Origin of the sequence: Salipiger mucosus DSM 16094 (assembly GCF_000442255.1) — a bacterium.
GTDB classification, from domain to species: domain Bacteria; phylum Pseudomonadota; class Alphaproteobacteria; order Rhodobacterales; family Rhodobacteraceae; genus Salipiger; species Salipiger mucosus.
Map to the genome: position 1 here is coordinate 198,913 of NZ_KE557277.1, position 111,848 is coordinate 310,760.

Annotated in this window: 106 protein-coding genes, 1 tRNA gene and 4 pseudogenes; 59 read left to right on the plus strand and 52 right to left on the minus strand. The window is 65.1% G+C overall.

The window, feature by feature from the left end; translation table 11 throughout:
* The first annotated feature begins 148 nt into the window (after positions 1-148).
* From SALMUC_RS14880 to SALMUC_RS15015, 28 genes are all read left to right on the plus strand, one after another.
* Positions 149-514, plus strand: coding sequence for an NADH-quinone oxidoreductase subunit A (locus tag SALMUC_RS14880; protein WP_020038715.1), 366 nt, complete (start codon positions 149-151; stop codon positions 512-514).
* Positions 505-1,122, plus strand: a complete 618-nt coding sequence (locus tag SALMUC_RS14885) for a NuoB/complex I 20 kDa subunit family protein (protein ID WP_020038714.1) — start codon at positions 505-507, stop codon at positions 1,120-1,122. Before SALMUC_RS14880 ends, SALMUC_RS14885 begins: the two co-directional genes overlap by 10 nt.
* Positions 1,123-1,138: 16 nt before the next feature.
* Complete coding sequence (locus tag SALMUC_RS14890) at positions 1,139-1,750, plus strand: NADH-quinone oxidoreductase subunit C (protein ID WP_020038713.1); 612 nt, start codon at positions 1,139-1,141, stop codon at positions 1,748-1,750.
* Positions 1,750-1,950, plus strand: coding sequence for a hypothetical protein (locus SALMUC_RS14895; RefSeq protein ID WP_245584709.1), 201 nt, complete (start codon positions 1,750-1,752; stop codon positions 1,948-1,950). Before SALMUC_RS14890 ends, SALMUC_RS14895 begins: the two co-directional genes overlap by 1 nt.
* A complete protein-coding gene (locus tag SALMUC_RS14900) occupies positions 1,950-3,170 on the plus strand; it encodes an NADH-quinone oxidoreductase subunit D (protein ID WP_020038711.1) in 1,221 nt (406 codons plus the stop codon). Before SALMUC_RS14895 ends, SALMUC_RS14900 begins: the two co-directional genes overlap by 1 nt.
* A gap of 57 nt (positions 3,171-3,227) precedes the next feature.
* Positions 3,228-3,575, plus strand: a complete 348-nt coding sequence (locus SALMUC_RS14905) for a hypothetical protein (protein WP_020038710.1) — start codon at positions 3,228-3,230, stop codon at positions 3,573-3,575.
* Between the two features lie 95 nt (positions 3,576-3,670).
* Positions 3,671-4,837, plus strand: coding sequence for an NADH-quinone oxidoreductase subunit E (locus tag SALMUC_RS14910; protein ID WP_020038709.1), 1,167 nt, complete (start codon positions 3,671-3,673; stop codon positions 4,835-4,837).
* A gap of 35 nt (positions 4,838-4,872) precedes the next feature.
* A complete protein-coding gene (locus SALMUC_RS14915) occupies positions 4,873-5,652 on the plus strand; it encodes an NADH-ubiquinone oxidoreductase chain E (RefSeq protein ID WP_021120447.1) in 780 nt (259 codons plus the stop codon).
* A gap of 11 nt (positions 5,653-5,663) precedes the next feature.
* Positions 5,664-5,882, plus strand: coding sequence for a DUF5337 domain-containing protein (locus SALMUC_RS14920; protein WP_020038707.1), 219 nt, complete (start codon positions 5,664-5,666; stop codon positions 5,880-5,882).
* Between the two features lie 3 nt (positions 5,883-5,885).
* Complete coding sequence (gene nuoF / locus SALMUC_RS14925; protein ID WP_020038706.1) at positions 5,886-7,181, plus strand: NADH-quinone oxidoreductase subunit NuoF; 1,296 nt, start codon at positions 5,886-5,888, stop codon at positions 7,179-7,181.
* Between the two features lie 76 nt (positions 7,182-7,257).
* A complete protein-coding gene (locus SALMUC_RS14930; protein ID WP_020038705.1) occupies positions 7,258-7,710 on the plus strand; it encodes a DUF5333 family protein in 453 nt (150 codons plus the stop codon).
* Positions 7,711-7,720: 10 nt separating this feature from the next.
* Entirely contained in the window at positions 7,721-8,089 is a 369-nt protein-coding gene (locus tag SALMUC_RS14935) for a hypothetical protein (protein ID WP_020038704.1), read from the plus strand.
* 128 nt (positions 8,090-8,217) lie between these two features.
* A complete protein-coding gene (locus SALMUC_RS14940; protein ID WP_020038703.1) occupies positions 8,218-8,631 on the plus strand; it encodes a DUF5333 domain-containing protein in 414 nt (137 codons plus the stop codon).
* A 155-nt stretch (positions 8,632-8,786) separates the two neighbouring features.
* Positions 8,787-10,787: an NADH-quinone oxidoreductase subunit NuoG gene (gene nuoG, locus SALMUC_RS14945; protein WP_020038702.1), complete on the plus strand. Its 2,001-nt coding sequence runs from the start codon at positions 8,787-8,789 to the stop codon at positions 10,785-10,787.
* A 3-nt stretch (positions 10,788-10,790) separates the two neighbouring features.
* Positions 10,791-11,192 carry a hypothetical protein gene (locus tag SALMUC_RS14950; protein WP_020038701.1) on the plus strand — a complete coding sequence of 134 codons (402 nt, stop codon included), beginning with the start codon at positions 10,791-10,793 and terminating at the stop codon, positions 11,190-11,192.
* A 10-nt stretch (positions 11,193-11,202) separates the two neighbouring features.
* Positions 11,203-12,240, plus strand: a complete 1,038-nt coding sequence (nuoH, locus tag SALMUC_RS14955) for an NADH-quinone oxidoreductase subunit NuoH (protein ID WP_020038700.1) — start codon at positions 11,203-11,205, stop codon at positions 12,238-12,240.
* Between the two features lie 7 nt (positions 12,241-12,247).
* On the plus strand, positions 12,248-12,742 hold the full coding sequence (gene nuoI / locus SALMUC_RS14960) for an NADH-quinone oxidoreductase subunit NuoI (protein ID WP_020038699.1): 495 nt from the start codon (positions 12,248-12,250) through the stop codon (positions 12,740-12,742).
* Entirely contained in the window at positions 12,739-13,146 is a 408-nt protein-coding gene (locus SALMUC_RS14965; RefSeq protein WP_020038698.1) for a carboxymuconolactone decarboxylase family protein, read from the plus strand. Before nuoI ends, SALMUC_RS14965 begins: the two co-directional genes overlap by 4 nt.
* Positions 13,143-13,745, plus strand: coding sequence for an NADH-quinone oxidoreductase subunit J (locus SALMUC_RS14970; RefSeq protein WP_020038697.1), 603 nt, complete (start codon positions 13,143-13,145; stop codon positions 13,743-13,745). Before SALMUC_RS14965 ends, SALMUC_RS14970 begins: the two co-directional genes overlap by 4 nt.
* A gap of 242 nt (positions 13,746-13,987) precedes the next feature.
* Complete coding sequence (gene nuoK, locus SALMUC_RS14975) at positions 13,988-14,293, plus strand: NADH-quinone oxidoreductase subunit NuoK (protein WP_020038696.1); 306 nt, start codon at positions 13,988-13,990, stop codon at positions 14,291-14,293.
* 5 nt (positions 14,294-14,298) lie between these two features.
* On the plus strand, positions 14,299-16,437 hold the full coding sequence (gene nuoL, locus SALMUC_RS14980) for an NADH-quinone oxidoreductase subunit L (protein WP_020038695.1): 2,139 nt from the start codon (positions 14,299-14,301) through the stop codon (positions 16,435-16,437).
* Positions 16,437-17,990, plus strand: coding sequence for an NADH-quinone oxidoreductase subunit M (locus SALMUC_RS14985; RefSeq protein WP_020038694.1), 1,554 nt, complete (start codon positions 16,437-16,439; stop codon positions 17,988-17,990). Before nuoL ends, SALMUC_RS14985 begins: the two co-directional genes overlap by 1 nt.
* 11 nt (positions 17,991-18,001) lie before the next feature.
* The gene (gene nuoN, locus SALMUC_RS14990; RefSeq protein ID WP_020038693.1) at positions 18,002-19,444 is read left to right on the plus strand and encodes an NADH-quinone oxidoreductase subunit NuoN; all 1,443 of its coding nucleotides are present in this window, start codon (positions 18,002-18,004) and stop codon (positions 19,442-19,444) included.
* Positions 19,445-19,567: 123 nt separating this feature from the next.
* A complete protein-coding gene (locus SALMUC_RS14995) occupies positions 19,568-20,314 on the plus strand; it encodes a biotin--[acetyl-CoA-carboxylase] ligase (protein WP_037372021.1) in 747 nt (248 codons plus the stop codon).
* Positions 20,315-20,324: 10 nt separating this feature from the next.
* Positions 20,325-21,101 (plus strand): type III pantothenate kinase, encoded by a 777-nt coding sequence (locus tag SALMUC_RS15000; protein WP_020038691.1) that lies wholly within the window; start codon positions 20,325-20,327, stop codon positions 21,099-21,101.
* A 1-nt stretch (position 21,102) separates the two neighbouring features.
* Entirely contained in the window at positions 21,103-22,770 is a 1,668-nt protein-coding gene (locus SALMUC_RS15005) for a ribonuclease J (RefSeq protein ID WP_020038690.1), read from the plus strand.
* A gap of 112 nt (positions 22,771-22,882) precedes the next feature.
* A complete protein-coding gene (locus SALMUC_RS15010) occupies positions 22,883-23,308 on the plus strand; it encodes an OsmC family protein (protein WP_020038689.1) in 426 nt (141 codons plus the stop codon).
* A gap of 73 nt (positions 23,309-23,381) precedes the next feature.
* Positions 23,382-24,008, plus strand: coding sequence for a DUF2238 domain-containing protein (locus tag SALMUC_RS15015; RefSeq protein ID WP_037372061.1), 627 nt, complete (start codon positions 23,382-23,384; stop codon positions 24,006-24,008).
* A 6-nt stretch (positions 24,009-24,014) separates the two neighbouring features.
* Here SALMUC_RS15015 and SALMUC_RS15020 read toward each other — a convergent pair whose 3' ends face one another.
* The 4 genes from SALMUC_RS15020 to SALMUC_RS15035 all read right to left on the minus strand — a co-directional run bounded on the left by SALMUC_RS15020 (position 24,015) and on the right by SALMUC_RS15035 (position 28,644).
* Complete coding sequence (locus SALMUC_RS15020; protein ID WP_020038687.1) at positions 24,015-24,233, minus strand: tautomerase family protein; 219 nt, start codon at positions 24,231-24,233, stop codon at positions 24,015-24,017.
* A 70-nt stretch (positions 24,234-24,303) separates the two neighbouring features.
* Positions 24,304-25,776 (minus strand): DEAD/DEAH box helicase, encoded by a 1,473-nt coding sequence (locus SALMUC_RS15025; protein WP_020038686.1) that lies wholly within the window; start codon positions 25,774-25,776, stop codon positions 24,304-24,306.
* Positions 25,777-25,954: 178 nt separating this feature from the next.
* On the minus strand, positions 25,955-26,896 hold the full coding sequence (locus SALMUC_RS15030) for a glycosyltransferase family 2 protein (protein ID WP_020038685.1): 942 nt from the start codon (positions 26,894-26,896) through the stop codon (positions 25,955-25,957).
* Complete coding sequence (locus SALMUC_RS15035; protein ID WP_020038684.1) at positions 26,893-28,644, minus strand: glycosyltransferase family 2 protein; 1,752 nt, start codon at positions 28,642-28,644, stop codon at positions 26,893-26,895. Before SALMUC_RS15035 ends, SALMUC_RS15030 begins: the two co-directional genes overlap by 4 nt.
* Before the next feature lie 126 nt (positions 28,645-28,770).
* Between SALMUC_RS15035 and tgt the strand changes: the two genes are divergently transcribed.
* The 5 genes from tgt (at position 28,771) to SALMUC_RS15060 (ending at position 34,611) form a co-directional block, all read left to right on the plus strand.
* Positions 28,771-29,898: a tRNA guanosine(34) transglycosylase Tgt gene (gene tgt / locus SALMUC_RS15040; protein ID WP_020038683.1), complete on the plus strand. Its 1,128-nt coding sequence runs from the start codon at positions 28,771-28,773 to the stop codon at positions 29,896-29,898.
* A gap of 240 nt (positions 29,899-30,138) precedes the next feature.
* On the plus strand, positions 30,139-31,233 hold the full coding sequence (locus SALMUC_RS15045) for an alkene reductase (RefSeq protein ID WP_020038682.1): 1,095 nt from the start codon (positions 30,139-30,141) through the stop codon (positions 31,231-31,233).
* Positions 31,234-31,310: 77 nt separating this feature from the next.
* The gene (locus tag SALMUC_RS30510; RefSeq protein ID WP_198014600.1) at positions 31,311-31,475 is read left to right on the plus strand and encodes a hypothetical protein; all 165 of its coding nucleotides are present in this window, start codon (positions 31,311-31,313) and stop codon (positions 31,473-31,475) included.
* A gap of 509 nt (positions 31,476-31,984) precedes the next feature.
* Positions 31,985-34,387 carry an endopeptidase La gene (lon, locus tag SALMUC_RS15055; protein ID WP_020038680.1) on the plus strand — a complete coding sequence of 801 codons (2,403 nt, stop codon included), beginning with the start codon at positions 31,985-31,987 and terminating at the stop codon, positions 34,385-34,387.
* A 149-nt stretch (positions 34,388-34,536) separates the two neighbouring features.
* A tRNA-Val gene (locus SALMUC_RS15060) sits at positions 34,537-34,611 on the plus strand.
* Between the two features lie 62 nt (positions 34,612-34,673).
* Here SALMUC_RS15060 and SALMUC_RS15065 read toward each other — a convergent pair.
* The 17 genes from SALMUC_RS15065 to SALMUC_RS15125 form a co-directional block, all read right to left on the minus strand.
* Positions 34,674-35,450: a tyrosine-type recombinase/integrase gene (locus SALMUC_RS15065; RefSeq protein ID WP_425414307.1), complete on the minus strand. Its 777-nt coding sequence runs from the start codon at positions 35,448-35,450 to the stop codon at positions 34,674-34,676.
* 107 nt (positions 35,451-35,557) lie between these two features.
* On the minus strand, positions 35,558-35,842 hold the full coding sequence (locus SALMUC_RS31845) for a helix-turn-helix domain-containing protein (protein WP_020038678.1): 285 nt from the start codon (positions 35,840-35,842) through the stop codon (positions 35,558-35,560).
* Positions 35,842-36,135 (minus strand): hypothetical protein, encoded by a 294-nt coding sequence (locus SALMUC_RS15070; protein WP_020038677.1) that lies wholly within the window; start codon positions 36,133-36,135, stop codon positions 35,842-35,844. Before SALMUC_RS15070 ends, SALMUC_RS31845 begins: the two co-directional genes overlap by 1 nt.
* Positions 36,135-36,293 (minus strand): hypothetical protein, encoded by a 159-nt coding sequence (locus SALMUC_RS29895; protein ID WP_020038676.1) that lies wholly within the window; start codon positions 36,291-36,293, stop codon positions 36,135-36,137. The genes SALMUC_RS15070 and SALMUC_RS29895 overlap by 1 nt, the downstream gene beginning before the upstream one ends.
* Positions 36,293-36,631 carry a DUF4326 domain-containing protein gene (locus SALMUC_RS15075; RefSeq protein WP_245584710.1) on the minus strand — a complete coding sequence of 113 codons (339 nt, stop codon included), beginning with the start codon at positions 36,629-36,631 and terminating at the stop codon, positions 36,293-36,295. The genes SALMUC_RS29895 and SALMUC_RS15075 overlap by 1 nt, the downstream gene beginning before the upstream one ends.
* A gap of 2 nt (positions 36,632-36,633) precedes the next feature.
* Positions 36,634-37,182 (minus strand): hypothetical protein, encoded by a 549-nt coding sequence (locus SALMUC_RS15080; RefSeq protein WP_020038674.1) that lies wholly within the window; start codon positions 37,180-37,182, stop codon positions 36,634-36,636.
* 202 nt (positions 37,183-37,384) lie between these two features.
* A complete protein-coding gene (locus SALMUC_RS15085; protein ID WP_020038673.1) occupies positions 37,385-38,437 on the minus strand; it encodes a phage Gp37/Gp68 family protein in 1,053 nt (350 codons plus the stop codon).
* A 13-nt stretch (positions 38,438-38,450) separates the two neighbouring features.
* Positions 38,451-38,684, minus strand: a complete 234-nt coding sequence (locus SALMUC_RS15090; RefSeq protein WP_020038672.1) for a hypothetical protein — start codon at positions 38,682-38,684, stop codon at positions 38,451-38,453.
* 16 nt (positions 38,685-38,700) lie between these two features.
* Positions 38,701-38,937 (minus strand): hypothetical protein, encoded by a 237-nt coding sequence (locus tag SALMUC_RS15095; protein ID WP_020038671.1) that lies wholly within the window; start codon positions 38,935-38,937, stop codon positions 38,701-38,703.
* 18 nt (positions 38,938-38,955) lie between these two features.
* The gene (locus SALMUC_RS29900; protein ID WP_156883523.1) at positions 38,956-39,117 is read right to left on the minus strand and encodes a hypothetical protein; all 162 of its coding nucleotides are present in this window, start codon (positions 39,115-39,117) and stop codon (positions 38,956-38,958) included.
* 14 nt (positions 39,118-39,131) lie between these two features.
* On the minus strand, positions 39,132-40,016 hold the full coding sequence (locus SALMUC_RS15100) for a hypothetical protein (RefSeq protein WP_020038669.1): 885 nt from the start codon (positions 40,014-40,016) through the stop codon (positions 39,132-39,134).
* The gene (locus SALMUC_RS29905; protein ID WP_156883524.1) at positions 40,013-40,387 is read right to left on the minus strand and encodes a hypothetical protein; all 375 of its coding nucleotides are present in this window, start codon (positions 40,385-40,387) and stop codon (positions 40,013-40,015) included. Before SALMUC_RS29905 ends, SALMUC_RS15100 begins: the two co-directional genes overlap by 4 nt.
* Positions 40,384-41,022, minus strand: coding sequence for an HNH endonuclease (locus SALMUC_RS15105; RefSeq protein WP_020038668.1), 639 nt, complete (start codon positions 41,020-41,022; stop codon positions 40,384-40,386). Before SALMUC_RS15105 ends, SALMUC_RS29905 begins: the two co-directional genes overlap by 4 nt.
* Positions 41,019-41,267: a hypothetical protein gene (locus tag SALMUC_RS15110; RefSeq protein WP_020038667.1), complete on the minus strand. Its 249-nt coding sequence runs from the start codon at positions 41,265-41,267 to the stop codon at positions 41,019-41,021. The genes SALMUC_RS15105 and SALMUC_RS15110 overlap by 4 nt, the downstream gene beginning before the upstream one ends.
* A 60-nt stretch (positions 41,268-41,327) precedes the next feature.
* Positions 41,328-42,179 carry a DUF2303 family protein gene (locus tag SALMUC_RS15115; protein ID WP_021120454.1) on the minus strand — a complete coding sequence of 284 codons (852 nt, stop codon included), beginning with the start codon at positions 42,177-42,179 and terminating at the stop codon, positions 41,328-41,330.
* 31 nt (positions 42,180-42,210) lie between these two features.
* Entirely contained in the window at positions 42,211-42,408 is a 198-nt protein-coding gene (locus SALMUC_RS15120) for a hypothetical protein (protein WP_245584711.1), read from the minus strand.
* Positions 42,405-42,653 carry a hypothetical protein gene (locus tag SALMUC_RS15125; RefSeq protein WP_020039703.1) on the minus strand — a complete coding sequence of 83 codons (249 nt, stop codon included), beginning with the start codon at positions 42,651-42,653 and terminating at the stop codon, positions 42,405-42,407. Before SALMUC_RS15125 ends, SALMUC_RS15120 begins: the two co-directional genes overlap by 4 nt.
* Before the next feature lie 245 nt (positions 42,654-42,898).
* On the opposite strand from SALMUC_RS15125, the gene SALMUC_RS15130 reads away from it, so the two are divergent.
* Entirely contained in the window at positions 42,899-43,198 is a 300-nt protein-coding gene (locus tag SALMUC_RS15130) for a hypothetical protein (protein ID WP_020039702.1), read from the plus strand.
* Here SALMUC_RS15130 and SALMUC_RS29910 read toward each other — a convergent pair.
* Positions 43,166-43,312, minus strand: a pseudogene (locus tag SALMUC_RS29910) (IS3 family transposase); the annotation flags it as partial. The gene SALMUC_RS15130 and the pseudogene SALMUC_RS29910 overlap by 33 nt on opposite strands.
* A gap of 122 nt (positions 43,313-43,434) precedes the next feature.
* On the opposite strand from SALMUC_RS29910, the gene SALMUC_RS15135 reads away from it, so the two are divergent.
* Both SALMUC_RS15135 and SALMUC_RS29010 read left to right on the plus strand, forming a co-directional pair.
* Entirely contained in the window at positions 43,435-44,697 is a 1,263-nt protein-coding gene (locus SALMUC_RS15135) for an MFS transporter (protein ID WP_020039701.1), read from the plus strand.
* Positions 44,698-45,149: 452 nt separating this feature from the next.
* A pseudogene (locus SALMUC_RS29010) lies at positions 45,150-45,551 on the plus strand (transposase); the annotation flags it as partial.
* 591 nt (positions 45,552-46,142) lie between these two features.
* On the opposite strand, the gene SALMUC_RS15145 reads toward SALMUC_RS29010, so the two are convergent.
* The 6 genes from SALMUC_RS15145 to SALMUC_RS15160 form a co-directional block, all read right to left on the minus strand.
* Complete coding sequence (locus tag SALMUC_RS15145) at positions 46,143-47,003, minus strand: transglutaminase-like domain-containing protein (RefSeq protein ID WP_084514000.1); 861 nt, start codon at positions 47,001-47,003, stop codon at positions 46,143-46,145.
* An 843-nt stretch (positions 47,004-47,846) separates the two neighbouring features.
* A complete protein-coding gene (locus SALMUC_RS15150) occupies positions 47,847-48,233 on the minus strand; it encodes a hypothetical protein (RefSeq protein WP_020039696.1) in 387 nt (128 codons plus the stop codon).
* Positions 48,234-49,355: 1,122 nt separating this feature from the next.
* Positions 49,356-49,607 (minus strand): DUF982 domain-containing protein, encoded by a 252-nt coding sequence (locus tag SALMUC_RS29015; protein ID WP_084514001.1) that lies wholly within the window; start codon positions 49,605-49,607, stop codon positions 49,356-49,358.
* A gap of 226 nt (positions 49,608-49,833) precedes the next feature.
* The gene (locus tag SALMUC_RS29020) at positions 49,834-49,998 is read right to left on the minus strand and encodes a hypothetical protein (protein WP_021120461.1); all 165 of its coding nucleotides are present in this window, start codon (positions 49,996-49,998) and stop codon (positions 49,834-49,836) included.
* 190 nt (positions 49,999-50,188) lie between these two features.
* Complete coding sequence (locus tag SALMUC_RS15155; protein ID WP_020039693.1) at positions 50,189-50,428, minus strand: hypothetical protein; 240 nt, start codon at positions 50,426-50,428, stop codon at positions 50,189-50,191.
* The gene (locus SALMUC_RS15160; protein WP_020039692.1) at positions 50,425-50,631 is read right to left on the minus strand and encodes a cold-shock protein; all 207 of its coding nucleotides are present in this window, start codon (positions 50,629-50,631) and stop codon (positions 50,425-50,427) included. The genes SALMUC_RS15155 and SALMUC_RS15160 overlap by 4 nt, the downstream gene beginning before the upstream one ends.
* A 1,188-nt stretch (positions 50,632-51,819) precedes the next feature.
* Here SALMUC_RS15160 and SALMUC_RS15165 point away from each other — a divergent pair.
* Positions 51,820-52,074 carry a hypothetical protein gene (locus SALMUC_RS15165; protein ID WP_020039691.1) on the plus strand — a complete coding sequence of 85 codons (255 nt, stop codon included), beginning with the start codon at positions 51,820-51,822 and terminating at the stop codon, positions 52,072-52,074.
* A gap of 385 nt (positions 52,075-52,459) precedes the next feature.
* On the opposite strand, the gene SALMUC_RS15170 is transcribed toward SALMUC_RS15165, so the two are convergent.
* Genes SALMUC_RS15170 through SALMUC_RS15185 form a run of 4 tightly spaced genes read right to left on the minus strand, consistent with a single transcriptional unit; the run spans position 52,460 to position 56,650 of the window.
* Positions 52,460-53,482 (minus strand): glycosyltransferase, encoded by a 1,023-nt coding sequence (locus SALMUC_RS15170; RefSeq protein WP_020039690.1) that lies wholly within the window; start codon positions 53,480-53,482, stop codon positions 52,460-52,462.
* Positions 53,483-53,502: 20 nt separating this feature from the next.
* On the minus strand, positions 53,503-54,483 hold the full coding sequence (locus tag SALMUC_RS15175) for a glycosyltransferase family 2 protein (RefSeq protein WP_020039689.1): 981 nt from the start codon (positions 54,481-54,483) through the stop codon (positions 53,503-53,505).
* Positions 54,484-54,495: 12 nt separating this feature from the next.
* Complete coding sequence (locus SALMUC_RS15180) at positions 54,496-55,410, minus strand: glycosyltransferase family 2 protein (protein WP_020039688.1); 915 nt, start codon at positions 55,408-55,410, stop codon at positions 54,496-54,498.
* Position 55,411: 1 nt separating this feature from the next.
* Positions 55,412-56,650 carry an oligosaccharide flippase family protein gene (locus SALMUC_RS15185; RefSeq protein WP_020039687.1) on the minus strand — a complete coding sequence of 413 codons (1,239 nt, stop codon included), beginning with the start codon at positions 56,648-56,650 and terminating at the stop codon, positions 55,412-55,414.
* 222 nt (positions 56,651-56,872) lie between these two features.
* On the opposite strand from SALMUC_RS15185, the gene SALMUC_RS15190 reads away from it, so the two are divergent.
* Positions 56,873-58,108 carry a polysaccharide biosynthesis/export family protein gene (locus SALMUC_RS15190; RefSeq protein WP_021120463.1) on the plus strand — a complete coding sequence of 412 codons (1,236 nt, stop codon included), beginning with the start codon at positions 56,873-56,875 and terminating at the stop codon, positions 58,106-58,108.
* 4 nt (positions 58,109-58,112) lie between these two features.
* On the opposite strand, the gene SALMUC_RS15195 is transcribed toward SALMUC_RS15190, so the two are convergent.
* The 3 genes from SALMUC_RS15195 to SALMUC_RS15205 form a co-directional block, all read right to left on the minus strand.
* Positions 58,113-60,677 (minus strand): hybrid sensor histidine kinase/response regulator, encoded by a 2,565-nt coding sequence (locus SALMUC_RS15195; protein ID WP_020039685.1) that lies wholly within the window; start codon positions 60,675-60,677, stop codon positions 58,113-58,115.
* A gap of 6 nt (positions 60,678-60,683) precedes the next feature.
* Positions 60,684-61,196, minus strand: coding sequence for a putative pterin-binding protein (locus tag SALMUC_RS15200; protein ID WP_020039684.1), 513 nt, complete (start codon positions 61,194-61,196; stop codon positions 60,684-60,686).
* 106 nt (positions 61,197-61,302) lie between these two features.
* A complete protein-coding gene (locus tag SALMUC_RS15205) occupies positions 61,303-62,730 on the minus strand; it encodes a WecB/TagA/CpsF family glycosyltransferase (RefSeq protein WP_020039683.1) in 1,428 nt (475 codons plus the stop codon).
* Between the two features lie 351 nt (positions 62,731-63,081).
* On the opposite strand from SALMUC_RS15205, the gene SALMUC_RS15210 reads away from it, so the two are divergent.
* The 4 genes from SALMUC_RS15210 to SALMUC_RS15225 all read left to right on the plus strand — a co-directional run bounded on the left by SALMUC_RS15210 (position 63,082) and on the right by SALMUC_RS15225 (position 67,943).
* Positions 63,082-63,702, plus strand: coding sequence for a LuxR C-terminal-related transcriptional regulator (locus SALMUC_RS15210; protein WP_020039681.1), 621 nt, complete (start codon positions 63,082-63,084; stop codon positions 63,700-63,702).
* Between the two features lie 109 nt (positions 63,703-63,811).
* Positions 63,812-65,299, plus strand: coding sequence for a GumC family protein (locus tag SALMUC_RS15215; protein ID WP_020039680.1), 1,488 nt, complete (start codon positions 63,812-63,814; stop codon positions 65,297-65,299).
* Positions 65,296-66,615, plus strand: a complete 1,320-nt coding sequence (locus SALMUC_RS15220; RefSeq protein WP_020039679.1) for a membrane protein — start codon at positions 65,296-65,298, stop codon at positions 66,613-66,615. The genes SALMUC_RS15215 and SALMUC_RS15220 overlap by 4 nt, the downstream gene beginning before the upstream one ends.
* Positions 66,616-67,136: 521 nt before the next feature.
* Positions 67,137-67,943: a PDZ domain-containing protein gene (locus SALMUC_RS15225; RefSeq protein WP_020039678.1), complete on the plus strand. Its 807-nt coding sequence runs from the start codon at positions 67,137-67,139 to the stop codon at positions 67,941-67,943.
* A gap of 250 nt (positions 67,944-68,193) precedes the next feature.
* Here the strand turns inward: SALMUC_RS15225 and SALMUC_RS15230 are convergent, their stop codons facing one another.
* Positions 68,194-69,078 (minus strand): DMT family transporter, encoded by an 885-nt coding sequence (locus SALMUC_RS15230; RefSeq protein WP_020039677.1) that lies wholly within the window; start codon positions 69,076-69,078, stop codon positions 68,194-68,196.
* Positions 69,079-69,749: 671 nt separating this feature from the next.
* Here SALMUC_RS15230 and SALMUC_RS15235 point away from each other — a divergent pair.
* Together SALMUC_RS15235 and SALMUC_RS15240 are read left to right on the plus strand one after the other, a co-directional pair.
* Positions 69,750-71,333: an ABC-F family ATP-binding cassette domain-containing protein gene (locus tag SALMUC_RS15235; protein WP_020039676.1), complete on the plus strand. Its 1,584-nt coding sequence runs from the start codon at positions 69,750-69,752 to the stop codon at positions 71,331-71,333.
* A gap of 343 nt (positions 71,334-71,676) precedes the next feature.
* A complete protein-coding gene (locus tag SALMUC_RS15240; RefSeq protein ID WP_084514002.1) occupies positions 71,677-73,242 on the plus strand; it encodes an ABC transporter substrate-binding protein in 1,566 nt (521 codons plus the stop codon).
* Positions 73,243-73,299: 57 nt separating this feature from the next.
* On the opposite strand, the gene SALMUC_RS15245 is transcribed toward SALMUC_RS15240, so the two are convergent.
* Positions 73,300-74,214 (minus strand): LysR substrate-binding domain-containing protein, encoded by a 915-nt coding sequence (locus tag SALMUC_RS15245; RefSeq protein WP_020039674.1) that lies wholly within the window; start codon positions 74,212-74,214, stop codon positions 73,300-73,302.
* A 135-nt stretch (positions 74,215-74,349) separates the two neighbouring features.
* On the opposite strand from SALMUC_RS15245, the pseudogene SALMUC_RS31850 reads away from it, so the two are divergent.
* From SALMUC_RS31850 to SALMUC_RS15290, 10 genes and pseudogenes are all read left to right on the plus strand, one after another.
* A pseudogene (locus SALMUC_RS31850) lies at positions 74,350-74,409 on the plus strand (hypothetical protein); the annotation flags it as partial.
* 4 nt (positions 74,410-74,413) lie between these two features.
* On the plus strand, positions 74,414-75,427 hold the full coding sequence (locus SALMUC_RS31170) for an NAD(P)/FAD-dependent oxidoreductase (protein ID WP_021120465.1): 1,014 nt from the start codon (positions 74,414-74,416) through the stop codon (positions 75,425-75,427).
* On the plus strand, positions 75,408-75,707 hold the full coding sequence (locus tag SALMUC_RS15255; RefSeq protein WP_020039672.1) for a (2Fe-2S)-binding protein: 300 nt from the start codon (positions 75,408-75,410) through the stop codon (positions 75,705-75,707). Before SALMUC_RS31170 ends, SALMUC_RS15255 begins: the two co-directional genes overlap by 20 nt.
* Entirely contained in the window at positions 75,704-77,080 is a 1,377-nt protein-coding gene (locus SALMUC_RS15260) for an FAD/NAD(P)-dependent oxidoreductase (protein ID WP_020039671.1), read from the plus strand. Before SALMUC_RS15255 ends, SALMUC_RS15260 begins: the two co-directional genes overlap by 4 nt.
* Positions 77,077-78,198, plus strand: a complete 1,122-nt coding sequence (locus SALMUC_RS15265; RefSeq protein WP_020039670.1) for an NAD(P)/FAD-dependent oxidoreductase — start codon at positions 77,077-77,079, stop codon at positions 78,196-78,198. The genes SALMUC_RS15260 and SALMUC_RS15265 overlap by 4 nt, the downstream gene beginning before the upstream one ends.
* Positions 78,195-79,136, plus strand: a complete 942-nt coding sequence (locus SALMUC_RS15270) for an ABC transporter permease (RefSeq protein WP_020039669.1) — start codon at positions 78,195-78,197, stop codon at positions 79,134-79,136. The genes SALMUC_RS15265 and SALMUC_RS15270 overlap by 4 nt, the downstream gene beginning before the upstream one ends.
* A gap of 5 nt (positions 79,137-79,141) precedes the next feature.
* A complete protein-coding gene (locus tag SALMUC_RS15275; RefSeq protein WP_021120466.1) occupies positions 79,142-80,005 on the plus strand; it encodes an ABC transporter permease in 864 nt (287 codons plus the stop codon).
* On the plus strand, positions 80,002-80,982 hold the full coding sequence (locus SALMUC_RS15280; protein WP_020039667.1) for an ABC transporter ATP-binding protein: 981 nt from the start codon (positions 80,002-80,004) through the stop codon (positions 80,980-80,982). Before SALMUC_RS15275 ends, SALMUC_RS15280 begins: the two co-directional genes overlap by 4 nt.
* Positions 80,979-81,938 (plus strand): ABC transporter ATP-binding protein, encoded by a 960-nt coding sequence (locus SALMUC_RS15285; RefSeq protein ID WP_020039666.1) that lies wholly within the window; start codon positions 80,979-80,981, stop codon positions 81,936-81,938. Before SALMUC_RS15280 ends, SALMUC_RS15285 begins: the two co-directional genes overlap by 4 nt.
* Before the next feature lie 607 nt (positions 81,939-82,545).
* Positions 82,546-83,739, plus strand: coding sequence for a hypothetical protein (locus SALMUC_RS15290; protein ID WP_156883527.1), 1,194 nt, complete (start codon positions 82,546-82,548; stop codon positions 83,737-83,739).
* Between the two features lie 436 nt (positions 83,740-84,175).
* Here SALMUC_RS15290 and SALMUC_RS31175 read toward each other — a convergent pair.
* Positions 84,176-84,352: pseudogene (locus tag SALMUC_RS31175) on the minus strand (IS5/IS1182 family transposase); the annotation flags it as partial.
* A 409-nt stretch (positions 84,353-84,761) separates the two neighbouring features.
* Here SALMUC_RS31175 and SALMUC_RS15295 point away from each other — a divergent pair.
* From SALMUC_RS15295 to SALMUC_RS15315, 4 genes are all read left to right on the plus strand, one after another.
* Entirely contained in the window at positions 84,762-87,305 is a 2,544-nt protein-coding gene (locus SALMUC_RS15295) for a tellurite resistance TerB family protein (RefSeq protein ID WP_021120467.1), read from the plus strand.
* Positions 87,283-88,590: an ATP-binding protein gene (locus SALMUC_RS15300; protein ID WP_037372024.1), complete on the plus strand. Its 1,308-nt coding sequence runs from the start codon at positions 87,283-87,285 to the stop codon at positions 88,588-88,590. Before SALMUC_RS15295 ends, SALMUC_RS15300 begins: the two co-directional genes overlap by 23 nt.
* Before the next feature lie 5 nt (positions 88,591-88,595).
* On the plus strand, positions 88,596-90,779 hold the full coding sequence (locus tag SALMUC_RS15305) for a DEAD/DEAH box helicase (RefSeq protein ID WP_020039660.1): 2,184 nt from the start codon (positions 88,596-88,598) through the stop codon (positions 90,777-90,779).
* Positions 90,780-90,936: 157 nt separating this feature from the next.
* A protein-coding gene (locus SALMUC_RS15315; RefSeq protein WP_156883528.1) for an IS3 family transposase occupies positions 90,937-92,075 on the plus strand; the annotation gives its coding sequence in 2 pieces (ribosomal slippage) (positions 90,937-91,201 and positions 91,201-92,075; 1,140 coding nt in all).
* Between the two features lie 576 nt (positions 92,076-92,651).
* Here the strand turns inward: SALMUC_RS15315 and SALMUC_RS15320 are convergent.
* The 14 genes from SALMUC_RS15320 to SALMUC_RS15385 all read right to left on the minus strand — a co-directional run bounded on the left by SALMUC_RS15320 (position 92,652) and on the right by SALMUC_RS15385 (position 110,489).
* Positions 92,652-93,608 (minus strand): IS5 family transposase, encoded by a 957-nt coding sequence (locus SALMUC_RS15320; protein ID WP_021120470.1) that lies wholly within the window; start codon positions 93,606-93,608, stop codon positions 92,652-92,654.
* A 61-nt stretch (positions 93,609-93,669) separates the two neighbouring features.
* Entirely contained in the window at positions 93,670-94,983 is a 1,314-nt protein-coding gene (gene drt2 / locus SALMUC_RS15325) for an antiviral reverse transcriptase Drt2 (RefSeq protein ID WP_020043344.1), read from the minus strand.
* Between the two features lie 301 nt (positions 94,984-95,284).
* Positions 95,285-96,313: a competence protein CoiA family protein gene (locus SALMUC_RS15330; protein ID WP_198014602.1), complete on the minus strand. Its 1,029-nt coding sequence runs from the start codon at positions 96,311-96,313 to the stop codon at positions 95,285-95,287.
* A 517-nt stretch (positions 96,314-96,830) separates the two neighbouring features.
* Positions 96,831-97,970, minus strand: a complete 1,140-nt coding sequence (locus SALMUC_RS15335) for a hypothetical protein (RefSeq protein WP_020043346.1) — start codon at positions 97,968-97,970, stop codon at positions 96,831-96,833.
* Between the two features lie 513 nt (positions 97,971-98,483).
* Positions 98,484-99,626: a hypothetical protein gene (locus SALMUC_RS15340; protein WP_245584712.1), complete on the minus strand. Its 1,143-nt coding sequence runs from the start codon at positions 99,624-99,626 to the stop codon at positions 98,484-98,486.
* Between the two features lie 423 nt (positions 99,627-100,049).
* The gene (locus SALMUC_RS15345; protein ID WP_020043348.1) at positions 100,050-101,390 is read right to left on the minus strand and encodes an anti-phage deoxyguanosine triphosphatase; all 1,341 of its coding nucleotides are present in this window, start codon (positions 101,388-101,390) and stop codon (positions 100,050-100,052) included.
* 24 nt (positions 101,391-101,414) lie between these two features.
* Positions 101,415-104,852, minus strand: coding sequence for an ATP-binding protein (locus SALMUC_RS15350; RefSeq protein WP_020043349.1), 3,438 nt, complete (start codon positions 104,850-104,852; stop codon positions 101,415-101,417).
* Complete coding sequence (locus tag SALMUC_RS15355; protein ID WP_020043350.1) at positions 104,852-106,111, minus strand: metallophosphoesterase family protein; 1,260 nt, start codon at positions 106,109-106,111, stop codon at positions 104,852-104,854. The genes SALMUC_RS15350 and SALMUC_RS15355 overlap by 1 nt, the downstream gene beginning before the upstream one ends.
* A 281-nt stretch (positions 106,112-106,392) precedes the next feature.
* Positions 106,393-107,058 carry a hypothetical protein gene (locus SALMUC_RS29925; RefSeq protein ID WP_156883529.1) on the minus strand — a complete coding sequence of 222 codons (666 nt, stop codon included), beginning with the start codon at positions 107,056-107,058 and terminating at the stop codon, positions 106,393-106,395.
* A 128-nt stretch (positions 107,059-107,186) separates the two neighbouring features.
* Positions 107,187-108,221: a nucleotidyl transferase AbiEii/AbiGii toxin family protein gene (locus SALMUC_RS15365; protein WP_020043352.1), complete on the minus strand. Its 1,035-nt coding sequence runs from the start codon at positions 108,219-108,221 to the stop codon at positions 107,187-107,189.
* Entirely contained in the window at positions 108,214-108,807 is a 594-nt protein-coding gene (locus tag SALMUC_RS15370; RefSeq protein WP_020043353.1) for a DUF6088 family protein, read from the minus strand. The genes SALMUC_RS15365 and SALMUC_RS15370 overlap by 8 nt, the downstream gene beginning before the upstream one ends.
* A gap of 139 nt (positions 108,808-108,946) precedes the next feature.
* On the minus strand, positions 108,947-109,210 hold the full coding sequence (locus SALMUC_RS15375; protein ID WP_020043354.1) for a pyocin activator PrtN family protein: 264 nt from the start codon (positions 109,208-109,210) through the stop codon (positions 108,947-108,949).
* Positions 109,211-109,538: 328 nt separating this feature from the next.
* Positions 109,539-110,156 (minus strand): plasmid pRiA4b ORF-3 family protein, encoded by a 618-nt coding sequence (locus SALMUC_RS15380; RefSeq protein ID WP_020043355.1) that lies wholly within the window; start codon positions 110,154-110,156, stop codon positions 109,539-109,541.
* Positions 110,157-110,171: 15 nt separating this feature from the next.
* Entirely contained in the window at positions 110,172-110,489 is a 318-nt protein-coding gene (locus SALMUC_RS15385) for an H-NS histone family protein (protein WP_020043356.1), read from the minus strand.
* A gap of 264 nt (positions 110,490-110,753) precedes the next feature.
* Here SALMUC_RS15385 and SALMUC_RS15390 point away from each other — a divergent pair, with 264 nt between their 5' ends.
* The gene (locus tag SALMUC_RS15390) at positions 110,754-111,710 is read left to right on the plus strand and encodes an IS5 family transposase (RefSeq protein ID WP_021119830.1); all 957 of its coding nucleotides are present in this window, start codon (positions 110,754-110,756) and stop codon (positions 111,708-111,710) included.
* The last annotated feature ends 138 nt before the right edge of the window (positions 111,711-111,848 follow it).

Sequence of the window (111,848 nt, forward strand, 5' to 3'; positions counted from 1 at the left end):
ATTGTCCGAAAAGCGTTTTAACCTCTCGGGAATATCCGCGGCCGTTGTTGACCCCGTCACGCCACGGGGATAAGTCACACAGAGCAAGGCGACATCGCCAAGGTCTCCGCGCCGGTTTTCGCGGCGCGCCTCGCAAGGGAGCCAGCAAGTGGAAGAGATGCTGCGGGAGTACCTCCCCATCCTCGTTTTTCTGGGCGTCGCCGTCGGTCTCGGCCTTGTCCTGATCCTCGCCGCGGTGGTCCTCGCCGTCAGGCATCCCGACCCCGAGAAGGTGTCGGCCTACGAATGCGGTTTCAACGCCTTCGATGACGCCCGGATGAAGTTCGACGTCAGGTTCTACCTCGTCTCGATCCTCTTCATCATCTTCGATCTCGAGATCGCCTTCCTGTTCCCCTGGGCCGTGGCCTTCAAGGATGTGAGCATGGTCGGCTTCTGGTCGATGATGGTGTTCCTCGGGGTCCTGACCATCGGCTTCGCCTACGAATGGAAGAAGGGGGCACTCGAATGGGAGTGAGCGACAAGGATCCGCTCGTCACCGAGGTGCAGGGCGACGGCCAGCAGGCCGACCGCGTGAAGTCCGGCCCCTCGGCCAAGGCGGCCTACGGCGAATACGGGGCCGGCTCGGACCCCGAGGCGGCGACCCAGGCGCTGAACCGCGAGCTCAGCGACAAGGGCTTCCTGCTGACCTCGGTCGACGACGTCATCAACTGGGCGCGCACCGGCTCGCTGCACTGGATGACCTTCGGTCTCGCCTGCTGCGCGATCGAGATGATGCATACCTCGATGCCGCGCTACGATCTCGAGCGCTTCGGCGCCGCGCCGCGCGCCAGTCCGCGTCAGTCGGACCTGATGATCGTGGCCGGTACGCTGACCAACAAGATGGCGCCGGCGCTGCGCAAGGTCTACGACCAGATGCCCGAGCCGCGCTACGTGATCTCGATGGGCTCCTGCGCCAACGGCGGCGGCTACTATCACTACAGCTACTCGGTCGTGCGCGGCTGCGACCGCGTGGTGCCTGTGGACGTCTACGTGCCGGGCTGCCCGCCGACGGCCGAGGCGCTGCTCTACGGCATCATGACGCTGCAGAAGAAGATCCGCCGCACCGGCACGATCGTCCGCTGAGGCCCCGGAGGAAGGCATGACCGAAGCACTGAACGAACTGGGCGGCCACATCGAGACCAAGCGTCCCGACTGCGTGCTGGGCTGGGACGTGAGCCATGGCGAGCTGAACGTCAACGTGGCTCCGGCCAGCATCCTGGGGCTCGTGGAGTTCCTCAAGACCGATCCGACCTGCCGTTTCTCGTCGCTGGTCGACATCACGGCGGTCGACTACCCGCAGCGGCCCAAGCGCTTCGACGTGGTCTACCACTTCCTGTCGATGTACCAGAACCACCGGATCCGGCTGCGCATGGCGATCCGCGACGAGGACATCGTGCCCTCGATCACCGGCGTTCACCCCTCGGCCGACTGGTTCGAGCGAGAGGTTTTCGACATGTTCGGGATCCTTTTCTCGGGCCACCCGGACCTGCGGCGAATCCTGACCGACTACGGCTTCCGCGGGCACCCGCTGCGCAAGGACTTCCCGACAACGGGTTACGTCGAACTGCGCTACGACGAAGAGCTCAAGCGCGTGGTCTACGAGCCGGTGAACCTGGTGCAGGAATACCGGCAGTTCGACTTCATGTCGCCCTGGGAAGGGGCCGAGTACATCCTGCCCGGCGACGAGAAGGCCGAGGGGGGCGCAAAGTGATGGGCTCTTACGGAATGGGCGGCGGCGGTCTGATCTGGCTGATCGTTCTGGGCGTGCTGGTCGTCGTGCCGTTCTGGCGCCTGCTGCCGCAGTTCGGCATCCCGGCCTGGGTCTCACTCGTGGCCATCATCCCGCTTGGCGCGCTGATCCTTCTCTGGGTCATGGCGTTCAAGGACAAGACGAACGGAGGCACTGCGTGATGGACGGCTCCAAGGGTTTCGACGACGCGCTCACCGGCGAGCAGCAGATCCGCAACTTCAACATCAACTTCGGCCCCCAGCACCCGGCGGCGCACGGCGTGCTGCGCCTCGTGCTGGAACTCGACGGCGAGATCGTCGAGCGCGTGGACCCGCACATCGGTCTGCTCCACCGCGGCACCGAGAAGCTGATGGAGAGCCGGACCTACCTGCAGAACCTGCCGTATTTCGACCGGCTCGACTACGTCGGCACGATGAACCAGGAACACGCCTGGGTGCTGGCCATCGAGAAGCTGACCGGCACCGAGGTGCCGCGCCGGGCGCAGCTCATCCGCGTGCTCTACTGCGAGATCGGGCGCATCCTGAACCACCTGCTGAACGTGACCACGCAGGCCATGGACGTTGGCGCGTTGACGCCGCCGCTCTGGGGCTTCGAGGAGCGCGAGAAGCTGATGATCTTCTACGAACGCGCCTGCGGGGCGCGGCTCCACGCCGCCTATTTCCGTCCCGGGGGCGTGCACCAGGATCTTCCGCCCGAGCTGATCGACGACATCGACGAGTGGTGCCAGGGCTTCCCGGCCTTCCTCGACGATATCGACGGGCTGCTGACCGAGAACCGGATCTTTAAGCAGCGCAACGCCGACATCGGCGTCGTGACCGAGCAGGACATCCAGGATCACGGTTTCTCCGGCGTCATGGTGCGCGGCTCGGGCCTCGCCTGGGACCTGCGGCGCGCGCAGCCCTACGAGTGCTACGACGAGTTCGACTTCAAGATCCCGGTTGGCAAGAACGGCGACTGCTACGACCGCTACCTCGTCCGCATGGCCGAGATGCGCGAGAGCGTGAAGATCATGAAGCAGGCCTGCGAGAAGCTGAAGATGCCCGAGAACCAGGGCGACGTGCTCGCGCGGGGCAAGCTGACGCCGCCGAAGCGGTCCGAGATGAAGACCTCGATGGAGGCGCTCATCCACCACTTCAAGCTCTACACCGAGGGCTTCCACGTGCCCGAGGGCGAGGTCTATGCCGCCGTCGAGGCACCCAAGGGCGAATTCGGCGTCTACCTCGTGGCCGACGGCACGAACCGGCCCTACCGCGCCAAGCTGCGCGCGCCGGGCTATCTGCATCTGCAGGCGATGGACCACGTCTGCCGCAATCACCAGCTTGCCGACGTGGCCGCGATCCTCGGATCGCTGGACATCGTGTTCGGCGAGGTGGACCGCTAAGACGCTGTGCCGGGGCCGTGGCCCCGTGTAACGACCGAGAAGGAGACGGGACACGTGATGGGGAAGACACGCCTGGCGAGTGGCCTGACGTTGATTGGCTTGCTGGCCGCCTGTGCGCTGCCGCCGGAAGGGGTGGAGGACGCCGATCTCGTGGCCTTTGACGAGGCCGTGGCCTCGGTCGGCTGCGATCTCGTGAGCGAGTCCGATTACCTGCCGGTGGAGTTCCAGACCGGGATGACCCGCCCGATGCTGCAGGAGATTGCCGGCTACCGGATCGCGACCGACAAGGGTGTCCGGCTCGAGAGCGGCGGCTTCCGCCTGACCTCCGGGCCCTGCGCGCCCACCGCGCCGGCGACCGAGCCGGCGGCGTTGCCTTCGGAGACGCCCGAGGCGCCCGAGGCATGATTTTCGCGGATGCCCCGATGCGGGGACGCCGAACAGAGACAAACGACGAACGGGGCGTCATGCGGCGCCCGACAGACCCCGGAGCCTGCTGACCCATGCTGCGCCGACTGCACCCAGACCAGCCCGAAAGCTTCGCCTTCACCCCCGCCAACCAGGCCTGGGCCGAGGCGCAGATCACCAAGTATCCCGATGGCCGGCAGGCCAGCGCGATCATCCCGCTTCTGTGGCGTGCCCAGGAGCAGGAAGGCTGGCTCTCGCGGCCGGCGATCGAGCATGTCGCCGACATGCTGGGCCTCGCGCATATCCGCGCGCTCGAGGTGGCGACCTTCTACTTCATGTTCCAGCTTCAGCCGGTCGGCAGCGTGGCGCACGTCCAGATCTGCGGCACGACCTCCTGCATGATCTGCGGCGCCGAGGACCTGATGGGGGTCTGCAAGGAAAAGATCGCACCCAGGGCGCATGAGCTTTCCGCCGACGGCAAGTTCAGCTGGGAAGAGGTCGAGTGCCTCGGGGCCTGTGCGAATGCGCCGATGGCGCAGATCGGCAAGGACTACTACGAGGACCTCACCGCCGAGCGCCTGTCCGAGATGCTCGACGAGATGGCCGCCGGCAAGGTGCCGACTCCGGGTTCGCAGATCGGACGCTATGCCTCCGAGCCGGCAGCGGGGCTGACCACCCTCAAGGCCCACGAGGCCGACCGGCCGAAGCACAACGCCGCCGTCGCTCTGGCGACCGAGATCGGCGATACGCTCAAGCGCATCGACGGGACCGAGGTGCCGCTGCGCACGCCCTGGCGCGACCGCTCGGACGAAGAGGGCAGCGCCAATCCCGACAAGCACACGCCGAAGCTGTCCGGCGGTGAGGCGGTAGACGAGACAGGCATCGACAAGCGCGAGGCGCCGGCCGCGGCGAAAGCCCATCCGCCAGCCTCCGCGCCCGCCGAGAGCACCGACGACGAGACCGAGGGCACCAAGCCCGAGACGCTCGACGCGCCGCGCGCCGGTGGTGCCGACGATCTCAAGCAGATCAAGGGTGTCGGGCCCAAGCTCGAAGGGGTCCTGAACGGCCTTGGATTCTTCCACTTCGACCAGATCGCGTCCTGGACCTCGGACGAACTGGCCTGGGTCGACTCGCACCTCGAGGGCTTCAAGGGCCGCGCCACGCGCGACGACTGGGTCAGCCAGGCCCGCACCCTGTCCGAGGGAGGCGAGACGGAGTTCTCGACGCGTGTTAAGGATGGAGACGTCTACGACGAGGACTGACGCAGTGACATGAAATGTCCGGGGGGAGGACGGGAATGACGAGTATGACCGAGATCGACGATTGCGCAAAGAAATGCTGGCTGGTCGCCGCGGCGATCGGTCTGGTGGTGGCCCTCCTTTCGCTGGCGGGCGCCAAGGGCATCCTTGCGGCGCTCGTGCTCGGCGGACTCGCGGCCTTCCTTCTCGGGCGTGTCTTCATCTGGTTCGCCTGTGCGCCCATCCCGACCGCCGGTGACGGCGCAGCATCGACGGCGCGGACAGGAACGGGCGGTGGCGCCGCCGGTCCCGCGAGCAGCGTTGCCGGGACGACGGCGGCCTCCGAAACCGCGGCCAAGGTGGCCGAGGCGCGGCGTGCCGATGCCGCGACCGATCCTTCCGCCGATTTGGGCCCCGCAGCGGCGGCTGCCGGTGTGCCCGGCGCCGCGACGACGGATGCCGGTGCGGCAGAAGAGCCGCTGGTCAAGCCGAGCAAGCCGCTTGCCGGGCAGGAAGATCTTGCGTCGCGCAAGGGCACATGGAAATACGAGGCCTCTGCCGACGACGCCGACGCGGCGGCCGAGGGAACGCGGCCCACGGCGCTGGAGGCTCCGCGCGGCGGGAGCGCGGACGACCTCAAGCAGATCAAGGGGGTCGGCCCCAGGCTCGAGGAGCTTCTGCACGAGCTGGGGATCTACCATTTCGACCAGATCGCAGGCTGGTCGGCGGACGAGGTCGCCTGGATGGATTCGAACCTCAAGGGGTTCCGCGGCCGCGTGTCGCGTGACGACTGGGTCGGCCAGGCAAAGTCGCTCGCTTCGGGCGGCGCACAGGAATGAACGGAGACGCGATGAGCGGGCAACAGGATCTCAACCGGCAGGGGCGCATCATCGCGCTCGTGATCGCCGGGACGGGGCTTGCCTGGATCGCGGCCACGGTACTGGGCAGCGCGCTGGACTGGAGCCAGCGCACAAGGGCCTTTTTCGATCTGGCGGCGCTTGCCGGGTTCGGGACGGCCATCTGGATGATCTACGGGCTCTGGCGCGCCCGCCAGAAGAACAAGGACTGAGCGATGCTGAAGGACGAAGATCGCATTTTCACCAACCTCTACGGCATGCATGACCGGACCCTGTCGGGCGCGAAGAAGCGCGGGCACTGGGACGCCACCGCGGGCCTGATCGAGAAGGGACGCGACTGGATCGTCGAGGAGATGAAGGCCTCTGGCCTGCGCGGCCGCGGCGGCGCAGGTTTCCCGACGGGGCTCAAGTGGTCCTTCATGCCCAAGGAAAGCGACGGCCGCCCCGCCTACCTGGTGGTGAACGCCGACGAATCCGAGCCGGGCACCTGCAAGGACCGCGAGATCATGCGCCACGATCCGCATACGCTGATCGAGGGCTGCCTGATCGCCTCCTTCGCGATGAACGCGCACGCCTGCTACATCTACATCCGCGGCGAATACATCCGCGAGCGCGAGGCGCTGCAGGCCGCCATCGACGAGGCCTATGACGCGGGCCTGCTGGGCAAGAACGCGGCAGGCTCGGGCTGGGATTTCGACCTCTACCTGCACCACGGCGCCGGCGCCTACATCTGCGGCGAGGAAACCGCGCTTCTGGAAAGCCTCGAGGGCAAGAAGGGCATGCCGCGCATGAAGCCGCCGTTCCCGGCGGGCGCGGGCCTCTATGGCTGCCCGACCACGGTGAACAACGTGGAATCCATCGCGGTGGTCCCGACGATCCTGCGCCGCGGCGCAAGCTGGTTCTCGGGCTTCGGCCGTCAGAACAACGCGGGCACCAAGATCTTTGCCGTCTCGGGCCACGTCAACAATCCCTGCGTCGTCGAAGATGCCATGTCGATCTCCTTCGAGGAACTGATCGACCGGCATTGCGGCGGCATTCGCGGTGGCTGGGACAACATCAAGGCGGTGATCCCGGGGGGCTCCTCGGTGCCATGCGTGCGCGGCGAGAACATGCGCGACGCGGTCATGGATTTCGACGCGCTCAAGGAAAAGGGCTCGAGCCTCGGCACGGCCGCGGTGATCGTGATGGATCAGTCCACCGATATCATCAAGGCGATCTGGCGGCTCTCGAAGTTCTACAAGCACGAGAGCTGCGGCCAGTGCACGCCCTGCCGCGAGGGCACGGGCTGGATGATGCGCGTGATGGACCGGCTGGTGAAGGGCGAGGCGGAGGTCGACGAGATCGACATGCTCTTCGACGTCACCAAGCAGGTCGAGGGCCACACCATCTGTGCGCTCGGCGACGCGGCGGCCTGGCCGATCCAGGGCCTGATCCGAAACTTCCGCGACGAGATCGAGGACCGGATCAAGGCCCAGAGAACCGGCCGCACGGGCGCCATGGCGGCGGAGTGACTCGGGTCATGTGGGCAGACGCGACCAGCAAATGCGGGGCCGAAGCAGGAAACGGTTCAACGCCGGGACTGGCGGCATGAACGCGGCGGTCCGTATCTCGGCCGGCGCTACGCTTGCCGCCGTTCTGCTGGCCGGCTGCGGCCCTGCCGGCGGCTCGGGCGGCACCGGAGTTGTCGGTGCGCCTCCGGCCACGGCGCCGCTGGCAGATCGCTGGGCGCATCGCGTGGTCGCGATCTCGGTGGCCGAGGGCATCGCGGACAAGTGCTACGGCGAGGGGATCTCGCTCGCACCGTCGCAGTGGAATGGGGCCGTGGCCCGCGCGACCGGCGAGCTGGTGGCGCAGGGGGCCGACCCCGCCGAGCTGGACGCGATCTATGCGGCGCACGACTTCAACGAGACCTCGGCGCAGGCGCAGGCCTGGCTGGCGGCGCGCGGCGCGGTGCCGGGCGTGCCGGAGAGCCTGTGCACGATCGGGGAACGGGAAATCGCGGACGGCACCGAAGTGGGCCGCCTGCTGCAGACGCTGTGACGAGGATGGCATGAGCCACGCGATGGGACATCTGGGATCTGGGCTGCGGCTTGCGGCGCTGGCCGGCATCGCCGTGCTGGGGCTGACGGCCTGCAGCGTCTTCGGCAGCCGCGAGAACCAGATCGAGTACCAGGGCATCCCGTTCAACGGTGATCACCGGGCGCTGCGCGACGACCGCATGTCCTTTGTCGCGACAGCCAAGCCCGCGGATGTCTCGCTCGACGGTGCGATCCGTGCGGCGGAGTTCGAGGGCGTGAAGTACTGCATTTCGTATATCGGCACTTCGGACATCGACTGGCAGATCGGCCCCGACACGCCGCGCGCGCAGATGCCGGTCTCGGACGGGACGCTGACCTTCCGGGGGACCTGCGTGGAATGAGCCGGGATGCGCCCATATCGGCGGCTCGCTGCGGCTGTTATTGCCTGACGTCGCGTCGCGGCGCCACCTTCCGGGGTGAAGGAGCCTGCACGCCCGCGGGCTCCGGCAACCGTGACCGGAGAAGTCTCATGCGTTTCGTGAAACCCCTCGCCCTGGCGACCCTGGTGGGCCTGACCGCCATGCCGGCCGCCGCGACGGCCAAGACCCCGCTGGGCGAGGTCAAGGAAATCCACGACGGGCTGATGGCCGTCGGCATCGCCGACCAGCTGCGCAAGGATTGCGACAACCTCAGCGCCCGCATCCTGACGGCCTATGGCTACATCAATTCGCTGAAGTCCCGCGCGAGCGAGCTTGGCTACAGCGACCAGGAAATCGAGGACTTCGTGACCTCGAAGGACGAAAAGCGGCAGATGCGCGCGGACGGCGAGGCCTACCTGCGCGCCCGTGGCGTCGACCCCGAGGACAGCGCGGCCTTCTGTGCCTTCGGCGTGTCCGAGATCGGGGCGGGCACCGCCATCGGCAAGCTGCTGCGGGAGAACTGATGCGGGACCGCGCGCTCATAGCCAGTCCGGGCGGGGCGCACCCCGAAAGCGGGGCTCGGGGCGAAACCGGCGGGTTGCGCTCGGCTCCGCGACTGACATACGCAGGGGGCGGGCGCCGCCACCTTGCTGGAACATCGCTTCGAAGGACAATGCCAATGACCGATCTGCGCAAGATCATCATCGACGGGATGGAGATAGAGGTGGATGGGGCGATGACGCTCATCCAGGCCTGCGAGGAAGCCGGCATCGAGGTGCCGCGCTTCTGCTACCACGAGCGGCTGTCGATCGCCGGCAACTGCCGCATGTGCCTCGTCGAGGTGGTGGGCGGCCCGCCCAAGCCCGCGGCCTCCTGCGCGATGCAGGTGCGCGACCTGCGGCCCGGCAAGGATGGCACGCCGCCGACGGTCAAGACCAACTCGCCCATGGTGAAGAAGGCCCGCGAGGGGGTGATGGAGTTTCTGCTCATCAACCACCCGCTCGATTGCCCGATCTGCGACCAGGGCGGCGAATGCGACCTGCAGGACCAGGCGATGGCCTATGGCGTCGATTTCTCGCGCTACCGCGAGCCCAAGCGCGCGGTGGACGACCTCAACCTCGGCCCGCTGGTCGAGACGCACATGACGCGTTGCATCTCCTGCACCCGCTGCGTGCGATTCACCACCGAGGTCGCCGGCATCAGCCAGATGGGCCAGACCGGCCGCGGCGAGGACGCCGAGATCACTGCCTACCTTGGCGAGACGCTCGATTCGAACCTGCAGGGCAACATCATCGATCTCTGCCCGGTCGGTGCGCTGACCTCCAAGCCCTACGCCTTCACCGCGCGCCCTTGGGAGCTCAGCAAGACCGAGTCGATCGACGTGATGGACGCGCTCTGCTCGAACATCCGGGTCGATACGAAGGGGCGCGAAGTCATGCGCTTCCTGCCGCGCAACCACGACGGCGTGAACGAGGAATGGATCTCGGACAAGACGCGCTTCGTCTGGGACGGCCTGCGCCGCCAGCGGCTCGACCGACCCTACGTCCGCGAGAACGGCAAGCTGCGCCCGGCCACCTGGCCCGAGGCGCTCGGCAAGGCGGCCGAGGCGATGAAGGGGGCCAAGAAGGTGGCAGGCCTCGTCGGCGATCTGGCCCCCGTGGAGGCGGCCTTCTCGCTGAAGCAGATGGTCGAGGGTCTGGGCGGCGCGGTCGAGTGCCGCACCGACGGCGCCAAGCTGCCCACTGGAAACCGCTCGGGCTATGTCGGCAACGCCGCCATCGAGGATCTGGACACCGCCAAGGAGATCGTCCTGATCGGCACCAACCCGCGCGACGAGGCCCCGGTGCTGAACGCGCGGATCCGCAAGGCCTGGCTCAATGGTGCCACCGTGCGGGTGATCGGCGCGGCCGCGGATCTGACCTACGAATACGAGCACATCGGCACCGGCCGCGGCGCCCTTTCGGGCGCCAAGGCGGGTGAGGGGGCCATCGTGATCCTGGGTCAGGGCGCGCTGCAGGAAGCCGACGGGTCGGCCGTACTCGGCGCCGCGATGGCAATGGCCGAAGCCGCGAAGGGCAGCTTCATGGTCCTGCATACGGCGGCCGGCCGCGTCGGGGCGATGGACGTGGGCGCCGTGACCGAGGGCGGCATGGACGCCGCCATCGACGGTGCCGACGTGATCTACAACCTGGGCGCCGACGAGGTGGAAATCGCCGACGGGCCCTTCGTGATCTACCAGGGCAGCCACGGCGACCGTGGTGCGCACCGGGCCGACGTGATCCTGCCGGGTGCCGCCTACACCGAGGAGAACGGCCTTTTCGTCAACACCGAGGGTCGTCCGCAGCTGGCGATGCGCGCCGGCTTCGCGCCGGGCGAGGCCAAGGAGAACTGGGCGATCCTGCGGGCGCTTTCGGCCGAACTGGGTGCCAAGCTGCCCTGGGACAGCCTCGCGCAGCTGCGCCAGGCGCTGGTCAAGGCCGTGCCGCATCTGGCCGAGGTCGACACCGTTCCGGGCAACACCTGGACGGCGGTCGAGGCGGGCAAGCTGGGCGATGCCGATTTCCGCTACGCGGTGCGGGATCACTATCTCAGCAACCCGATCGCTCGGTCGAGCGTGCTCATGGCCGAGCTTTCGGCCAACGCGAAAGAGCGCCGCAACGCGCCGATCGCCGCCGAGTGAGGAATGTGGGCGCGCTTCGCCATATCCCTCGCCGCGCTGACAGCGATGCCGGCCTGCGAGACGACGCAGGCCGCGGCGTCCGAGGAGTCTCCGTTCGAGCCGGTCTACGAGGGCATCGAGACCCGGCTGCTGGACGGGGATCTGGTGAGTTTCCTGGTCGAGATGCGGGGTGCCCGCGACTCGGAGGACGTGGGGCGCTACGCGGAATGCGCGGCCGCGCAGTACGCGCTGATCCGGGGCTACGGATTCGCGCGGCATTTGCGCACGAATGTGTCGGAAGAGGGTGGCCTCTGGCGCGGGGATGCTGTTTACACCATCTCGGCGGCGCTGCCCCGCGGGCTCAAGACGATAGACGCGGAAGTCACCGCGCACGCCTGCGCCGAGAACGGAATACCGATGGTGTGAGGGACACTTGATGGCAGATTTCTTTTCCACCCCCTTCGGAACCTTCATCATCATCCTGGCGCAGTGCCTCGCGGTCCTGGGCTTCGTGATGATCTCGCTGCTGGTTCTGGTCTATGGCGACCGCAAGATCTGGGCGGCCGTCCAGATGCGGCGCGGCCCCAACGTCGTCGGCGTCTACGGCATCCTGCAGTCGGTAGCCGATGCGCTGAAATACGTCCTCAAGGAGGTGGTGGTCCCCGCCGGCGCGGACAAAACTGTCTTCATGATGGCGCCGCTCATCTCCTTCGTGATGGCGGTGCTGGCTTGGGCGGTGATTCCCTTCGCCGACGGCTGGGTGCTGTCGAACATCAACGTCGCCATCTTGTACGTCTTCGCCATCTCCTCGCTCGAGGTCTACGGCGTGATCATGGGCGGCTGGGCCTCGAACTCGAAGTATCCCTTCCTCGGCTCGCTGCGCTCGGCCGCGCAGATGATCTCCTACGAGGTCTCCATCGGCCTCATCATCATCGGCGTGATCATCTCGACCGGCTCGATGAACTTCGGCAGCATTGTCGAGGCTCAGGACGGCCGCTTCGGGCTCTTCTCGTGGTACTGGCTGCCGCACTTCCCAATGGTGTTCCTGTTCTTCATCTCGGCCCTGGCCGAAACCAACCGCCCGCCCTTCGACCTGCCCGAGGCCGAGTCGGAACTGGTGGCGGGCTACCAGGTGGAATACTCGGCAACGCCCTTCCTGCTGTTCATGGCAGGCGAGTACATCGCCATCTTCCTGATGTGCGCGCTGACCTCGCTGCTGTTCTTCGGCGGCTGGCTGTCCCCGATCCCGGGGCTGCCCGATGGCGCGCTCTGGATGGTGGCCAAGATGGGCGTGTTCTTCTTCATCTTCGCGATGGTCAAGGCGATCACTCCGCGCTACCGCTACGACCAGCTGATGCGCCTGGGCTGGAAGGTCTTCCTTCCGTTCAGCCTGGTCTGGGTGGTCTTCGTGTCCTTCGCCGCGAAATTCGGATGGTTCTGGGGCAGCTTCGCCCGCTGGACCACGGGAGGTTAAGCAAGCAATGGCTAGCATCGACTACGGACGCGCCGCGAGGTATTTCCTGCTCGCGGATGTCTTCAAGGGCTTCGGTCTGGGGCTGCGCTACTTCTTCAAGCCCAAGCCCACGCTGAACTACCCGCACGAGAAGGGCTACCTTTCGCCGCGCTTCCGCGGCGAGCACGCCCTGCGCCGCTATCCCAACGGGGAAGAGCGCTGCATCGCCTGCAAGCTCTGCGAGGCGATCTGCCCGGCGCAGGCCATCACCATCGACGCCGAGCCGCGCGATGACGGCAGCCGCCGCACCACGCGCTACGACATCGACATGACGAAGTGCATCTACTGCGGCTTCTGCCAAGAGGCCTGCCCGGTCGATGCCATCGTCGAGGGGCCCAACTTCGAGTTCTCGACCGAGACGCGCGAGGAGCTGTTCTACGACAAGGCCAAGCTGCTCGAGAACGGCGAGCGCTGGGAAGCCGAGATCGCCCGCAACCTCGAGTTGGACGCGCCCTACCGATGAGCGACGGCAAGACCCCCTTCGAGCTGATGATGGCCCAGGCGCAGGAGATGGCGAAGGCCTTCAATCCTGCGCTCGAGTCCTTCAACCCGAAGGGGTTCGAGAAGCTCTGGCCGACCATGCCCAAAGACGCCATGGAGATGTGGTTCGGCAAGGGCGTGTCGAAGGAGGGGCTCGACGCGAAAACCCGGCTGCTGCTGACGCTTGCGGGGTTGACGATGCAGGGCGCGCAGGCCGATACGGCGCTGCGCATGACCGTGCGCCACCTGCTCGAGGCCGGCGCCACCAAGGACGAGATCGCCGAGACCATCGCACAGATGTCGATGTTCGCCGGCATACCCGCCATGACCCGCGCCATGGAGCTTGCGCGCGAGGTGATGGAAGACAGCGAGGATGACGCCAAATGACCGTGTTCGCATTCTACCTCTTCGCGTTGGCCGCCATCGCGGGGGGCCTTTTCACAGTCATCAGCCGCAACCCGGTGCACTCGGTGCTCTGGCTGATCCTGGCCTTCCTCTCGGCGGCGGGGCTCTTCGTGCTGCTGGGCGCGGAATTCGTGGCGATGCTGCTGATCATCGTCTACGTGGGCGCGGTCGCGGTGCTGTTCCTCTTCGTGGTGATGATGCTCGACGTCGATTTCGCCGAGTTGAGGGCAGGCATGGCCAAGTACATGCCCCTGGCGCTGCTGATCGGTCTGATCGTCCTGATGGAGCTCGGCATGGCGCTCGGCGCCTGGCAGAGCTCGGAGGCGGCCGCAGGCCAGCTTTCGGCGCCGACGCCCACCGAGATGCACAACACCGCCGCGCTGGGTGTGCTGCTCTATGACCGCTATTTCCTCCTGTTCCAGCTTGCCGGCCTGATCCTGCTGGTGTCGATGATCGGCGCCATCGTGCTGACGCTGCGCCACCGCGCCGACGTCAAGCGCCAGGACGTGCTCGCCCAGATGTGGCGCGACCCGGCCAAGGCGATGGAACTGAAGGACGTGAAACCGGGGCAGGGGCTCTAGGCCCCGCCACCGCACACGCGCGCCCCGGGCCACCCCGGGGCACTGCTTCCGGCCCGGCCGGGAGAGGGAACCTCGGGGGTCCGCCAAGACGGGCTCCGGCAAAGACAATTGCCCCCGCAACAGGGGGCGGGAAGTGGGACAGCGATGAGCATAGCCAGTTGGATAGCCATCTTCTTCGCGGGGATCTTCGTTCCCGTGGTCCTGGGCGCGGCCGGGGGCCGCAAGCGGAACGGAGATCGCACATGATCGGGTTGGAGCATTACCTCACGGTGGCGGCGGTGCTGTTCGTCATCGGCATCTTCGGCATCTTCCTGAACCGGAAGAACGTCATCATCCTGCTGATGTCGATCGAGCTGATCCTGCTCTCGGTGAACATCAACTTCGTCGCCTTCTCTTCGTTCCTCGGTGATCTCGCGGGACAGGTCTTCACGCTCTTCGTGCTGACCGTCGCGGCGGCCGAGGCGGCGATCGGCCTCGCGATCCTTGTCTGCTTCTTCCGCAACCGCGGCACCATCGCCGTGGAAGACGTCAACGTGATGAAAGGCTGAGCCGCATGGAGACGATCATCCTCTTCGCCCCGCTGGTGGGCGCGCTCATCGCGGGCTTCGGCTGGCGCTTCATCGGCGAGACCGGCGCGCAGTGGGTCACCACCGGCCTGCTGTTCCTGGCCTGCCTGCTGTCGTGGATCGTGTTCTTCACGCTGGGCGAGGCCGAGAGCATCTCGCTCTTCCGCTTCATCGAGAGCGGCACGCTCAGCACCGACTGGGCGATCCGCTCGGACCGGCTGACCGCGATCATGCTGATCGTCGTGACGACGGTCTCGGCGCTCGTGCACCTCTACAGCTTCGGCTACATGGCGCATGACGAGAACTTCCGCGCCGGCGAAAGCTACAAGCCGCGCTTTTTCGCCTACCTGTCCTTCTTCACCTTCGCGATGCTCGCGCTGGTGACCTCGGACAATCTGGTGCAGATGTTCTTTGGCTGGGAAGGCGTCGGCGTCGCATCCTACCTGCTGATCGGCTTCTACTACCGCAAGCCCTCGGCCAACGCGGCGGCGATGAAAGCCTTCATCGTGAACCGCGTCGGCGACTTCGGCTTCGCGCTGGGGATCTTCGGACTGTTCTACCTGACCGACAGCATCAACCTCGACGACGTCTTCGCCGCCGCACCGCAGCTGGCCGAAACCCAGCTCACCTTCCTCTGGACCGAGTGGAACGCGGCGAACCTGCTGGCCTTCCTGCTCTTCGTGGGCGCCATGGGCAAATCGGCGCAGCTGCTGCTGCACACCTGGCTGCCCGACGCAATGGAAGGCCCGACGCCGGTCTCGGCACTGATCCACGCGGCCACCATGGTGACCGCCGGCGTCTTCCTCGTCTGCCGCATGTCGCCGCTGATGGAATACGCACCCGATGCGATGGCCTTCGTCACCTTCCTGGGCGCCGCCACAGCCTTCTTCGCGGCGACGGTCGGCCTAGTGCAGAACGACATCAAGCGCGTCATCGCCTATTCGACCTGTTCGCAGCTCGGCTACATGTTCGTGGCCGCGGGCGTGGGGGTCTATTCGGTGGCGATGTTCCACCTCTTCACGCACGCCTTCTTCAAGGCCATGCTCTTCCTCGGCGCCGGCTCGGTGATCCACGGGATGCACCACGAGCAGGACATGCGGAACTACGGCGGCCTGAAGGACAAGCTTCCCTACACCTTCTGGGCGATGATGATCGGCACGCTGGCGATCACCGGCGTGGGCATCCCGCTCACCGGCTGGTTCGGCTTCGCGGGCTTCGTGTCCAAGGACGCGATCATCGAGAGCGCCTGGGCCGGCACCGACGGCGGCTTCGCCTTCTGGGCTCTGGTCATCGCGGCGCTGTTCACCAGCTTCTATTCCTGGCGGCTGATGTTCATGACCTTCTGGGGCAAGCCGCGCGGCGACAAGCACACGCACGAGCATGCACATGAATCCCCGCGGGTCATGCTGATCCCGCTCGGCGTGCTGGCCGTGGGTGCGGTTTTTGCCGGGATGCTGTGGTACGGCGTCTTCTTCGGCGACCACGACAAGGTCACCCGCTGGTTCGGCATGCCTGCGCATCACGCCGAAGCCTCCGAAGGTGATCACGGCGAGGAAGCCGCAGCCGAGGGCGGCGCGGAAACGGCGGCTGCCGACACCGAAGAGGGTGGCGAGCAAACCGCCGCGGATGAAGGTCATGGCGAGGCCGAGACTCACGCCGCCGCCGGCATGGCGCCACAGGGCGCGATCTACATGGCGCCGGACAACACCGTCATGGACGACGCGCACCACGCGCCGGTCTGGGTCAAGCTTTCGCCCTTCGTTGCCATGCTCATCGGGCTGGGCATCGCCTACTGGTTCTACATCGTGAACCCGGCACTGCCCAAACGTCTGGCCGAGACGCACCGTCCGCTGTACCTCTTCCTGCTGAACAAGTGGTACTTCGACGAAATCTACGACTTCCTCTTCGTGCGGTCCGCAAAGGCGCTTGGCCGCCTCCTGTGGAAGCGCGGCGACGGTAGCGTCATCGACGGCTCGATCAATGGCGTGGCGATGGGGATCATTCCCTTCTTCACCCGCCTCGCAGGCCGCGCGCAGTCCGGCTACATCTTCACCTATGCCTTCGCCATGGTCATCGGGATCGCGATCCTGGTCACCTGGATGTCGATCCTCGGAGGGGCGCAGTAATGGCCAACCTGCTTTCCATCGTCACCTTCCTGCCTGCGCTGGCGGCGCTGATCCTCGCGGTCTTCCTGCGCGGCGGTGACGCGGCGGCGGACCGCAACGCGAAGTGGCTGGCGCTGATCGCCACGACCGCGACCTTCGTGATCTCGCTGTTCATCCTGTTCCAGTTCGATGCCTCGAACACCGGCTTCCAGATGGTGGAAGAGGGTGACTGGATCCTCGGGCTGAAGTACAAGATGGGCGTCGACGGCATTTCGGTGCTGTTCGTGATGCTCACGACCTTCATGATGCCGCTGACCATCGCGGCCAGCTGGGCGGTGAAGTCGCGCGTCAAGGAATACATGATCGCCTTCCTGCTGCTGGAAACGCTCATGCTGGGCGTCTTCATGGCGCTGGACCTGGTGCTCTTCTACCTCTTCTTCGAGGGCGGCCTGATCCCGATGTTCCTGATCATCGGCATCTGGGGCGGCAAGAACCGGATCTACGCGGCCTTCAAGTTCTTCCTCTACACTTTCCTCGGGTCGGTGCTGATGCTGGTGGCCATGGTCGCCATGTACACCGACGCGGGCACCACAGACATCCCGACACTGCTGACGCACGAGTTCTCGACGGGCAGCTTCGAGGTGCTGGGCGTGCACATCCTCGGCGGGCTGCAGACCATGCTCTGGCTGGCCTTCTTCGCCAGCTTCGCGGTCAAGATGCCGATGTGGCCGGTGCACACCTGGCTGCCGGACGCGCACGTTCAGGCGCCCACCGCGGGCTCGGTCGTGCTGGCGGCGATCCTTCTGAAGATGGGCGGCTACGGCTTCCTGCGCTTCTCGCTGCCGATGTTCCCCGTGGGCTCCGAGGTCATGGCGCCGCTGGTCTTCTGGATGTCGGCCATCGCCATCGTCTACACCAGCCTCGTGGCGCTGGTGCAGGACGACATGAAGAAGCTGATCGCCTACTCGTCGGTCGCGCACATGGGCTATGTCACCATGGGCATCTTCGCGGCGAACCAGCAGGGCGTGGATGGCGCCATCTTCCAGATGCTGTCGCACGGCTTCATCTCGGGCGCGCTCTTCCTCTGTGTCGGCGTGATCTACGACCGGATGCACACCCGCGAGATCGACGCCTACGGCGGGCTCGTGAACCGCATGCCGGCCTATGCGCTGATCTTCATGTTCTTCACCATGGCCAACGTGGGCCTGCCGGGCACCTCGGGCTTCGTGGGCGAGTTCCTGACGCTCATGGGCATTTTCCAGGTCAACACCTGGGTGGCGCTCTTCGCGGCCTCGGGCGTGATCCTGTCGGCGTCCTATGCGCTGTGGCTCTACCGCCGCGTCGTCTTCGGCGACCTCATCAAGGAGAGCCTCAAGACCATCCGCGACATGACCAGCCGCGAGCGCGCGATCTTTGCGCCGCTGGTCATCATGACGCTCTGGCTGGGGGTCTACCCCTCGGCGGCGCTGGACATCGTGGGACCGTCGGTCGAGGCGCTTCTTTCCAACTATGACACGGCCGTCGCGGCCGCCGACCTCGGCGGTGACGCGCAGGTGGCCGAAGCGAACCACTGAGGGGGCGGGACATGATCTCGGCTGATCTGAACATCATCCTTCCGGAGATCGTGCTCGCGGTCTTTGCCATGCTGACGCTGGTGGGCGCGGTCTACACCGGCAAGGACAAGCTGGCCCGGCCCATGCTCTGGGCCACGGCTGCCGTCTTCGCGCTGCTGGCGCTGTGGATCGGCACCGCGGGCGGGGGCGACCGGACGGCCTTCCACGGCATGTTCATCGACGACGCCTTCGCCCGCTTCGCGAAGGTCACGGTCCTGATCTCGGCCGCCGCCGTGCTGGTCATGAGCGAGGGCTACATGGCCCGCCACGGGCTGCTGCGCTTCGAATACCCGGTGCTGGTCGCGCTCGCGGCCGTGGGCATGATGGTCATGGTCTCGGCGGGCGATCTCATCGCGCTCTACATGGGGCTCGAGTTGCAGTCGCTGGCGCTCTACGTCGTGGCCTCGCTGCGCCGCGACAGCGAGACCTCGACCGAGGCCGGCCTGAAGTACTTCGTGCTGGGCTCGCTCAGCTCGGGCCTGCTGCTCTACGGCGCCTCGCTGACCTACGGCTATGCCGGCACCACGCTTTTCCCGGGCGTGATCGAGGCGGCGACCGGCGATCACCTCTCGGTGGGCCTGCTGATCGGTCTCGTCTTCATGCTCTCGGGTCTGGCGTTCAAGGTCTCGGCGGTGCCCTTCCACATGTGGACGCCCGACGTCTACCAGGGCTCGCCCACGCCGGTGACGGCCTTCTTCGCCACGGCGCCCAAGGTCGCGGCCATGGCGCTCTTCGCCCGGCTGCTGCACGATGCCTTCGGCGGCGCGGTCGCGGACTGGAGCCAGGTGGTTGCGCTGCTGGCGCTGCTGTCGATGTTCCTGGGCTCGATCGCGGCGATCGGCCAGCGCGACATCAAGCGCCTGATGGCCTATTCCTCGATCGCGCACATGGGCTACGCGCTGATGGGGCTCGCGGCAGGCACCGATTTCGGCGTGCAGGCGATGCTGGTCTACATGGTGATCTACGTCACCATGAACGTCGGCACCTTCGCCTTCATCATGTCCATGAGCCGCGACGGCCGGCCGGTGACCACCATCGACTCGCTGGGCCTCTACGCCCGCAAGGAGCCGGGGCGCGCGCTGGCGATGCTGGTGCTGCTCTTCAGCCTGGCGGGCGTGCCGCCGATGGTCGGCTTCTTCGGCAAGCTCTACGTTCTGCGCGCGGCCTACGAGGCGGGGCTGATCTGGCTTGCGGTGGGCGGCATGATCGCCTCGGTGATCGGCGCCTACTACTACCTGCGGATCGTCTACCTGATGTATTTCGGAGAGGATCGCGAGGATGCGCTCGACAGCGGCGGGGCGCCGGTGCTCTGGGGCTTCCTCGTTGTTTCGGCGGTGGTCATGGTGGCCGGCGTCGTGAACCTCTTCGGGATCGAGGGCGCAGCGGCGGCCGCGGCGGCGACGCTTGTCAACTGAGCGTCCCCAGGGTCGTTCGGGAAAGGGTGACGCGCCGCGGGCGCGTCGCCTTTTCGTTTGCGGCGCCTGCGGCGCCGATGCCTCCGGCGGGCGTATTTCGGGAAAGATGAAGGTGCAGGGCGCGTGAGCTGGCCGGCGGGATATGGTCGGCGTGTGCTACCGGAGGTGGACAGCACCATGGCCGAGGCCGGGCGGCTGGCGGGAACCCTGGCAGGCCCCGAGTGGATCCTGGCGCTGCGGCAGACGGCGGCGCGCGGGCGGCGCGGGCGGGCCTGGGTGACGCCGGACGGCAACTTCTCGGCGACGCTGGTCATGATGCCGCGCGAGGCGCCCGGCGTGGTGGCGCTGCGCAGTTTCGTGGCCTCGCTCGCGCTCTTCGATGCGCTGGTCGCGGTCACCGGGCGGGCCGAGGGGCTTTCGCTGAAGTGGCCCAACGATGTCTTGCTGAACGGGGGAAAGCTGGCGGGGATTCTGCTGGAAAGTCTTGGCCCGCGTCGCGGCACGACGCACCTGGCCATCGGGGTCGGCGTGAACCTTGCGGCCGCGCCGGGCGCGGACGAGGTCGAGCCCGGCGCGCTGCGGCCGGTTTCGCTGGTTTCGGAGACCGGCGCGGCGGTGGCGCCCGAGGCGCTGCTGGAAGCGCTGGCCGCGGCCTATGCGCGCCACGAGGCGGCTTTCGTGACCTACGGGTTCGGACCGGTCCGCGAGGCCTGGCTGGCGCGGGCGGCACGGCTGGGCGAGACCGTCGCGGCGCGCACGGGGCGGAGCGAGGTGACCGGCACCTTCGAGACGGTGGACGATACCGGCAATCTTGTCTTAAAGACCGCCAAGACCCGGCAGGCCATTCCCGCCGCCGACGTGTTCTTCTGAGGGGGCGCCCATGCTTCTGGCGATCGATTGCGGCAACACCAACACGGTCTTCTCGATCTGGGACGGCACGCGGTTCCTCGCGACCTGGCGGACCTCGACCGAGCATCAGCGGACGGCGGACCAGTACTACGTCTGGCTCTCGACGCTGATGGAGTTCCAGAAGATCGAGGCCGATATCACCGACGTCATCATCTCGTCGACCGTGCCGCGGGTGGTCTTCAACCTGCGCGTCCTGTCGGACCGCTACTTCGGCACCCGTCCGCTGGTGGTGGGACGCCCGGACTGCGCGCTGCCGGTCGAAGTGCGCGTCGATGCGGGCACGGCCGTGGGGCCGGACCGGCTGGTCAACACCGTGGCCGGGCATCACCTTTTCGGCGGCGACCTGATCGTCGTGGATTTCGGCACCGCCACGACCTTCGACGTGATCGACAGCGACGGCGCCTATGTCGGCGGCGTGATCGCGCCCGGCGTGAACCTGAGCCTCGAGGCGCTCCACCAGGCCGCCGCGGCGCTGCCGCATGTCGATGTGACGCGGCCACAGAAAGTGGTGGGCACCAACACGGTCGCCTGCATGCAGTCGGGAGTCTTCTGGGGCTACGTCGGCCTGGTGCGCGAGATCTGCGCGCGCATCAAGGAGGAACGCGGGCGCGCGATGAAAGTTATCTCGACCGGGGGTCTTGCGCCGCTCTTCAACCAGGCGGGCGAGCTCTACGACGAATGGGTCGACGACCTCACAATTCACGGGCTGACCGTGATCCACAAGTACAACACAGGGGCAACGGCCTGACATGAGCAACGCGCGCATCATCTATCTTCCGCTCGGCGGCGCAGGCGAGATCGGCATGAACTGCTATGTCTACGGCTACGGCAAACCGGGCGAGGAGCGGCTGATCGTCGTCGACCTGGGCGTGGCCTTTCCGGACATGGACACGACGCCGGGCGTCGACATCATTTTCGCCGACATCGCCTGGCTGGTCGAGAACCGCGAGCGGATCGAGGCGGTCTTCATCACGCATGCGCATGAGGACCACGTCGGCGCTGTGGGTCACTGCTTCGAGCGGTTGGGCGCGCCGATCTACGCCCGGGCCTTCACCGCGAATATCGCCCGCGGCAAGATGGCCGAGTACGGCTATTCCGAGGAGTCCGTGCGCACCGTGTCGAAGTGGCCCGAGACGGTGACGGCCGGGCCCTTCACCGTCGGCTTCCTGCCGATCTCGCACTCGATCCCGGAAAGCTCGGCGCTGGTCATCGACACGCCCGAGGGGCGGTTGGTGCACACCGGCGACTTCAAGCTCGACGCCGAGCCGGTGGTGGGCGAAGCCTTCGACCCGGACCTCTGGGCCGAGGTGGCGAAGCCCGGGGTGAAGGCGCTGGTCTGCGATTCCACCAACGTCTTCTCGACGCATGCCGGGCGGTCGGAATCGACCGTCGGGCCCGAGATCGAGAAACTCGTCAGCGGGGCGCAGAACATGGTCGTCGCGACGAGCTTTGCCTCGAACGTGGCGCGGGTGAAGACGCTGGCCGAGGCAGGCGAACGGGCAGGGCGCTCGATCTGCCTGCTGGGCCGGGCCATGCGGCGCATGGTCGAGGCGGCGATCGAAACCGGCGTGCTGACCGGCTTCCCGAAGGTCGTCAGCCCGGAGGAAGCCGCCGACATCCCGCGCGAGAACATCATGCTCATCGTCACAGGCAGCCAGGGCGAGCGGCGCGCGGCCAGCGCGCAGCTGTCGCGGGGCAAGTACAACGGGATCGAGCTGAAGGAGGGCGACCTCTTCCTGTTCTCCTCCAAGACGATCCCCGGCAACGAGAAGGACGTCATCCGCATCGTCAACAACTTCTCCGAACGGGGCGTGGATGTGGTCGATGACAGCTCGGGCCTCTATCACGTTTCCGGTCACGCCAACCGTCCCGACCTGGAGCGGATGCAGGAGATCGTGAACCCGCAGATCGTGATCCCCATGCACGGCGAGCACCGGCACCTGCGCGAGCACGTCAAGCTTGCCCAGGCCAAGGGGCGCACTGGCGTGCTGGCCGTGAACGGCATGATGATGGACCTCAGCGGCAACGAGCCCACGGTGGCCGAGTGGATCGACGCCGGGCGCACCTACCTCGACGGTGGGGTGCAGATCGGCGCGCTGGACGGCATCGTGCGCGACAGGATCCGCATGGCGCTGAACGGACACGTGGTGGTGACGGTGATCCTCGACGAGGACGACGAGCCGCTGGGCGAGCCCTGGTGCGAACTCATGGGCCTGGCCGAGACCGGGCGCAGCAACGCGCCACTGGTCGACGTGCTGGAAGAGGACCTGAGCCAGTTCATGGGCCGGGCGGGCGACAAGACGCTGTCGGACGACGACAAGATCGAGGAGGGCATGCGCCGCATCGTGCGCAACACCTCGCAGAACGAGATCGGCAAGAAGCCCGAGGTCACGGTGATCGTCAGCCGCCTGTCCTGACGGGCGGCACCGATCAGGCGATCCGGGCGGAACCTTTGACCGCGTCCCGGGCGTTGAGTGTGCACAGGCCCCGCAACCGGGGCCGCCAGCATGCAAAGCTCAAGGAGGCGACATGATCAACAAGAAGGGTTCCGCGAACTGGAAGGGTGGCCTGACGGACGGCACCGGCACCGTGTCCTCGGAGTCGGGTGTTCTTGACAAGGAGAACTACGGCTTCAACAAGCGGTTCGAGGGCGAGCCCGGCACCAACCCCGAGGAGCTGATCGCCGCCTCGCACGCGAGTTGCTTTTCCATGGCGCTGAGCATGGTGCTGGGTGAAGCGGGCTTCACCGCCGACGACATCTCGACCGAGGCGACCGTCTCGCTTGAGAAGCTGGATGACGGTTTTGCCGTGACCAAGAGCCACCTCGTCGTGACCGCCAAGGTGCCCGATGCCTCGGCCGAGGATTTCGCCAAGGCGGCGGAAACGGCTAAGGCAAACTGCCCGATCTCCAAGCTGATGACGGCCGAGATCACGATGGAGGCCAAGCTGGCCTGAGCCGCCGTGATCTGCAAGGCTTCCGGCGTCCGTTCCCGTGCGGGGCGGGCGCCTTTTCATGTCGGGGCAGGGTATGACACGGCAATCTAGGGTAACCTACACGATCTGGGCGCTGCTCGTGCTGAGCGGTGTCTTCGGGGCCTACGAACTGCGCTGGAGCATCGTCTTCGTCAGTCTCGCGACGCTGGCGCTGACTCTCCTGCCACTGGTTCTGCAAAGCTGGAGTGGCATCCGCATCCCCGCGGGCTTCGTCGCCGGGGTGAATCTCTTCATTGTCGGGACGTTGTTCCTGGGCGAGGTCGGGGCGTTCTACTATCGCTTCTGGTGGTGGGATATCCTGATGCACAGCGGCTCGGCGGTGGGGTTCGCGATGATCGGCACGGTCTTCGTGGTCATGCTGAATCGCAGCCCGTCCGAGACGCATACCTCGCCGATCCTCGGGGCGGTCATGGCCTATTGCTTCGCGGTGGCCATGGGCGCGATGTGGGAGATCTTCGAGTTCGCGATGGACGAGCTCTTCGGCTTCAACATGCAGAAGTCCGGGCTGGTGGACACCATGGGCGATCTTATCGTCGACTGCATCGGCGCCGGTGTCGGGGCTGTTGCCGGGTTCTTCTACCTGCGGGGGCAGCATGACGGCTGGCTGACCGGCGTCCTGGCGCAATTCGTGCGCGACAACCTGCGGCGCAGGCGGCCGTGATCGCTCTCACTCGGCTCGCCGCATCGCCAGAGCATCTGCCGTCGTGAGCGGCACTCCGGCATAGCCCCAGTCTCCGCTTCGGATTTCATGGATGCGCACGGACGTGGCCTGTTTCATGCGGCCGCCCGCAACCTCGGCGAAGGCCTCGGTCACCTTCGCGATCATCTGCGCCTTTTCCTCGGCGGAAAAGACGCCCTCGAGCACCTGGATATCGATCAACGGCATTCGCGGGCTTCCTCGTCGGACCTGTCGGCCCGGCGAGTATAGCGTGGCGATGCCTGTCGCGGAAGCGCGCTCAGCTGGCGCGGCGTTCCTCGAAGCTCAGAGCGATGAACTCGGGCATGTGATCGCCCATGCCGACGACGTTGTTGTCGGACTTGTCCGAGCCGCGCGAGCGACGCTTGTTGTCGCCTTTCTGAGGCCGTTCCGCTTTTTCCGGCTTCGAGTCCGGTGCGGGGGATGCGGGGGCAGCGTCAGCGTCCTTGCTCTCCTGCTCGGCGGGAGCCTCGGCACGTTCCTCCGCCTTGCCGCGACCGCGCGGGCTCTTGCGCTCGGATCGGCGCGGACTCTTCGGTGCGGCCCCCTCGGAGGGTGCCTCCTCGGCCTCGGGCGCCTTGGCCTTCACCGGGTTCTCGACCCGCGGGATCTCTTTCTGGATCAGCTTCTCGACGTCCTCGAAGTTCTTCTCGTCCTTCGGCACGACGATGGTATAGGCCTTGCCCTCGCGTCCGGCGCGGCCGGTGCGGCCGATGCGGTGCACGTAGTCCTCGGCATGGCCGGGGACGTCGAAGTTGAAGACGTGGCTCACCGAGGGAACGTCGAGGCCGCGCGCGGCCACGTCCGAGGCGATCAGCAGCCGGACCGAGCCGTCGCGGAAACCGTCGAGCGTGCGTGTGCGCTGCGACTGGTCGAGGTCGCCGTGGATCGGTGCGGCGTTATAGCCGTATTTCTTCAACGACTTGGCGACGACGTCGACGTCGACCTTGCGGTTGCAGAAGACGATGGCGTTGGTGCAGGCCTCGCCCTCGGCGTCGATGAGTTCGCGCAGGACGCGGCGCTTTTCCGTCGCTTCGCGGTCGCGGCGCGAGGGCTTCACGAAGACGGCGGCCTGTTCGATGGTTTCCGAGGCGGTCGCCTGGCGGGCCACCTCGATCCGCGCGGGATTCGACAGGAAGGTGTTGGTGATACGCTCGATCTCGTTGGCCATGGTGGCCGAGAAGAAGAGCGTCTGGCGCGTGAAGGGCACCAGGCCGAAGATGCGTTCGATGTCGGGGATGAAGCCCATGTCGAGCATGCGGTCGGCTTCGTCGACGACCATGATCTTGACGTCGGACAGGATCAGCTTGCCGCGCTCGAAGTGGTCGAGCAGGCGGCCAGGCGTGGCGATCAGCACGTCGACGCCCTTGTCGATGAGCGCGTCCTGCTCCTTGAACGAGACGCCGCCGATGAGCAGCGCCTTGGTCAGCTTGACGTGCTTGGCGTAGGTGTCGAAGTTCTCGGCAACCTGCGCGGCAAGTTCGCGGGTCGGGCAGAGCACGAGGCTGCGCGGCATCCGCGCCCGGGCGCGGCCACGGGCGAGCGTGGTGATCATCGGCAGCGTGAAGCTGGCGGTCTTGCCGGTGCCGGTCTGGGCGATGCCCAGGACGTCGCGCCCTTCGAGGGCGGCGGGAATCGCGCCTTCCTGGATCGGGGTCGGCGATTCGTAGCCGGCTTCCTCGATGGCTTTCAGCACCTTGGGATTGAGATTTAGCTCAGAAAACTTGGTCATTTGTGTCCGATTTCGGTGCGGACACTGACTTGGCCCGCGCGTCTGGGATGGGATCGGGCCCGGATGGCCCCGCGCATGGCGGTTTCGTCGATCCTTGTGGGCGCGCTTGTAACGGAAACTCCGGGTAAAGGTCAATGAGAAGGGCGTTTAAGGCCGTTCGGGCGGTGGGAAAGGCACATCAGGTGCCCGGAAAGTGGTGTTCGCGCAGGGTATCGAGGGGGAGATGGTACCGGCGGAGGAGGCCGTGTTCGGAGAGGCGGGCGCGGAGTTCCGGTGTGGCCGTGCAGACCTCGTCGAAGAAAAGCCGGAGCGCGTCTTCGCCGCCCTCGGCCTCGATGAGGCCCAGCAGGTCGTGCAGGTTGAGCGCGCCGTCGCGGCGGACCTGCGCGCCAAGTTCGGCCCGGTAGGATCCTTTTTCCATGCGAAACCGGTAGCTTGCGAGGAAATGTTCCCAGTCGGCGGCATGGAAATGGGCGAGCTCGGTCTCGGGCAGGGGGCGCTCGCCGGGGTTCTGGGCGCCGTCCAGAAAGACGTTGTGGATGCGGACCTGCAGGCCCTTCGTGCCGGGGCGGAAGAAGAGCTTGCCGGCGACGTGGCTGAGGAACCCGCCGGAGAGGTGCCGGCCCCATGTCGGGAAGCAGGCCTCGGCGGCCGCCTGCCGCGCGTCCTGTACCAGTCGTACGGCTTTGAAGTACGTCTCGTCTCCCGACTGTCCCGGCGCGGGGGCCAGCGCCTCGATCGGGCGGACGCGGGCGCAGAGGCAGTCCTCCGGAAGCGCGGCCAGCTGGTCGGAGAGGGGCCGTGCGGGCACCAGGAACTCGTCGGTGTCGACATGGGCCAGCCAGTCGACCTCGGCGCGGCGATTGTTGGCGTGGCGGGCGTTGCGGGTCTGGCGGACCTGGTGCTTGTCCGGACGGCCGCCGCGCTTGTCCCACCATGCGGCATCGGTGCGGAAGACGCGGATCCTCGGATGGGCCGACAGCGCGGCCTGCGCCTCGGGGTCCTCGGCGTCGAGGTAGATGTAGAGACGGTGCGCGCCCTGTTCGAGATGCCATGCGGCGAAGGACTGGATGTCTCGGAGCGGCGCGTTGGTCGTGGTGACCGTGCCCCAGCGGATCATGGCAGTTTCCCGAAGACGCGCGTCACCGCGGCGTCGAGGTCGAGCGGGCGGTGCAGCAGCATCCCCTGCGCCGCGAGACGCTGGCGCAGCTCGGGCGTGTCGGCGCAGACCTCGTCGAAGAGGGCGCGCAGGCCCGCCTCTCCCTCCTCGTCGCGCAGGTAGTCGATCAGCTGGGCCTGTCCCATCTCGGGCCGGCCGGAGGGGCGGCGGTAGGAGCCTTTCTCGAGACGAAAGGCGAGGTGGTCGCGGAAATGCTCCCACGACGGCGCGTGCAGGTGGCCGAGCCAGGCGCCGGTCAGGCGGTGACGGTTGGTGGCCTCGGTGCCGTGATACTTCAGCGAATGGATGCCGAGGCGGGTGTCCTCGATCCCGGTGCGGGCCAGCACCTTGCCCGCGGTGTGACTGAGAAAGCCGCCGTAGAGATGCAGGCCGAAGGTCGGGTAGACGTCCTGCAGCACGGCCTTGGGGCGGCCGCCGTGAAGGTGGGAGAGCTTGAAGTATCCCGGGCGCCCCTCGGCATGCGACAGCGCCTCGGCCGGGGCGATGCGGGCCCAGGCGCGGTCGGGCGGCACATCCGCCAGCAGCGTGGCGATGGGGCGGTCGGGCAGGAGCAGCTCGTCCACGTCGAGATGCGCGAGCCAGTCGAGATCGGGGGCCAAGGCGCGCAGGCAGCGGGTGGCGTTGAAGACCTGCCGCAGCTGGTGCGCCTCCATCCGGGCCTTGCCGGTCTGCGCCCAGTAGTCCGCGTCGCACTGCGTGACCTGGAGGCGCGGGTGGCGCGAGAGGAAGGCCGCCGTCTCGGGCGCGGGGGCGTCGAGGTGGATGTGCAGCGCCTGTGCGCCCAGCTCGATGTGATGCGCGGCAAAGCGCGCCACCTGCCGCAGCGGTGCCTTGACGGTCGAGACGATCCCCCAGCGCAGGGTCGCGGCGGTGAGCCGCCGCGCGCTCGCCGGGACGGGCGCGGGGTTCCTGGCCCTGCCGGGCGCATCCTCGCGCCGGGCGCGGCGCTGGCGCATGGTCATCAGGCGGCGAAAGAGCGTGCGGTCGTCGTGCACCAGCAGGTCGAGCAGGTGGTGCGCGAGCGGGCGGATCACCGCGTCGCCCTCGGCCTCGCTCCACAGGCGGCCGATCATGTTCACGTCGAGCCCGCCGTCGGCCAGCGCGTAGGCGTCCATGTCCAGCGGCAGCGTCGCCTGCACGCGGCCGGTGAAAGCGAAGGGCCGCTCGGGCGGGTGTCCGGAGTAGAGGCGTTCGCTTTCGTAGAGCTTCATCGTGCCGAAGAGCACGGTCATCGCCAGCCCGACGGAGCGCTGCGTGGTGCTCTCGCCGTGATCGCCGAAGGTGGTCACCGCCGAGACCAGCCAGCGCGGGTCGAGATGCTGCAGCAGGTGGTCCGGGTGCTCGGCCCAGAGCCGCCGGAAGAGCGCGGGGGCCTGCGCGGGCCAGTCGCGCTTGCGCAGGTGGGCGATGAGCAGCCCGTGCAGCGCGCAGAGCTCGCTCGCGCCGGTCAGCTCGCGCCTGATCGCGTGGCGCTTGCGGTGGTGGCCCGAGCGGAAGGGGGGCGCCTCGGCGGGGTCGGCATCGGGATCGCCGACCCGCTGCCGGGTGAGCGGCGCGAGGTCGAGGTCGGCGGGCGGCAGGCCCTCGCCCTCGGCAAGGGTGAGCGGATCGCGCCGCCCCTCCATCCGGGTCAGCACGCCGTCGATGCCGCCGGGATAGGTGGGGCGCCTGTCGTCAGTCTCGCTCATGGGCGCAGAGTGGCCCGGCGCGCGGGGGCGCGCAACGGCGGATGGCAGCGCCGCGCCTCGCCTGTGGCCGGGGCGCCGCGACGGCGGGCTTGGCAAGGCGCGCGCTTTGCGGCAGAGGGATTGGCCATGAGCGAGACCTCCTTCACCCTGCATGGCACCGACGGCGCGGCCCGCACCGGCGTCATCCGCACCCCGCGCGGCGAGATCCGCACGCCGGCCTTCATGCCCGTGGGCACCGCCGCCACCGTCAAGGCGATGCTGCCCGAAAGCGTGCGCGAGACCGGCGCCGACGTGCTGCTGGGCAATACCTATCACCTCATGCTGCGCCCCGGCGCCGAGCGGGTGGCGCGGCTGGGCGGGCTGCACCGCTTCATGAACTGGGACCGGCCGATCCTGACCGACTCGGGCGGCTTCCAGGTGATGTCGCTGGCGGGTCTGCGCAAGCTGACCGAGGAGGGGGTGACCTTTCGCAGCCATGTCGACGGCTCGAAGCACATGCTGAGCCCGGAACGCTCGATGGAGATCCAGCGGCTGCTGGGCTCGGACATCGTCATGGCCTTCGATGAGTGCCCGGCGCTGCCGGCCGAGCGCGAGCGGGTCGCGAGCTCGATGCGGCTCTCGATGCGGTGGGCGCAGCGGTCGCGCGATGCCTTCGGCGACCGGCCGGGGCACATGCTGTTCGGGATCCAGCAGGGCGGGCTCGACCGCGAGCTGCGCGAGGAGAGCGCCGAGGCGCTGCGCGGCATCGGCTTCGACGGATACGCGGTGGGCGGGCTGGCCGTGGGCGAGGGGCAGGCGGCGATGTTCGACTGCCTCGATTTCGCGCCGGGCATGCTGCCGGAGGACAAGCCGCGCTACCTGATGGGCGTGGGCAAGCCCGACGACGTCGTGGGCGCGGTGAAGCGCGGCATCGACATGATGGACTGCGTGCTTCCGACCCGCTCGGGGCGGACGGGGCAGGCCTTTACCCGCCGGGGCGTGGTCAACATCAAGAACGCGCGGCACGCGGACGATCCGCGGCCGCTGGACGAGCACTGCGCCTGCCCGGCCTGCACGGGCTATTCGCGCGCCTACCTGCACCACGTCTACCGCTCGCACGAGATGATCTCGGGGATGCTGCTGAGCTGGCACAACCTGCAGTATTTCCAGGACATCATGGAGGGGATGCGCGGGGCGATCGCCGCGGGGCGCTTTGGTGAATGGGAAGCGGCGTTCCACGCGGGGCGCGCGGAGGGGGATATTCCGCCGCTCTAGCGCTGCTGCTGGCGTGGGTGCGGGACGCCGGCCGCTTTTGCGTATTTGGAACAAGAAGAAGGGCCGGGCGGGGCGGTTTGCCTTTGCGGGGTCTTCGGTGATTGCGCGGGGTTCCGTGCGGGAGGGTCCCGGGGGTGTGCGCCTGTGCATGTCGGGGATGCGTTGCCTTGGCGGGCCGGGTGCTTAGGTGCGTGCTGACACGCCGGCGCGGGGGCCGGCGGCCAGAGGAAAGGACATCCCATGACCGAGGCACTTTTCACGCCCTTCACCGCGGGCGCGATCGAGATGGCGAACCGCGTCGTGATGGCGCCGCTGACGCGCAACCGCGCGGACGACGAGACGGACGCCGTGGGCGAGATGCACGTCGACTACTACGCGCAGCGCGCGGGCGCCGGGCTGATCGTGAGCGAGGCGACGCAGGTCTCGCCGCGCGGCAAGGGCTATATCCAGACGCCGGGGATCTACAACGACCGGCACGTGGCGGCCTGGCGGAAGGTGACCGACGCGGTGCATGCGGCGGGCGGCAAGATCGTCGTGCAGCTCTGGCACGTGGGGCGGATCAGCCATGTCTCGCTGCAGCCGGAGGGCCATCGGCCGGTGGCGCCCTCGGCGGTCGCGGCCGGGTTGCAGACCTTTACCCGCGACGGCTTCGAGGAGGTTTCGGAGCCGGAAGCGCTGACGCTCGAGGGCATCGTGCAGACGGTCGAGGACTTCCGCCGCGCCGCGCGGCTGGCGATGGAGGCGGGCTTCGACGGGGTCGAGGTGCACGGCGCGAACGGCTACCTCATCGACCAGTTCCTCAAGACCGGGGCGAACCGGCGCGAGGACGGCTACGGCGGGGCGATCGAGAACCGGGCGCGGCTGCTCTTCGAGGTGCTGGACGCGGTGACCTCGGAGATCGGGGGCGACCGGACGGGGCTGCGGCTCTCGCCCTTCTCGCCGGCGAACGGGATCTCGACCGAGACGCCGCAGGCGGACTTCGAATACGTCGTGCCGCGGCTGAACCGCTACGGGCTGGCCTACCTGCACATGGTCGAGGGCGCCACGGGCGGCTCGCGCGAGCTGGAGGAGGGCCAGAGCATCGCGGCGCTGCGCGGGCTCTTCGAGGGGCCCTACATGGGCAACAACGGCTATGACCGGGACATGGCGCTCGAGGCCGTGGCAAGCGGGCAGGCCGAGATGGTGGCCTTCGGGCGGCCCTTCATCGCCAACCCCGACCTTGTCGAGCGGCTGCGCCGCGACGCGCCGCTCAACGAGGGCGACAAGGCGACCTTCTACGGCGGCGGGGCCGAGGGCTACACCGACTACCCGACGCTGGGAGACAAGGCGGCCTGAAGCGAATGGATATTGCGCCGGGGCATGCCTTGATGCATGTCCCGGTGCATGGCCGCTTCGGCCCGGAGTCTCAGACCATGGATTACAGCAAATCGGGCGGGGTGCGCCCCGGCAGCAACAAGCCGCGGTTCGACGGGCACAAGTCCGCGCCCAAGGGCAAGGATGCCCATGGCGGCAAGTCCAGCAAGGCCGAGCTGATCGCGCGGATGAAAGCCGCCGCGAAGGCCAGGACGCAGGACTGAGCTTCGGCCGGACGCATTGGCGCCCCCGTCGTGGCCTTGACGCGGTGCACCGGTTCTCATGACAGAAAGTCGGCTTGCCGCCGCGTCGTGGCGTGGGCGGATCGCCGTGGCGCGCCGCGATGACGATGGCGTGACCGCCTGGTCCCTTTGGATGGTCCCTGGGGAGACCGGGGTGGGGCGCCGGTTCGGGCCGGCGCCGTCGCGCAAAGTCGGCACGGCGTTGCGGGGAGGGCGCTTGCGCAGGCTCCGGTCGAGTGGCCTTGATGCGCGCAAGTGACGGCGCCGCAAGCCTTATCGCTCGGGCCGTCGGGGCACCGGCGCGCGCGCCCGTGATCCGGCCCGCGATCTGGTCTCTTGCCACCGCCGCCCGGCTTCGTCATCGTCCATCGACCGGCGCGGCGGCGGTTGATTTCGCCCGACCGCGCCCCCAAGTTAAAGCTCCGTGAAGGGGACGGTAAGCGCCGCCGGAAAACCGGGGCCGGCCCGTCCTGCCAAGATAAGGAATGCGTATGCAACATCCCCTCAATGCCTCGTATCCCGTGCTGCCGCTGCGCGACATCGTCGTGTTCCCGCACATGATCGTGCCGCTCTTCGTGGGGCGCGAGAAGTCGGTGAAGGCGCTGGAAGAGGTGATGCAGGACGACAAGCAGATCCTGCTTGCCGCCCAGATGGACCCCTCCGTCGACGATCCCGAAGCATCCGGAATCTACAAGGCCGGCGTGCTGGCCAACGTCCTGCAGCTGCTGAAGCTGCCCGACGGCACCGTGAAGGTGCTGGTCGAGGGCCAGGCGCGCGTGCAGATCACCGAGTATCTCGAGAACGACGAGTTCTTCGAAGCCTCGGCCGAGTACCTGACCGAGATGCCGGGCGACACCGCCGCGATCGAGGCGCTGGTGCGCACCGTCGGCGAGGAATTCGAGCGCTACGCCAAGGTCAAGAAGAACATCCCCGAAGAGGCGCTGTCCTCGGTTTCGGAGACCGACGACCCGGCGAAGCTCGCCGATCTCGTGGCCGGGCACCTCGGCATCGAGGTCGAGCAGAAGCAGGACCTGCTGGAGACGCTGGCGATCAGCGAGCGGCTCGAGAAGGTCTACGGCCTGATGCAGGGCGAGCTGTCGGTGCTGCAGGTCGAGAAAAAGATCAAGACCCGCGTCAAGAGCCAGATGGAGAAGACCCAGCGCGAGTACTACCTGAATGAGCAGATGAAGGCCATTCAGAAGGAGCTGGGCGACGGCGAGGACGGCCAGAACGAGGTCAACGAGCTGGCCGAGCGGATCGAGAACACCAAGCTCTCGGACGAGGCCCGCGAGAAGGCGGAGGCCGAGCTCAAGAAGCTGCGGAACATGAGCCCCATGTCCGCCGAGGCCACTGTCGTGCGCAACTACCTCGACTGGATGCTGTCGATCCCGTGGGGCACGAAGAGTCGCGTCAAGAAGGACCTTGGCCGCGCGCAGACCGTGCTGGACGAGGATCACTTCAGCCTCGAGAAGGTCAAGGAGCGCATCGTCGAGTACCTGGCCGTGCAGGCGCGCAGCAAGAAGCTGAAGGGCCCGATCATGTGCCTTGTCGGCCCTCCGGGCGTGGGCAAGACCTCGCTGGGCAAGTCGATGGCGCGGGCCACCGGGCGCGAGTTCATCCGCATCTCGCTGGGCGGCGTGCGTGACGAGTCCGAGATCCGCGGCCACCGCCGGACCTACATCGGCTCGATGCCGGGCAAGATCATCCAGGCGCTGAAGAAGGCCAAGACCACGAACCCGCTCATCCTGCTCGACGAGATCGACAAGATGGGTCAGGACTTCCGTGGCGACCCGGCTTCGGCGATGCTCGAGGTGCTCGATCCCGAGCAGAACTCGACCTTTGTGGACCACTATCTCGAGGTGGAATACGACCTGTCGAACGTGATGTTCGTGACCACGGCCAACAGCTACAACATGCCGGGGCCGCTGCTCGACCGGATGGAGATCATCCCGCTCTCGGGCTACACCGAGGACGAGAAGGCCGAGATCGCGCGTCGCCACCTGCTGCCCAAGCAGATCAAGGCGCACGGGCTCAAGAAGGGCGAGTTCGAGATCACCGACGAGGCGCTGACGGGCATCATCCGCTACTACACCCGCGAGGCGGGCGTGCGGAACCTCGAGCGCGAGATCGCGCGGGTGGCCCGCAAGGCGGTGACCAAGATCGTCAAGAAGGAGACCGGCTCGGTCGAGGTCACGATCGACAACCTCGACGATTTCCTTGGGGTCCGGAAGCACCGCTACGGTCTGGCCGAGGAAGAGAGCCAGGTCGGCGTGGTCACGGGGCTTGCCTATACCTCGGTCGGGGGCGACCTGCTTCACATCGAGGCGCTGCGCCTGCCGGGCAAGGGCAAGATGAAAACCACCGGCACGCTGGGCGACGTGATGAAGGAGTCCATCGAGGCCGCGTCGAGCTACGTGCGCTCGATCTCGCCGCAGATCGGGGTCAGGCCGCCGCGCTTCGACAAGTGGGACATCCACGTCCACGTGCCCGATGGCGCGACGCCCAAGGACGGACCCTCGGCGGGCTTGGCCATGGTGACCTCGATCGTGTCGGTCCTGACGGGGCTGCCGGTGCGCAAGGACATCGCCATGACCGGTGAGGTCAGCCTGCGCGGCAACGCCATGCCCATCGGCGGGCTCAAGGAGAAACTGCTCGCGGCCCTGCGGGGGGGCATCAAGACGGTGTTCATCCCCGAGGAGAACGAGAAGGATCTCGCCGAGCTGCCCGACAACGTGAAGGAGGGGCTGGAGATCATCCCCGTCAAGCACGTCTCGGAGGTGCTGGAGCAGGCGCTCATCGGCAAGCCCGAGCCCGTCGAATGGGACGAGGAAGCCGAGGCGGCCGCCGCCCTCGCGCGCAGCGAGGAGAGCGGGCGCGGCGCGGTCGCGCACTGATCCGCGGGCTTTCGGCCTGACAACATGGGGCGTCGCAGGAGACTGCGGCGCCCTTTTTCCGGCCGCTCCGGGGCGGCGAAATTTTCGCGCGATTGCCCGTCGAAGGGCTCTTGCACCCGCCGCGCGCATTGTCTATTAGGCCGCCTACCGGGTGATTAGCTCAGTGGTAGAGCGCTTCGTTCACATCGAAGATGTCAGAAGTTCGAATCTTCTATCACCCACCATTTTCCTCTTTAATATCAAGGCCCTTCCCAGTGCCTACGAAGTGCGTTCAGGTTCGCTGAACCTAAGCGCCTCTCTTCAAGCTCGCGAAGTCGAGCACATCCACCGCGTCCTGCATGTGCTGCGGCAGGAATCGCGCGTAGGTCGAGAACGTCACGGCGGTGTTGGAGTGCCCCAGCACCTGGCTGACCTTCTCCAGCGGCACTCCCCCTGAGAGCATCGTGACGGCCGCCGTGTGGCGAAGGTCGTGGATCCGCACATGCCCGATCTTCGAACGCTCGACCGCGTTCTTGAACCCGGTGCGGATCGACCGGACTTGCCGTCCTGCGTACTCGATCACATAGTCGGTCAGGGCGGCTTCCTTGGCTGCCAGAAGGGCCGGGCGGGTCGCATTGTTCATCGGCAGGAATGCCCGGCCTTTCCTTGTCACGCTGTCCTCGAGCCGGAGATTGATCGTCCCGCTCTCGAAGTCGACACGATCCCACGTCAGGTCGAGGATCGCGCCAAGCCGACCGCCGGTTCCCAGCAGGAGCACCAGGGCGAGCCGAACGTGCGGGTCGTGCGCGCCTTCGATCAGGGCGCGTGCTTCGCCGCGGTTCAGGATGCGCTTGTCGGTCTGTGGCTTCTCCGGGCGCCAGATCTTCGGCGCGCGCGAGATGGCCCGCATGTCCTCGGCAAACCGCATGGCGCTGCGAAGGTGGCCCAGCTCGGTCCAGACAGAGCCCTGGCTCTTTCCGGCCTCGAAGCGCTTCGCGGCGTAGCTCTCGCAGAGCGCCTTCGTGATCTGGTCGGGGGTATAGGCGCCGAAGTGCTCCAGCACTGCCTTGCCTGTGTAACCCATGGTCTTCGCGGTCGGCTTGCTTCCGAGATCTTCCCGGTAGGCCTCCCATAGATCCGCCACGGTCGTGCCTCGCGGTGCATTGGCCAGCGCCGTTCTGCGGTAGACGCTCAGCCCTTCGGCTTCCGCTTCCGCTCTGGTGCGTGCCTCAAGCTGATAACGGGCTCGCTTTCCGGTGTCCGGATCTCGCCAATAGACGCAGAATCCTCCGCGTAATCTTCCGATGCTGATGTCTGGCATTCGTAGTCCTCAACTGCCTGGGATGGGATTCGGATCATGCGGCCGGCTCTGAAGCCGGGCAACTGTCCTCTCTTCACCATCTGGCGGATCGTCTCGGCCGAGCACTGCCAGCGCTCAGCGAGGGCTTGTGGGGTGTAGGGGCGTGCAGTCGGCATCAGACGGTTTCCAGTTCTTCAAGCAGCTCGCGCAGGAAGCGGACAGTGGCCTTGCGGTCGATCTGCGCGGCGCCGCGCAGCTGGGCGCGGTACATCGCGAACCGATCCGGGGCGGCTTTCTTCGCGCGGCACCTGGCGTGCGAGTTCAGCAGGTCTTCCACCATCTTCGGGGTCACCGTGTCGGCGGCGTCCGCTTCGATGCGGGCCGCGATCTCGTCCAGCGACAAGCCATCAGCCTGCAGGGCGAGGGCAGCCGCGGTGCGGCTGGGGTGTCCGAGGCAGCGCTTGGCCATCAGTGGTCCCCCTCTTTCTCAAGCCGGTCCATCTCCACGATGGCCGCCTGAACAATCCCTACGGGCCACAGGAGCGACTGCAGAACGCCACAGCCGACGTCCCTGCAACCCATGTAGCCGCCGAGGTAGAGCATGATCGCGAGCGCCTCGGAGACCATCACCCATCCCTCCTGTTCGCCAGTTCCAGCAGCACGTCCCCGTGGCAGGGCCCGTCGACCGGGCACCAGCACGCGAGGTCGCGCCCGCGCAGTTCGTCCAGGTCCGCGCGCAGCACGTCCTGCATCGCGAAGAGCTCCTCGATCGCAGGCGCGCCCGTGAAGTTGTTGAGGATGCCGCCCTGGGCCGCGTGCCTGTAGAGATCCACGCACCGGGCGGCGTCGCCGTGGACGCCCACGCGATATGGGTTCCCCCATTTCGACGGCCGCGCGACGATCACCGCATCCGGGTGGTCGCGGCGCCACGGGCGCTGGCGGGTCATCTGGATTCGGCGGGGCATGGTCATTTGAGCTTCGCCTCCAAGCGTGCGGCGTCCCGGCTCATCTCGGCGATGGTTCGTTCCGGGTGGCGATCCTTCAGCCGGACCATGGGGCGGGACGGCGCCGGTTCGCCGTCCAGCTCGCAGCGCAGAGCGGCGGCCTCGCGTTTCGTTTCCTCGACGCGAGCATGCATGTCCCAGTGATCCGACAGGAGCTGCGATGCCAGCGCACGCACATCGCCCAGCTGTTCCCGTAGGGCCCGGAGTTCCGCAGTCACCGCGTCGGTTCGGCCGTTGTCGAGCTGAGCCAGTCGAACCATTTGGAGCGCCACCGCGCCGGCCTCGGTCAGGCGGTACTCAAGGCCGCCTTGGTCGTTCTTTCGCGATCCGCTCGGCGCCCGTCTGATCATCTCGATGAGGCCCTTCGCGTGCAACGCCCGAAAGGTGTGTTCGCCCATGGCGCTGTCGCCGGTTTCCGCCACCATCGAGAGCGCGGAGATCTGAGCGCGCGAGAGAGACATCCGGAACGTGCCGCTCGTGACGTATTCTCGGAAACGCGTGTCGGCGGTCATGTCGCGTTCCTCCTGTCGTTCGTCGGCTTGACCGGGCGCACGCCGGGTGTGGCGCGCGCCGTGTCCGGAGCCCATTCCCACGGGCCGCAGCGGCCGCAGAGGCATTCGAGCCGCCAGAGACGGCGGAACAGACCGCGACGGCGCCAGCGCATGATGCCGCCACACTTGCAGTCGGCTTGGACGAAGACAGTCGGGCCGCCGATCATCCCGGCACCTCGTCCCATGTGCGGCCGTCGAGCTGACGGCCGGCGGCGCGCTTGCCGATGCGAAACATGTACGGTTCGTCTTCGTAGTGCTGATCGGGCCGGGCCTTGCCGACGCGCTCATAGCGCCATTGATCGTCCCACCAGTCTGCAGCTTCGATGGGGCGTTCGTTCGGACCAGCCACCTCGCCCGGTGCCCACTCGCCCCATTGCTTGAAATGGAACGCCACGCCCGCCGCCTGGCACTGGTCGCGCAGGCTCCGCGCCCAGTCCGGGTGCATCGGCCGGGCGCCCGGGCCGCTCTCGCCGCCGACGATGACCCAGTCGAGCGTCGGGTGCATCATCGTCTCGGGATCGGGCATATCTGCCAGGCCGAACCAATCGATCAGGCCTTCCTGCCATTCTGGGTCGGTATCGCGCCAGCGCTCGATCTCATCGCGCCATGGTACCGGGTTCAGTGCATCAGTTTCGCCCTCGCCGCAGATGTCCAGCTTGGTCAGATCCACCGGCCCGAGTAGAGGTTCCATGCTCAGCCCGACCCAAGGGATGCCGAAGCGGCCTTTCAGGGCTAGCAGCTTCGGCACGTCACGGTCGGCTTCCTCCTGGTTGACGACGGTGATCATCAGCCCGACGTGCGCGGGCCAGCCGCCGTCGCGCCACATGGGAGGGATCATCTTCTCGACGTTGCCGACGCGCTTCGTGAGCAGCTGCGGCCGGGTGTGCGCGGCGCGGTCGATCTCGGCAAAGGCCTCCTCGCGCCACGCCGGGTCGACGGCGTTGTCGAAGATGTCCGAAAGGCTCGAGCAGAAGATCCGCGGCCAGCGGCCGTGCGCCTCGTGGAAGGCCTCGGCCTCGCGCTGTATCTTCCGCAGCTTGGCGATGCCGCCCTTCACCTTGCGGCGCGGCGCCCCGGGCCCCCAGTGCGTGCCGCCGGTGAAGCGCGCGTCCCGCGCCTCGGCGTAGCAGTGGTCGCAGCCCGGGCCGACCTTCTGGCAGCCCTCCCAGAAATTGACCGTGAAGTCGGTCCACTCGATCTTGGTCTGGTCGATCATGGTGTCTCCGGGGTTATTTGGTCTCGACGAGGTGGATCGCCGCGCCGTCGATGGTGTCTCCAAGGGGTTCAGGTTCGATGGCGCGGAACCCTTCATATTCTTCGACCCCCAAAGCCCAGAGGCAGTTGCCGGCGCGATCAGTCGCAATCTCCTTTTGCGTCGGCAAAACCGAGTGGTTGGCAATTATCCTGAAGCCCACGAAAGCCCGGACGAGGACAGCCTTCATTTCGTCTTGAGATTTGCTCATCAGCCGCGCTCCTGGGTTAGCTGAGCTTGTTGGCGAAGAGCATGATCCGCTCTTCGACGCTTGGGATTGTCCCCTCGTTGAACATGGCGAGCGCCTTCTTCGGATCATTGCCCATGGCGGAGATCAGGACCGTGGCGATCACATGATCCAAGGTGATCAGAACGCCTGAGCGCTCAAACATCGGGTGCCTGCCGTCGCAGATCGCTTTCGCGGCTTGTAGCGCGCGCTGCGTGTCTTTCTGGGCTTCGTGCATGATTCCTCCTGGAAGGGGTTAGGTGGGTTCGGCCGCAGGTGTTTGCGTCCAGAAGTTCAGCAAGACTTGTTCGAAGCCTTTGCGGTCGAAGCCAGCGGCCTTGGAGATCGCAATCGCGCGAAGCATCGCCTCAGCGGCGGCCTCTTGCGGGTCTTGGTTGGACGGATATGTGTGGCTCATCTCGCTCTCCGAGGTTATCTGGGCTGCGTGGGGGCGGCTTCGCCTTCCCAGCCGTGGGGCATCAGGAAGCCGGCGGCGCCACGATGCCCGCCGCCGCCGTAGATCGCCGCGATCTCCGAGACGTCCAGGCCATCAGCTCGGGACCTCAGCGAAAACGCGCGTCCTTTCAGGCCGTCGACATAGGTGGCGGCGAAGGGCTCACCTTCGGCCATGGTGCCTGCCGTGTCAGAGGCGAGCGCATAGGGAGCGGCGGCGACTGGTACATCATGCCCGCCGATGACCATGCGCCGCTGCGAAACGTCGATGACCTGGCGCACCAGCTTATCGTGGGCGCGCAGGATCGCTTCCCCTTCTGCCGCAACGCGCTCGATGTCCGCATCCGCCTGCAGCCGCGCCGCCAGGTCGTGCCATGTGTCCCACGTCATTTCATGCGAGCCGATCACTGCGTTGATCTCGCGCGACTGGTCGATTTTCCACCGCCACAGATCCCGGTCGGCCACGTAGTCGACCAGCCGATCACGTGCGCCAACGCAGAAGTAGTCCCATGCCATTTGGGCGCCGCTGCGTTGCATGTCGAATAGGGCGACGGGGTTCCCCGCCACATGCCGATGGAAGGTCCAATCGCCTGCGGGTTGCGGCAGGCCTCTCAGGTCGGCTTGCGCAGTCTTGTGGTGGTCGAGGATCAGAATGGAGCGGGCCGTCTGTGCCATGCGCTCCAAAACGGGGCGCTTGTAACTGAAATCCACAATGATGACGTCATGGCCTGTCACGTCCGGTGGTGCGTCGCCGTATCCTGCCGGGACGAACTCGACGTGGTCGCCCAAGGCGCAGCGGACACACCATGCGGCGGTGAAGCCGTCGGCGCAGTTGGCGTGGTAGATGCAGATGGTGTGGGTCATGTCGACTTCCTGAGTCCGCGGGTGGTGGCTGTTTCGGGCGCGGGCGGCTGTGGCGGCAGGCGCGTCCAGTGAGTGTGGTAGCCGGGCCAGCCACCCACGTCGGTGCGGATGACCCTTTCGGGCCGATCGCCGCTGCGCATCTCAACCGTGATGCCGCAGTCCAGCGGGCTGCCAACGTATGGCGCCTCGCCGAGCCAGTCGTTTCCATCCCAACACCACCAGAGGACGTCGCCATCGTTTTCGTGCCACCAGATGGCCGGGAATGGCCCTGCGCAGGTTTCGGCGTGTTCAAGGCGGTCCTCAAAGCGCCCGCCGCACGCATCGCAGATGTATGCCGTAGGCGCTGCTGCGGGTTTCCTCGGGTCGATCATGACCTCCCCCGCTTCTTCGCCTCGCGGGCCGCATGCTCCAGGCGCGCCGTTGCCATGATCGTCGGCTTCAGCTCGGCCGGTGCGGTGTCATACCCGCGCCCGAAGCGGCCGTTTAGACGGGGCGCAAGGGCGCGGGGGATAGGTTCCCAGTTCGACGGGTCACAGTTGGTCTTGTCGCCGTCCAGGCACTTAAGGCGGTGGCCCTCCGGCACGGGGCCGTTGGCCTTCTCCCAGAGGTACTTGTGCTTATGAACGGGGCGGGTTGGCGCACCGGTCCAAGGGTTCGTCTCATCGACGATCATGATGACGTAGCCATCCTTGCTGTCGATCCGCTCGTGCCCGGCGCCGCGGTACGTGTGGGGTCTGTGGCCCTTCTTGAACTGGGTCTTCGCGCTGTTAGGGTTGAAGGGCATCTGCTTGCCCTTGTTCCAGCTCTCCTGCCCCTGCTCGAAGCATCCGGTGCGGCCCGTCATCCAGCCCTTGCGCTTGCAGAGGGAGTTGAAATTCGAGAGCGACACGTCGGGCCGATCCCACACATAGACGAACTCGGCGTGCGCCTCGCGGCGCGGGCGCTTGCTGTTGTCGTGGATCCAGAACGGCTCGGCGTCGCTGTATTCGATGGAACGGCCCTTCATTCCTGGCCTGCCTTTCCGTTGCCGATCTGGGGCAGCATGGGCAGCACGCCCTGGCCGTGCTCGGCGAAGAGCTTGGCAGCCTTCAGCTGCAGGTCTGCCGCGCCGGTGATCTGGTCTGAGACCGAGACGATGGCGCCTGCGCGCTTGACCTCCTGCTCGATCTGCTCGGCGCTGAGGTTGGGATCGCTCATGCGCTCCAGCTGGGCGAAAAGGTGGTTGTTCAGATCGGTGAGGCTGTTTGCCATTGGACGTCTCCTGCCTGGTGACCATCGCAACGCCCCGTGGCCGGGGCGCTGACATGGGCATCAGTGATCCGCGGCGCGGCCGAACATCACGGGCAGGCCCGTGGCCTCGGCGATGCGCGTGGCGATGGCTTGGAACTCGGCCTGCCGGCGGTACTCGACGCGGCGCCAGACGAAGCCCAGCTTCAGCCCGTCCGCGCGCGGCCGGAACCGGAAGCTGGCGGTGATGTCGATCGGCTCCTCGCCGGCGAAGAGCGGGATCTGCAGCGTGAACTGAGTGGGCACCTTGATGTCGCCCTTGGTGTGGGTCTCGGTCTCGTAGGTGATCGACCGTTCGCCGGTCTGCAGGCGCGTGCTGGACTTGAAGGCGACGCCCTGCGTGGCCTCGAGGTCGCGCGCGATCTCGATCATCACGGCGGGCTCGGGATCGACGATGTCGGCGGCGTTCTCGTCCAGGAACTCGGCGAAGGCCATCTGGTCGATGAACTCGTCCTGGATCTTGTTCCAGCGCTTGAACTCCTCGCTCTCGCGCAGCTTCAGCGTGGCCGTGTGCTTGCGCGCGCCGGGCGTCAACGCCGTGTCGGACTGGTTGTGATCGTGCCAGTCGAGGCAGGCGTGCACGGAGAGCGCATCGATGTCGGCGATCAGGACCGAGGCGCCGGTGCTGAAGCGGCTGGCGTAGATCGCGAGCGAGTCCGCGTCGTCGACGGTCACCCGCTGCAGGATGTACGGCGGCAGGCGATGGGGCGACGGAATTTCATTCAGCTGGAAGTCGGGCGGGGTGAGCGCGAAGCGCTTGCCGTGCTCGCCTTCGATGACCGGGTTCGCCATCCGCGCGGAGGTCAGGGCGACCTCGAGTGCGCTTCGGGGGTCGTGCGCTGCCTCTGTTTCGTTGATTTCGGGCTGCTCAGGCATGGTTTTCTCCTGTGGTGAACGGTGGGGTGGGTCAGTGCTTGTCGGGGTGGTGCTGCATGTGCAGGTTCAGCGCGTCTGCGATCTCGGCGGCCGCTTCCTCGTTGAGCCCGTCGCTGACCACGCAGACTTTGAAGCCCATCTTGATTCCGGTGTCTGTCCTCGTCGGGCTGCGGAAGACGTTGCCGCGCTCGGCGTAGTATGTTCCGTCCTGCGGCATCGGCTGGCTCACTCAGCTGCCCGGTCGCGGCGGGCTTCCATGTCGTCGAGCCAGTCCTGCTGGTTCGGGTCGCGGCGGGTGAGCTGGGCCTCGTCGTTGAGGAAGTAGACGCCGGTGCCCATCTCGCGGCGGGGCTTCTTGGCGGTGATCTGCGGCACGCATTCGATCTGCCCGGCCTTGTTGACCTTGAACGGCAGCTTGACCGTGATCTCTCCGCTGTTCCCGGTGTCCTGGATCGCGGCGAGCACTTCGCTCATGCGCTCGTCGGCCTCGCGCAGCAGCTCGCCGCGGCGGAAGCTCTGCAGGAACTCGAGGAAGTTCAGTTCGTCTCGACGTCGAGACCGCGCTCGCCGCCGATGGCCGCCGGCTGATCGACGTCATCAACGAGCAGGCCGCCGCCTACGGGCGTCTCGTCGCCGAGAAGGACCGCGACGCGAAGTCGCGTCTATCGCGAGGTGCTGGGCATCGAGTTATCATCAACCGCGCGGCCGGCGCGTTCCAAATGGCCACGGGCATTGCCGTCGAGCGTGAGTTCCGTGCCTCTCTCAAGGAAGCGCTGATGTCGGGTGTCAAAGCGGCACTGGCGGAGAACCCGCAGGCCGGGCTCGAGGAGATCAGGGCGCACGCTATCTATCACGCCCGCGAGTCCGTGCCGGATGCCATCGCCTACCTGGTGCCAGGCGACGGCGTGCTCGACCGGCTGGCGCTCCGGGCTTACCGCGAGGCGGTGGAAGGGTTGGGTGATCCTACCCCGAAAAAGTGGACGGGGTCAGGCCGCCATGCGCTCCATGTCGGCCGGTGATCTGTAGCCTATCGCGGAATGCAGACGGCTTGAATTGTAGAAGCCCTCGACATAGGCGAAGAGGTCGCGGCGCGCTTCGTCTCTCGTGGCATAGGTGCGGTGATGAACGCGGTGGACTGACCAAGCGCCCAAGCTGATTGCGTCTCCGGGATTGGTCGGGCATTGCGCCTGGAACCGGTGCGACCTTGGCACCGTTGCCTCAGCAATCAGACCGCGCCCTGATCGGGAGTCCAGCAATGCTTTCTGTCATCCTGCACGTATGGGCTCTTCTTTTCGGGGTCTTCCTCATCATGGTCGGCAACGGCATGCAATCGACGTTGATGGGTGTTCGCGGCGGCTTGGAAGGCTTCACGACATTCGAGTTGTCTGCCATCACCTCAGCCTATTTCGCAGGGTTTCTCATCGGGTCCCGAATCGCATCGAGCTTCATTCGATCCGTTGGGCATGTCCGCGTTTTCGCGGCATTGGGATCCTTCATGTCAGCCGGCCTGATCGCATTCCCGATCATTGTCGATCCATGGTTCTGGGTCCTGATCCGTGTTCTGCTGGGGTTCTGTCTTTCCGGGGTCTACGTCTCGGCCGAAAGCTGGCTGAACAACAAGGCGACCAACACCACGCGCGGCGCCATACTGTCAGCCTACATGCTGGCACAGACCTTCGGCATGGTCGGCGCACAGGTCCTCGTTGGGATAATCCCCGTTGAAACCTTCGCGGCCTTCGCGGTCGCATCCATTCTGGTGTCGCTGTCCTTTGCGCCGATCCTGCTGTCCGCCAGCCCTGTCCCAGTCGTAGACAGCATCAAGCCGATGAGCTTGAAGCGGCTCTACCAGGCCTCGCCCTTGGCGACCGTGGGGACGCTCCTCCTGGGCGGCGTCTTTGCAGCTCAACTCGGCATGGCATCGGTCTACGGTAGCGCAATCGGACTTTCGCCCGGGCAGATCACGACATTCGTCGCCTCGATCTTCGTCGGATCCATCATTTTCCAAATTCCGGTGGGATGGCTTTCTGACATCATCGACCGGCGCCTGATGATCCTCGGGGTTGCCTTGATCGGTGGTGTGGTCAGCCTGGTGCCCTGGTTGACCGGGCCAACTCTCGAGATCCTCCTCGGGACCGGGGTCATCATGGGTGGTATGGCTTCGCCGCTCTACTCGCTGCTGATCGCCTACTGCAACGACTACCTCGAGCTCGACGAGATGCCTGCGGCGTCAGGCGGGATGATCTTCATCTATGGACTGGGTGCCATTGCGGGCCCCCTGGTCACCGGGCAGATCATGGATCTCGTCGGGGACAACGGCTTCTGGCTCTTCATCGCGGGGACCTTCATGGCGATTGCAGCATGGTGCGCATTCCGCATGACGGTACGCGAAGCGCCTTCCCTGGACGAGGCTGGCGATTACGTCTCCCTGTCGCCGACGGCATCCCAGGTTGCCGTTTCCGCGGCCACCGAATGGTCGGCGGAACAGGGGGCCGAGGAAGATGAAGAAGCGGTAGACTAGGGCCCGACCGGGGCGCTATCAACATCTTCGAACCCCGCGGCGAATTCGGTGAACTCGGTGCGCAGGGAGTTCGGATTGTCACTGGTGATGAGGTATCCTTCCTCGCCGTCTTGGGGATCCCAGAGCACCCAGCTGAATCCGCCATCCCACACACTGTTTTCACGTGCACGCTGGATGAGATGATCCGGGGCTTCCTATTCGAATTCGGAGCGCGCGTGCAGCTTGAACCCGAAGTTCTCGATCCGCTCGTCGACGGCAATCGCGGTTGCCATTTGCAGCGCCATGCCGTCATTTTTTCGAAACTCCGGCGTCCTTGGGTTTCCAGGCCCACGCCCGAGAGCCCGCGGTGACATCCACCTCGAGACAGCCTTTGCTGGGCAGGGTGATAGCCATGACGGTCGGCTCTTCGTCGGCCGGAATGCCGAGATGCATGAACTCATGAAGATTGGCGGGAATGGGCCACGCGCCGCATCCTGGCCTGGCGGATATCGATCACGCTGGATGCGGGCTTTTGCATTGAGGCGCTGGAGGAGGCTCTGGCGAAATATGGCCAGCCCGAGGTCTTCAACTCGGATCAGGGCAGCCAGTTCACGTCCATCGACTTCATCAAGGTTCTGGCCGTTCGGCAGATCAAGATCGGCATGGATGGCAAAGGTGCATGGCGCGACAACGTCTTCGTCGAAAGGCTGTGGCGGAGCATCAAGTATGAAGAGGTCTACTTTCGGGCCTATTCCTGCGTGTCCGAAGCACGCGCCGGGATCGGCCGCTACATCGGCTTCTACAACGGACGCCGCCCCGATTCATGGCTTGACGGCAGGACGCCCGACCAAGCCTACTTCAACCCGCTGCTGCCCGAGCTGGCAGCGGAGTGCCTGCCGGCAAGCCGCCGCGTTTGCGCGCAGGCGCGCGCGAACGCCGACCTGCGGGACTCGAGCAGAATCGGGTCACCGGTCATCCCCGCACCGGGGAGCCGAACGCAACTGCGTGCCCGGTCTTCATTCGCCGACGCCAGGGCGCGGGCTTCCAGGAAGCGGGCCTTTATCGGCAATCGGACCAGATGCCGAAGCCTGGTACCGGAAGCCGGGCGCAGGGTTATGCCGTTGCATTGGCGGCGCCACGTCGTACAGGCGCCGTATCTCGGTTTCCGTGACGCCATCCGCCCTCATCACGAGCCGGATCATCGGATCCGCCAGCATCCGCTCGATGAAGCTGCTGCGCAGACCGGCACGGGACTCCGTGGGGCACGCGCGCATCTGCCGCCCGTTAGGCTGCATCGCGCCAGTGTCGGCCGCGAGACCGGCCCCGCCCGGCGGGATGCTAACCTGCCTGCCGTGGCTGCAGGGCTTCGGGCCGTGGGCGAAGGCCGCGATCACGAAACGGGGATCACGGGAAATGACTGCGTCGAAGGAACGGTTCATGAAGGAACTCCTTGAAGGGAAAGGGCGTCAGGCAGGGCCCGGCAGGCCCGGCGCAGATTGGGTACGGGTGCCGATGTTCGCGGCCGCGCCATCGACCTCATGCGTCCAGACATCGAAGTCCGAGAGCGTGCCTGGCCCGAAGATCTGCGTGAGCGGCACGTCCGCCGCATCGCGGCCGCGCGCCACGAGGATGCGCCCGGTGCGCCGTGTGTTGTTCCGAGGATCAAAGACCCACCAGCGGCCGCCGAGAAAGACCTCCATCCAGGCCGCGAAATCGTCAGGCGCATGGGGCTCCGGTTGGCCCAGTTCGCTCAGGTATCCGGTGCAGTAGCGAGCCGGAATGTTCATGCAGCGGCAGAAGGCAATGGCGAGATGGGCAAAGTCACGACAGACGCCGTGCCGTCCAGTCAGCGTTTCTGAAGCCGTACGCGTCGCGCTCGCCTGCATGTAGTCGAAGGAAACGGAATTGTGCACGTAATCGCAGATTGCTTGAACGCGCGCCCATCCTGGTTCTGTGCTTTTGAACAGCCGCCAAGCTTCGTCGGAGAGAAGGTCCGTGTCGCAGTATCGACTGCCTAGAACATAAACCAAAGTTTCGGACGGCAGATCTTGAACAGTATGCTGCCTGGCGTCCGGCGCGATTGGGTCTGGCAAGCCGCTGTCGCGGAATATCCCGTCGGAGGATAACGTGAAGACCCCGGCCGGCGCCATCATCCTCGTGCACCAATTTCCAAACGCGTCCCGATAGCTTTCGAGCGGCACGCTTGGCCAAGTCACGAGATAGTCAGCACGTTCCAGATCGCTGAAGCGTGAGTAGTGCACGTTTAGCATGGCGATAATCGGCGTTGGCTGTATCAACCGATAGCTAATGCGACATCCAATGCGCATGCGCAAGCTCCACGCTTCACCATGCGTTGATGGCGAAACTTTATCGTCCAAGAACGCACTCCCCGTTCGAATATTGAAAGCCGCGATCACAGCTCCAGCGGTTGCCGGATCTGTCCAGATGGGCGTTTGCCGGCAAGGTCATCGCCGCACAGGCATCACCTTTGGTCGTGTATCCCCGCTCGCAACGCCAGCCCGGACCATATGAGTCGGGGTGAAGATAGGCGTTCTTGGGAAGTATTACCGGATCGCAACGGCCATTGTTTTCGAAGAAACCCCTTTCGCAGGCCCACTTATCGCCGTAGTTGGAATTCGTTAGATAGCCATTCTCGGGCACATCTATTGCAGCGCAAGCATCTTCAGTCGCGAAATAGCCGCGATCGCAAGTCCAGCCACTTCCTGAGGAATCGCCTGTGAGGTATGCTTTATCGGGCAGAACGATGGGGACGCATGTTTGCCTGTCTTTCCGATAGCCGCGGTCGCATGTCCAGTTGTACCCAGACGATTGAAGGTAGGCATTCTCTGGCACTGGAATCGCTTGGCAGGATTCGCCATTCACTTCTTCGTATCCGCGCTCGCATGCCCACCCCGGCCCGAATGACCGGCCCGATGCATAAGCGTTCTTGGGGATATCAATGGCGACGCATTCAGTGCCCGCCACTCGGTATCCAGAGTTGCAGTCCCAGCCAGCGCCATACCTGCGTGCGTCTGCGTTGTCTGGGACCGCACCGGTACCATCCTGCGCTGTCAGCGGAAAGGCAATCAAGATGATCGCGGTAGTTACGATCATCATTATCACAATTGGGCTGACCCGCGTTTTTTGCGGGGTCGTTTCTTGAAACCGACTCATCCTTCGTCAACCTTGGTTTCCGAACGATCCACGGATCCTTCGAAGTCGAGAGACGCCAGGCAGGCCTGCGCGATGTCGCGGTTCGGCTCCTCTGCCCCTGGCATCGTTGCCCACCCGGCATCCATCACGGCGTCTCTCTGTCGATAGGAAGATTTGCCACGGATCGTTTCCAGCTTTTCCCGGCGTGCCGGGTCGTTGCGAGCAATATCAAGGCAGACAGGCACCATAGCTGCGACGACTTCTTCATGGGACCTCTCCAAAGCCCTGTCATTTGCAGCGTTACCGGTTACCCAGCCACCCCAGGTAAATCCGACGATGCCGATGAATGCAGCACCGATCACGGCACCGTAGGCCCCCGGCTTGAGCCATTCAGGAAAGTTCATATCGTATCCTCCAGCGGACTAAGCGCCGCATCGCTATGGGGAGATCACCCGGGTCTCAGTCAGCTGCCGGTGCAGCGCGGTCTCTTTCGTCTGGCTTTGGTCGCCAATCGCCTCTAGCTACGCCGCGATCCGGTCCCTACGCCGACCTAGGTGCTGGCGTGACTGCCCAGCCGTCGGTTGGGACTTCGCTTCGTGCTTTACTCAGGGACGAACGCCAGAAATCTCGATGCGCGTACCAAGTATCCTTTCGATGACCTCTGCATGGCCGGCGGAGAGCGCCACGACTAGCGGAATGCCGAATGCGGTAGTATTGCCGGTTCCGGTCTGCGCGATCCCCAAGATGTGGCGCCACTCAAACGCGTGGGGAATTAGCATTCGCCTGAATTGGAGTAGGTCTTTTCAGTCCCAGGCCGTCGAGCCGTGAGACCAACCAGGCGCTAGGCCCGAGTTCATCGAAATTCATCTATGTCCTTTTCCGGACCGAAGTTCGGTGTCACCGCCACTCGCCATTGCGTTTGGTCGGCCGGAGTGTACCCTCAGAATTGAATTCGACACAGGATTGCGTCGAAGCCTCCCAGAGTGGGTTTCCCTGCGTGGTATGGGAAAACTGTGCATCATGTCCGGGACGCCGCGAAGGCAGCCTTCTCAACCGGCGACGCACTTCAGTTCCCGTATACTCATGCATTAAGGAGGTTTTGTCAATCTCTGTCTTGATCGGCCACGTTCATGAGCCTTGCCGAAAAAAAGGGTTTTCTCTAATGTTTGGTCAATGTTCGCGTCCTGAGGCACGGCGGCGTCCAAGAAACTCGAGGCTATTTAGTTGATGCGTTTCAACCTAATTGCAGCGTCAGGACGCTGAAGATGACTAGGGCCGCTGCGGCAGCGATAAGTATCAAAGTTTCGCCCGACATGATGTCTACTCCCGTTGCGGTGTGACTGCATCCACAGGTCTGTCATTGTTTGCCGCCAAGAAGAGTGAAAATCCGCTGAGGTTTCGATCACGCTCGTATTCGCATCGAGTTTGCTTAGGCCCTTTCTTCAGCATGCAAAAAATTTTTTGCGAGCGCCTCGCGACGCTCCAAATGTACCGCGATAATTAAACAATCTGGCGGTTGGAACTCGTCACGCGACACGAGTTGGCTTAAAACCTGCCGACAAAGCCGCGAACATGAAGGCACGGCGTGCGTCTTCCACCGGACTCATGCAGTCCATTGCGGATTCGACCTTTGCGATGGCCGTGTGCCGAGCACCGTCTGATACTGGCCACCGGCGGCGCAACCAGTAGCGGGCCTTCTCGATCGTGCCGAACCGTTCGACTTCGCCGTTCTGCGACGTCAGTAGGTGCACTGGTTCACCCCATTGAATTTCCATCATTCGTATTGCCTTTCAGTTGTGAAGGATCCAGGCCGCCAACCTCGTGCCGACCTTGCGCTGCGAACCATCCAGGCTCGGCGCGGGGATCCGAAAATGTCCGGCGGCTGATGCCACCGTTTGATGCATGCCCACAAAGGCCTGCGAGCGCTCGCTGCGAGCGACAGATGCCAATGAAACGCAGCTAGGCTGTAACGAAGGCCGCGCGGGACGCAGTCCTCAGGGGCGCTCAACTATCCTTGTCGTCCGGTTTTTCGGACGCAGCCTCCGCGGGCTGCGCCTTGGGCGCATCATACTTGCGATAGCTGAAGCCCTTGCCACCCGGGCGCTTCTTGGCAGGCGTGCTGAGGAACTCTTTGAGGTCCAGCTGCTTCTTGGGGGATGAATAGCCCATGGTCAGTCTCCTCGACATGTGTGATCGCACCGGACGCTGCGGCAGGGTTCTCCTGCCGCAGATCTTCCGGGTGAGCATTTTAAGGAACGTGCCAGTCCGACAAGGACCGGCCAGCTCGACGCGCTCGACCTGGATTCCGGCGCATCCTGCCGCCCCTGAACGGGTCGGAATGACATCCGACAAAGGACGATCAGTCTTTGCCGCCGGAATCGCGATCTTCGCGGGCTGCCTTGAGGCGCGCGGTCTTTTCGGCGCGCGCCTCGGCCTCTTCCTCCAGAACGCGCTTGGCGTTCGTGTCGGTCTTCTGGAGCTGGGTGACCGGCTCAGAGGCCTTTGCCTTGGTGGCGGAGACGTTGGGCTTCAGAGGCTTCCCACCGTTCCCGTCCTGAGCCGGAACACCTGAAAGCAGATCTTCCAGCGAGCGCTTCAAGCAAGTGCCAGGTTGCTGGCGGCCTCGCGACCGTCACGGCCGGTCTCGACGTCGAAGGTCACCTTCTGTCCGTCCTCGACCCGGCTGATGCCGGCACGCTCTACGGCGGAGATATGCAGGAAGACGTCCCTGTTGCCCTGTTCCGGCTCGATGAAGCCGAAGCCCTTGGTGGTGTTGAACCATTTCACGGTGCCATTGGCCATGTCCGTGGTCTCCTTGAAAGTGCTGCCCGCAGGATCGCGGCAGCCCGGCGAAAGTCGATCCAAGTCGATCAACCGACACCGGCTCACCGGAAGCAGCATTTCGAAGAGAAGAAACGTAAGCTTAAGATACATGGGCTCCGTTGCCGCCAATTGCAAGGATTATTGTGTGGCGGACCCTAAATACGATTGCGGCTATCCGCACGCCTGGGAGACCGGATCGCAGGCGAAGGCGGCAATCCAAAAAAGATGAATTTCTACAACCACCAGTGCGCCCCCCCCCCTTTAGCTCTCGGCGGCAGCCCACTGGCGCAGGTCTACCGGCAGAATAGTGATATCGACCAATCTGGTCAGCAGGTGCAGCGAGTAGCTTTGATCACGCCAGATCCTGCCCAAGAGATATGGAGTAGCTCAGGCCGCTGTGGAAACGGTCGTTCAGCCGAACGCTTTTCCTCGTTCAGACATCTCACCGTGTTCGCCAAGCTGCCGTGTGACTGAGCGGAGGGTATCGAACTGATTTCAAGAGATATCGACAGAACGCAAGTACCCTGTGCGGTGGCGAAGGGTCAAAGTCGTTAGTGCTGGCATTGAGCCAGGCCGGAACCCCAAAAAAGTTGTCACTTCCATCGTAACCCATTGATCTGCGACGCATGATTTGTTGTCATCTTTTGCCACAAGGCCTTGATTTTACTTGAAACAGCGGTGTCCCCTACGGGCTGCCACCGTGTCAGGAATTCCCCTGGCATCTAGAACCACCGCTGCTGCGCTGCCCGTTGTCGGCTGAGGGGTGTCTGCATCCACTTCTTGAATGGGACTGTGCAGGTTCGACAGCCTGAGTGACCTCGGTTGTGCGGCACGACGTTCGAGGCATGACGCCGCCGGTCTCCGGGCCCAAACCGCGCCGAGGCACCGGCGAGCACAGGCAGTTCGTGGAGCCCTTCACCAGGTTCGACGCGACTGTGCCGTGATGCGCGGCACCAGGTTGAACGATGTGGTCAAACGTGATGCGGACGCGCAGACTGGGGCGCCTGGGGTGTTCCGCCACTTGACGGCGTCCGCCCTGCAAAGTTGACAAACATTCGAAATGGGCCACCGTTGGGGGTGGATCCGATGCTCGCATGGTCGAGGTAAGCCGCCCATCGGACCTGATCACCCGCTCGAGGACCGACTGACCCGGAGAGGAACATCGACATGGCAGCTCAAACAATCGCTCTTCTGATCCTGTTGCCCTTCACGGTGGCCTTCATCTACGCCGCGTTCCACGAATTCAGGCGCTACAAATACGAGGGACGCGCGGTTTACGGGCTCGCCTACGACGAAGAAACCGGGACGACCCACGTCACGGGCATTGCCGAGGGCGAGGATGCCTACGACCCGGACAACTACGATCCAAGCGACTACAACGACCCCGAAAGCAAGCAGGACCCGAACGAGGCCAAGACATAGGTCACCGGATCGAATGATCCTCGCCGCGCTGCCGGCCGCGACGACTGCCTGCCGGCATGGCGATAAGGTGCAGCTTTGATCGCCTGGCGAATGGATTGCCGATGCGAAGCCGTTTTTCCACCAGACGCTCGTCTTGCATGTCCCCCGCGAAGGGCTGATCGCAGGCGGCTAGGCCTGCTGCGCTGGCTGATCGTGGTGCCGTGGACCGATCTTGCGCATTGATGGCGGCAAGCGGCTGGTATCAAGCGTAGACATGGTCCCGAAAGCGGGCCCGGCGTGGCACCCGCAATCGGTTCCCGGATGTCAGATCACGAGATCCGTGGCGGTCTGATCCTTTGCCTTTTTCGATTCGATTTGAAGAACGGCCAGTCCGACAGAGGACCCCTCACGCCGCGACGGCGGAGACCTCCGTGGTCACCGAGCCGGCGTCATCGGTCAGACCGTCGAACCCGTCCAGCAGCGCGGCCCACCCAAGTCGCGTAAGGGTCGCCGGCTCCTCGGCTCGGCGCGCGGCGGGGGGAAGCGACGGACCGGTGAGCGTTGCAAGGGCCTCCTGCCAGGCGTCGACGGTGGACTCGCGGACCGCGATTGCGCCGTCCTCGACCTGGTCCCGCAGGCCATCGACGCCGGAGACGAGGACCGGACGCCCTGCGGCGCGGGCCTCGGCGCCGACAAGCCCGTAGGGCTCCCAGCGCGAGGGCATGGCGAGCGCGTCGCAGGCGGCCATGGCCTGCGCCGGGCTGTCGGCGAAGCCGGCAAAGCGGATGCGCGGGTCGCCCTGCGCCAGGGCCTCGAGCGCGGCGCGCTCCGGGCCGTCGCCGATCATCTCGAGCCGCAGGTCCGCCTGCGGCAGGGCGCGGAAGGCGCGGATCAGCAGGTCGAAGCCCTTCTGCCGGTCGAAGCGGCCCAGTGCGCCGATCACGCGGACCGGGCCTTGCGGTGCGGGCAGGGCGGCGAAGGCCGAAAGATCGACGCAGGGCGGGATCACCGAGAGCTGCGCCGCCGGCACCAGTCCGCGACCGAGCAGCCAGTCTCCCTGCGGGTGGCTCACGGCGACGATGCGGTCGAAGAGCGCGTAGGCGGTGCGCAGCAGCGTGCGGAAGCGGCGGCGGGCGCGGACGTTGTGGGCGGCGAAGCCCTCGGAGTAGCTGTGCTCGACATGGATCAGCGGCGTCCCCGCATGGCGCGCGCGCAGGGCCATGAGGCCGGGCAGGCCGCGCCAGGTCACGGCCAGGTGCGAGACGATGACGTCGGCTTCGATCCCGGCGACGCAGGGCCGGTTGCGCGGGACCGCGCGGACCTCGTGGCTGGCGAGCGCGGCCATGCCGGGATCGCGGCGCAGGAAGTCGAGGTAACGGGTGACGCCGCCGGGGTTGGTGTCGTCGACGAGGTGGAGGATGCGGGTCATGTCGGTGTCCTTTCGGGCGGTCAGGCGGCGCGGCGGCGGGCGAGGCCGCGCAGGGCGTCGATGGTTGCGGGGCCGGCGAGGCTCAGCAGCGCCGTGGCAGTGAGGGTGGTCAGGGTCTTGGCAGGCTCGGCGGCGAGCGCGAGCGGCGCCGTGGCGAGAGCGGCCCGCATCCGGCTGCGCGCCTCGGAGGCATTGCCGGAACTGACGGCGCGGCGCGCGAGGTAGCGCTGCTGGAAGGCGCGGGCGGCCCGCGCGTGGCGGGCGAAGAAGGCGGGGGCCAGCGGGGTGAGCTTGGTCACCATGGCTTCCCAGGAGGCTTCCTGCCGCGCGGTGCCGGCCGAGAGGCCCCCGGGCACGATCCGGTAGCGGGTCAGCAGGCCGGGGATGCCGGCGATGTCCCAGTCGGTGGTCAGCGCCAGGCGCAGCCAGCACTCGACATCCTCGGACTGGCGGAAGCGTTCGTCGAACCACCAGTCGCGGCGCGTCTCGCCCTCGGGCCGGAAGGCGATGGCATCGAGCGCCGCGCGGCGGAAGACCGGGGCCGAGCCGTTGCCCACCGGGTTGCGGCGAAAGACATGCGCGGGGGTGACGCCCTGCAGGCGCGGGCGCTGCGCCAGGCCCGTGGGGCGGCCCTCGGCGTCGATCAGTTCGGAGCCGGAGTAACTGAGGCCGATCTCGGGGTTGGCCTCGAGATGCGCGACATGGGCGGCGAGCTTGGTCGGACGCCAGAGGTCGTCTGCGTCGCAGAAGCCGATGAAAGCGCCGCGCGCAGCGGCGATGCCGCTGTTGCGCGCTCCGGCAAGCCCACGGTTGGGCTGTTGCACCACACGGATGCGCGCATCGCCAAAGCCGCGCGCCACCGCGACGGTGCGGTCGGTGGAGCCGTCGTCGACCACGACGATCTCGAAATCCGGGTGGGTCTGCGCCAGCAGGCTGCGCAGGGTCTCGCCGAGCGTGTCGGCGGCGTTGAAGGCGGGGACGACGATGGAAGCCTGGGGCATGGTCACGGTCTTTCAGTGAGAGAAGAGGGCGCGGCGCAGCGACCGCGGAAGGAACGGGGCGACGAGCGCGCCGCCAAGGGTCAGAACGCCGCGCCGGTGGTCGGCGAAGAAGCCGACGGGGCTCGTCAGCGCGCCCGAGAGGGCCAGGCGAAGCGGTTGGTGCCGCGGGGCGCCGGTACGCAGGGCGCGGCGCGCGAGGTAGCGCAGGTAGACGGCCTCGTGCTTCCGGTCGGGCCGGACGCCGTAGCGCGCGGCGGTCTCGATCGCGGTGGCGCGGCCGCGGCGCATGGCGCCGAGGTCGGCCGAGAGCCCGTTGGCGACGGTCCGATAATGCACCAGGGTCTGGTTCACCCCGAGGACGGCGTGGCCGTCACCCACGAGGCGGATCAGCCACTCCAGGTCCTCGTTGTGCACCATGCGGCTGTCGAATCCGCCGCTGGCCTCGAAGGTGTCGCGTCGCACGACGAGGTTCGACATCGTGCAGACCGGGTTCTCCGCCAGCAGCATGCCGATGGTCAGCGGCCCCTCGGGCACCGTTGAAAGGCTTCGCGAGCCGCGCTCGTCGAAGAAGGCGATCCGTGCGAAGGCCGCGTCGACGCACTCTTCCGCGAAGAGCCGGTCCATGACCGCCAGCTTTTCCGGAGCCCAGAGGTCGTCTGCGTCGCAGAAGGCGATGAGCTTTCCGCTGGCCCGGCGCAGCGCCACGTTGCGCGCCGCGCTGGGGCCGCGCGAGGGGTTGTTCAGCAGCGTGATGCGCGCGTCCCCGAGGGCGGCGGTGCGGGCGATCTCCCGGCTGGCGTCGGTCGAGCCGTCATCGACGATCAGCATCTCCCAGTCGGTGAAGGTCTGGGCGCGCAGGCTGTCCAGTGTGGCGGGCAGGGTGGCTTCGGCGTTGAAGCAGGGGATGACGATGGTGAAGGTGGTCATGTCACGCGGTCCTTGCGAAGCGGGTGGAGAAGGCGGGGGCAAGCACCGGCAGCGCGGCGCCTGTCTGGATTACGAGGGCGAGGGCGAGGGTGCCCCAGGCGATCGCGGTCAGCCCGAGCGGGGCGAGCAGAGCGGTGTTGGCGACCAGGGCGATGGTGAGTGCCAGCGTCACGGAGAACTCGACCTGCGGCCGGCCGGCGGCACGCAGCCATTGCGCTGCGGCGGACCAGATCACCCCGGGGATCGCGGCGAGGCAGAGGATCGAGACCACATCGGCGATCCCGTCCCAGCCCGCGCCGAAGAGCACCGGCACGTACCAGGGCGCGGCAAGGGCCTGCAGGACGACCACCGGGGCGATCACGCCAACGCTCATGAGCGTCGCCTGCCGCAGGGCCTGGGCGCGGTCGGTGGCGGTGCACAGATGCGGAAATAGCGCGACCGAGAAGGCCTGCGAGAAGGAGTTGGCAAGCCCCAGCCCGGCGTTAAAGGCCATGAAATAGAGGCCAAGCACCTCGGGGCCCATGAGCGCGCCAACGACCAGCTTGTCCGCCTGCAGGCGCGCGGCCTTCACGACCTCGACGCCCAGAACGGCCCAGCCGTAGCGCAGGAAGGGGGCGAGCGGCGCGGGGCGCGTGCTGCGGTCGGCCTGCCAAGGGTGCAGGCGGCGCATGGCCACCAGCCAGATCGGTGCGGCCAGAAGGCGCGGCAGCACAAGCGCCAGCGGTCCGGGCATCAGCAGGGCGAGCGCGGCGGAGAGCGCATTGGCGCCCACGACCTGGCCCGCGGCGATGGCAGCTGTCTGGCGCATCTTGCCCGCGCGCATGGCGAGAGCGCATTGCACCAACCCGGCCGGCATGAAGAGGTATTCGCCGGCGAGCACCGCGATCAGCGCGAAGATCACCCAGTCGCCCGAAAGCGCCCAAAGTGCCGCGCCAAGCGCGACCTGCGCTGCGAAGAGGCCGATGCACCACGCCCAGAAGATGCGGCTCGCGGTGCGGCAGGTGGCGGCGAGGTCCTCGTCCCGGGCGGCGATGATGCGTTGTCCTGCGCCGTTCTCGGTCAGGGCCTTGAGAATGTCCGCCGCAGCGATGGCCGCCGCCGCCAGCCCGATGGTCGTTGCGTCCATCGAGCGTGCGACCGCCACGACGACCAGCAGACGCGACGCTTTCGCCGCGACCTCGGAGAGGCTGTAGGCGATCAGGGAACGCCCGAAAGGGCCGATGCGATCTGCGAGGGTCATGTGGGTCAGTCCCGTGAATGTGGCTGTGCGGTCTGCACGGGTTTCTTTTACCGGGCGCCGGTCCCGGGCGCTTCCGCGCCACTGGCGAGTGCAACGACGCAACGGTCGAGCGACCTATCCGAAGGGACAGGTGGGCTATCCCGGCACAGCGATGGACGCGGGCGAGTCCGCAGGGCTATGATTCCCGTCAAAGTGAAGAACCAACGGCGAGGAGCAGCGACCGTGGTGCCGCCCCTACACAGACAGACCGCGCGCGCCGTCGCGCTTGTCGCCCTTGCGGCCTGTTCGGCGCCGCGCGAGGCCGCCAACATCGAGCCCGTGGCCGAGGGGGGCGCCTACCAGGCGCAGTACCGTGACATCGAGGTGCGCCGCGAGGCCATGCCGATCCTCGAGGCGCCGCGGATCAACGCCGAATCCTGCCGGCCCCCCATCGGCGGCACGCGCGAGGCGGCCGCCGCAGACGGCGGCAAGGCCGGCTGGCGCGCCGATGCGGCGCTGCGCGGAGACGTGCTCTCGCGTGGTGACCTCGTGGACCTGATGCTGCCCGGCGACGAGACCTTCTCGGGCGACTACGTCATCTCGCGGGACGGCACGCTGAAGGTGCCCTTTCTCGCGCCGATCCCGGCGCAGGGCAGGACCACCGCTCAGGTCGGCGCGGATCTCCGGCGGGCGCTTGTCGCGGGGGACTACTACGACACCGCGCCCGAGACCGCGCTGCTGGTGCAGGACTACGCGCCGGCCCGCGTCACGGTCTCCGGCGCCGTCTTCGAGCCGCAGCCGGTCACCATAGGCGGCGTGCCGGGCGACCAGGTGGATACGCTGCGGCAGGCCGCGCTCGGCGCCTCGACCGAGGGACGCAACCTCTCGGTCGCGCTGCGCAACGCGGGCGGCGTGCGCCCCGACGCGGATCTCTCGGCCGTCCGCCTGACGCGCGGCGGCACGACCTATACGCTCGACCTGCGCGGCGCGGTCGACGGCACGCCCTTCGACGACGTCATGCTGATCACCGGCGACCAGGTCGAAGTGCCCTCGCGCCTGTGCTTCCAGGACGATCTGATGAAGCCCAGCCCGGTCAGCCCTGCCGGGATCTCGCTCTACATGTCGAACCTGACGCAGCCGGCGACCGGCAACGCGCCCTCTGCCATCGGCGAGACCGTGCGGCAGGTGCCCTACGGCACCCGCTACATGCAGGCCGTCGTGGACCTCAACTGCGTGGGCGGCGCGCGGGCCAGCAGCGCGGATCGCTCGGCGGCGCTCTTTTCGCGCAACCCGATGACCGATGTCTCGGTCGTGGTGGAGCGCAAGGTCGAGGTGATGCGCACCCGCGCGGACCGCGACGATTACGACCCCTACCTGCTGCCCGGCGATGCGCTGGCCTGCTACGACAGCGGCGTGACCAACGTGACCGAGGTGGCGCGCGTGCTGGGCGTGGTGGGGGCCCTGACGCTGCTGCGCTGAACGCTCAGCGCGCCTGCTCCATCCGGTCTTCCAGCGCCGTCCGGCTGCGTGCCCAGAGGTGGCGCAGCGCTTCGAGATCGCCCCTGTCGACGGGCTGGCCGCGTTTGGCGGAGGTCTCGATCCGGCCAAGCGCGCCGCGCAGGGCGACAAGTCCGAAGGTGGCGCAGTTGCCGGCGCACTTGTGCGCCGCGGCGGGCAGATCGGGGTCGTCGGGCGATAGAGCCGCAAGATCGGCGATCGCCGCGTCCATCTCGGCCAGGAACCGCGTTCGCAGGTCGGCGCGCGCACTGTCCGGCAGGCCCTTCCAGAGCGTCGCGATCTGCGCCTCGTCGAGAAGCGGCTCGGGCTCCTGAACCGGCTCCTGCAAAACCTCCGCGCCTGCCTCGTCCAGGGCGACGGCCAGGGTGTCGAGAAGATGCCGCCTGTTCACGGGTTTGCTGATGCAATGCGCCATGCCCGCCTCGCGGAAGCGGGCCAGTTCCTCGGGCAGGGCATGGGCCGTCACCGCGATGATCGGCGCCTTGGCCGAGGCGCCCGCGCCCTCGCGGATGTGGCGGGCGGCGGCCGGGCCGTCCATCACCGGCATCGAGATATCCATGAGGATCGCGTCGAAGGCCCGGGCCTCGGCCCACTCCACCCCGGCGCGGCCGTCCAGCGCCTCGGTCACCTTGTGGCCCTCGGCCTCGAGCATCTCGCGGGCGACGAAGCGGTTGATCTCGTTGTCTTCCACGAGCAGCAGGTCGAGCGGGCGCACCGCGGGCCGCTCCTCCTTGCGCGACGCGGCCGGCGTTTCGGCCTGCGCCTCTGCCTCGGAGGAGACCAGCGGCAGGCGGATCCAGAACAGGCTGCCCTCTCCCGGCTCGCTCTCGACGCCGATCTCGCCGCCCATGGCCTCGGTCAGGCGGCGGGCGATGCCAAGCCCCAGCCCGGTGCCGCCGGCGCGGCGGGCATAGGAGGAATCGAGCGTCTCGAAGTCCTCGAAGATGCGGTCGAGGTCGGCCTCGGCGATGCCGATGCCGGTGTCGATCACCCGGAACTCGAGGGTCTTCCCATTGCCCAGCCGCTCGGCCTCGACATCGACGCTGCCGCCGCGGGTGAACTTCACCGCATTGCCCACGAGGTTCAGCAGCACTTGCCGCAGGCGGCGCGAGTCGCCCAGGGCGGCATCGGCAGGCTGGCCCACCCATTGCCATTCCAGCGTGGTCCCTGCGGCGGCGGCCAGTGGCGAGGCGGTCTCGACCACACCGTCGAGCAGGCGCGTCACCGAGAAGGGACGCTGGTCCGGGTGCACCTTGCCGGCTTCGAACTTCGAGAGGTCGAGCACGTCGTTGACCAGCCCGAGCAACTGGCTGCCCGAGGTCTGCATCCGGTCCAGCAGGTCGCTCTGCCGCTCGGTCAGGGTGTGGTCGCGCATCAGCTGCATTGTGCCCAGCATCCCGTTCAGCGGCGTCCGCATCTCGTGGCTCATCACGGCCAGGAACTCGGCCTTGGCACGCTCGCCCGCCAGCGCGCGGTCCCGGGCCTCGGTCAGGCCGTCCTCTGCGGCCCGCCTGCGCGAGATGTCGCGGATGTAGGCCACGAAGAGCTTGCCGCTCTCGGCGCGGACAACCGAGATTTCGGCGGGAAAGCGGTGCCCGTCCCGGTTGAGCGCCTGTTCTTCGAACCGGCGTTCCTGCTGCTGCGGAGCGCCCGGCGTGTCCACGAAAGCCAGCTCGCCGCCGCGCAGCCGGTTCAGCACCTCGGGCGGAAAGATGAGCTCGCCCGCGTTGCGCCCCAGCGCCTCCTCGCGGTCATATCCGAAGATGCGCCGCGCCGCGGGGTTGAACTCGCGGATCGTGCCCTCGGCGTCGGTCACGAGGATCGCGTCGAGCGCGGTGTCCACGATGGCCTGCATCCGGCGCCCGGTGCGCTGAATCTCCTCGGCGCGGGCCTGGTCCTGCCGGCTCATGCGGTAAAGCGTGAACGAGATCAGCACCAGCCCGACAAAGACGAGCGCCAGCAGCACGGCCAGCGCGATCAGCGTGTGCACGAGATCCTGGCGGCGGTTGTCCGAGGTCTCGGCAAAGGCCGTCAGGCCTGCGAGGGAAAAGGCCCGCACGTCTTCGTTGATGGCACTCGCGGCCTCGGAGAGTTCGGGCAGGGCGTCACGCAGGGCGGGGTCGGGCCCGTCGATCAGCGGGACGGCATCGTCGAGAAAGCGCTGCACCACTGCACGGGGTTCGGCGTATTCATCGCCCGAGCGCAGGGTCCGGAAGGCGGTGCCGCTGTCGAAAATGCCGACGCGGCTGTAGAAGATGTCGAACCGGCGCCGCACCTCGTCCAGCGTGGCGCGGTCCTGCTGCGCCTGTTCGAGAGCCAGGCGCAGGCGCAGGAATTCCACGTCCGCCTGGGCCAGGCTCCATTGCAGGTTGTCGGAATTGGCGGTCGACAGTTCGTCGATCTCGCGCAGGACCGAGGCGGCCATGCCGGCCACGAGCCCGACGCAGAAAACGACTGCGGTGACGGCGATCCTGTTCGGCGACAGGATCCGCCACCGCCGCCGCATTGTCTGCGGCGCGGGCTCACTCATGCCGCATCATTCCTCGACGGTGATGCGGTCCAGTTGCCAGATGCTGCGCGAATAGATCACCTCGGTCTGGTAGTCGGCGTTGCTGTCATAAGGGTAGACCACCCAGAGGGGGCCCTTGTCACGCACAGACATTGCCTCGCCGTTATTCAGGTAGGCGACGATGGCGCCATCCTCGACCCAATCCTCGCGCGGGATCTGCACGGCGTAGTCGTTGATGGCGGTGGCGCTCAGGCTGTCGGCCTCGGCGCCCACGACCTCCATCAGGCGCGACAGCGGCACGCCGGTGAAGCTCTGGACGCCGTCGGTCCAGATCGTGGTGGTCTCGAAGGTCACCGGGTCCAGCTCCTCGAGCATGGCGCGGTCGAAGGCGGCTGTCCCGTCCACGTTGGTGTTGGCGATGGCACCGTTCACGGTGAGCAGGATCGTCCCTTCGGGGGCGGCAAGCTCGGCCGCGGCCAGCGGCAGTGGCATGGCCAGGGCAAGCAGGGCGGCGGCGCGGCGGATCGGGCTGAGGGTCATGGCGGAACTCCGGGAATGTCGAGGATGGTTATGTCACGACAGGGGTTACCTGTCCGTTGGGCATTGTGGGAAACCGACCTATCCGAACGGATAGGTCGGCCGGGGGTCAATAGGCGCCGCGCCCGCCGATCACGGCGCGGAAGGTGGTCGCGATCAGGATCATGTCCAGCAGGAGCGAGCGGGCGCGGACATAGGCAAGGTCCATGTCGATCATCTTGTCGAAGCCGATCTCGGCGCGGCCCGAGACCTGCCAGATGCCGGTGAGGCCGGGTTTCACGGCCAGCCGGCCGAGGGCGCGGGCCGGGTAGGCCGCGACCTCTTCGGGCAGCGCCGGGCGGGGGCCGACGATGGACATCTCGCCACGCAGGACGTTGAGGATCTGCGGCGCCTCGTCGATGGAAAAGCGGCGCAGGATGCGGCCAAGGCGCGTGACGCGCGGGTCGTTGCGCGACTTGAAGCAGACGCCCTGCCGGTCGGATTGCGCGAGCAGCGCGGCGCGCCGCGCCTCGGCATCGACGTGCATCGAGCGGAACTTGAACATGGTGAACGGGCGTCCGTCACGGCCGATGCGCACCTGCTTGAACAGCACCGGTCCGCGGCTGTCGAGCCGGATCGCGATCACAAGCAGCAGGACCACAGGGGCGAGCAGCAGCAGCGCGCTGCCCGAGAGCGTGACGTCGATGGCGCGCCGGGCAATGTCCTGCGGCTCGGTTTTCGCAAGGGTCTCGCGGGCGGCGCGGGCCAGGAAGGTCGCGTTGCCCAGCAGGTAGCGGCCCGCCATCCGGCGCGGCTCCATCGCCAGCCGCCAGACCCACTCGCAGCGCATGCGGCGCACCGGCGCCGGCGCGCGACGCACGCGGCCCGCGAGGAAGTCGAAGAGCGCGCCGACGCCCATGGTGATCCGCGCGTCGAGGCGGTGGGCATTGCGCGCGAGCCAGAGGTCCTGCAGCGGCACGCCAGCCGCGACCAGCAGGATGTCGGGCTGCGCCGCGTTGATCGCGGCGACGGTGGCGTCGGTATCGCCCATTCCGTCGTAGCCGTCGCGGTGGCCGGCGACGCGCAACCCGGGCGTTGCCAGGACCAGCTTGTCGGCGGCGGCGCGGGCCACGCCGGGACGGCCGCCCAGCAGGAAGACGCTCAGGCCCTTCTGCGCGGCGCGGCGCAGCAGGGCAGGGGTGAAGTCGGTGCCGTTGAGGTTCTCGCGGAAGCGCAGCCCCTGCATCCGGGCCGCCAGCTCCATGCCGATGCCGTCGGGCAGGATCATGTCGGCGGTGGCGAGCGCGTCGAAATAGGCGCTGTCGCGTGCCAGGACGTTGCCGCAGTGGGCGTTGACGAAGGCGATGCGGCTGCGGCGGCCGGGTGTCATCAGCCGGTCGATCACGGCTTCGGTGGTTGCCGAGACGATGTCGAGGCCGAAGAGGCGGATGGTCTCGATCCCGCTTCCAGGGCGGTCGGTGAGGCCGGCGGGCGCGGGGATGACGGGAAGGGCGTCGGCGAAGGCTGCGTCGTGGCGGGGGTGTCGTGCGTAGGTCATGTCAGGTCCTCGGGGGCAAGCGTTTGTCCCCTTCCGGATGGGCCATGCCGCGCCTTTCGCTCAACGCCGCCACCGGACAGCCCTACCGCTCCGAGGGATCGTCACCTGCCTGCATGGCGCGTTCCGCGCCCGACCGGCGGGGCAAGGCCTATCCGGGCGGATAGAGCTTCTATGCCGTTACGCCCTTCTCGTGACGCATTTGACGTGCATCGTGATCCCGCGGCCGCCGAATTTTGTGCGGTCATTCGTTTGCCGTCATGACCGGGATCGATCATCATGTCCTTTCAGGGACCTATCCGACTCGCGCCACGGACCTCGTCCGCCATCCAGACCTCCGGCAGAGGAGACGCCATGCGCATTCTCATCGCGGACGATCACGACCTGCTGCGCGACACGCTCGTGATGTTCATGGAAACCGAGGGCAGCCTCGACCCGGTGGCGGTCGGCACGCTGGATGCCGCCGAGGAGGCCGTGCGCACCGACCCCGAGGGCTTCGACCTGGTGCTGCTGGATTTCTCCATGCCGGGGATGAACGGCCTCTCGGGCCTCGATACGGTTCGCGCCCTTCCGGGCCGGCACCGCGTGGCCATCATCTCGGGCACCGCCAACCGCGAGGTCGCCGAGCAGGCGCTCGAGGCCGGGGCGGCAGGCTTCCTGCCCAAGACGCTTTCGGCCAAGTCGCTGGTCAACGCGATCCGCTTCATGGCCATGGGCGAGCAATATGCGCCGCTCGACTTCATGCGCGCCTCGGCCGAGCCTGCCGAGGTGCATCCGCTGGCCGGCAAGCTCTCGCAGCGCGAACTCGAGGTGTTGCAGGGGCTGACGCAGGGCAAGTCCAACAAGGAGATCGCGCGCGATCTCGACATCCGCGAGCCCACGGTGAAGCTTCACGTCAAGACGCTCTATCGCAAGATCGGCGCCTCGAACCGCACGCAGGCCGCGATGATCGCCAAGGAGCAGGGACTCTTCTGAGCCTATCCGCACGGATAGGCGGCCTCGCCCTCCGCGCGGTGGGGGCATCCCCCGGCGCAGCGGCGCGAGAGCGGGGCAATGGGTAGAGACAGGGGCAAGGAGACCCGCCATGCCCCGCACCCGCAAATCCATCGTTCCCGCCCTGATCCGCCGCCCCCTGCGCGAGATGACCTTCGCCCGCATGCTGCGTGGCGGCCGCCTGGCCGACGCCGGGCGCCTGCCACGCTACATCGGCCTCTTCGCCATCGGTGCGGTCTGCATCTGGACGCCGATCACCACCTATCTGTCGACCGCGCCGCTGCGCTACACCTCGAGCCTCTCGCTGATCCTGCCGGGATCGGGTGCCTCGGCCTCGGTCAATCTCGACCGGATCGGGCAGGCCTCGTCCTTTGCCAATTCGCCCTATGCGCATAGCTCGGTCAGCCCGACCGAGACCTACAAGCGCCTGCTGGCGGCTGAGCGGATCGTCGATGCCGCCGCCGGGTCGCTCGACATGGTGTCCCGCGACTTCGGCCAGCCGCGCGTGGAGCTGGTGGACCAGACCGGCCTCATCCACGTCTCCATCACCGGCAATTCGCCCGAGGATGCCAAGGCGCGGGGAGACGCACTGCTGCAGGCCTTCTTCTCGGAGATCGAGGCGCTGCGGGAAGACGAGGTCGAGATGCGCGAGAGCGGCGCCGGCGTGGCGATCGAGGAGTATCGCCGCTCGGTGCTGGCGACCCGCGACGAGATTTCCCGACTGCAGCGCGAGACCGGCCTGATCTCGGCCGCGCAGTACGAGGCGCTGGTCACCGAGGCCGACACGCTGGCGAAGCGCGAGCGCGACCTGGCCGCGACGCTGGCGGAGCGCACCCGCGCGGTGTCCGCGCTGGAGGCCTCGCTGGGCACCACGCCGCGCCTCGCGGCGGCGGCGCTCAAGCTGCACGCCGACACCGAGCTTTCGGCGCTCAACACGCAGATGGCCGAGCAGGCCGCGCTGCTCTCGCAGGCGCGCAGCAGCTATGGCGCCAACCACCCCGAGGTGCGTGCGGCGCAGTCCGGCCATGCCGCCGCGCGCGACGAGGCACGGCGCCGTTCCGTACAGCTGACCGGCCTCTCCGGTACGGAACTCGACGCGCTCGACATCTCGCACGTGGGCAGCCGCGCGGCGCTGCTGAGCGATCTCGTGACCCTCGAGGCCGAGCGCGCCGGGCTCGAGGCCGAGCACGCCGCGATGACGGCCCGGCTCGAGGCCGCCCGCGCCCGGCAGATGGACCTGATCGACCCGGCCGCCCGGCTCGAGGACCTGCAGCGCGACTTCCGCGTCGCCGAGGCCGTCTTCGCCTCGGCCATCGCGCGGACGCAGACCAACAAGGCCGACCTTTTCGCCTCCTATCCGCTGGTGCAGGTGCTGGAGGACCCGGCGCTGCCGACCGATCCCAGCTCGCCGCGCCGCAAGCTCGCCATCGCGGCCGGCATCGCGGCGACGATCTTCGTCCTCATGGGCCTCGCGCTGGGCTGGATGCGGCGGTCCCTGATCGACCGGCTGCTCGAGCCCGCTGCCGAGGGCGATCATGTCCCGCAGGACGACACCCCCGGCCTGGTCGCCGCGGAATGAGCGCCGAGATCGCTCCCCGCAACCTGGCCGAGCGCATGGTCTGGAATGCGCTGCGCTGGACCTGGCCCTTCTACTTCGTCGGCGCGCTCTACGTCGTGGGGCCGGTGCTGGCCTGGCTGCTGGCCGGCCTCGCGGCGCTGGTGCTCTACCTCGGCCCGGCGATCCGGGCCGACCTGCGCGCCCGTGGCCCGGTGCCGCCGGTCGTGCTGGCCTGGTTCGCGGGCATGGCGGTGATGCTGGTCGCGCTGTGGGTCGGGCACCTCGACTGGGGGCTCGGCGCCAAGCAGACGATCAAGAGCTCCATCGGCTGGGCCAAGGGCTGGGCGCTGCTGGCGCTCTTTCCCTTTGCCGGCGCGGTGCTGCCGATCCGGCGCGAGATCCTCGTGCGCGGGCAGTGCATCGTCGGGCTCTGGACGCTCTGCCTGCTGCCGGTGCTCTTCGCCGCGCCCTACGCGGGCCTGCCCGAGCGCATCTTCACCTCGCCGCTCAAGGCCATCGGCGGCCCGGGCCCCGAGTATTTCAGCGTCTTCTTCTTCACCTGGGACCCGGCAAGCTGGACGCCGCGCTGGCAGTTCTACGCCCCCTGGTCGCCTTTCGCCGCGCTCCTGGGCGTGTTGCAGGTCTGCTTTGCGCTCGAGGAGCGGAACGTGAAATGGCGCAGCATCGGGGTGGCCGCGGGCGTCGCCATGATCCTGCTGTCCAAGTCGCGAATGGGGCTCGTGGGGCTGGTGGCCTGCACCATCGGGCCGCGCATGATGCCGCTGCTGCTGCGCGGATGGGCCTGGCAGGCGCTGGCAGGGGCGACCGCCTCGCTCGCCGTGGTGGGCACGGCGCTGGTGCAGGCGATCAAGGACGGCATCTCGGCCTTCAAGGGCGCGCGGGCCGACAGCACCCGCGTGCGCGAGACGCTTCAGCGCATCGCCGGCGAGCGGTGGGAGAACGAGGCCTTCTGGTTCGGCCACGGCACCGTTCACCCTGGGGCGCATATCGTGGAGTACATGCCCATCGGCAGCCATCACACCTGGTGGGGACTGCTCTTCGTGAAGGGGCTTGTCGGGTTGCTGGCCCTGCTGGTGCCGCTTGCCTGGCAGACCATGCTGGCACTCGTTGACGCGGCGCGCGGGCCGCGAGGGAGGCTGCCACTGTCGATCATGATGACCATCGTCCTGCTGTCCTTCGGCGAGAACCTCGAGATCGAGGCCTATCTTCTGTGGCCCGGTCTGGTCGTGCTGGGCATCCACGCCGCCGAACTGCTGCGCGCGGAGAACCCTGCCGTGGCCCAAAGCTGCGTGTCTTGTTCGCCTGACGCTGCGTGACGACCCGGCCGGACGGTCCGTCTCCGGGCGCGGCTTGATGGGCTGCGCTTCGGGCCTCGGTCGCGTCCTCTTGGCGAGGAAAGCCGCGCCCCCGAAGCCCGGTCGCGCGACGCGCTGCCGGATCACTGCCAAACGCCGGTGCGACAGGGTTTGCCAGAGTCCTGATTTCCGGAACGTCATCGGGATCACCCGGCAATCTCTGAACCGCTGCAGAAATTCCGGTTGGGTCGGGAGCGCCTCGGTATTCCAAAGGCGCCCGCGTCGACTATCTCGGCCAGGATTGCAGTGGCCGGCTCGAGGTTCGACGGGAACAACCGGGCTTCATCCGTCTCGAAGAAAGCGAGTCCGCCGGAACGGGGTGCGGCCAGCCCGGCCAGATCCTCCTGGCAGAGGTCGAGGGCGACCTGTGGGACTTCGGGTGGCGCAGCAGCCCGGGCGGTCGGGATTGCGCCAAAGGCAGGGTCCGGCCCACGGTCAACGCGGCGGTCGCGCCGCGGACCCTGGTCCCGCAAACGGAAATCGTGGCGACCGAGACGCTGGCCACGGATGACCGGATCGGGCTCGTTCTCGGGCAGGACCAGCTTCGGGATGGTCGTGTCGGTGGCTACCTGCGGGTTCGGCATGTCCTTGCCGGCAGTCCCGCCGCCGCGGCAGGCATCCGTGCAGGTGACCGCATCGTCAGTGTGTGGGGAGGCGCTGTCGACGAATACGCGTTCATCACCGGGATCCACCAGGACTTCGACCGCAGGTCTCTGATCGACCTTGAGGTGCTTCGAGGTGACGGGACCAAGAAGCAACTTCTGGACCTCGCGGAGGTGCCGGGCGTGCCGGAGAAGGGCATCTCGCAGGCGGTTGCCGACGGGCGGCTCAATCCCGAACCGGACGACCTGCTGGAAGCCTGTCTCGAACTGTCGGATGCATACTACCCCGACATGGAGGCGCGCGCCCGGGCGCGGCTTCTGGAGGAGGGCGACAGCTACGCCGCGAGCTATATCGGGGACATGCGCTGCGATCATGTCGCCCTGAATCACGATGCCGAACGCATCGAAGCATGGAATACGCGCTTTGGTCCAAGGCCCGCACAGCTCGAGACGGGTCGTATCGATCCGACCGTCCTCGCCTATTTCCGGGCGAACGCGGTCACCGGAACGGAGTATGCCCGGCTGCGCTGCGACGTCACCGTTGCACTTGGCGCGCAGGATCCGGCCCTGATCGAGTGTCGTGACGTGGACCCGTCGCGCCAGGACAATTCCGTGTTCGACCAGTTCGCCGCCGCGCGGCCTCCTACACCAAGTCGTGGGACACTACCCGGAACTGTCCTGCGATAGCGATCACCGCCGTCGCATGGAGGCCAACATGATCGCATGCGTGAACGGCGATCCTCCCGTGACCCGGCGCTGATCCGCAGATCGCGCCAAAGGGGACCTGTCTGCTGCGACCGCTCCACGGCCAGCCCTGTCCGCCGGGGAACTGGGGATTTCTGCGTCGCAGTCCGCGCGAAGGTATCCCGGCGCGAGGGATGCTCTCTGTGCGGGCGGGACCGGTTCGGCCTGGTTCCGGCCGAAGCTTTTCGGCTTTTCACGGGCTGGATTGCCTCTGCTCGCGCAGGATCGTGAAGACACCGCTCGCGATGATGATCGCGGCCCCCAGGAGCGTCATCGCGTCCGGGCTCTCGCGCCAGATGAGCCAGCCGAAGAGCGTGGCCCAGAGCAGACCGGTGTAATCAAGCGGGGCCACGATGACCGCCGGAGCGAGGCGGAAGGCCTGTGTCATCATCGTCATCCCCGCCGTGCCGAAAAAGGCGATCCCGGCGAAGAGCCAGAGGTCTTCGGACCGGATCGGGACCCAGACGAAAGGCACGAGTAGCGCGCTCAGAAGCGCTCCGGCCCCCGTCAGGTACACAAGCAGGGTCCAAACGCTCTCGCGCGGGTCGACCCAGCGGGCGCTGAGCATCAGCAGGGCGTAGACCAGCGCCGTCGCGACGGGCAGCAGCGAGATCAGCTGAAACGCCGCCCCGCCCGGGCGGATCACCACGAGAACCCCGGCGAATCCCGCCAGAACGGCAAGCCAGCGCCGCCAGCCGACCTCCTCGCCCAGGAACAGGGCCGAAATCAGCGTGATGAACACGGGCGCGACGAAAATGAGCGCGGTGGCCTCGGCCAGTTCAAGATAGATGAAGCTCGTGAAGAACATCATCGTGGCACCGACCCAGAGGGCGCCGCGCAGCAAGTGAGCCTGCGGCCGGTGCGAGCGGAGGGCGGACGGCCCGCGCATGAACAGCGCAATGGCTATTGTGGCCGGCAAGGCGATCACGTTGCGCAGGAACAGGATCTGCAGTGGCGAATAGCCTGAGGTCAGCGTCTTCGCGATCGCATCGTTGGTGGTGAGGCAGGCGACTCCCACGCACATCAGAAGGATGCCCTGGACGTGTGTTCCCGGTGCGCGGGACAGCGCAATATTCATGTCATCCTCTCCGAGCGGTTCGTGTCGCCGAAGAAAGCTCCGGCGGTACAATGTTCTCCTGCAAGTCTTGGGCCGGACATCCGCGACGACCGGCGCACCCTCGATGGAAATGTTATGCCGGATCGAGGGGCTGGTTCTTGCATTCTGGCCAGAAAAACGTCCGAAACTGGCGGAAGGCAACCACTCAAGGCCGGATTGGCGGAGATGTCATGCAGGCCATCGACGCAACAAGGCGGCCGTATCCTGCGCATGCGGCAGGCTGATTGAGCGCTTTCGGTCACGCATCTCGCGGGCCGGACCGGCCTCGCCCGGTCGCTGCGTTTCCGAGACGGGAGCTCTCGGCCGCATCCCGAGCTGCAACACGCGACACGGCTGCCTGCTTCCGCAAGAGACAGTTTTTCAGGAACGCACCTCGGCGCCGCCATCGTATCGGTGGGTCGCTTTGACTACCCGGCGATTTCGAAGCCTCGGAAGATGCTGCACGCGACCATGACTGACCGGTTCGGGAAAACCCTGTCGCGGCAACGCTGATTGGTGCAAACTCGGCTGGCCTTGTGGCCGGGGCCGCGGCCCCCCACCTTGGAGTGATCTGACAGCAGGAGATGCACGCGCCATGAACAAGAACCTCGCCGCCTTCACCCATCTGGTTTCGCCGCGAGAAGTCCTGTCCCATGCCTGCATCCATTTCCCTCAACAACCTGTCCTGGTCCGCACCTGACGGCTCCCCGCTCTTCACCGATATCGACCTGACCTTCGGCCCGGAGCGCACCGGCATTGTCGGTCGCAACGGCATCGGCAAGAGTACGCTGCTAAGGCTCATCTCCGGGAAGCTTGCTCCGACCTCCGGCCATGTCAGTGCTTCGGGCACCTGGGCCGCGATGCGCCAGGAGGTGCTCGAACATCCCGGGGAGACGGTCGCGGATATCCTCGGCGTCGGCCAGGCGCTGGATCTTCTCGAGCGCGCGGATCGCGGCGCGGCGACCGTCGACGACATGGCCGAGGCCGACTGGACGTTGCCTGTCAGGGTAGAGGCCGCATTGGCGCGTTGCGATCTGCGGGTCGATCCGTCGACGCCGCTTGCCACTCTCTCGGGCGGGCAGCGGACGCGGGCGGCCCTCGCTGCCCTCACCTTCGCCGAGCCCGACTTTCTGCTTCTGGACGAGCCGACGAACAACCTCGATCAAGCGGGACGGCGGAGCGTGATCGAGATGCTGCGCACCTGGCCCGGGGGCGCGATCGTCGTCAGCCACGACCGCGCGTTGCTGGAGGAGATGGATGCCATCGTCGAGCTGACCTCCCTCGGCGCGAGCCGGTATGGCGGCAACTACAGTGCCTTCCGCGCGATGAAGGAGGCCGAGCTTGCCGCCGCCGAGCAGGCCCTGGCACATGCCGGCAAGACACACGACGAGACCGCCCGCCGGGCCCGGCAGGCCGCCGAGCGCAAAGCGCGCAAGGACAGCGTCGGGCGCAAGGCGCGCGCCTCGGGCAGTCAGCCAAAGGTCCTTCTGGACTACGAGAAGGGTCGCGCGGAGGCATCCGGCGGGGCCAACATGCGTCTGCGCGAGGCACGCCGGGAGGCGGCGGACGAGGCACTGGCGGCCGCGCGCGAGAAGGTCGAGGTGCTGACGCCGCTGCGCATGGACATTGCCTACACGGGACTGCCAGCCGGCAAGACCGTCCTGATGCTGGACCGGGTGAGCGGCGGGTATGATCCCGGGCAACCGGTGATCAGGGATCTGTCCCTGACCGTCGCCGGGCCGGAACGTATCGTCCTCGCCGGGCCGAACGGCAGCGGCAAGACAACGCTGCTCAAGCTGATCACCGGCCAGCTCCGCCCCATGTGCGGGGAAGCGCAGGTCGCTGTCCGGTGGGCGCTTCTGGATCAGCATGTCGGATTTCTCTCTTCCGAACGGACGCTACGAGAGAACTTCCTTGCCCTGCACCCCGAGGCCTCGGCGGAGGAGGCTCATGCCGCCCTGGCACGGTTCGGATTCCGTGCCGATGACGCCCGTCGACAGGCAGGAAAACTGAGCGGTGGCGAGCGGCTGCGCGCGGGACTGGCCTGCGTGCTGGGCGGTCCGCGGCCGCCACAGCTCCTCATTCTGGACGAGCCGACCAACCATCTCGACCTTGCCGGCCTGGACGCGCTGGAGGCCGCGCTGGCCGCCTACGACGGCGCGATTCTCGCTGTCAGCCATGACCAGACCTTCGTGCAAAGCCTTGGGCCGGACCGGGTGGTCACGCTGGAGGCATGATCGAGGGCGCAGGCGGGATCATGCGCGTTTCTCGGCGCATCACCGTGTCTGCTGCGGAAAAGAAAATGCCGCGTTGCACCCGCAGTAAACGGCAGCAGGACCCGCACTCGAGAGTTCGGACGGCACTCTTGTTGCGCATGCGTGTCGAACGGCGGTTTCGACAGGCCGCGCATCGGTTCGTGCGCCTCGAAATGCCGGTGCGTGCCGACGCGCGCGTCGCGAAGAGCGGCCGCAGAGGTGCCGATGGCCATAACCCAGCAGAATACGGACCCCAAACTTTGTCCTTTGACCTTTATACGTGGCCGTCCTTAGCTCGACGCGCAAGCCATCAGGGAAAAGGCAAATGACAAACACAATCTCTTTTCTGCCAAGAGTTTCGGCGTCAGTTGTGCTCGCCGCGACGGTGACCGCCGCCATGCCTCATGGCGCCTTCGCCGAGACGCTCAATGTCGGGATCAATTCCGACGTCACCAACCTCGATCCGCACCGCGCGACGGCGACGACCGACAAGGCGCTCGCGGGCTGGATGTTCAACGGCCTCGTGCGCTTTCCGCCGGGCAGCGCCAATCCCGCGGATATCGAGCCCGATCTCGCCGAAAGCTGGGAGGCTTCCGAGGATGGCCTGACCTGGACCTTCACGCTCCGCGAGGACGTGCCGTTCCACGGCGCCTACGGCACCGTGACGGCCGAGGACGTCGTCTACTCGCTGAACCGCGCGGCCAGCACCGACACCTCGTCCTTCGCCGGTGACTACGCCGCCTTCGAGAGCATCGAGGCGGTCGATCCGAAAACCGTACAGATCACCCTGTCCACGCCGGTTGCGGGTTTCCTCGGGCTGGTCGCCAACTACCACGGCGGCAACATCGTCAGCAAAGCTGCGGCCGAGGAGATGGGCGAGAGCTTTAACAACAACCCCGTCGGCACCGGCCCGTTCATGTTCGAAGAGGCCGTGACCCAGCAATACGTGAGCCTCGCGGCGAACCCCGACTATTTCCGCGGCGCGCCCGAGATCGATGACATCCGGTATCGGATCATCCCCTCCGACTCGAGCCGAGAGCTTGCCTTCCAGGCCGGGGAGCTGGACCTGATCTACGGCAAGCGCGAACAGCGGTGGGTGGAACAGACCGCCGCCGCGGAAGACACCACGATCGACGTCTTCCTGCCCGGCGAATACCGCACGCTGCACCTGAACATGACGCACGAACCGCTCGACGACATCAAGGTGCGCCAGGCCGTGGCTCACGCGATCAACGTGGACGAGATCGTGACCTTCGTCGGCCCCGATGTCGGCCCGCGCGGCTGCTCGGTGGTGCCGACCGGCTACCTTGGCGAGAACTGCGATGTCGGCACCTACGAGTATGACCCCGAACTCGCCCGGAGCCTGCTCGAGGAAGCCGGCCATCCTGACGGCGTGAGCTTCACCGCCATCGTGTCCTCGAACGCCTCGCAGCTGCCGATCATGGAAGTGATCCAGGCGCAGCTGTCGCAGGTCGGGATCACGATGGAGATGAACATCGTCGACCACCCGACCTACCACGAGCAGATCCGGCAGGACGCCAGCGACGCGGTCTTCTACGGCGCCGCGCGCTTCCCGGTGGCCGACAGCTACCTGACCCAGTTCTACCACTCGAACGCCATTGTCGGGACCGACACCGGCATCACCAACTTCTCGCATTGCGACGTCGCCGACGAGGCGATCGAAGCGGCCCGCACCGCCACCTCCGAACAGGAGCAGATGGCGAGCTGGGCCGAGGCGCAGCGGCTGATCCACGAAGAGGTCTGCTCGGTGCCGCTTTTCAGCCTGATGCAGGTCTGGGCGCGGCACGATGCGCTCGACTACGGCTACGAGCTGAACGGCGCGCTGAACCTCGCGCCGCCAATCACGGAGAACACCACGCTGTCCCGCTGATCCGGGAGGCCGCCACCACTCACACGCCCGTCACCTCCCGGTGGCGGGCGTTCTCGTTCAGCCGGGGTTGGCGAAGGCGCTCGGCAGGGTATCCACGGCGTTGTGGAACTCCTCGGCGAACGCCTCGACCAGCTCCGACTTCCGGCTGTGCGTCGGCCAGGATATGTGCAGGTCCGACTTGATCTCGGGCTCGAAGCGCCGCACCTCGACGCGGCCGAGCGCGATCTCGGCGACGAGGGCATCTGTGACCGTCACGCCAAAGCCGTTCGCCACGAACTCGCAGACGTTCTGTCCCGTCGTCGCGTCGAGCACGATGTTGGGAAAATAGCCCTCCGTCTCGAAGGCGGCATTGATCCGCCGCCGCGTCAGGCTGGTCACGCCGAAGCCGATGAATGGCTCCCCTTCGAGATCCTTCGGCCGGACAACCTTCTTGGCCGCGAGGCGATGGCCCATCGGCAGCAGGCAGATCATCGGCGGGTTCTTCACCGGTTCGGTGCGGATCGTTTCGTGCTCCACCCGGGTGATGAGAAACCCGATGTCCAGCCGGCGCGAGACCAGCCAGTCGGCCAGAAACTGCGAGCTGCGGGTCTCGACCGAAACGAAGACGTCCGGGTATCTCTCGCGAAAGCCGCGCAGCACGCGCGCCATGAAGGGACCGGCGAGCCCCGGCATGACACCGACCAGGAGCTGTCCCTTTTCCTCGCGGCGGATGCGGTCCACCGCGCGGGCGACCTGATCGACGCTGCCGAAGATGCGGTCGGCCTCCTCGTAGAGCCGCATGCCGCGCTCGGTCGGCACCAGCCGCCCGCTCGAGCGCTCGAAGAGCTGCATGCCGGCGTCCTCCTCGAGATGCGCGATCAGCTTGCTGGCGGCGGGCTGGGAGATCCTCAGCATGAGCGCGGCGCGGCTCACGCTGCCGGTTTCCACCACGGCCATGAGGGCTTCGATCTGGCGCAGGCTCGGCTGGCGCATGAGTATAACCTCGTGGAATAGACAGGCCAATCTTTCTCTTTTGACTTTCTACCCCCAGCGGCGGACAAATCTCAAGAACGCAAGGGGAGAGCCAGATTGCCCGGACCAGATTTCATCGTGATCGGCGCAGGGACCGTGGGAGCCTCGATCGCCTACGGGCTTCTCAAGGCGGGGCAGCGGGTGACGGTTCTGGAAGGCGGTGACCGCGATTTCCGCGCCGCGAGGGCCAACGTTCGGGCTGGTCTGGGTGCAGGGCAAGGGCGCGAACCTGCCACCGTACCAGACCTGGACCATGCAGAGCTCCAACGCCTGGCCCGAGTTCGACCAGGAGCTCGCCGGCCGGTCGGGCCAGGCGCTCGACTATTCCCGCAAGGGGGGGCTCGTCTTCTGCCTCGGCGAAGAGGAGTACAAGAAGCGCGAGGAGCTTCTTCACCGGATGCATAACCAGCGCGGCGAGGCCGACACCTGGATGCTGTCGCGCGACGAGCTGCAGGAGATGGTGCCGGACGCTCCGCTCGGCCCGGACGTCACGGGGGCCAGCTTCGGCAGCCGCGACGGCCACGTGAACCCGCTCAAGCTGCTGGCCGCGCTGCATCGCGGGATCCGGGAACTTGGCGGCACGATCCTCTTCCGCTCGCCCGTCAGCAGCATCGACCGCATCGGCGGCGGATACCGGCTGACCGGCGCCACCGGGACATGGGACTGCGATCGCGTCGTCGTCGCGGCCGGTCTCGCCTCGCCCAAGCTCGTCGCGCCGCTCGGGATCGACCTGCCTCTGCGCCCCCAGCGCGGGCAGGTTCTCGTGACCGAGCGGATGGGCGAGATGTTCCCGTACCCCGCCAGCGGCCTGCGGCAGACCTCCGAGGGCACCATGATGATCGGCGCCACCCACGAGGACGTGGGCGAGGATACGGGCACCACCACCGAGGCGGCCGCGGGGCTCTGCCGCCGCGCCACCCGGATCCTGCCGCAGCTCGCCGGGGCCCGGCTGGTGCGCCAGTGGGCGGGTCTGCGCGTGCTCTCGCCCGACACCGGCCCCGTCTACACCCAGACGCCCGACCTGCCGGGCCTTTGGACGGCAAGCTGCCATTCCGGCGTCACGCTGGCCGCGGCCCATGCCGACATTCTCGCGCCGGCGCTCGCCAATGGCGGATTGCCCGAGGCGGTCAAAGATTTCTCGGAAGGAAGATTCGATGTTCAAGTCAGTGCTTGACGGTGCAGAGCGCGGCCCCGCGGTCACCGTGATGGTCGAAGGGCAGGAGGTCGAGGCCTGGGAGGATGAAACCGTCGCCAGCCTGCTGCTCCGGCATTTCGGGACGGCGCGGTTGACCCCCGTGAGCCAGTCGCCGCGCGCGCCCTACTGCATGATGGGTGTCTGCTTCGACTGCTTGGCGGTGATCGACGGCAAGTGGTCCACGCAAAGCTGTCTCGAGCCCGTGCGCGCGGGCATGTCGATCGAACGCCAGAACGGCGCACGCGAGGTCGAGCAATGACGACGGATGTGGTGATCGTCGGCGCGGGCCCGGCCGGCATGGCCGCCGCTATCGAACTGCGCGCGCTGGGACTGTCCGTGCTGGTCGCGGACGAGCAGCCCGCGCCCGGCGGCCAGGTCTGGCGCGGGGTCGAGCGCAACAATGCCACCCGTCTCGCCGGCGCACTGGGGACGGACTACGCCCGCGGCGAAGCCCTGGTGCGGCGCTTTCGCGACTGCGGGGCCGACTACCGGCCGGAGACGCAGGTCTGGCAGGTCGAGGAGGGCTGGAAGGTCTTCCTCAACCAAGGCGGCAAGGCCTCGGTCGCGACGGCGCGTGCCGTGTTGCTCGCGACCGGCGCGCAGGAGCGTCCGGTGCCCTTCGAGGGATGGACGCTGCCCGGCGTGATGACCGTGGGCGCGGCCCAGATCATGTTGAAATCCGGGGGCTTCATGCCGCAGGGGCCGGTCTGGCTCCGTGGTGCGGGACCGCTTCCGCTGCTTTACGCGCAGCAGATCCTTGCGCTCGGCGGGCGCATCGACGGCATCATCGACACCTCCGCTCCGGCCAATCGGGCGCAGGCGCTGCGGCATCTGCCGCGCGCGCTGCGTGACTGGCGCAGCCTCGCCAAGGGCGCGCGCTGGATGCGCGAGCTGCGCCGCTCCGGCATCCGCATGGTCAAGGGTGTCAGCGAGGTCCGCGCCGAGGGCGACGAGCGCCTGACCCATGTCACCTGGGTCGAGGACGGGCAGCCCCAACGGGCGCCCGCGGCCCTGCTGCTCACCCACGAGGGCGTCATCCCTTCGGTTCACGCCACCCTGTCGCTGGGCTGCGCCCATGACTGGAACGCCGGCCAGCGCTACCTCGCGCCGCGGCTCGACACCTGGGGCGAGACCACCCGCGGCGGGCTCTTCGTCGCCGGCGACGGGGCCGGTATCGGCGGCGTCGACGCCGCGGTTGCCCGGGGCGGACTGGCGGCGCTCGGCATCGCGCGTCGCCTCGGCGACGAGGTCGACGGCGACAAGCGGGCGGCCTTCGAGGCGGATCTCTCCCGCGCCCTCGCCACGCGGCCTTTCCTGGACGCGCTCTATCCCGCGCCGGAGGGCAGGATCCCCGACGGGTTGATGGTCTGCCGATGCGAAGAGGTCACGGCCGGACGCATCCGCGAGGCCGCCCGCGAGGGCGCGCCCGATCCCAACCAGGTCAAGGCCGCCACGCGCGCCGGCATGGGACCCTGCCAGGGCCGCCAGTGCGGCTACACCGTGTCCCGCCTGATCGCCGAGGAGCACGGGATCGAGGCCGGCCACGCGGGTTTTTTCAATATCCGCCCGCCGCTCAAGCCGATCACGCTCGGCGCGCTGGCCGCGCTGGAGCTTCCCGAGGAGGCGGAATGACCTTCGACGCGCTGGTCATCGGGGGAGGATTGCACGGGCTCTCGGCCGCGCTGCAGGCAGCCCGCCGGGGCATGAAGGTGGCGCTGGTCGAGCGCGACTTCCTCGGACGCCACGCCTCGGGCGCGACGGCCGCCGGGGTTCGCACGCTGGGACGTGACCCGGCTGAGCTTCCTCTCAGCCTCGAGGCCGCCGAGACCTGGCACGTCATGGAGGAACTCGTCGGCGACAGCTGCGGCTTTCACGCCACGGGCCAGGTCCAGGTGGCCGAGGACGAGGCCGCGATGGAGAAGCTCCGCGCCCGTGTCGAGGGCCTGCAGGCGCGGGGCATGTCGCACGAGGAACTGATCGGCGCGAACGAACTGAAATCGCTGGTGCCCGCCATGACCGGCCCCTGCGTCGGCGCGGCCTGGACACCACGCGACGGCGCCGCCGATCCGCACGTGACCATCCGCGCGTTTCGCACCGCCGCGCTCGCCGCCGGGGTCGAGATGCACGAGCAATGCGCCGTCACGGGGCTTTCGCGGCGCGAAGGCACGTGGATCGTGACCACCAGCAAGGGCGCCTTCGAGGCCCCGGTGGTGATCAACGCCGCCGGGGCATGGTCGGCCGAGATCGCACGGCTGGCCGGCGATCCGCTTCGGCTCGGGCTCAAGCATTCCATGATGATCGTCACCGAGCGGGCCAGCAGGGTGGTCGCTCCGGTCATCAGCGCCATGGGCCGCCGTCTTTCGTTCAAGCAGACCGACGCGGGCACGCTTCTGATCGGCGGTGGCGTCCAGGGCCGCATCCACGACGATGGTCAGAGCGCCGTCGTCGACTTCGCCGCGCTCGCGCTTGCGCTCGACACGACCCGGCGGCTCTTTCCCTGGACCGAGGGTCTGCGCATCGTGCGCACCTGGGCGGGAATGGAGGCCACGACCGACAATCACCTGCCCATCATCGGCTTCTCGAACCGTGCCGAGGGCCTGATACACGACTTCGGATTCTCCGGTCACGGCTTCCAGCTCGTCCCGTCGGTGGGTCGCGTGGTGGCCGAACTGGCCGCCGAGGGACACACCGAAACCGACCTCTCGGCCTTCGATCCGGCCCGCATCGAACTGGAAAGGGATGCCGCATGATACGATACGTCATCAGACGGCTGCTTCTGGCCATTCCAACGCTGCTGGCGATGCTGACCATGGTCTTCGTTCTGGTCCGGCTCGTTCCGGGCGACGCCGCCGTGTCGATGCTGGGCGACCAGGCCAGCGAACAGGCGCTGGACGCGCTGCGCGCGCGGCTCGGCCTCGACCAGCCGATCCACGTGCAGTACCTGACATTCCTCGGGGACATGCTGCGCGGCGACTTCGGCACCTCGATGTCGAGCGGGCGCTCGGTGCTCTCCGAGGTCTGGCAGGTGCTGCCCTACACGCTGGAGCTGACCGCCGCTGCCATGGTCATTGGCGTGCTCTTCGGCCTTCCGCTTGGCACCTTCGCCGCGCTCTACCGCAACCGGTGGCCCGACTATACCACACGCCTGCTGTCGCTGACCGGGCTTTCCTTTCCGGGCTTCGTGTCGGGCATCCTGATGCTGCTGGCCTTCGCGGTCTGGCTGCGCTGGCTGCCGGTCATGTCGTCGGCCTCGTCCGATCCGTTGACGCACATGCGCAACCTGGCGCTGCCGGCCCTGAACCTCGGGCTCATCATGACTGCCTACATCACCCGGGTGACGCGGTCCTCCATGCTCAACGTCCTGGGCGAGGACTTCATCCGCACGGCCCGCGCCAAAGGCGTGCGTCCCGGACCGCTGGTCATGCGCCACGCGCTGCGCAACGCGCTCATTCCGATCGTGACCGTCGTGGGCCTCTACTTCGGCACGCTGATCGGCAACTCGGTCCTGACCGAGATCGTCTTCACCCGCCCGGGGCTGGGCAAGCTGATCCTGGGCGCACTGCAATCGCGTGACTACACGCTGCTGCAGGGCCTGATGGTGATCTTCGCCGCCTTCGTCATCCTCGTGAACCTGTTGACCGACCTGATCTACGCCGCGGTCGACCCCCGAGTGAGCTACGCAAAATGACCGCCATGCCCGCACCCCCGCCAGCTCGCAAGCAATCGGCCCTCCTGGCCACGCTCAACCGCAACCGCCTGTCCTGGGTCGGCATCGGCATGCTCGCGGTGATCTTCGCCGTCGCGATCTTCGCGCCGCTGCTCTCGCCGCACGATCCGTTGCAGCAGAACATCCTCCACCGGCTCGAGCCGCCCTCGGCGGAATTCTGGCTTGGCACCGACAGCTACGGCCGGGACGTGCTGTCGCGTCTCTTCCACGGCGCGCGCATCTCTCTGACCATCGGCTTTCTCGCCGTGCTCGTCGCGATGATCGTCGGCTCCACGCTGGGGGTTCTGGCGGGCTACATCGGCGGCATCTTCGACCAGGTGGTCATGGGCATCGTCGACGTGATGCTGTCGTTCCCGACGCTGCTTCTCGGGCTCATGGTCGCGGCGATGCTGGGCGCGAGCCTCGAGAACCTCATCATCGCCATCGCGATCACCGAAACCGCGCCCTTCGTCCGGGTCGCCCGCGCGCCGACCATCGCCATGAAGCGGCAGGACTTCGTCGAGGCGGGCAGGGCACTCGGCTTCTCGCCCGGGCGGATCATGGGTGTTCACATCCTGCCCAACATCCTGTCGGACATCGTGGTGGTGGCGTCGCTCTGGATGGCCAGCGCGATCCGCACCGAGGCGTCGCTGTCCTTCATCGGCCTCGGCGTCAGCCCGCCCACGCCGACCTGGGGCGGCATGATCCGCGAGGGGTTCGAGAACATCCTCTCCGCATGGTGGCTCGTGGTCTTCCCCTCGCTCGCGATCCTTCTGACGGTTCTCGCGCTCAACATCCTCGGCGACGCCCTGCGCGACGCCATCGACCCCAAGCTGAGAGGTGAGGAATGACGCCGGTTCTCGACATCAAGGGCCTGACCACCGAGTTCCGCGTGAAGAACGGCTGGCACGCGGCGGTGCGCGGGATCGATCTCAGCGTGAACGCCAACGAGACGCTCGCCGTCGTCGGAGAAAGCGGATCGGGCAAGAGCGTCACCGCGCTCTCGACCCTGCGGCTTCTGCCGCAGACCGGGGCGCGCATCTCGCGGGGCGAGGTCGGTTTCGGCGGACGCGACCTGACAAAGCTCTCCGAGCGCGAGATGTCGCGGATCCGCGGCAACGACATCGCGATGATCTTCCAGGAGCCGATGACCTCGCTCAACCCGACCATGACGGTGGGCGACCAGATCGCCGAGGGGCTGCTGATCCACCGCGGCATGTCCCGGACGGAGGCCGCGAAGGAGGCACGCCGCCTGCTCGACGAGGTGCGCGTGCCCGATCCGGCCCGGCGGGTGAACGACTATCCTCACCAGTTCTCGGGCGGGATGCGGCAGCGTGCCATGATCGCGATCGCGCTGGCCTGCCGGCCCAAGCTGCTGCTCGCCGACGAGCCGACCACGGCGCTCGACGTGACGGTGCAGGCGCAGGTGCTGTCGCTGCTCGACGACCTCAAGCGCGATCGCGGCATGGCCATCGTCTTCATCACCCACAACCTCGGCGTGGTCGCCCAGATCGCGGACCGGGTGGCGGTGATGTACGCGGGCGAGATCGTCGAGACCGCCACCTGCGACACGCTTTTCGCCGACCCTGTCCACCCCTACACCGAGGCGCTGCTCAAGGCGATGCCGCGGGTCGACCGCAAGGCCGAAAGCCTCGAGCCGATCCCCGGCTCGGTCCCCTCGATCTCGGCGCGGCCGGCAGGCTGCGTCTACGCGCCCCGCTGCAACTACGTCCAACCTTCGTGCGCGGCGCACCCCTCGCTCGTGCCCGTGGGCGGCAACCACGAGGCCCGCTGTCCGGTGCGCGCCGACAAGGGAGAAGCAGCATGAACGGATTGCAGGTTCGCGGACTGAAGAAGCACTTCATCCTGGGCGGCGGCTTTCTTGGCGGCAAGACGAGCCGCGTCCGGGCGGTCGAGAACATGAGCTTCGATGTTCCCGAGGGCGCCAGCGTCGGTCTCGTCGGAGAGTCGGGGTGCGGGAAATCCACCGTGTCCCGCGCCGTGCTGCGGCTGGTGGAGCCCGACGAGGGCACCGTCACCTTCAACGGCACCGACGTGCGCGCCGCGTCCCCGGCCCAGATGCGCAAGCTGCGGCAGAAGATGCAGTTCATCTTCCAGGATCCTTATTCCTCGCTCAACACCCGCCGGACCATCCGGCAGACGCTGGAAGAGCCGCTCAAAGTCCACCGCATGGGCTCCCCGGCCGAGCGGCGTGAACGGGTCGAGGCGATCCTGCCCGAGGTCGGTCTGCCGCAGGAAGCGCTCGACCGCTACCCGCACGAGTTTTCCGGAGGCCAGCGCCAGCGCATCGGGATTGCCCGCGCGCTGGTGCTCGAGCCCGAGCTGGTCGTGGCGGACGAGCCCGTCTCGGCGCTCGACGTGTCGGTGCAGGCCCAGATCCTGCGACTGCTCGACGACCTGCGCCAGCGGCGCACGCTGTCGTTCCTCTTCGTTTCGCACGACCTCGGGGTGATCCGGCATTTCTGCGATGTCACCTGCGTGATGTATCTCGGCCACCTGATCGAGTACGGGCCGACCGAAGAGATCCTCGACGACCCCGCGCATCCCTACACCATGCTCCTGCGCGAAAGCTCTCCGGTGCCGGACCCCACGTCGCGGATCGCCAACGCCAAGATGACGGGCGAGATCCCGTCTCCCGCCAACCCGCCGACCGGCTGCCCGTTCCACACCCGCTGCCCGAGGGCCACGCCCGAGTGCAAGGAGGTCATGCCGAAGATGAAGGAGATCGCGCCGGGCCGGCAGGTTGCCTGCCATCTCTACTGAAAGGGCAGGGGATACCTTCCGGCCAGAGCTATCCCGACGTCGGTTCGGCAGGCACAAGGGCCGGCGACATGTGGCAACCGGACACCAGCGGTATCCAGGGGACTTCTTCTCGGCTGTCTTTCTCGCCGGAACTGTCGTCGACCGGCCGGGACCCCCGAGGCGTCCATAGACTGATCCTGCTCCGTATCGGGCCGACGATGGGCCCGAGCGGATCGGCGCGGAAACAAAGGGGCGGGCGTGCCGTGATAGCTCCCGCACCATGCGGCGTGACGTCGGCTTGATGCAGTCGCCTGAACTCCGATGTCGCACGGAATTCCACCACGGAAACGGACGGCAGTTCGACGCCGCCGCGGCTCGCCGGAACTCGGCAATGGTTCGACGAGTTTTGTAATATCTCAAGCACCGAAGAACGGCCGCGGCTCGGTTCGTGCGGCGCAACTCCAATCGCGGGATCGACCGATATGACCGACGCAAGACTGCCCGTTACCCGTGGATTCGCTCGCCTCACCTCGGATATCGCGGCGCCCCTCGGGCCCGGGGCCGCAGCGGCCTCCCCGCTCGCGCCGCGCGTCGCGGTGGTCTTCGGCGGGCGGATCTGAGGGTTTCCATGCCAGAAGGAAGTCAACCGGACGCCTGCGCCAGTGCCGCAACGCCGCCCGAAGTGGAAATCGGCTGGCTGCTCGAGGGCGATCTGCCGGTCGAGCAGCGCAACGCCGCCAAGGAAGCCGCAGCAGAGATGCAGCGGACGCTCGCCGATCTCTTGCCGGGGTTCCACTGGGTGATCGAAACGATCGAGCGGCCTGGCACCACCGAGCGGGGCCCGGTCGAACCCGTGCGCCTGCTCGATGCGGCCGAGATCGACCGGCACCAGCGGGGCTGGGACTTCGTCTTCGTCGTCACGAGGCGGGAGTTGCGAGGACGCGAACGGCAGCGCGTTCTCGGAGTCACCGCAGGCATCTTCGCCAGTGCGCTCGTCTCGACCGCCTTTCTCAGCGATCCTGCAAGCGAGCAGAAGCCGCTCGGCGCACGCCTCCACACGCTCACCATGCATGTCTTCGGCCGGCTGAACGGACTTGCGCCGGACGATGCCCCGACCTGGATGCGCCCGGTCGAGAACCCTGACGATCTCGACGAGATGGAGGGTTACGCGCCGCCAGCCGCAAATGCCCTGTCGGCACGGATGGAGGAAGTCGCGGACCTGCGTGTCGAGGAAACGGAGGACGCGGGGAAGGGATGGCTCCGATTCTACGCCCGTTCGCTTTGGCAGAACCGGGGCGCCCTGCCGGGCGTGATCGCCAGGATGCGCCCCTGGAGCTTTCCGCTACGCCTGCATCGCCTGATGACGGCGGCCGGCTCGGCGCTCGCCGTCCTGATCATGACTGCAGAATCCTGGGAAGTGGCGGCCAATCTCTCGGCAGCGAAGATAGCCATCCTGTCACTTGCGGCCATACTCGGAACGAGCGGCTATCTCATCCGCGCACAGCACCTCCTCGCCTCCCGGCGCGGCCCCCTGCGCGAGCAACGGGCAGTGAGCAACGCGGGCATCACCGCCGCCGTCGTTGCCGGAATGGCCGTGACCTACGCGGGGATCCTTGCGCTTGCTTCCGTGTTCGCCGCAGGGCTGTTCGGCGATGATCTGATCGTGGCCTGGACGGGTGTATCCGACACGGCGGCGGTTTCGGTCCGTGCTCGCCTCGCCGCGCTCGCGGCCTGTCTAAGCGTGGTCATCGGAGCACTTGGCGCCGCTTTCGAGCCCTACGGCTATTTTCGGCATGTCACGCAGATCGACGACGAGATCTGAAAGATGTGTGACCTGCTTCGCATGGAGGCACCGTCGGCGGAGAAGTGCGCCGCAACAATTCGCGGACGAAGCAACATTGTGTTGCACCTCCCCCGCAAAAAAGGGCAAAAGGCCCGCCAATCGAGGGAAATCGGTCAGGTGACCATGAGCGCAGAGCCAGGAAAACAGGGGGGTTCGGACGTCCAACGGGCCGCGCGGCTGAGCGTCGCCCCGATGATGGACTGGACGGTTTGATCCAGAATATATTCATATAATCAATACACTAAGCGGTCATCTTGTGTACCAAGTACCAAATTTTTCGCGGATGCCTTTTGTGAAGATCGCGGCGACGACATGTTAGGGCTAGTCCAAGTTTGGCCTGCTGCTCCTTCAAGGCCACCGCGGCGTTGTCGCGGAACGATGGCTTGAGGCTTGACGGCCCCTTTACCGGTCTTTGTCAGGCGATGCAGACGATCCCGGCGGTGCCGAGGGCCGAGAAGCGGTTCATCAGTGCAACGCGCATCTTGATCTCGGCGGATTAGCGGCCGGGGTTTCTAGCGGCAAAGCGTTTTTCGAAGGAGTTCAGGCAACGCATCTTTGCCTCGATACGCCTCCGTCCAGTCCAGGTCCGCCATCTTCAACGGGCTGGCCACTATCTCAGTCGCTTGCAGTAGCGGCAGCTTGAGCAGGACCTTGGTGGTCAAACGAACTGGATCGCCGCATCCGAGGGCAATGCAGGGCGACCGGGGCTACCATCATGCGGCGGGAGGGCAGTCTGGGGTTGATGTGCAGCTTCGGTGGCGCTGGTGCCAGTCAACGCGCGAGATGAATGCGTTATCCCCAATACCACCCACTCCCTCTGTGATCATCTCCGTGGTGGCGAGCTCAGATGAGGGGGGCGGTGAAGTGCCTCAAGTGCTTGGGGCATGACCGCTGTCACCTCATTGGGCAGTGGACGGTGGCCGGAAAACTGTTCAGGCTCTGCTTTAATGATTGAAATGGTGTTCGTGTAAAATAGTGTGACTGAAGGGGGAGGGGCGATAGTGTCTTCATTACTCAAGTTTTTCCGAATTTCATTCTTTCTTTTTGTCTACTTCATCTTTTGCATGATCGTGGTGGTCACAGCCCTCCAGGGGTGGCCCGTGGGTGGCCAAATGTTGTTCGCATTCGGTGCTCCTATCATTTTGGTCTGGTGGCAAGAAAAGCGGAGATCGCGGAAAGTCGCTGCAAAAGCGCCAGCCGGGGGAAGTTCCGAAACTCGAACATCGCGACCTGAGTCGGTGCCGCGCCCAAGTGCCTACGACAAGCGTATCGAGCGTGAGCGCGAACGAACTCGCGAAGCCATTGCGTCCAAAGCGCCGGCTGCCGTTCAAGCCTATTCCCCACCAAAGCAGGACTACGGTGAAATCGTTCGGGTTGGAAAGGCTGCGGCGCCGGCACTTGCGGCCCTCGCAGAACGAAACCAGCCCTCACGAGTGGCGTCGAACGCATCGACCCGATCAACGAAAAGCGGGTGGGTTCCGTCAAGCGAAGCTGCTAGCGTGGCCGGCCGCAACATCGGTGGGATGGTCTATGTCGGCACGCCTCCCTTGTTGAACACCTACGGGTATCGTGACAAATGCCGAGCCTATATCGATCCGTCCCTGTCGGTCGCACGCTCTGGAGCCGACAAAGATGGTGAAGGTATGCCCTACTGGCCGGGGTACTCGGATATCTCACCTCAGTGCCGGGCGACCTACCTTAATTGGTTGGCCAGCGGGCGAAACGATGCCTCATATAACCCCGGGTACATGTTCATGTACTTTTATGGGCTGGAGCGACGCTTCTTCGTCGATCAGTCCAACGAAGATGCCAAGGATATCGTCCAGGAAGTCCGGCGGCTGCAGTCACTTTACCCTGACAACCACTCCGTCAGGCGCTATTTGGGCGAGTTCCTCGACATTGCGATGCTTGCCGAAACCGACCTCGACGCTATCGAGCCGATTTTAGAGAGGGAGGGCTGGGAACTTCCGTTCTCACTCAAATACGCAATCGGAGCTCGGATTGACAAAGGCGAGAACCTGACAGCTGACTGGTTGCTGAGTTGGTTCATCTGCCATCCGGAAACAAACCTGAGAACTCCCGCGACGCGGTGTCGCGACGAGTTCGTCGCTCTTTTCCGTATGCGGTTTGATCGGCGTTTTCCTGATGGGCTCAAAGTTACAAAACCCCGGAAATCACTCACGGCATCCTATCGGGCCGCCTCCAGCGAGTTTCAGGGGGCCGCCAACCCAACCGTCGACGGCAAGCCGGTTCCCGATATTTCCGGCCTGCGCAAACCGGTTGAGATTGCCCAAGAGTTGGCTGACGAGGTGATGACCGACCTCGACAAGCTCAGTCGCTTCCTGGGCCGAAACCCTGATGGTCGCGGAAGCGTGGAAGCGCACGCCTTGCTACCCTCTGAACTGTGGGATGCCTTCCCATCAGAGGAAATGGACCGCTTGAAATCTTGGGCAAGCACTATCGTCGATCGGGGGGGATTGGTGCCGCTTGAGGAGGTGATCGGACGTCTGGAGGGAGAAACGAGCGAGAAGATCGGGAAACGGCAGATGACAGGAGCGGCCGATGCGCTCGCCCGCCTCGGTTTCGGTCTGGCGCCCGACCCTCGATTTGCGCTCCGGTCGCCCAAGGCGGAGGAGCCTGTTGTCCTGTTCAGCCTGGGCGAACCCATCGAAAGACTGGAGGAAGTTTCCGACAGCTATCGAAGCGCTCTGATTGGATTGGCACTTGGGTCGTTCGTTGCTCATGCGGATGGTCGCATCGCGGATCCTGAACGCAGGGCACTGGAAGATCAGGTTTCTGCCGCGTCCCTCAGCGATCAGGAACGCCGCAGGCTGCTTGCAAACCTTGAATGGTTTCTGGCCGTGCCACCGGACATGACGCTTCTGCGGCGCAAACTGAAGGAGGTGGGCCAAGACAGCCAGGCCGCTATGCGGGCAGCGCTGGTTGGTGCAGCACATGCCGATGGCATTATTCACTCCGACGAAGTTGCAAGCATCGAGAAAATCTACAAGGCTTTGGGTCTAGATCCTGCGCTTGCCTACTCAGACCTGCATGCTGGCGAAGTTGCGGATGGTCCTCGCACTGTTCGTGCCTCGAAACCGGGTCGTCCGGGCGAAGCGATACCCGATCTTGAGAAAGCCAGCGGACCGAAACTCGACGCTTCGCGGATCGCAGCAATCCGTTCGGACACCGAGCGCGTGTCGTCCGTTCTCGGTCAGATTTTCGACGTCGAAGAGGAAGAAAGTGGTGCCTCCACGCCTGACTACCAAAGCCAGGTGGCAGGGCTTGACCCGAAACACGGCGCCCTTGTCCTCGAAGTACTTACTCGGGAGCATTGGTCTGAGACCGAGTTCGAGAAGATCTGCGCCTCGCATGGATTGATGGCATCCGGGGCTTTGGAGGTCGTGAATGAATGGGCTTTTGAGACCTACGATGAAGCGCTGCTCGACGAGTATGATGGATATGACGTGTCTCCGGAGATTGCGGAGGCGGTAAAAGAAAAGATGAGTGCGGAGGGCAGGGATGTCGAAGTTGAAACCACGTGAACGCGATGCAATCGTACAGGCGCTTCGGGCCGGGGTCGTGCCCAAGCTCGGCCTGCGTCACATCCAGGTCGGCCGCGTCCGCGAGATTGAAGAGCTCGTCAAGGACATGGACCGGATATCCGATGGCGGATCGGCGATCCGGTTCATCATCGGAGAATACGGATCGGGCAAGACGTTCTTCATGAATCTGATCCGTCTTGTCGCGCTTGAAAAGGGTCTGGTGGTGATGTTCGCGGACCTGGCGCCCGACCGGCGCATTCACGCGACCGGCGGGCAAGCCCGAGGCCTCTATGCAGAGATGGCCCGAAACCTGTCGACACGGACAAAGCCAGATGGCGGGGCCTTGGCCAGCGTGGTGGAGCGGTTTGTCAGCCAGGGACACCGCGATGCTGAGGAACGCGATGCGCCCACGGGGTCTGTCATTCGTGAACGCCTTGGTCACTTCGAAGAGCTCACCGGGGGGTTTGAATTCGCAGAGGTGATCCGGCGATATTGGGAAGGCCATGAGACCGGCGACGACGAGTTGAAATCCGCTGCCTTGAGATGGCTGCGTGGTGAATTCGCCACACGCACCGACGCGCGCAAGGCGCTTGGAGTGCGAACGATCATCGACGATACCAGTGTCTATGACCATCTGAAGCTGATGTCGGCATTCGTGTGTGAAGCCGGTTACAAAGGCTTGCTCGTCGGCCTCGACGAGATGGTGAACCTCTACAAGCTGACCTCGTCGCAGGCTCGCAATGCAAACTACGAACAGATCCTCCGGATCCTGAATGATGTGCTGCAGGGCAGTGCCGAGAACCTCGGATTTCTCATGGGCGGCACACCGGAATTCCTGATGAACACCCGTCGAGGGCTTTACAGCTACGAGGCCCTCCAGTCGCGTTTGGCCGAGAACACCTTCGCGCGAGACGGATTGGTCGACCTTTCAGGGCCCGTTGTCCGGCTGGCCAGCCTGACCCCTGAAGACCTCTTCGTTCTTTTGGCCAACGTTCGGCGGATCATGCAGGACGACGCCGGTGCTTTGCCGGACGACGCGCTGGAGGCCTTCATGGCACATTGTTCGGATCGGATCGGCGAGGCGTATTTCCGGACACCGCGCAATACGGTGACGGCCTTCGTGAACCTGCTTTCCGTGCTCGAGCAAAACCCCGGTGTCGAATGGAGCGATCTGATCGAAAAGATCGAGGTTTCCGAAGACCGCGGCGAAGACATGACCGAGGTCGACGAGTCCACTGGTGCCGAAACCACCGGTGACGATGATCTGATCAGCTTCAAGCTCTGACGCCGATGAGCAGTGCGTTCGACAAACTGGCGAGGCCTGTGCAGAAATGGATACGCCTGCAAGGATGGCGCGAGCTTCGCGACATCCAGGCGCGATCCATCCAGACGATCTGCGAGACCGATGCCGACTTGATCGTTGCGGCTTCCACGGCGGGCGGAAAGACCGAGGCAGCGTTCCTGCCTTTGATTTCGCAGGTGTTTGACGAACCGTTCGACGGCACCGGCTTCGACCTGCTTTATATCGGTCCGCTGAAAGCCTTGATCACGGACCAGGCCATGCGGCTGGAGGGCATCTGCCAGGAAGCAGAGCTGCCGGTTGTTCCATGGCACGGGGATGTTTCTCAATCGATCAAGACGCGCGCGCTGAAATCTCCAAAAGGGATCCTGCTGATAACTCCAGAGTCCCTTGAGGCACTGTTCATTCGTCGCGGTTTGGAAATTAGCCGCCTGTTTGGGGCCACGCGCGCGGTTGTTGTCGATGAGTTGCACACGGTTCTAGATAGCGAACGCGGTGTCCAGCTCCGTTCGTTGCTCACAAGGCTCGAGCTCACGATAAAGCGCCCAATCCGTCGGATAGGTCTGTCAGCTACGCTGGGCGACATGGACCTCGCCAAGGCCTATCTTCGCCCTGACGCTGCAAACGCTGTCCAGCTCATAGAAGCAGATGGCGGCGAGGCTGAATTGAGGCTCCAGCTTCGCGGCTACGTATCAGGCGATGAGGACGAAAACAGCCCATCCGCAACGCATGCCATCGCAGCCCATCTGTTCAAGCACCTTCGAGGCAGCGACAACCTCGTCTTCGCTGGGGCGAGGCAACGAGTCGAGATCTATGCAGATCGGCTGCGGGAACTCTGCGAGAGGGAACATCTGCCGCAGGAATTCTATCCTCACCACGCTAGCCTCTCCCGCGAACACCGAGACTTCGTGGAACGCCGCTTAAAGGACGCCGCAAAGCCGACAACTGCCGTCTGCACGTCGACGCTCGAGCTTGGAATCGACATCGGTGATGTGACCTGCGTGGCCCAAATCGGCGCGCCATTCAGCGTCGCCGCGTTGCGACAACGTCTCGGCCGGTCCGGCCGACGCGAGGGACAGCCAGCCGTCTTGCGGCAGTATGCCGTCGAGACTCAGTTGACGCCAGAAAGCAGCTTCGTTGATCGACTTCGCCTTGGATTGATCCGGTCTATCGCGATGATAGACCTGTTGCTTGAGGGCTGGTGCGAACCGGCAAGACCGCAGGCGCTTCATCTTTCGACGCTCGTCCATCAGATATTGTCGGTCATAGCACAACGCGGCGGTGCTTCTGCCAGTGTGGTCTACAGTATCCTGTGTCGCGAGGGCCCCTTTCGCAAGGTCACAACCGAAGTGTTCGCAGATGTGTTGCGTTCGATCGGTCATACCGAAACCGGTTTGATCGAACAGTCCGGAAGCGGACTGCTACTCTTGGGACCTGCAGGCGAAAAGCTGGTCGAACACTACAGCTTCTACGCAGTGTTTAAGACGCCTGAGGAATTCCGCTTGGTAGCAGAAGGGAGGGATCTTGGGACCCTGCCGATCGACAATGTTCTTGCCCCAGGGATGCTTCTGATTTTCTCTGGGCGGCGGTGGGTGGTTCAGGAAATCCATGACCGCGAGAAGGTGATCATGGTCAAGCCCGCGAAAGCGGGCGTGCCTCCCGTCTTTGGCGGTGATCCAGGTGACATTCATGACAAGGTGATTGATCGAATGTTCGCAGTGCTCGAAGGAGGCACCCAACCGGCATACATGGACGCGGCTTCTCTAAAGATGCTGGCCGAAGCGCGTGCACATTATGACCAACTTGGGTTTCGAGCCACGAATATCCAGGCTCTCGGCGAGCGTACATCGATCATCGCAACGCGAGTGGGGACGGTTAAGACGTCAACCCTGGCGCTCGCACTTAGAAGTGAGGGATTTTCAGTCGAGCAGCATGACGGGTTTCTGCTGGTGGAGGTCGGGGATGAAACACCCGATCTTCGAGGGCTGCTGGCCGATATTCGATCCGGCGAACCTGTCGACCTGTTCGCGGGAGCAGGAAACCTGATGTCGGAGAAGTTTCATCCATATCTTTCTAGCGCGCTTTTAGTTCTGGATGCAGCATCCTCAAAGTTGTCGGTACAAGCGCTTCCCGATGTGGTCGCAGCTATTGTCCGAAAAGGATCCTTCAATTGAACGCTACGTCCGCCCCACATCTGCTGTCTTCGCTAGTAAGGCCGTTTCTGCCCCAAGGATTTGACGCAAAGAGAGGTGGCTCGGGAAATCTGAACAGTTAAGTTAGGTGGATTTTCTGCTCCCAATCCGGCAGCTTTGCCGGGACGAAGGAGCGAAGATGACAAGACGACCGAGACGGAACCATAGCCCCGCTTTCAATGCGAAAGTCGCGCTGGCGGCGCTGAAGGGCGACAGGACGATGAGCGAGCTGGCGACGCAGTTCGACCTGCATCCGAACCAGATCAAGCAGTGGAAGGATCAGCTTCTGGACGGTGTCTCCGACGTGTTCGACGACAAGCCGAAGGCGGCGAAGGAGCCGGAGATCGACGTCACATCCCTGCATGCGAAGATCGGCCAGCTGACGCTGGAAAATGATTTTTTAGAGGGAGCGCTCGCCAAGGCCGGTCTCCTGCCGAGCGCAAAGAAATGACAGATCGCACCCACAGGCTGAGCCTGACACGGCAAGCCGAACTTCTGGGGATCAGCCGTGGCAGCCTCTATTATGCGCCGCGCCCGGTCAGCGCGGGCGACCTCAAGCTGATGCGCCGGATCGACGAATTGCACATGGACTACCCGTTCGCGGGCAGCCGGATGATGAAGGGTCTCCTGCGCCAGGAAGGCTTTCCCACAGGGCGGCTGCACGTGGCCACGCTGATGAAGCAGATGGGCATCGAGGCCTTGTATCGCAGGCCCAACACGTCGAAACCGGCGCCTGGCCACAAGGTCCACCCGTATCTGCTGAGGAAGCTGGCGGTGACCCGGCCCAACCAGGTCTGGGCCACGGATATCACCTATATCCCGATGGCTCGGGGCTTCGTTTACCTGGTGGCAGTCGTCGACTGGTTCAGCCGCAAGGTGCTGAGTTGGCGGCTCTCGGTCACGCTGGAAACCGGCCCCTGCGTGGAGGCGCTGAACGAGGCCCTCGTCCGACACGGAGCGCCCGAGATCATGAACAGCGATCAGGGCAGCCAGTTTACCTCCAACGACTTCATCAAGGCGCTGAAGGACGCCGGGATCCGGATCAGCATGGACGGCAAGGGCGCCTGGCGCGACAACGTCTTCGTCGAGCGCCTGTGGCGGTCCATCAAATACGAAGAGGTCTACCTGCGCGCCTATGACAGCGTCTCGGACGCCCGCGAAAGCCTCGGCCGGTATCTGACCTTCTACAACACCAGGCGGCCGCATTCATCGCTGGACGGGCAGACCCCCGATCAGGCACATACCAACACGCCCCGGCCAATCCCGGTCGCGGCATAACCGAGCGGGGAATCCACTTAGGAAACGGCTCGACACTGCTCAAGCAAACCGAGCCACCTCTAACATCAAGCGCGTTTGTCTCCGTCTCAGGCGACATGCGCCCCTTAAGCCGCACCCCAGACGCAGCCGTCACCCCAACCACCAGCGTACTTTCCCCATAGGATGATCCAAGACCCCGCGGCTTCCTCCTTCCGAGGTTTGTCAACGTGGGCCGCCACCTCATGGCCGCCACCGTCACGCCGCGGCCCACATCGAAAAACCTTCAGGGAAGCGGACGCTCGCTGCGTGTTGCACGAACGGCCGCTAAGCGCAGGTTGGAGAAGATAGGCATATCTTTTTGACAAGGCCGAGTAGCGCGGCGTCACGATGCGACGACGAGGCCTCCGTAGACCTTTGCGACTTCTTTCTCCCAAGCCTGATTGAACCAAGTCATGGAAGGTCTGAACTACGGCTTCGGCTTCGCCGACATCCGGCCATCCGGGCTGTGAAATCGGTGCGTGAGCCCGAGGCGCATTTGATTTCGCCGGATTTGGCATTGTTGAGGCCCCGAAACGGGGTCCTCGGACAGAGTCCGGCTCATACCATCAGCTTCCGTCGTACGAGGAACAGGTTGCCGAGGGCGAACAGCGTGAAGAGTTGCGCGCGGTTCTTCGCGAGGCCACAGTAGCGGGTCTTCAGATACCCGAATTGGCGCTTGAGCACGCGGAATGGATGCTCCACCCGCGCCCGCACCATCGCGATAATCCGATTGATGTGCTCGTCGATGGGGTCCAGCGCAGCGCCCTTCGGCGCCTTCCGCATGACGCCCCAGAACTTGTCCGGGCCGGAGAAATGGGCCTCGCGCGCAGCGCTGACATAGCCCTTGTCCGCCCACACCGACGTCTCCTCGCCATGGAGGAGCTCATCCCAGACCTGGCTGTCATGCACCTTCGCCGTGGTGGTCTCGAGGCTATGCACGATGCCGCTCTCGGCATCGACGCCAACGTGCGCCTTCATCCCGAAGAACCAGTCATTGCCCTTCTTCGTTGACGACATCTCCGGATCGCGCGCCCCGGCTTCGTTCTTGGTCGAGGACGGCGCGTCGATGATCGTCGCATCGACCAGTGTGCCCGAGCGCAGCGTGATGCCCTGATCGGCCAGATGTTTGTTCACTTCAACGAACAAACGCTCCGTCAGCGCGTGCTTCTCCAGCAGGTGTCTGAAGTTCAGGATCGTCGTCTCATCCGGGACACGATCATCACCGAGTTCGATGCCTGCGAACCGGCGCATGGACTCGCTGTCGTAGAGCATCTCCTCAGCCATGGGATCGCTCAGCGCATACCATTGCTGCAGGAAATACACCCGCAGCATCGTCTCCAGTGGCATCGGCGGCCGACCGCCCTTCGGCCCGACCTTCGGATAATGAGGCTCGATCAGCGCCAGCAGACGCATCCAAGGCACCACCGCGTCCATCTCCGCGAGAAACTTCTCACGCCGGGTCTGCTTCTTCTTCATCGCGTGGCGGAGACCGGGAAACGCAGGTTGCTTGGGCATCGGTGGGCATCCTTCTTCGTCTCGCCCAGTCTACCTCAACCCGGCCAAGGCGCGAGGTTTTTCAGACTCTCCTCATGTGTGGCTTCACCTGCTGCCTGATTTCTTTGCTGCCCATCACGCCAGCCGCCTTGTAGGCGTATTTTAAGAAATTCCGGCGCTTTCCTAGGTGGGTATAGCGGCTGAGTACCTCACGCTTGAAAACCTGGAACGACGGAATCTCTTTGCCTTTTGCCGCGACAAGTTTTGCGTGGACGCCGCGTCGCATTTTATGCCGGTACGCGTCGAGGGATGATGGTCGGATCAGCACCTTGTTGCCGTCAAACGTGAAACCAAGATACTGGATCGCCTTCGCTGAAATGAGACGACCACCTTGGAAGTGAGCGTGGTCGGTTTTGTCGACCGACATAGCAAGTCCAAAATCGGCCAAAATCTTCTCTACAACCGAGACAACGTGATCGACTTTGCTGCCCAGGGGAAGAATGACGGCAATATCGTCCGAATAGCGGCGATAGGACCCGCCGTAGCGTCCAACCCATGCCATCATTTCTCGGTCAAATGTCCGCAGGTAGATGTTGGCGTATAGACCAGAAATTGGCGTCCCTTGTGGGATGCCGAACGTCTCTTCATGCTTCCGAACCAGCCCGGCTTTGCGCCCCCTTACGTGCTGGACAAAATCGGCTGGAGAGCAGACCCGACCGTGGCCGTTTCGCTTCTTTCCCAGTACGGCGTCTAAATCCTCCGTCTCAACCCACGAGTAGTGGGTCACATTTTTCCAAACTGTGCCGTGGTGGCCGTTTAGCCGAGTTTCGCCTATTAAGCCCGCGACTTCATCTCGCAACAGCGTGTGGTCAAGGCAATCAAAGAAGCCGGAGATGTCCATTGCCACCACGGTACAATCCTGACGGTGCACGATCTCGTCAAACAGCGATTTGGCGTGGTGGATGCTTGTACCGCCGCCCTTGCGATAGGCCAGAACAGCGCCAGCGGTCCCGTCTTCTGCCAGCGCTCGTTCATAAAACGGGTTTAGATGTTCCGCATATGCCTGCAAGTATGCAGCGTCGGCGTGTCCGGCGAACCGGATCGGACGAGGCTTCTCTTTCACTTTTCGGATGAAATTCCCGTCTGCATCCCGAAGCCATTTGCCATCGGCACCTTTCTGACGGATGTATCGACGAGCGAGGTCCGTGAATCCGAGCATCGGCAAGAAACGGTGCGGCTCGAGCTCTTGCGTGAAATCAATCGCCAGTTCCCGCTCGCTTTCGGGCAACGGCAGATCGAAATGCTTATAGCGCCGCTCCTTCGAAATGGCGGGCAACACAAAATCATCGGTCGATGGATCGAATTCGTTCTCGGTAGGCAGGTAAAACCCGGGCATAGCGACTCCGTTCGTCAAATGCCCGGGCTATTTAACCTTGCTCCCATCAGCAGGTGCGCAATTGCACCCTCCGGTACGAGATAACCTTGCGTGGTATAGTATCACCACGATGTGCCTGGAAGGATGCGACATGACCGAGATCAAGCCGACCCGGAACCCGCTGGCGCAGATAGCGCTTGCGGTCCTTAACACTGGTCATCCGGGCCCAATGTCCCGGGGCCTCACTCAGATGGGTGCTCACAGACAGTTTACAAGGCGTTACCGAAATTTTTATTCGCGTTTTGTTCTTTTTCTTTTGGGGTCACTTGGCCCAGGCTGGCAGTGCTCCCGCTTCAACCAAGCGTTGACGCGTAAATGGGTCAAGCGCCTCGGGCAGCAACTCGCGCAGTAACCGCCATTCAGGCGACGCCTCGCTGACCTGTTCGATATGGCCGAGCCTGTGGCCGTTGATCGACCGCCCAAGGTGTTCCCCGACGCTGCCCTTTAGCAAGCCGCGCTGTGACGTGTTCTCGATCAGCGCAGTCAGCAAGCGTGCATATGGGGCGAGTGTTCCAGAGTTCTGGAAGGTGTTCAGCATGGCGCGAATGTTCGGGTGCTCACTTGCGAAGTTCTCCGGCTTGCCAGCAGCTTCCGCGACGATGGAGAACGCGGCGGCGACTAAGCGGTCAACGCACTGCCGTTCCGCGAATGGCTCAAGGTCCGCCAACGGAAGGTCGCTCATTCTATCGCCCCACGCTCGCAGAGCGCGGAAGTAGGGCAAGCGTTTCGACTTGATCCGTTCGAGCAACGGCCCTGCAAGTCGATCCTCAAGAAAGGGAAGGCAGGACTCCGGGAATGTCAGAGCATCGAAGCGGACCAAGACAGGAGCGTCGTATCCTGCGCCATCCGACATATAGCAGGTCAGGACGAGCGTGCGCTGCTCGCGCGATGCGTTGATCGCCTGCTGATCCAGGACGAAGGCATTGCCCCTGTGCCGATGCACAACATCCGAAACCGCCTGCGGCACGCGTTCGGGATCGAAAGACGACAACACCCAAAGCAGCGGAATGCCTTCACGGTCGTAGTGGATGCAACGCTGCGACACCTCCGTCTGGAAGGTGTGGGACATTTGGTATTCGACGGCGAAGCGCCCGAAGTCTCGCCAGTCAACCAGAACGTCGGGGTAGCGCCCATGCTTGCCTTCTGTGGGCGGCAGATACTCATCTACCTTCGTTTCTTCGCACCGCTCGTCCAACGCAGCGAGTTCCGAAATGAGTTCGCACATGCTGCGGTGCATTTTGGATTCTTGCTGGCCGCGATACTGGGCCGCCCGCGCATCATTCGGGTGCATGTTCTTCCCGGAATACCAAGGGCAGCGCGGATCAGAGCCCTGGTAGTGTGCGAACAACGGGCGCCCGTGTGAGGTAGTAATGTATATTTGCCCGTGGCAGGCGACGCAGCGGGCAACCAGACCGTCTTTCCCGTTGCGGTGATCCGTAATGCCTGCCCGTAAGCTCTCCCATCCGTCGCGTGGCATGGCGAGCAAATCGCGGGCCGATAGTGGGCCTAGGTCTTCAAAGATTACTTCTTCAATTATTCGGCGAGGTTGATTGGACATTGTCCGACAATATAGCTTTGGTGTGGTGTTGGAGGCCTGTGTGGATGACTGGCTATAGCTACCTACAGCCGTTTACCAACCGTTTCACGAACGTCCGCAACGGGCCGTCCCTGAAAGGACGGCGCCGTTGAACCGAGGATATGCTGCAACCGATCTGGCGGCGGCAGAGAGCCCACTTTGACGGATGCGGCGCTTAGCGTTGGCGGCGGCTAATGTACCTGAATTCTGCTGCGTCATTGGCAGGTCAGACCTAATCTGATTGGTTTGCTGGTCTACTCTGCGTGGCAAGTTTGCCGACGAAGGCACGGAGGCTGTCCATATATGCTAGATAACCATTTCGGATTGCGTTTGGATTCAATGCGAACAAGGTTGCAGTCAAGAGCGCCGCGTCCGCAATCGACCGCGCCACCCGATCCTTCGGCCGATCGGCGTGAAGACCTGCGTTCAGTTCTTCAATGACGCGATCGACCTCCTTTCCAATAGCAGAAAGGCGCGTTGAATCACCTTGAAGGTGGTCCTCGGCAAAAGCCCATAACCGATTTCGGTATGCTTGCTTGTCCAACTTCCGCTTGCCCCTCGGCACGTCCGTAGGCGGGAACAGTGCGTCTGCGAGCTGCTCCATATAGCGGCGGCCTGAGACGGCGACCTGAGCGACCTCCTCTTCATTGTCTGCGCTTGCGAGACGCTCTGCCGCAGCACCCAGCGCATTGAACAGTTTCGGACTTAGATCCTCCAACATCATTGTAAGCTGATATGAAGCATGTTCACCATCCGGCAGCCAGTGGGTTAGGAGTTTTCGGAATGCAGCCACTCGCTCGAAATGCCGTGGCGTGTCGAAATCATCTAGGATTGTGCGGCCAGCGCCTGTGTCCTCGAACGCTGTATCCTCGTAGCCGAGCCGCTGCATGTCTTCGAGATCCGATGGATCGCAACCGTCTTGGTTGCCCATTGAGTAAAAGCTCCTGAGCTTCATGCCCTCGATTCGATAATGTGGCGGTAGCCTCAACCTGTAGAGCGCGAGATGCGGTGGAAATTCTAAATGGATGGAGATAGCGCCCATGAAGCCACCATGTTCGAAAAGAGCATCACTCAATTCTTCCGCAAGCGCTGTCGGCATGTTCTCAAATACCATCCCGAACACCGTCGGAAAGCCCTCGAGCAGGCGTTCCTCATGGACGCGACCCCATTCACTGTTGGCGAAAGCTGCCATGAAGAGAGCTTCGGGATCCTGCCCACGTTCGATCCCGACCAAAACATCGCCGATGGACAGCTTCATGTGACGGCCGGACCGTTGAATGATGCCTGTTGAGAAGACCGCATCGCGGATTTCGTGCCAATAATTTCCGGACACGGAGTAGGCACGCCAATTGAATAGTAGTGCGATAATCATGTGCACTCCTGGGTAACAAAGGGCAAATACTACTCCCTACATACGCTGATCGCCAGCGCAGACATTCGCTCGGTTGACTGATCCCGCCCAAGCGCAAGCCATCTGCGAGATTGATGGATAACAAAACCGATGTCCGCTTCTCCGAAGCCGCAGTGCGGCACCAGTGACTGGGATGAATGTCTCTTATGGGCCGAGGCTGCATGGAAACTCTTATTTCCAGAATTCGTGAAGAATGGTTTCCTTGCTGGCCTGCCTGTGGCGGCCCGCATTGGAACAAACTTACACAGGTGCGCCTGTCCAAGAACATCGTTCCGGGGCAGGCAATGTTCGATCGAGTTTCCACACAGCCTCGGCCGAGAGCGAACATCCCGAGTTGGTCGACCGCGATGATGAGATCCAGTTCTGAGGAACGGGTCTCCCCTCAGACCCGGCGGCGAAACCCGCCGGACTGAAGGCGTGTCGCGCCTGCCGGTGCCCGGCGAGTTGGTTGTCGAAGCCGCGCAGGCTGAGGAGCTATCGGTTTCCATCCCTTTCTTCCACGATGCCTTTACTGCGGTAGGCATCAAGCATCATGCGCGTATATTCGGCCGTGCTCTGGGTCATAGTGCCCAAACCTGGCCATGCGAACAACGGATCCGACCAAGTAACTTCCAACTCAATTTCGATCCCAAGCAGTGCGGCCACTTTGATCGCAGCGGTCGGTTCTTTGTCCTCGGGCCAGTAGTGATCCTCGAGGGAAACAACCACGTCGAGATCGTCATCAACCCAGATTTCGGCCAGACTCGCTCCCATTCGCTCGCTGGCACTAGCGGCATCCTCGAACAGGGCTGATCGGATCAGATGGGTCACCTGGTCCTCGTTGAGATCAAACCTAGGCCGCGGATCAACAACTGACACGATGGGTTCAATCTCTTGCTCTTCGGCGCGGGATTGGACTGGCGCTGGCTTTTCATCGTTCCGTCCCAGCCAGAAGGCTTCTGGAAAGATGTTGATCGGTGAAGCGCCGCAGCCGGGGCAGTGCCATTGGTTTCCAGCGATCTGTGGACCGGTGATCTCTGCGTCGCAGTGAAGGCAGTACCAGAGGTTTGATTCCTCCATCTCCAAGAACGGATGGCGGACCGTTCCCTCTGCATCCGGTTTTGTGGCGCGCCGTGGCCAATCAGAAAATCGTCGTGCCTTGACGCTCTTCATCAACTCCTTGGCAATTCCGATCGCCTCTGCAAGCAGCACTCGATCATTTATCGGGCTGTTCTGGGCGTGCTTGATGTCGATCTCGACATTAGGGGCCGCCGAGGGGTTTTCTGGCAGCACTATTCGCCAGCCCTCACCTTCCATATGAACGTCGCCGAGCATTGTTTTCAACTCGTATGGATGCCCCCGTACATCTCCCCGAGTAATTGCATTGGGCCCTCCGAATACATGGTCAAAAGCCGCGCCTTCGTAGGAAGTAATGCGTTCCACAAACGCCTTGATTGAGGCGACTTGTGCTTCGGATGGGGTCCACTCTCTATTGGCGCTTCCTGTCAATGCGTTCCAATGAGGAAAGCCCAATCGATTGGCAACAAAGTCGAGTGCCACATGTTGCGGCTGCCCCATCGCTCTGGCGCAACGCTTTGCCAGGAGCTTCAATGTTTTAAGCTTGTCGTTCTCTGTCATGATCCATGTCCAAGCTGGATCCGACTAGGTGCCCGCTGCTAATCAGACCCGCCGATGGCATGAAGTCTGCTGTTCGAAGTCAAGATCGCTGCAAAGCTTCGCATGGCGGGCACACCGGCCTGCGAGAAAGGCCGTGATCAACATCTGCCATTTTCGAGCGCAGGTCAACACCGATGAATTTCAGGCGTGGGAGCCCAACAACTAAGCATCGTTTGCCAGAAAGAGTACCAGTTTGACCGGTTTCACGGCGACGGGTTGAGGCCTGGGAGAGTGGTTCCCGGCGCCTGTCGCGGGAGATACCCAGATGATGTCCCGGCAACTTGTGTAGCTCCCCGCGGGCCTCGCACTTTTAAGCAGGCCATCGCGCTTGAACTTCGACGCGGCCCCTAGAGCGGTTGAGCATCGCCCTAGGGACAGGGCTCACTAAAGCTTGTCGAACACTGAGCCCATCCTCGGCTCGAACAGCCTTTCATATGTCTTGAGCAGATAGGTGTCTGTCATACCGGCCACGAAATCGCTGATGTGCCGGAGGTCGCCACCTGCTGCTTCGAATTTCGCATGCGCATCGCGCGGCAGCAAACGCTCTGGATCTGATTGCATGGCTTCAAAGACCGAGACAACCATGGATTGCCCCTTGAATTCCAGATGCTGCACGCCCGGACTGCGAATAACCACCTGCATTACAAGCTCTTTCAGGGCCTTGAGGAAGCGGGCGTGACCTTCTGGAATCTCGACGCGCCAGCGGAGCAAGGGTTCTTGGAATTCGGGGCGTTCGATGAAACGGACGGGTGTAATCAGATGATTGACCCACCGGCTGATCCAGCGCTTGCGCGTGTTGCTGTCGCCGAACAGCCCGTCGACCATGGCTTCGTATGGGGCGTTGCTCTCGGTGGGGCCCTTCAGCCGCCTTTCTTCGACAAAGCTCTTGCAGGATTCCTCAGGAACGAGGTCTCTGAATTGGCGCTCTGTGACGAGCCGAAGGGCAATGGCATCCTCCAAATCATGGACCCCGTAGGCAATATCGTCTGCGACGTCCATGATGCTGCAATCGAGAGACTTATGTAGAGTGCGGGCATGCTTGCCTTCGCGCTTTTCGATAGAAGTGAAGGCATCTCGATCAGCATCGCAGAGCGGTTCGAGAATCCAGTCGACGACGTCGGTTTCGCTGTCGAGATAGCCCTTTGGCGGCGTCGAGGCTTTCAAGTCAATGGTTCGCAGAACCGAAGGGCCCCCCTGCAACTGCGGGCGCAGTTCGGAGTTCCGCAACACTGAGAGTGCAACAGGGTATTTCAAGACGCCAAGCATGGAACGGCGTGACAGGTTGGCCCCCGCAGCGGCAGAGAAGTTTTCGAGCCGTGCCAGGAGACGCAGGGTCTGGCCGTTGCCCTCGAACCCTTCCGCATCGCGCATGCAGTAGTTCAGTGCGACTTCACCGCCATGGCCGAAAGGCGGGTGGCCCAGGTCGTGGGAGCAGGCGATCGCATGGATTTGGCTGCGGTCCGGGAGACTTGCCGTTGCCGAGTGATCGGCGAAACTGCGCGCGAGCTGGACTGCGAGCCCTCCCGCGATCTGAGCCACTTCCAAGGAATGCGTCAGGCGAGTGCGATAGAAATCACTGTCGCCGAGATTCAGGATCTGGGTCTTACCCTGCAATCTTCTGAATGATGCCGAATGGATCACCCGGCCATAGTCTACATCCCTGATATTCCGGGCATCTTCCTTCTGCGGGTTCCAGGCCTCTCGGCGAGCATTCCAGGTACTCAAATCAACTCTCCTCGGCGCTATGTCTTAAAGTTCATGAATGACCGGAGGCGTTGCGCAAACGCTCTTTGCGATCTCGACCACGTGACGGTGGTGGGTCAGGTAGATTGCTTGGCCGCGTCCGCCGATGGCTTCCATGACGCGGCAGGCGGCGCTGGTGCGCGCCTCGTCGAAGGTTTCGAAGATGTCGTCGCAAAAGAACGGAAGCCTTGTGCCCTGCGCGACAAGTTGTTCATGGGCCGCTGCCCGTAGAGCTAAGTATAGCTGGAAGCGCGTGCCCTTCGACATCTCAGCCGCACGCTTGCTGACACCGTTGCCATCGACGGCGAGCAAAATCTCGGACTCCTTGTCGATCTGGGTGCTCAGCGTCGGATAGGCGCCTTGCGTGAGACTGGCGAAGCATTCTTCCGTCGCGGTCAACATGCCACTGCGATGGATCTCGCGGTAGCGCCGGATGGCGTCGGAGGCGAGATGATGGCCCAGGGAAAGTTCGAGATGCTCCAAGGCAGCGTCTTCGAGCTGCAGTTCCAGCGTCGCTTTCTGCTCGATCAAGTCCGCAACCGTGTCGTCGCCCTTCACCTCGGCAAGGGCATATTCGGCGGCTGTGCGGTTCTGAATGGCCTGGGTTAGCTCATCCTCGGCATGGGTAAGATCGGATCGGTTGCTGTCGAGTTCGCCCTCCAATGCGGCGACCGAGGTCTCTGCAAGCTGGGCGCGGGCTGTCTCGATGTCGGTCGTGCCCAGTTCGGACAGGACCTGGCGGGTGATTTTCTCCAGCGCGACGCGGTTCTCGATTGCTTTCTGCGTGCGGATTGCGGCCTCGCGCAGGGCGTCGATATCGCCCGATGTAATCGTATCGGGGAAGAGCGTGGCGATTGTCTCGACCTCATGGTCGATGGCGTTTTGCCTATCCTTGTTTTTGATCAACTCGGCCTCTGCAGTGTCTGTGGAGGTGTCGAGTTTTCTGGCGGCCTCCTGGGCCGTGCGCGCTTGTTCCGTCAGGGCTTTGAGTGCGGCGAATGTCTTTGCCGCCGTTGCGTGGGGGTCCTGCTCATGGGCGCATGCCAGGCTGTCGACCTCCTGGGCGAATTGCTTTTGATCTGCCTGCATGGTTGAGATCCGACGCTCGGCCGCGGCGCGTGCGTTTTCGTGTTCGCGCAAAGCGCGCAGGGGCTCCAGCGAGGCCTCCAGGCGTTCGGGGGGCAATGCCTCTCCGAGAAGGTCGTGGATCATTGCGAGCCAAGTCCTCTTCGCATCCTCCCTTGCCTTAAGCGCGTCTGCGTGACGCTCTTCGCGCCGGGCAAGATCCCGCTGCGCCTGTCGCAGGGTTGCCTCAGCCTTCGCATGGGCGTCGACTTGCTTGCGGTCTTCCTCGGCCTGGCGCCGGGCCGCAGCCAGCGCGCCGGTCAGGTCTGCTGGGGGAAAGGGCAGGGTCCGGGTCAGCTCGGCCAGCAGGGCGTCCGCTTGTTGGAGGATGGAATGATTGACCTCTTCTGTGTCGCGCAGGGCCTGGGCATCGTCGCTGGCCGCCTCGTGGCTTCGCCGCCAGTCCAGCCATTCGGCTGGCGTGATGCTGTGTGGGAGGCCGATTTGAGCTGCCGCCGCGCTGACCGAGGTCTCGATATTGGTGCGGTCTTCACGAAGGGTTTCCAGGCGTTTGTCGGCCTGAGCCGCACGGGCGCGGGCTTGGGCTTCGGCCTGGCCGATTTCGCGGAGCTGTGCCAGTTCGCGGGACTGCGCCAATCGCGCCTCGGCAGCGATATCATGCCCTTGCATCGCCTCGTGGAAGTCGGCGGCGGTCTGTCTGTCCAAGGCGGCAAGATGCTCCGCCCAGCGTGCATCGCGCCGCGCGCGCAGATCCTCAGCATCGGCATCCGAGATGAGCTTCGCGTCCCGGGCCAGTGATTTGGCCTGAGCCCCGCGGGCCTCCGCATCCTCCAGATGCTCGTCGCGCTTCTCCGTCGTCGTGCGCAGGTCGTGAAGCAAGTCCTGGTGGCGCTCGGCCCAGCTGGTTACTTGGTGGCGGGAGGTCGGGCAGGCAGGCAGATGATCGAAAGTGACGCCTGCGAATGAGAGCGCAGCCAGGGACCGCCGCGCCTTGATCTTCATATTCGCGATCGCCTGTTGCGCTGCGGCGTAGGCAGGGGCGAGGGTCTCCGCATCGAAGCGCTGCAGAATATCTGCTACCCGTGGGCGTTGCTCATCCGCGGGCGCGCCATCCTGCATGGCTTCGGTCGCGGCGATCACCCGCTCCTTCAATTCGGCGGTTTCGCGCGCCTCGATCTTCTCTTGAGAAATAGTCGCGCGAAAAGTTTCCCTGGCACTCTCCAGAGACGCAAGATCGGCGCCCGACAGGACCAGCCCTTTCAGATCGGCGTCAGGCGAGGTGACCCCAAGATCCCATGCGGCCTGCTGCATAGATGCCTCCGCGGCCTGCCGTTCGTCCTCGCGCCTGTCGAGGTCGAGCTGTGCGGTGCGATCCCGCGCGGCGAGGTCCTCTAGCGCCGCTAGCGTGGTCGAGAGATCAAGAAGTTTCGGATCCAGAGCGAGGGATTCGCGATCTGCCCTGAGGCTCGCGATCTCCTCGGTCAAGCGTGCGATATTCTGTGTGGCCAGCCCGCGATCTCTGTGTAGCTCGATCAGCCGTTCCGGATCGAAATCCAGATGATCGGGATAGGTCGCGAAAGGGGCAATCGCCTGTTCCAGGTCCCGTATCTCGCCCATCAGGGGCAGGGCACGCCGCTGCGCCTCCATGCGCGCCTTTGTTAGATTCAGCGCATCCCGCGTCTTGCGCGCCTCCCGTTCGGCCTCTTGCGCCTTCCCCAGATCCCGCTTGAGGGCCTTCCAGGCGCTGGCGGTCACGTCTCGGTCTTTGATCTGCTTTTCCAAATCGGCCAAGGCGCGTTTCAACTCGGCCATGCGGGTGGTGCGTCCGCGTTTTTTCCATAGCGCGTCGGCCCGCTCGCGGACGCCGTCCAGAACGCTGCTAAGGTCGGCCACGCCCGCTGCAGCGGAGAAAAGCAGTCGCCCGATATCCCCTTCGGCATTCGCGATCTCTTCGCCGCCGCGTTCGATCGTCTCGTCGTCGAGGCAGAGCAGGCGGCGGTAATCCTCTTCGGACAATCCCGCGAGATGGGCTGACAGGGCAGCCTCCGGCAGCGCGGTGCCGGTCGCGTCGACCAGCGAACCGCTGCGCGTCGGCAGCCGCGTGAAATCACGCAAGACACCGTCGATATCCAGCCTGGCCGAGACTTGGAGGTTATTGCGCGGATGCTTGAAAGCATAGCCCTCGCGCAGCGGGAAACCGTAGAATAGCCGTAGGACGGCTTCCATCGTGGTGGTCTTGCCGGCTTCGTTCGGGCCATAGATGATGTGAAAATCATGGCCATCGGAGGCCGATCCAAAGTCGAATTGCCGGTCGGTGAAATGGCCGAAACGGTCCAGGGAAAGGCGTTGGATCCGCATCAGTGTCCGGCCCCCTTCATCTGCGCCAGGACGAGATCGGCGCCCGCCTTGGTCAATTTATCCACCATCGCATCGCGCGCGGCCTCATCCGCCATCAACCGGTCGCGCAGGGCAACGGGCAGATCCTGCAGGACGGTCTCGACCTCGTCACGGGCGAGGGCTGCAAACCCGGGGTCGTCGCGGATCGTTGCCATGATCGTCGCCAGTTCGTCGGCGGCGCCGCTTGCGCCTTCGGTTGCGTCCGGCGGCGAAAGGTCGAACAGGAGTTTGTCGATCCAGAGATCCCCGGTGGCGTGGGCAAGCTCGTTCACCTGTTCGATCCAGACATCGCGATCACGTAGGATCTGCCAGTGTCGCTTCGGCTTTCCGGTCAAAATCAGTCGGATCACGCCGATCGGCGCCGCGATTTCGTTGTGCATCGCACTCAGGTGGGACTTCAGCAGCCCGCGCAGAGCCTCGTCGCTCTCCGTCTCTGTCACATCCAGTTCGCTTTGGGCGAATTCAACGACCGAACTGGCCACTTCGCTAATGTCGATCTGGCCCTGATCGATGGTCAGTAGCGTTGCGGATTTTGGGCCGGGCTCGCCTATATCGCGCCCCTGCGGGGTGCCGGGCATGACGACCCAGGGTGAGGCCGAATGGACCTGCCGTTTGTGGATATGGCCGAGCGCCCAATAATCGAACCCCATGCCGACCAGATCGGCGAGGCTGCAGGGGGCATAGATATCATGGCCCGCCGCACCGCCAAGCGAGCTGTGCAGCATGGCAATATTCACCGCGCCCGGAACCGGCGGCTTAAATCGCGGCAGAAGGCTGTCGGGCGCGTGACGATCCGCGAAACTGACACCGTGGATCACGATACCATCCACCAACAGTTCCTTGCCGCCGCGTGCGTCGAAAGCGTGAACGTGGGCAGGCAGATCGAGCGTTCCAGTGATCGGGTTCTCGGCATCATGATTGCCCTTGATATAGAAAACTCGGATCCCCGCATCGCCAAGGCGGTCGAGCTCGGCCATTAAGAAGGCGCCCGTTCTTGCGCTGCGCTCTTTCCCATCGAACAAATCGCCGGAAATCAGAATGGCCGAGACGCCTTCGGAAATGGCGAAGTCGATAAGTCGGCTAAAGGCGGACCGGGAGGCCGCGGCAATCGTGTCGCGCAGGGCGGAGTTGCGCAAGGCCAGTGACCTGAGGGGAGAGTCCAAATGGACGTCAGCAGTGTGAAGAATTTTAATCAAGATCGAACCCCTGACATAGATCATCGAACCCCTGACATAGATCAAGTGAGCCAAGCGCTTGCGTATTGAGCAGTAGGGGAAATTTCATAGGGTTCCGGGCGCGAGAGGTTGCTCGATAGTGATGTTTCTGTGGCACGTATCCTCCTGCGGGCCACCATGCCATCCTCCATCGAAATTATGCGATAATGGCCTGTTGCTTCATGAAGTGACTGGCGTGCGTCAACGGCTTTTCAGCCAAAATTCTAAGGCGGCGGGTCATGCGGTGGGGAACCGCAAGTGCGGCAGCCACGATCGTCGCCCATACACTATCCTCCGAACAAATCTCCTGATTTGGATCGTTCATCGAGGAGATCATAGAAGGTTTCCATGTGCTTTATGAAGCCCTCTTCAGTAACTCTGTAGCGAAAATCAAAGGTTTCTGCTCTGAATTTTCGTATCCCGGACAGTTCCGGGTACTCTGCCAATATTAAGAAATGCGGGGCTTGCCTCTCAGTCGCGGCAATGGCGTTAATGATCGCATGCCTCTGTTGCTGCTTGAGTGGAGGTGACTTATAGGGATAAATGAAGACTTCGAAAATTTCCTGATCTGCCTTGAAGCTAAAATCAGGTGAAATGTCGACTTCATGTTTTCCGAAGGCAATAGTCCGTCGCTCACGTTCGATGAAATTTGCCTTCCCAATTGGAATATATCCGCAGATTCCGTCGAAGATTCCTAGTTTTGCAGCGGCTTCCCCAGGCCCATCCAAGGCCGCAATCGTGTCGCGCGCCTTATCTGCGGGGTATCCTTTCAGGATCATAATCAGGACATGATAGAGATCCTCGTAGTTCCAAACGCCGCCGCGATGAGCATCATATGCGGCGATTTTTTCTTTTAGTCTTTGCCGCTCTGAGGATGTTCCCGAAGGCCCATGTGCGCCGGGATTATATTCGCCTAACCCTCTGAGAAATTCGGTCTTGGACGTTCGTCGCACGCGCGCCTCGGATGCAGGATGAAATACAGATTTGAAGTCAAAACGACCCTTGGCATTGCGTCAAGACGTGACATTGCCAAGATCATCGAATCTCCGCTATCTGGCGCGAAATCTGTATGCCCACCTGCTCAGGTGCGGATGTGCTGATTGTTTGCTACGAGCTTTGCGCGCTCGGCAATCGCCGCGCAACGTCCGATGAGTTCGTCGAAGCGCTCAGCGTCTTCAAGCAGGAGACCGTCGTCGACCATATGCGCGTAGTCGGCCGCGAGCGCGGTGCGAGCCTCTCCGTTTGGAGCCAGTTGCAGATTGCCGTGAACCGCGGCTTCATAGTCCACGGGTGTTCCGTCTGCGGTCTTCTCCGGAAAGAACATGCGCTTGTGCCGCGCCACTGCTGAGGCGAGGTCGCGGTCGGAAATAGCCACATCCGCGATGCCTGCGTCGTCGAGGCGTACCAGGTCATGCCAATGGCGCGCGAAGCGCTCCCCGCGGAGCCGTCCCTGGACGCAGAAGACATGGATCGCCGTGGCCTTCTCCCAAAATGTCCGCTCGGCATGCATCACGCGCGGTGTCGCGGTCGGAAAACTCACGCCCTCGATCAGCCCGTTCGCGTCGCAGGCGACGTCACGCAGGCTCGCCGGTTCGCCCGTCGACCTCGCGCCGAATTCCAGCATGACGCTGGGGGCGACATAGCCTGAGCCAGAAGAGGCGGCCTCGTAATCGATGAAAAGCTTGTCGCCATCTGCCCGTGTCGAGGCTGATAGCCGTTGCGCTGCAATGGCGTCCTGGATCAAGGGCTGCGTCGTTTCGACGACCCATTTCGGCAATCGATCCCGGACAGCTTTCGACCAGCGCTTTTCCTCACTGCGTGTGGTTGGCAGGGCTTCGGCGCGTTCGCCTACCAGATCAGGCGCGATTGCCCGAATGTCATAGGTCAGATCAACATCTTCAGAGAAGCGCTGGATCACCCCATCGGCTTTGGAAAGGGATGTTCCGCCCTTGAAAACGAGGTGCTCACCAAGCTCGGAACTGAAGAGGGTCTGAAGAGCCCAGACAACCCAGACGTCCTTTTCGAGCAGGTGCGCGGGCCGCCCGGAGCGATCTGCAGCTACGGCCAGGGCCTCCTTGCGGTCTGCAGAAGACAACGACACGAAGGGCTCAGGCATGCGCCTCCTTTACGACACTGCGTGCAAGCCAGGTCGGGAACTGCGGTGCTGCGGTTACCAATTCGTCAAACGCCGCTGCGGGCAGTTTCTGCTTCAGCGATCTAAGAGCTGTCTCTGCCTGTTCCGGCCCGAGCCAGGCCAGGGCGCGAACGGCACTGCCAGCCGGCCTCTTCCCCAGGGCAAGCTGCCATCGGGGGGCGTGGCGCAGTTCCACGAGTTGTTTGCCCAATGAGAGCGTGCGGCTGCGACCCGAGGTCAGGTACACGGATCGAACAGGCACTTGCGTGGTCAGGCCGAGTGCATTCGCTTCGGCGGCGCCGGTTGGTACGATGACTTCGCCGCGTTGCGCCGCGAGAGCCTCGACGGCCTGTTCTACGGACGGTGCGCGCGTTCCAAACCGGCTTTTGATCGGTCGCAGGTAAACCCCGCGCCCGGCACGGATCAACTGGCCGCGCTCGGCAAGGCGCGACAAGGCCTGGTCCACACCGGCACGGCTGCCGAGGTGCAGCAGGCCCTTTGCGGCTAGTGGCGCTCCTTCCGGAAGCCCCTCTGCATGAGTCAATATCTGTTCGGCAAGGCGCTGCATGATCGTTCTCCTGTCAGAAATATACGTAGATTTCTGACAGAATTCAATCCGTGCTGTCGAACGTGGTGAGGAGGGTGGTTGCTTCGTGCCATGGGTAGGTAGCAGGCTGGCCTTCGGCGATTTTGAGAGGGGAACACGCTTACCGAAGGCCCTGCAGTTGCAGGCATTCCTTGACGGCTGCAGCCCGCCTCTTGTCCAGGTACTCGGCCAGATCGTCGATATGGACGCCTTTGGCGCATTTCTGCGACGCTTCCATGCGGACGAGAGGAAGGGCGATGGAACCAGCCGAGACTTTGCGGATGAACTTGTCGGTACTCAGACCGAAAAAATCCCTGGCGACATCCTCAGCGGGAATGATCGGTCGCCCGGAATACATCGCTATCAAGAGAAACGCCGTGTTCATGATCCCGGAATGAAACACGATCGCATAGATGGGAGAAGGGCGCGCAGCCGGTTGTCGGGGAGACGGATAGCATAGAGCGCAAATCGGACGGGAGCGTTGGATCGGGGAGATTATCTGAAGCGTGTGAAGGGGTAGGGAACCCGTGCCTGACTAAGTCGCTCGGGAGCCTCGACGCCAAGCAACGCTACTGGGAAGGGCGCGACATCAGTGCACCATTTGCGGTGCAGACAGCCCGATATCCGCTGGAGGCGCTACCACTCTGACGATGCCGGCAGGAGGAGGGTCATCCAGGCTCGCGGCACCGCCTTGAGGGCAGAGACCTCTGCGCTCACCGACCAGAAGGCTTTGGCTTGGGCTGATGCAGGCGTCGGCTGGTGTTCTTGCGGAAGGTGTTGCGCAGATCCCTGTTGATCAGGTCGATGTCGAACCAGTCCGGATCGAAATGCCCGCCGGCCCAGCGAAGGTTGGGGCTGTGGTCCTCGTGGTTCGGATCGCGGATGGTCTCGAGGAAATCGGCATAGGACCAGGGGCCGCCGACGTCCTCGGGCGGCCGGGCATGGGCCCCTTCGGTGCATTCTGCGTGGCGGGGCAGGGGATCGAGGGATAGCCACTCCTCGATCCGGATCACATGGGTCCAGTCATCGCCAAAGTCGTAGAGGTAAGTGAAGGTCAGATCCTGGCCGGAGAAATCCGCCAGCCTGACCCCGGTGTAGTCGAAGATCTGCGGTCCGCCGAAACCATCCTCAAGCTGATCGAGGTCGCCATAGCGCAGCCCGCCGATCCGGAACTCATGCAGATGGCTGTCGGTCCAGCTGAACGAGGCCTGCAGCACCAGATGCAGTTTGTCGAGCGTCCAGTCCGCCGGTAAGACAAGTCGCCGCCAGATCGGCGGGTCAATCTCCGCCAGAGAGACATGCAGGCGGACGGCATTCGCGGGCTGATACAAACCTGCTCCTCCTGATCAGATCGCAAAATCCTCGAGCGATTTTCCCGCAGCCAGCGCTTCGGCGATCCATGCCGGTTTGCGCCCGCGGCCCGACCAGGTGATCTCGGCGTTTTCCGGGTGGCGGTACTTGGGCGCAGACGCCGCGCGTTTCCGGGTGGGAGCGGCTTCCGCAAGCTCGTCGAAGCTGAAACCGAGTTCGCGGGCCAAATCGTCAACCTTGGCGCGGGCTTCGGCCTTGCGACGGTCCTCGAAACTGGCAATGGCCTTTGCGACATTCTTTTGCAACTGCTTCAGCTCGGGGAGCGACAAAGCGTTAAGATCGATATCCGTCATTTGGTCCTCTTTTATTGCCCGTTGGCTTTGAGCCCGAACTCTCGGGAAGGAAGGCGTCTGGCGCTGGAAAGCAGGCACCGCGATTGCGTGTCAGATAAGCGCAGATATCATGGGGATTACAACACGTCGGGGATTGGGGGCTCGCGAGTGGTGGCTTTTGCCGTTTCACGCCTGCCTCGGCTGAATACGAGGGGAGAGTCTGAAAAACCTCGCGCCTTGGCCGGGTTGAGGTAGACTGGGCGAGACGAAGAAGGATGCCCACCGATGCCCAAGCAACCTGCGTTTCCCGGTCTCCGCCACGCGATGAAGAAGAAGCAGACCCGGCGTGAGAAGTTTCTCGCGGAGATGGACGCGGTGGTGCCTTGGATGCGTCTGCTGGCGCTGATCGAGCCTCATTATCCGAAGGTCGGGCCGAAGGGCGGTCGGCCGCCGATGCCACTGGAGACGATGCTGCGGGTGTATTTCCTGCAGCAATGGTATGCGCTGAGCGATCCCATGGCTGAGGAGATGCTCTACGACAGCGAGTCCATGCGCCGGTTCGCAGGCATCGAACTCGGTGATGATCGTGTCCCGGATGAGACGACGATCCTGAACTTCAGACACCTGCTGGAGAAGCACGCGCTGACGGAGCGTTTGTTCGTTGAAGTGAACAAACATCTGGCCGATCAGGGCATCACGCTGCGCTCGGGCACACTGGTCGATGCGACGATCATCGACGCGCCGTCCTCGACCAAGAACGAAGCCGGGGCGCGCGATCCGGAGATGTCGTCAACGAAGAAGGGCAATGACTGGTTCTTCGGGATGAAGGCGCACGTTGGCGTCGATGCCGAGAGCGGCATCGTGCATAGCCTCGAGACCACCACGGCGAAGGTGCATGACAGCCAGGTCTGGGATGAGCTCCTCCATGGCGAGGAGACGTCGGTGTGGGCGGACAAGGGCTATGTCAGCGCTGCGCGCGAGGCCCATTTCTCCGGCCCGGACAAGTTCTGGGGCGTCATGCGGAAGGCGCCGAAGGGCGCTGCGCTGGACCCCATCGACGAGCACATCAATCGGATTATCGCGATGGTGCGGGCGCGGGTGGAGCATCCATTCCGCGTGCTCAAGCGCCAATTCGGGTATCTGAAGACCCGCTACCGTGGCCTCGCGAAGAACCGCGCGCAACTCTTCACGCTGTTCGCCCTCGGCAACCTGTTCCTCGTACGAAGAAAGCTGATGCCATGAGCCGGACTCTGTCCGAGGACCCCGTTTCGGGGCCTCAACAATGCCAAATCCGGCGAAATCAAATGCGCCTCGGGCTCACGCACCGATTTCACAGCCCGGATGGCCGGATGTCGGCGAAGCCGAAGCCGTAGTTCAGAC

What these genes read in the sequence shown, in the direction of transcription:
- SALMUC_RS14910 (WP_020038709.1), top strand. Translation starts at nt 3,671, where the DNA reads ATGCTGCGCCGACTGCACCCAGACCAGCCCGAAAGCTTCGCCTTCACC.
- SALMUC_RS15015 (WP_037372061.1), top strand. Translation starts at nt 23,382, where the DNA reads ATGACACGGCAATCTAGGGTAACCTACACGATCTGGGCGCTGCTCGTG.
- SALMUC_RS14985 (WP_020038694.1), top strand. Translation starts at nt 16,437, where the DNA reads ATGGCCAACCTGCTTTCCATCGTCACCTTCCTGCCTGCGCTGGCGGCG.
- SALMUC_RS14940 (WP_020038703.1), top strand. Translation starts at nt 8,218, where the DNA reads ATGCGTTTCGTGAAACCCCTCGCCCTGGCGACCCTGGTGGGCCTGACC.
- drt2 (WP_020043344.1), bottom strand. Translation starts at nt 94,983, where the DNA reads ATGCCCGGGTTTTACCTGCCTACCGAGAACGAATTCGATCCATCGACC.
- SALMUC_RS15020 (WP_020038687.1), bottom strand. Translation starts at nt 24,233, where the DNA reads ATGCCGTTGATCGATATCCAGGTGCTCGAGGGCGTCTTTTCCGCCGAG.
- SALMUC_RS15280 (WP_020039667.1), top strand. Translation starts at nt 80,002, where the DNA reads ATGACGCCGGTTCTCGACATCAAGGGCCTGACCACCGAGTTCCGCGTG.
- SALMUC_RS15080 (WP_020038674.1), bottom strand. Translation starts at nt 37,182, where the DNA reads ATGACCGCCGACACGCGTTTCCGAGAATACGTCACGAGCGGCACGTTC.
- SALMUC_RS14915 (WP_021120447.1), top strand. Translation starts at nt 4,873, where the DNA reads ATGACGAGTATGACCGAGATCGACGATTGCGCAAAGAAATGCTGGCTG.
- SALMUC_RS15270 (WP_020039669.1), top strand. Translation starts at nt 78,195, where the DNA reads ATGATACGATACGTCATCAGACGGCTGCTTCTGGCCATTCCAACGCTG.
- SALMUC_RS15010 (WP_020038689.1), top strand. Translation starts at nt 22,883, where the DNA reads ATGATCAACAAGAAGGGTTCCGCGAACTGGAAGGGTGGCCTGACGGAC.
- SALMUC_RS15105 (WP_020038668.1), bottom strand. Translation starts at nt 41,022, where the DNA reads ATGAAGGGCCGTTCCATCGAATACAGCGACGCCGAGCCGTTCTGGATC.
- SALMUC_RS15390 (WP_021119830.1), top strand. Translation starts at nt 110,754, where the DNA reads ATGCCCAAGCAACCTGCGTTTCCCGGTCTCCGCCACGCGATGAAGAAG.
- SALMUC_RS15385 (WP_020043356.1), bottom strand. Translation starts at nt 110,489, where the DNA reads ATGACGGATATCGATCTTAACGCTTTGTCGCTCCCCGAGCTGAAGCAG.
- SALMUC_RS15090 (WP_020038672.1), bottom strand. Translation starts at nt 38,684, where the DNA reads ATGAGCAAATCTCAAGACGAAATGAAGGCTGTCCTCGTCCGGGCTTTC.
- nuoF (WP_020038706.1), top strand. Translation starts at nt 5,886, where the DNA reads ATGCTGAAGGACGAAGATCGCATTTTCACCAACCTCTACGGCATGCAT.
- SALMUC_RS14895 (WP_245584709.1), top strand. Translation starts at nt 1,750, where the DNA reads ATGGGCTCTTACGGAATGGGCGGCGGCGGTCTGATCTGGCTGATCGTT.
- SALMUC_RS15165 (WP_020039691.1), top strand. Translation starts at nt 51,820, where the DNA reads ATGGCAGCTCAAACAATCGCTCTTCTGATCCTGTTGCCCTTCACGGTG.
- SALMUC_RS15180 (WP_020039688.1), bottom strand. Translation starts at nt 55,410, where the DNA reads ATGACCACCTTCACCATCGTCATCCCCTGCTTCAACGCCGAAGCCACC.
- SALMUC_RS14950 (WP_020038701.1), top strand. Translation starts at nt 10,791, where the DNA reads ATGTGGGCGCGCTTCGCCATATCCCTCGCCGCGCTGACAGCGATGCCG.
- SALMUC_RS15045 (WP_020038682.1), top strand. Translation starts at nt 30,139, where the DNA reads ATGACCGAGGCACTTTTCACGCCCTTCACCGCGGGCGCGATCGAGATG.
- SALMUC_RS15370 (WP_020043353.1), bottom strand. Translation starts at nt 108,807, where the DNA reads ATGCAGCGCCTTGCCGAACAGATATTGACTCATGCAGAGGGGCTTCCG.
- SALMUC_RS15000 (WP_020038691.1), top strand. Translation starts at nt 20,325, where the DNA reads ATGCTTCTGGCGATCGATTGCGGCAACACCAACACGGTCTTCTCGATC.
- SALMUC_RS15115 (WP_021120454.1), bottom strand. Translation starts at nt 42,179, where the DNA reads ATGCCTGAGCAGCCCGAAATCAACGAAACAGAGGCAGCGCACGACCCC.
- lon (WP_020038680.1), top strand. Translation starts at nt 31,985, where the DNA reads ATGCAACATCCCCTCAATGCCTCGTATCCCGTGCTGCCGCTGCGCGAC.
- SALMUC_RS15085 (WP_020038673.1), bottom strand. Translation starts at nt 38,437, where the DNA reads ATGATCGACCAGACCAAGATCGAGTGGACCGACTTCACGGTCAATTTC.
- SALMUC_RS14885 (WP_020038714.1), top strand. Translation starts at nt 505, where the DNA reads ATGGGAGTGAGCGACAAGGATCCGCTCGTCACCGAGGTGCAGGGCGAC.
- nuoL (WP_020038695.1), top strand. Translation starts at nt 14,299, where the DNA reads ATGGAGACGATCATCCTCTTCGCCCCGCTGGTGGGCGCGCTCATCGCG.
- SALMUC_RS29015 (WP_084514001.1), bottom strand. Translation starts at nt 49,607, where the DNA reads ATGATGGAAATTCAATGGGGTGAACCAGTGCACCTACTGACGTCGCAG.
- SALMUC_RS15170 (WP_020039690.1), bottom strand. Translation starts at nt 53,482, where the DNA reads ATGACCCGCATCCTCCACCTCGTCGACGACACCAACCCCGGCGGCGTC.
- SALMUC_RS15135 (WP_020039701.1), top strand. Translation starts at nt 43,435, where the DNA reads ATGCTTTCTGTCATCCTGCACGTATGGGCTCTTCTTTTCGGGGTCTTC.
- SALMUC_RS15235 (WP_020039676.1), top strand. Translation starts at nt 69,750, where the DNA reads ATGCCTGCATCCATTTCCCTCAACAACCTGTCCTGGTCCGCACCTGAC.
- SALMUC_RS15215 (WP_020039680.1), top strand. Translation starts at nt 63,812, where the DNA reads ATGCCCCGCACCCGCAAATCCATCGTTCCCGCCCTGATCCGCCGCCCC.
- SALMUC_RS15290 (WP_156883527.1), top strand. Translation starts at nt 82,546, where the DNA reads ATGCCAGAAGGAAGTCAACCGGACGCCTGCGCCAGTGCCGCAACGCCG.
- SALMUC_RS15265 (WP_020039670.1), top strand. Translation starts at nt 77,077, where the DNA reads ATGACCTTCGACGCGCTGGTCATCGGGGGAGGATTGCACGGGCTCTCG.
- SALMUC_RS15300 (WP_037372024.1), top strand. Translation starts at nt 87,283, where the DNA reads ATGTCGAAGTTGAAACCACGTGAACGCGATGCAATCGTACAGGCGCTT.
- SALMUC_RS15110 (WP_020038667.1), bottom strand. Translation starts at nt 41,267, where the DNA reads ATGGCAAACAGCCTCACCGATCTGAACAACCACCTTTTCGCCCAGCTG.
- SALMUC_RS15100 (WP_020038669.1), bottom strand. Translation starts at nt 40,016, where the DNA reads ATGACCCACACCATCTGCATCTACCACGCCAACTGCGCCGACGGCTTC.
- SALMUC_RS14890 (WP_020038713.1), top strand. Translation starts at nt 1,139, where the DNA reads ATGACCGAAGCACTGAACGAACTGGGCGGCCACATCGAGACCAAGCGT.
- SALMUC_RS15005 (WP_020038690.1), top strand. Translation starts at nt 21,103, where the DNA reads ATGAGCAACGCGCGCATCATCTATCTTCCGCTCGGCGGCGCAGGCGAG.
- SALMUC_RS15205 (WP_020039683.1), bottom strand. Translation starts at nt 62,730, where the DNA reads ATGACCTACGCACGACACCCCCGCCACGACGCAGCCTTCGCCGACGCC.
- nuoN (WP_020038693.1), top strand. Translation starts at nt 18,002, where the DNA reads ATGATCTCGGCTGATCTGAACATCATCCTTCCGGAGATCGTGCTCGCG.
- tgt (WP_020038683.1), top strand. Translation starts at nt 28,771, where the DNA reads ATGAGCGAGACCTCCTTCACCCTGCATGGCACCGACGGCGCGGCCCGC.
- SALMUC_RS15335 (WP_020043346.1), bottom strand. Translation starts at nt 97,970, where the DNA reads ATGATTATCGCACTACTATTCAATTGGCGTGCCTACTCCGTGTCCGGA.
- SALMUC_RS15125 (WP_020039703.1), bottom strand. Translation starts at nt 42,653, where the DNA reads ATGAGCGAAGTGCTCGCCGCGATCCAGGACACCGGGAACAGCGGAGAG.
- SALMUC_RS15305 (WP_020039660.1), top strand. Translation starts at nt 88,596, where the DNA reads ATGAGCAGTGCGTTCGACAAACTGGCGAGGCCTGTGCAGAAATGGATA.
- SALMUC_RS15340 (WP_245584712.1), bottom strand. Translation starts at nt 99,626, where the DNA reads ATGACAGAGAACGACAAGCTTAAAACATTGAAGCTCCTGGCAAAGCGT.
- SALMUC_RS15260 (WP_020039671.1), top strand. Translation starts at nt 75,704, where the DNA reads ATGACGACGGATGTGGTGATCGTCGGCGCGGGCCCGGCCGGCATGGCC.
- SALMUC_RS30510 (WP_198014600.1), top strand. Translation starts at nt 31,311, where the DNA reads ATGGATTACAGCAAATCGGGCGGGGTGCGCCCCGGCAGCAACAAGCCG.
- SALMUC_RS15075 (WP_245584710.1), bottom strand. Translation starts at nt 36,631, where the DNA reads ATGCCCCGCCGAATCCAGATGACCCGCCAGCGCCCGTGGCGCCGCGAC.
- SALMUC_RS14920 (WP_020038707.1), top strand. Translation starts at nt 5,664, where the DNA reads ATGAGCGGGCAACAGGATCTCAACCGGCAGGGGCGCATCATCGCGCTC.
- nuoH (WP_020038700.1), top strand. Translation starts at nt 11,203, where the DNA reads ATGGCAGATTTCTTTTCCACCCCCTTCGGAACCTTCATCATCATCCTG.
- SALMUC_RS15175 (WP_020039689.1), bottom strand. Translation starts at nt 54,483, where the DNA reads ATGCCCCAGGCTTCCATCGTCGTCCCCGCCTTCAACGCCGCCGACACG.
- SALMUC_RS14900 (WP_020038711.1), top strand. Translation starts at nt 1,950, where the DNA reads ATGGACGGCTCCAAGGGTTTCGACGACGCGCTCACCGGCGAGCAGCAG.
- SALMUC_RS15230 (WP_020039677.1), bottom strand. Translation starts at nt 69,078, where the DNA reads ATGAATATTGCGCTGTCCCGCGCACCGGGAACACACGTCCAGGGCATC.
- SALMUC_RS15275 (WP_021120466.1), top strand. Translation starts at nt 79,142, where the DNA reads ATGCCCGCACCCCCGCCAGCTCGCAAGCAATCGGCCCTCCTGGCCACG.
- SALMUC_RS15330 (WP_198014602.1), bottom strand. Translation starts at nt 96,313, where the DNA reads ATGCACCCGAATGATGCGCGGGCGGCCCAGTATCGCGGCCAGCAAGAA.
- SALMUC_RS14905 (WP_020038710.1), top strand. Translation starts at nt 3,228, where the DNA reads ATGGGGAAGACACGCCTGGCGAGTGGCCTGACGTTGATTGGCTTGCTG.
- nuoI (WP_020038699.1), top strand. Translation starts at nt 12,248, where the DNA reads ATGGCTAGCATCGACTACGGACGCGCCGCGAGGTATTTCCTGCTCGCG.
- SALMUC_RS29020 (WP_021120461.1), bottom strand. Translation starts at nt 49,998, where the DNA reads ATGGGCTATTCATCCCCCAAGAAGCAGCTGGACCTCAAAGAGTTCCTC.
- SALMUC_RS15150 (WP_020039696.1), bottom strand. Translation starts at nt 48,233, where the DNA reads ATGAACTTTCCTGAATGGCTCAAGCCGGGGGCCTACGGTGCCGTGATC.
- SALMUC_RS14930 (WP_020038705.1), top strand. Translation starts at nt 7,258, where the DNA reads ATGAACGCGGCGGTCCGTATCTCGGCCGGCGCTACGCTTGCCGCCGTT.
- nuoK (WP_020038696.1), top strand. Translation starts at nt 13,988, where the DNA reads ATGATCGGGTTGGAGCATTACCTCACGGTGGCGGCGGTGCTGTTCGTC.
- SALMUC_RS15130 (WP_020039702.1), top strand. Translation starts at nt 42,899, where the DNA reads ATGGCCACGGGCATTGCCGTCGAGCGTGAGTTCCGTGCCTCTCTCAAG.
- nuoG (WP_020038702.1), top strand. Translation starts at nt 8,787, where the DNA reads ATGACCGATCTGCGCAAGATCATCATCGACGGGATGGAGATAGAGGTG.
- SALMUC_RS15220 (WP_020039679.1), top strand. Translation starts at nt 65,296, where the DNA reads ATGAGCGCCGAGATCGCTCCCCGCAACCTGGCCGAGCGCATGGTCTGG.
- SALMUC_RS14970 (WP_020038697.1), top strand. Translation starts at nt 13,143, where the DNA reads ATGACCGTGTTCGCATTCTACCTCTTCGCGTTGGCCGCCATCGCGGGG.
- SALMUC_RS15210 (WP_020039681.1), top strand. Translation starts at nt 63,082, where the DNA reads ATGCGCATTCTCATCGCGGACGATCACGACCTGCTGCGCGACACGCTC.
- SALMUC_RS15320 (WP_021120470.1), bottom strand. Translation starts at nt 93,608, where the DNA reads ATGCCCAAGCAACCTGCGTTTCCCGGTCTCCGCCACGCGATGAAGAAG.
- SALMUC_RS15240 (WP_084514002.1), top strand. Translation starts at nt 71,677, where the DNA reads ATGACAAACACAATCTCTTTTCTGCCAAGAGTTTCGGCGTCAGTTGTG.
- SALMUC_RS15375 (WP_020043354.1), bottom strand. Translation starts at nt 109,210, where the DNA reads ATGAACACGGCGTTTCTCTTGATAGCGATGTATTCCGGGCGACCGATC.
- SALMUC_RS15145 (WP_084514000.1), bottom strand. Translation starts at nt 47,003, where the DNA reads ATGCGCATTGGATGTCGCATTAGCTATCGGTTGATACAGCCAACGCCG.
- SALMUC_RS15185 (WP_020039687.1), bottom strand. Translation starts at nt 56,650, where the DNA reads ATGACCCTCGCAGATCGCATCGGCCCTTTCGGGCGTTCCCTGATCGCC.
- SALMUC_RS15160 (WP_020039692.1), bottom strand. Translation starts at nt 50,631, where the DNA reads ATGGCCAATGGCACCGTGAAATGGTTCAACACCACCAAGGGCTTCGGC.
- SALMUC_RS15350 (WP_020043349.1), bottom strand. Translation starts at nt 104,852, where the DNA reads ATGCGGATCCAACGCCTTTCCCTGGACCGTTTCGGCCATTTCACCGAC.
- SALMUC_RS15065 (WP_425414307.1), bottom strand. Translation starts at nt 35,450, where the DNA reads ATGGGTTACACAGGCAAGGCAGTGCTGGAGCACTTCGGCGCCTATACC.
- SALMUC_RS15285 (WP_020039666.1), top strand. Translation starts at nt 80,979, where the DNA reads ATGAACGGATTGCAGGTTCGCGGACTGAAGAAGCACTTCATCCTGGGC.
- SALMUC_RS15365 (WP_020043352.1), bottom strand. Translation starts at nt 108,221, where the DNA reads ATGCCTGAGCCCTTCGTGTCGTTGTCTTCTGCAGACCGCAAGGAGGCC.
- SALMUC_RS15245 (WP_020039674.1), bottom strand. Translation starts at nt 74,214, where the DNA reads ATGCGCCAGCCGAGCCTGCGCCAGATCGAAGCCCTCATGGCCGTGGTG.
- SALMUC_RS15095 (WP_020038671.1), bottom strand. Translation starts at nt 38,937, where the DNA reads ATGCACGAAGCCCAGAAAGACACGCAGCGCGCGCTACAAGCCGCGAAA.
- SALMUC_RS15355 (WP_020043350.1), bottom strand. Translation starts at nt 106,111, where the DNA reads ATGATCTATGTCAGGGGTTCGATCTTGATTAAAATTCTTCACACTGCT.
- SALMUC_RS15070 (WP_020038677.1), bottom strand. Translation starts at nt 36,135, where the DNA reads ATGGCCAAGCGCTGCCTCGGACACCCCAGCCGCACCGCGGCTGCCCTC.
- SALMUC_RS15255 (WP_020039672.1), top strand. Translation starts at nt 75,408, where the DNA reads ATGTTCAAGTCAGTGCTTGACGGTGCAGAGCGCGGCCCCGCGGTCACC.
- SALMUC_RS15025 (WP_020038686.1), bottom strand. Translation starts at nt 25,776, where the DNA reads ATGACCAAGTTTTCTGAGCTAAATCTCAATCCCAAGGTGCTGAAAGCC.
- SALMUC_RS14935 (WP_020038704.1), top strand. Translation starts at nt 7,721, where the DNA reads ATGAGCCACGCGATGGGACATCTGGGATCTGGGCTGCGGCTTGCGGCG.
- SALMUC_RS29900 (WP_156883523.1), bottom strand. Translation starts at nt 39,117, where the DNA reads ATGAGCCACACATATCCGTCCAACCAAGACCCGCAAGAGGCCGCCGCT.
- SALMUC_RS15035 (WP_020038684.1), bottom strand. Translation starts at nt 28,644, where the DNA reads ATGAGCGAGACTGACGACAGGCGCCCCACCTATCCCGGCGGCATCGAC.
- SALMUC_RS29895 (WP_020038676.1), bottom strand. Translation starts at nt 36,293, where the DNA reads ATGGTCTCCGAGGCGCTCGCGATCATGCTCTACCTCGGCGGCTACATG.
- SALMUC_RS15195 (WP_020039685.1), bottom strand. Translation starts at nt 60,677, where the DNA reads ATGAGTGAGCCCGCGCCGCAGACAATGCGGCGGCGGTGGCGGATCCTG.
- SALMUC_RS15030 (WP_020038685.1), bottom strand. Translation starts at nt 26,896, where the DNA reads ATGATCCGCTGGGGCACGGTCACCACGACCAACGCGCCGCTCCGAGAC.
- SALMUC_RS29905 (WP_156883524.1), bottom strand. Translation starts at nt 40,387, where the DNA reads ATGATCGACCCGAGGAAACCCGCAGCAGCGCCTACGGCATACATCTGC.
- SALMUC_RS15200 (WP_020039684.1), bottom strand. Translation starts at nt 61,196, where the DNA reads ATGACCCTCAGCCCGATCCGCCGCGCCGCCGCCCTGCTTGCCCTGGCC.
- SALMUC_RS14965 (WP_020038698.1), top strand. Translation starts at nt 12,739, where the DNA reads ATGAGCGACGGCAAGACCCCCTTCGAGCTGATGATGGCCCAGGCGCAG.
- SALMUC_RS31845 (WP_020038678.1), bottom strand. Translation starts at nt 35,842, where the DNA reads ATGCCGACTGCACGCCCCTACACCCCACAAGCCCTCGCTGAGCGCTGG.